The organism is Rickettsia endosymbiont of Hedychridium roseum (assembly GCF_964028255.1).
Taxonomy (GTDB): domain Bacteria; phylum Pseudomonadota; class Alphaproteobacteria; order Rickettsiales; family Rickettsiaceae; genus Rickettsia; species Rickettsia asembonensis.
In genome coordinates this window covers 921,668-1,037,010 of the sequence record NZ_OZ034753.1, presented here as the reverse complement: position 1 = coordinate 1,037,010, position 115,343 = coordinate 921,668, and the positions used below count along the sequence as shown (strand labels likewise).

The following is a 115,343-nucleotide window of genomic DNA, read 5'->3' as shown; positions in this document are numbered from 1 at the left end:
TAATGCTAGACAAATAGCAGCATTTAATCCTGAAACAGGGAAAGTAAAGTTTGTAGCTGATTTAAATGATGGAAAAGATCCTAAGAAACTAAAATCTGCTACTTTTTTAGTACCTTTTGTTGGAGTTGATAATAACAATAAGCGAAGTTTAAATGTTATTTCCGTTAACGGTGTTTTATATAGTTTTGATGTTGATAATAATGGATTAAACATGATACCTCATATTGTCAAAATTATAAAAAATATTCGTTATTATGGGCTAATGGCAAATAATAATTTATATTTTTCTACCGATAGAAAAATAATATTCGGAAGTAAATAAATTATATTTAGCTTGACAGATAGCGGGTATTAATGCTATTAAATATGTTTCTTGATTCTTTAATTTTAAATTCTAATTAAAATAGATACTATTGTGAAAACTTACTCGGCAAAGCCATCGGAAATTGAAAAGAAATGGTGGGTCATAGACGCAAAAAATATTGTACTAGGACGACTCGCTAGCAGAGTTGCTAATATGCTACGTGGTAAGCATAAACCTAGTTTTACGCCTCATTTAGATTGTGGTGATAATATAATCATAATAAATGCAGAGCATGTAAAATTAACAGGTAAAAAAGCGAATCCCAAAGACGGAAAAATATATTACAGACATACAGGGTTTCCAGGTGGGATAAAAGATACTACGGCAGGTAAAATCTTAAGCGGTAAACACCCTGAGAGAGTTATTAAAATGGCCGTAAAAAGAATGATTACAAGAAATGCTTTAGGTGCTAAGCAAATGAGTAATTTGTATGTTTATGCAAATGGTGATCATCCTCATATGGCACAGCAACCTACTGTTTATGATTTTGCAAGCCAAAATCCAAAAAATAAAAAGTAATAGAATATGACCGAGTTAAAAATTAAAACAGAAAAAGTAGAAAAGCAGTTAACTAAAGAGCCTTTAAAACCGGTATTAAAAACTCCTAAAGAAAAAATAGATAATTCAGGCAAGTTTTATGCTACAGGTAAAAGAAAAAATACTATAGCACGAGTATGGCTTAAATTAGGAAAAGGAAAAATAGTTGTTAATAAAAAAACAATAGACCAGTATTTTCCTTCTGAAACTTATGTGAAAACTATCTTACAGCCGTTTGTCTTAACAAAAACTATTGATCAGTATGATGTAATTTGTACTGTTAGAGGTGGAGGAATTTCAGGACAAAAAGGTGCTATTTTACATGGAATTTCTAAAGCTTTAGATAAATCTGCTCCGGATTTTCATGCTATTTTGCGTAAAGGCGGTCTTTTAACACGTGATTCTAGGGTAGTAGAGCGTAAGAAATACGGACAACGTAAAGCACGTAAGAAAACACAATTCTCTAAACGTTAAGATATTGGCTATTGTCATTGTTGCGTGGATGCCAAATCGTCATTGCGAGGAGCGAAGCGACGCGGCAATCTAGAAAAATAATAAAAAAATTCTGATTTACAGAATTTTTTTTCTTCCTTGCTTTGTCAATTGCTATGCAATTTCCTCGCAATGACGGATAAGCAAGTCCACGCAACAATGCCTTCCCACGTAGGCGGGAATGACATAAACAAGCCTATACGACAACGCCTACGATCTTAATAAATTATATAAACACTTCTCCCCTGGCGGGGTAGCTCAGCTGGTTAGAGCGACGGAATCATAATCCGTGTGTCGGGGGTTCAAATCCCTCCCTCGCTACCATTTATTATCCCTTTTACTATATAACGTTATTAATAATTTAAAGCCAATAGCAAGTTACGGCATTGCCTAGAAAAAGTTTATATCGTCATTGCGAGCGACTAAAGGCGTTGTTGCACGGCTCAAAAAATGCCCTCGGTGTCATTCCCGCGTAGGCGGGAATCCAGCATAAAGCGAGATAAATCGAGCTTTTAATTTCAAAAACTTGCTGTATTTATACTTTTTTTCTGGATTCCCACCTACGCGGGAATGACATAAGCGAGCCATGCAACAAGGCTGCGACTAAAAGGAGCGTGGCAATCTAGGCTCTGTGAACATTTCTAAAAAGATTTTGGTTATTTTTTGCTACAAATTATAAGATTTTTTTGAAATAGGATTAACTATTCCTACAAAAATCTTATTAATTTTCGCTAAAAATTATTTTGTTAATAATTCCATAGTTTTTAATAAAATTTTGTATAAGATAAATATATAAATAATTAGGTATTGCTCACTAAAGAGAGATGTCATACCGTGGCTTGGGAACTAGATCCAGTAAAACAACTAAAAATACTAGATGTTTAGGTATTTTTTTTGGATCCCGTGAATAAATCTATAGTACAGGATAGTTTTTGAAAAGACCTCGATATCATCCCTGCAAGGCATTGTCCGCGTGGATCGATTTTACCGCTGTCATCCCCCCGTGGCTTGACCACGGGATCCAGTTAAAAATACTAAAATTATTAGTATTTTTTATTGTTTTTATAGACCCTGTGGTCAAGCCACGGGGTGACACAGTCAGTTTTACCGGTCCACGCAACAATGCCTCGCGGGAATGACATAGAATAGAAATTGTCCGGTACTATGTAATAAATCACGGGATGACATTGAGTTTTTTACTATTATCTCTCTTTAGTTAACAATACCAAATATTAGATTTCTTGCATAACCTATCTTATAAAGAGGAATTTAAAAGATGCACGGAACACAGAACCGGAACGTATCAAATCTATGTGATGATTCAAGTACTGGATTACCTTTAGAAAGAGGTTATACAAGAAGTCTATTTTATATTAGGTTCTGTGAAGATCTCTAAAAAGATTTGATTTGCACTAAAAAATATCTCAAAATAACAAATCAATTAAAAACCTTTGCAAAGCCTAACATTTTATGAAATTGATTTTAACAAGTTTAATTTTTATATTTATGAGCTTTCTTCCAATATATGCTAAATCCTTACCTAAAGGGTTCGTGTATCTGAAAGATATCGACCCTACAATTATTCAAAATATGCGTTATTATTCAGATGAAAATTTTGTTGGTAAAAAGGTAGATGGTTATAAAGCACCAGAAGCAATTTTAACCATAGAAGCTGCTAAGGCTCTTAAAGCAATACAAGCTGAGATAAAAAAAGATGGTTATTCACTTATTATATATGATGCATATAGACCGCAAAAAGCTGTACAATATTTTTTAAGATGGAGCAAAGATAATATTGATCAAAAAAATAAGGAAAGCTTTTACCCATATATAGATAAGTCTAAATGTTTTACACTAGGTTATATAGCTGAAAGATCCAGTCATAGTAGGGGTAGTACTGTAGATTTATCAATAATAAAACTTCAACAAAAAGTTAATAACAATTCTAAAATCATTAAGAGAAAGTTGAAAGACGAACGTGTTATATCCTATTTAGATGATAATACGGTAGACATGTATACTTCTTTTGACCTATTTGATGAAGCTTCACATCATAACAGTAAATTAATTGATAAGCAATATTTAGAAAAACGTAATTATTTACGTTCTAAGATGCAAAAACATAATTTTAAAGCATGTCAGATTGAGTGGTGGAATTATACACTTGAAGATGAGCCTTATAAAGATCAATATTTTAATTTTGATATAGAATAGACTTCCTGCATAAGTCACTTCTAAAGGTAATTTGTACGTCAATCCGGTACTCGAATCCTCACGTACGCTTGTGTACGCTGCGGTTCGAGGTGAAGTGTCTCCTTCAAATTCCCTTTATAAGATGACTTATGCAGGAAGTCTAATAAAAAACTATGACAGTATTAAGCGAAAAAAAATGTATCCCGTGTGAGGGCGGTATTCCGCCGCTTGAGAAAAAAGAAATTGATAAGTTATTAGTTCAATTACAAAGTAAGTGGCAAGTGAATGAATTAGGGCATCTTTATAAAAAATATAAATTTCCTAATTTTGTAAAAGCTATGGAATTTGCAAATAAGATAACTGAAATTGCAGAGCAGGAAGCACATCATCCCGATTTAACTATATCTTGGGGAGCATGTAGTGTGGAAATATGGACTCATAAAATCGACGGTCTTACTGAAAGTGACTTTATATTGGCTGCAAAGATAGAAAGTATTAATTCTTAAGTGAAAAGAATAATAGCAAAAATCACACAAGTATCAAACATAAGGTAACGTTATGCCAAATTATCATATTAAATTTTTATCAAATATAGTTAATTTAATCGGTTATTTTTGTAGACTTATTTTATTACCAAATTTAATATCAGCTGATTCTAGTGAAAATAGTGATGACCAAAGCCTTGATAGAAATAAGGTATATTCTGTACATTTAAAACCTTTTTCTAATAGTTCTACATATTTTTTAGATGAGAATCCTGATCATACCTTTGTACATATTGCTGATAAAAAATATATTTTATGTGGATTGGTTAGAGAGCTAAAATTTGCGTTTGAAGATATAAATTCATGGTTTTTAATGCCGGAAGCTCAAATTGATACGATTAATTGGGAAACTGAAACAACAACAAATCACTATCTAAGTAATTTTATTATAAACTTATTTCATATAAGAGAAGTAAAAGATTTTATTGCTAATATAACTATATCTAACCTAGCAAATGTATTTACTGCACATATAATCGGTGATAATAATTATCACTTAATAAAGAATGATAGTACATATTATATGATTGAATCTAGTTGCAATAAAGATATTAGTTTATTGTCTAGAGGAACAAATGAATGTGCTGTATTTACTTTAGGCAAATGATACGGGTACTTCATTATTTAGTGCTATAAATGAATTAATTGAAGGTGATAGAGAGGTAAATAGTGCTGCTACAAGTACTATACTTATCTGTATTACAACGCAGTAACATTAAGTATATTAGGCGTAAGATACCTGGCTAATAAAATTAAGGTACATATAAATTCTGATTACCATGATGATAGTGATCAACATAATATATGTTTAGGTCAAATAGAGGATCAAGAGGCTCTAAATAATTAAGTATACTCGTTTAATTTAAAAAATTGGCTACGTTATCTTTTGCTGATAATCCTCACGGGCTCTGGATATATAAGTGTGTAAATTCTAAAATAGGCATTAAATTCGCCCATCAAATTTTATCAAAAAGTGAGCCATGTCCTCTCCCCAATTTTGGATAGGCATATTCCATTTTCGCGTAATATAGTCAATTGTCAAGTACAAAGTCTTAAATACAGAGTCGTCGTTAGGAAAACCCCTTTTGTTATTAGTAACCTTGCGTAATTGACTATTTAAACCTTCGATTGCATTGGTTGTATAAATGATACGCCTAATCACTTCTGGGTATTGTAAAAAAATTATCAAATTCTGCCAATTATTTTGCCATGATTTTGCAATATGTGGGTACTGTTTGCCCCATTTCATATCAAAATCAGATAAGGCAGTAAGTGCTTCATCCTCAGTGATAGAGCTGTATACTAGCTTCAAATCTGCTGCAAGTTCTTTACGGTCTTTATAGCTTACATATGACAAACTATTTCTGATTTGATGTACAATGCACAGCTGATGCTCAGTTTGTGGATATACTGCAGATATCGCCTCACTCATGCCCGTTAGATTATCGCTACAAGCAATTAAGATATCTTTTAATCCCCTGTCTTTCATTTCAGTAAAATTATTTAACCAAAATTTAGCTCCCTCATTCTCGCTAATACACAAGCCTAAAATATCTTTCCTTCCGGTTAAATCTACACCTAAAGCTACATATACTGCCTTATTGATAATTCTCTTATCTTGACGTACTTTAACTATAAGTGCATCAAAATATACTATAGCATATATGGCTTCCAGAGGCCTATTCTGCCAACTCCTGACCTCATCCATAACATTATCGGTAACCCGACTAATAAGGCTTTCACTGTTCTCTGCACCATATAGCTCATGAATCTGAATCTTAATGTCAGAGAGGCTCATCCCTTTAGCATATAAGGATAATATCTTCTGATCTAATCCATCAATCCTAGTCTGACGCTTTGGCACTAGTACAGGAGAAAATTCAGCATTTCTATCACGTGGTACTTCAAGTTCCAATACTCTACCTTCAGTAATTAGGCTTTTTTTGCATACACCATTTCTACTATTGTTAGTCTCTATCCTGCCATATTTGTTATAGACAAGATGCTCATCCATCTCAGCTTTTAAGGCTCTTTCAAATATATTTTTAGTTAACTGCTTTAATATCCCGTCTTTGGCAAAAAAACTCGTTAAATCAGTATCTTTATCTATTAGCAAATCTACTGCTTGTTTTATCTTCTCTTGGTTACTGTTACTCATGTTATTCCTGATAAATTATATTATTGTTAATATAACCTATCCTAGAAATTTACACACTTAGTGAGACAGCACCTTTTAGGCATTGTCATTGCGAGCTGGCGTTGCCTGCGTGGAGCGGTAAATGCTTTTTATGTCATTCCTGCTTTCGCAGGAATGACATAAAAGCCACGGTATGACACAGTTTAGCTATATAGAAACTAATATTTCTTAATATAATACTTATTCTTATCCCTTAAATCCAAAGCCTTATAATTTTGGTTAAATAGCTTGTTTGCTTTATTAAGTGCATCGACATATTTTAATGCTTCTTCAAACTCTTTTTCAGGTAACTTAATACTTATATTACCTTTAAGATTTAAATCCCACCTTCTATCTCCGAGTCTTACGGCAGCCGAAGTTTTATTCATTAATGCTGGATATTTCTGTAGCTCTAGTACTAATTTACCTGCGTAGATATTTGCCCCTTCCCCTACAACATGTAATAAATGAGGAAAAGGCTGAATATTTTTACTAATTTCGTAACCTTCTTCATCGACTAAGAAAAGCTGATTATTAATTTGCCAAATAGCAATAGGTTTTCTTTCAAATAATTTTATATATACCGTATTTGGTAATCTTCTACTGACATATACTTCCTTGATCCATTTATTTTTCTTTAAATTATTTCTAATTTCGTCTAATTTAAGAGCAAAAATAGGACTGCCCTTATTCGCATTTAAAACCTTTAATATTGTAGGCTCATCGACATTTTGCTGTCCTTCGATGATAACATTCTCAAGTTTAAACCCGAGTTTTGTTGTTGTTTGATATATATTTGTTGTTAAGTAGGTTTTTATGCCGGCAAAATATTTTGTAAAAACAAATAGACATACAAAGATAATTAAAGCAATCTTAAGCCCTAATATTGCTTTTTTGTAAATTAGTCCTAATTTTCGGCGTAATGAGATATTATTAGTTTTTTTTGTTTGTTTTTTTTTATTGGAGCTTGTTTTTTTTCTCATGATTCAAAGCTTGCCGTCTTTATAATTTCTTCAATTAAGTTAGTAAAATTTATCCCTGCATAAGCTGCAATTTCCGGCACTATTGATAAAGGCGTCATACCTGGGTGAGTATTTATCTCCAAAGCATATAATTTGTTTGTCTGCTCTTCTAAAATAAATTCTGCTCTAGCAGGACCTTTACAATTCATTGTTTTATAAATTTTTTCTGATTCTATAAGTAATTTTTCATATAAATTAGCAGGTAGCGGAGCAGGACAAAGATGCTCAGCAAATCCTTCGGTATATTTAGTTTCATAATCATAGAAACGATTCTTTAGTAATTTAATTTCTAAAGCCCCAAGAGCTTTGCCGTTTAATACCGCTACTTGCAACTCTCGCCCTTTTATATACTGCTCTATTATCACCTGATCACCGTAAGGGAAATTATAATCGGCAAAGTTAAAATCATCTTCCTCAAATATCACCTCAACACCAATACTTGAACCTTGCGTAAGAGGCTTAATCACATATGGTCGCTTCATAGGATCATTAGCCATCTCTCGAAACTCTACTTCTAGAGGTAATTTGTGCGTCGAGCCTAGACTCGCATCTGCACGATCGTTTTTGTACGCTGCGGTGCGAGGTGAAGTGTCTCCTACAAATTCCTCTCTATAAGCGAGTTTGGAGAGATGGCTAATATTATCGTTTTTACTTACAACGATACTTTCTGCCATATTAATATTATTCGTTAAAAACCAGCTCCTAGAATGTATTTTATCGAATGCTAAAGCTGAAGATAACACGCCGCTATGAGTATAAGGAATCCGCATTATATTAAGTAATCCAGGCAAGCAACCGTCTTCACCATATGTACCGTGTAGGCAGTTAAAAACAATATCAGGTTTTATTTCCTGTAATTTAACCGCAATATCTGCTCCCATATCAATAAAGGTAACTTTATATCCTAATTCAATTAAGGCTTTACTAACTCCTTCGCTTGATACTAAGGATACTTCACGCTCAGCAGACATACCGCCCGCTACTAACGCTATATGTTTTTTACCGGTAGTACTTAATATTTTGACTTCAGAATATTCCACCCAATGTGTTTGATATTTCATATTATTTGCTTTTATTATTTGTCATCCTGCGACTTATTTTTCGTCATTGCGAGGAAAAGCTGTAAATTTTGACGAAGCAATCCAGTAAAAAATGCTATAGATTAGCATTTTTTTATTATTTTTGCTGGATTGCCACGCAAGTACTACGACTGCTCGCAATGACGATTTTTAAACATACCTACCCAAACGTTTTATTTCCCACTTTAATTCAACGCCGCTATCTTCAAATACTTTCTGCCGGACAAAATCGCCTAAATCCTCTAAATCCTTAGCGGTAGCATCGCCGTTATTGATCATAAAATTACAATGAAGTTCTGACATCGAAGCACCGCCTATTCTATAGCCTCTAAGTCCTGCTTTGTCAATAAGTTCCCAAGATTTAAGCCCCTCAGGATTTGCAAAAGTACTACCACCTGTACGCTCTTTAATAGGCTGCGTTGATGACCTTGCATTATTTATTTCATTCATCCGTAATAATATATTTTCACTATCGCCTTTATTTATTTTAAAAACGGCTTTGAGAATAATTAAATCCTTTGGTAAATTATTACTGCGATATTTAAAACCGATTTCTTCATTTGTGAATGTTAAAAAGTTTCCTGCAAAATCAATCGCTTCTATTCTAACTATGATATCCTTAAATTCAGAGCCGTAAGCACCGGCATTCATAACAACACCACCACCGATAGTACCAGGAATACCTACTAAAAACTCAAAACCGGAAATAGCGTTTGCTTGACAAAATTTTGCTAAATTATAATTAAGGCAGCTACTACCTACTATTAGATGATCATCTATAAACTCAATATTACTAAAATTCTGACCAAGCTTTATTGTAACTCCTTCTATCCCGCCGTCTCTTATAATAATGTTTGAGCCTGCACCAAAAGTAGTTATAGGTAATTTTTGCTTATTTTGTATTAAGAAACTTGCTAAATCTTCGCTATCAAAAGGTTTAAAGAAAATTTCGGCATTACCGCCTACTTTAAACCATGTCAGATGTTTTAAATTATAATCTTTTTTATACTCGACTTTTAGTGTTGGTAAAATTAACATATCTTTACTGTCATCCATTTTTACTGTCATCTTCACCCTTTTGTCAGCGTTGTTGCATGGCTCGTTTTATGTCATTCCCGCGAAAGCGGGAATCCGGTAAAAGTGAATTATTGTCACCCCGTGGCTTGACCACGGGATCCAGTTAAAATACTAAAATTATTAGTATTTTTTATTGTTTTTATGGACCCCGTGGTCAAGCCACGGGGTGACACAGTGGGTTTTATCGGTCTACGCAACAATGCCTCCTCGCAATGACGACTTGGTATCCATGGAATGACATCAAGTGCGGGATGATAATCTCCCATCTAATTCATTAGCAAAACTTGAAATATTACCTGCTCCCATCATAATTATCATATCACCGGAAGCTGCATTATCTATAATAACCCCGACCGCATCATCTAGCTGTGCTAGAAAATTTGCTTTATCGTGATGCTTATTCTTAGCAATTTTATCAACTAAATTTTGGCTTGTAATCCCTTCTATAGGCTCTTCTCCTGCAGCATATATATCGGTAATATAAATCATATCCGCATCATTAAAGCAAAGCATAAAATCATCAAATAAATGCTGCATTCTTGAATATCTGTGAGGCTGAAAAATAGCAATAACTTTACCGTTTTGTTTATTTGCTATATTTTTAGCCGTCGCAAGTGTTGCTTTGATTTCCTCGGGGTGATGAGCGTAATCATCGATAACCACCGCCTTATTATATTCAGCTACTTTAGTAAATCTTCTCTTTACACCCTTAAAATTATTGAAACCGTTTTTAATAGCTTTAATACCGAAATCTAATTCTATCCCAACGGCAATTGCAGCAAGACTATTTAAAATATTATGTCTTCCGGGCGTTGGAATAGTAATTTTTTCAATAATCGTTGTACCTAGTACATTTGGTAGACTAATTTTTACGTCAAAAGTAGAGGAAGCAATATCAGTGTTAATATTAAACGCTATAATATGAGCATCTTCTGAATCGATTCCATAAGTAACAATCTTCCTTTCAGTAATATCATCTACTAACTTACGAACTATTTTATGATCGATACAACAAACGGCAAAACCGTAAAACGGCAAATTAGTAATAAAGCTTTTAAACGCACCAATTAATGTTTCAAAATCTTTATAATAATCTAAATGTTCAGGATCAATGTTAGTTATTATCGCAATAGTTGATGGAATATGAATAAACGTCGCATCCGATTCATCAGCCTCCGCAATTAAATAATTACTTGAACCAAGATATGCATTAGTCGATTTATTATTTATAATCCCGCCGTTAATAACTGTAGGACATAAACCGGCTGCCTCAAATAAACAAGCAACTAATGAGGTAGTAGTAGTTTTGCCGTGCGATCCTGAAACCGCTACCGAACATTTTAATCTCATAAGTTCAGCAAGCATTTCCGCACGCCTAATAATAGGAATTTTACGCTCTAATGCCTCTTTTATTTCAGGATTATTTGAATTAATTGCCGATGAAATAACAACATACGAAACATTGGTAATGTTCTGCTCGGCATGTCCTAAAAATATTTTAATGCCGTAGACTGCAAGCCTTTTAGTATTATAATTTTCTACTAGATCGGAACCTTGTACTTTATAACCTAGGTTATGTAATATCTCAGCAATACCGCTCATTCCAACGCCGCCGATACCTATAAAATGTATAGTTTCTAAGGTTTGATTAGTTTTTTTTAATTCAAGTAACAGCATCTAAGTTTAATCATTTAAAGTTGAGTTCTGCATATAGGTTTTAAGTAACATTGTCAAGCCCTAACTGTGTCATACCGCGACTTGATCGCGGTATCTAGCTTAAAATATTAAAATCATTGATATTATAAAAGTTATTTTTTCTGGATCCCGTGGTCAAGCCACGGGATGACATCGGTTCTATCAAACTTTGCTTCGGAATAGAAGTTTCCTTGTAGCCCGCCGACTTTTAAATCAATTAAAAATTTAGCTATTTCTCCGTTTTCTACAAATTCAGCTACTGTTTCAATACCTAAATCTTCTGAAATTTTAATTAATCTTTCTACGAAATACCTACTTTGTACATCACTTGTAATACTACGCACATATTTACCGTCAATTTTGATAATATCAATTGGTAAGCTTTGAAGTTGTTTAAAAGAAGTAAAACCCGAGCCAAAATCATCTAATGCAAATTTACATCCGTACTTACGTAGTTTATTAATAAATAAAGTTATTTTATCATAATTCTCATTGAAAGAAGTTTCTGTAATTTCAATAATTAAACGGTCCCGAACATTATGAGCTTTTAATAAGTTTTCTGCTATTTCCCATAAAGCTTCATCGCCTGTTCCTATATTTGAAATATTAACGGCTAACATTAAGTTTGGGTTGCTTGCAAGTTCGTTAACAGTCATTTCCAAAACAATTTGATCAATTATAAAAATTAATCCTTTATTTTCAGCAATAGGGATTATAGGACCTACGGAAATATAAACGCCGTTCTCGTCAGGTATACGAAGTAGACATTCATAATAATGAACTTTCATGGTATTGCGATCTATTATAGGCTGATAAGCAAATCGCATAGTCTTTTTTGCTAAGGCTTGTCGTAATAAGTTAAGCTGAAGATTAGATTTTCTTATATTTTCCAAATCATGTTCTGTACTGCTATATTCACGGTAATAATAATTATTATTTTGTGAAAGTAACATATTTAATGTTTTTTCAATTTCTTTAGCATTATTACTTACTTTTGGAAATTTAATACTAGCAATATAACAATTCATATAAATTGCCGGCTTCTGTTCATTAATATAAAGCTGTGAAAATAAATATAATTTTCTAGAAAAATTTTTAATTAAGTCAGAATCAGTAGTATTTAGGATAAATAATATTATATCTTTCTTTATTTTCTTAAACTTTGAAAAAATATTAAGTTCTTTGCTTACATCTTCAATGATTTGATCCAAATCTTCAATTATAAAATGCTTATCCTGCTCTATAAATTCTATTTCATCATAATTAACTAATCTACAAGCAAAACATACGCCTTTTTCCAATTTATCTATCTCATCTTGTAAATCTTTATAATCCGTTATTAATTCCGACATTGCCATTTTTATCATAAAATTATATACTTAAGAATATTAGGACATTTTTCCTGTAAATGAAATAAAAATATGAGCCGCATAGAAAGGATACAAGAAAAATTAAGTGTGTTAAAACCACATTTTCAAGAAATAATAGATGAAAGCTATAAACATGCTAGTCATTATGACGGAATTCACAGCCATATAAAAATAAGAATTGCTGCAGAAACATTACAGGGAAAAAGCCTAATTGCCAATCATCGCACTATTAATAACTTACTTGCCGATGAATTTAATAGCGGCTTACATGCTTTATCTATAGAGGTAATATGAAAACAAATAATATTTTAAAAGTAGCCGTTGGAGCTAGCAGCGTAGCACAAAAAGCCTTAAATAGTATAGCGGATAAAAGCTGTGGCATAATTGAGGATAAAATAATTAAAGGTAATTACGTCACTCGCGAAGAATTTGAAAAATTACAAACTTTAGTAATAAAACTAAAAAAAGAATTAACAGAGTTAAGCGGTAAATAATTAATCAACTAGCTTTAGAATTTTCTATTTTTGCTTTTAGCTCTTCTATTTCTTCTTTAGATAATCCTGTGAACTCTATTATTTGCTGAACAGTTTTACCTTGTTTTAGCATCATTTGTATTAATTCTGCTTTACCTTTTTCAAAATTTTCAGAAAAGCTATTTCCTCGGCATCTTCCATTAATTTTGCTCTTATGTAGGCGTCGTATTCTTCGGGCGTGAGGTTGTGCATTTCAATTACATTATACGCATCTAATACTTTCTCGCTCTTTATATTTGCAGGCGAACTAGTTTCGTTTTCTGCACACTTAAATAAATGTAACCACTCATCTATAGTATTATCAAACTTATCTTTATCAAATTTTTTAAGCTCTATAAATACATAGGAAAAATCAAATAAATATTGCTTATTTGTTTTAGTTTCAAGCATTTTATGAAGACTTATACAAGGTACTTCATCATCAAACATTTTAGTCTTTATAAGCGAAATAACTATTACCGGTAATAAATCTTTATGCTTTATTCCTTTAGTCAGTTGCTGTACGTAAGAATGAGCAGAATAATATTGTACTCTTTTTAAATAATCGCTTTCATTTCTTTTTTGCATCTCGATTATATACCAGCTACCGGCTTCATCTTTAACCTTTAAATCAAATATGCTTTTTTTCCCTTTATCAATAATAGGTACTTACTCTACAGGTATAAATTCTATTTCTTTAATTCTAAACCCCTCAGGTAATTCAAGAACTGCATTGATAAATTCCTTTAACCTTTCTAAATCACGAAAGATTTTTTTAAATAAACTATCATTTGTAGGATCTAAATATCTTTGCATATTAATTATTACTTTTTAGTATTACTTATATTATATAACTTTTTAAGTAATAAGTAAATAATACTAGAATGTATACTTTAAATAGGTTCTTGCGTGCGGAAAATTAAATTAATCTATTTTTTGACAAAAATTATGTCTTTTGATCGGTTCTGATTGATACTATTGCTGACATGCCGGGGACTAGATTAGCATTTGGGGATTCAAAATCTATTAAAACAGTTACACGTTGTACGATTTTAGTAAAATTACCTGTAGCATTATCGGGTGGGATTAAACTAAATTTAGAACCGGTAGCAGGAGCGATATTACGAATCCTCCCGTAAATTATTTTTTTAGGCAAAGCATCAAATTCAATTTTGACTTTCATGCCGGACTTAAATTTCTTAATTTGCGTTTCTTTAAAATTAGCCTGAATATACATAGTATTATCTTGAACTATAGAAAACAACGCCCTACCCGGTACTATATAATTTCCGACTTCTAAACTACTATTACCGAATATACCGGGTACCATAGCAATAAGTTTAGTATTTTGTAAGCTCCTTAACTTTACTTTTTTGTTTTCCGTTAGCTCTTTAAGTTTTTCCTGTTCTGCTGCTTTTTCAAGCTCAAGAAGTTGTAAATTTTGCTTAGATATATCTAAATCTAACTGTGCTTGTTTATAATCCGTTTTGGCTTTTTGATATGCGTTTTTAGAATCATCTAACGTTTTAGAGCTAGCAAATTTTGCCTTATTTAATTCCTGCACTCTAGTAAAATCTGTTGAAACAATATCAAAGCTTATTTTAGTAAGCTTTAATTTTTCAGACGCTTGCTCTAGGCTAATCTGCCCTATTGAGATTTTCTGCTCTATAATTTCTATATTTTTTATGCAAGCTTCAATAGATGCTTCAAGTGCTGCAAGCTTTGCCTTATAATCTCTATCGTCAATTTCTCCTATCAGATCGCCTTTATTAACTTTAGTATTATCGGTAACAAATAACTTTGTTAAAACACCGCTAACTTCAGCACTAACATTTGAAATATCTGCATCTATGTAAGCATTATCCGTGGATTGTGTATTTGCCCAAACATAAATTCTATATCCCAAATAAATAAATATTATTAAGGCTATAATAATTACATATTTAGTAAATGGATGATGTTTATATTTGTCGATAGCTTGTTGTAATACACTCGGCATAATTAACTTTACCAATACCCTCTATGTTTAAAAAAATAACAAATTGGTATAGAAAGAATATATATAACTGCAATTAACGGCAGTGAATACCATGGATATATGATAAGATTTATAATAACAATAGCAACTAAAATCATTGCAAGCGATAAATATTCAGGTTTAATACTCAAATTTTTTGTTGAGATTGTAGGAAGCCTACTAGCAAGTAGAAAAGCTATAATAGCCAAATATATATTAATTGTTATAGTGTGAGTACGGGTATTGATATTTAATAACGTACCGATTTCAAAATCTATCATTACAGGCATTAAAGCAAGTAAAGCACCGCATGGGGCAGGTACACCGGTAAAAAAATATTCAGTTTTTTTATCTTGTTTAGGTTGATAAATACCAACGTTAAAGCGAGCTAAACGTAGTGCCATACACACTATAAATAATAGCATTACTGCTGATGAAAATACCTTATATTCATATTGCTGAAAAGACCATAAATATATTAAATAAGCAGGAGCTATACCAAAATTAGCAAAATCGCATAATGAATCAAGCTCTGCACCAAATGGGCTAGCTGCATTTAGCATCCTTGCTATTCTACCATCGATACCGTCAATAATAGCCGCTACTATAATGCAATATACCGCAAGTTCCCATCTGCTATCCAAAGCAAATTTTATAGAACTCATACCGGTTACTAAACCAAGCAACGTAATAAAGTTGGGAATTAATTTTATTAGAGGTACAGGCTTAGTTATTATAGATTTACGAATTTTTAACAATTTTTATACTCCCAAGTGTCATACCATGGCTTGACCACGGTATCTATAAAAACAATAAAAAATACTAGTATTTTTACTGGATCCCGCGATCAAGTCGCGGGATGACAAGATGGTGGAATCGATCAACACAACAACGCTGGTCAAGCCCACGGTATGATATTTAACTATCTTCTCTCAAACTTAAATTCTGCCGTCTTTTTACGTCCAAAATCAGCAATGATAGTTTCACCACCTATAGCAGTCTGCCCTTTACTCACTAATAAAGCTGTTTTCAACGGTAGATAAACATCTACTCTGCTACCGAAACGAATTATACCGTATCGCTCGCCCGTTTTAACTTCATTACCCTCTTCTAAATCACAAACTATACGCCTTGCTATAAGTCCGGCTATTTGAACAAAAACAATTTTCTGCCCTTGATCAGTTTCCATTAATACTGATTGACGCTCATTATAAATACTAGCTTTATCAAGTGAAGCATTAAAAAACTTTCCGGTATTATAATGAAGTGCTAAAATTTTTCCGTTTGCCGGGATTCTATTAACATGGACATTAAAAATATTTAGAAAAATACTAACTCTAATCATTTCCACATCACCAAGACCTAATTCCGGGGGCGGCAATACTTCCTTAATTTCTTGAATTATTCCGTCCGCAGGACTTATTACCAGATCATCACTTATAGGCACAAAGCGATCAGGATTACGGAAAAAATAAATACACCAAGCAGTAGCAATAAATCCAATACAGCCAAGTTTTTCATTAAATGATGCTAATAAAAAACTTACTAATGCAAAGCTAGCAATAAATATATATCCTTCGCGGTGAATAATTTTAAATAAATCATTATATTGTTTCATTTTAATCTCTATGAATCTCCTTATTATTTTTAACTATGCCTGCTCTGCTTTATCCTCTTGGTTCTCACTCTCATCTTCATCTTCTTCTTGAGGGGTAGCCTGGGCTTCTTGGGCAGAACCAAGAGCATATACGCATAAATCCGGAAGTGGAACACCGTTTTTTTTGGCAAGATCATTTAGCTGTGATATTGCTTTCATAACCTCATCAGGAATAGTACCGCCTCTTTCGTCAGATAACCATTTTGCTTGAAATTGTAGCGGATGATGCCCTTCTTGAGGCGTACCTATATAAAACTTAAACTTGGCTCTTTGTCCACCAAAATCGCAGTCAAATTCAAACTCTTTATAATGTGCCATAACTTTATGAATTAATAATTATATTAATATTATTATATTCTAACAATAAAAATGCAAATCTAAAATAATTTCTGTCCAAGAGGTTACTGTATCAGTTACTTTAAAGCTAATTAAATGCTTTTTTGCTACAAATTATAAGATTTTCTTGAAATAGGAACTACTATTCTTTCTAAAATCTTATTAATTTTCGCTATAAAATCTCTTTAATTATCAATTAAAATAACTGATACATATAACCTCTAATATTTTTTAAGTTTCTTAGTAATATAACGATTTGAATATATAAATTTATCGGTAGAATCTATAATTATTCCGCCTGCTTCCTTAATAAGAAGCTCAAATGCATAATATAATGTAAAATTTAATAATGATAAACATATTAAATCCGCTTTACCTGATGCTACAAGCGTAGCCCCGTAGCAAGGAGAGCCAAAAGATCTAATATTATCTACCTCTATCTCCTCCAAATCATTATGATTTACATCTTCAATAATTACTAAACAGTTTTTTAAATCGACATTATCGGAAACTCTAAGTCTTAATCCTTGATAATTAGAGTTTAAATTATTTTTTTCTATCCAAGCTCCTTTACCTTTTTCAGCATAATAAATTTCATTAAGAGCAGGAAAATATATTACTGTAGAAGTAGGAGTTAAAACTTCTTGATTCCTTTTTAAATAAGTTACGGATATCGCAAAAAAAGGTATGCTTCTGGCGAAATTATTTAGGCTATCTATAGGATTAATTAAAAAGACACTCTCATAATTATTATTTAAATCGAATTGATCCTCTGGAAAAAATAAATATTGTGTATGTTTTTGTAATTCTTCACATAATAAAGTTTTTAATCTTAAATAAGATCGCTTACAAAATTCTTCGTTTCTTACAGAATTTTTTTGCAGCATTTCGAGTTCTAAAAAATCTCTATGCAAAAACTTAACTGCTTTACGCAGGGCATTAATTAATAAATTAGTTATAGGTTGCATTTTATTTTAATAGTTAATTTATTACAGCGTCATACCGTGGATAAATCGGCATTGTTGCATGGATCGAAAAATCTACTCGATGTCATTCCTGCGAAAGCAGGAATCCATTATAAAGCGAGATAAATCGAGCTTTTAGTTTTAAAAACTTGTTATATTTATACTTTTTTTTGGATTCCTGCTTTCGCAGGAATGACATTAAACTTACTTTGCCCTTTCGACATATGTCATATCATCAGTTTTAACAACAATTTTTTCTCCTACTTCTAAATATTGCGGAACCTTAACTTTAATACCGTTTTCTAAAATTGCCGGTTTATAAGAAGCGGTAGCGGTTGCTCCTTTTATTACCGGATCAGTTTCACTAATTTCAAGTATAACAGTTGGAGGAAGCTCAATATTTAAAGGCTTCTCATTATAAAATTCGACTTTAACAATCATATTTTCAGTTAAGAAAGGTAATTTTTCTTCTAAAATTTCCTTGGGAACATTTATTTGTTCAAAATGTTTGGTGTCCATCAATACCAAATCATCACCTTCAAAATATAAAAATTGATAATCTTTTTGTTCAAGTTCGGCTTTTTCTAAATAATCGGAAGAACTGAATCTTTCGTTACGCTTTGTCCCTGTTTTTAAATTTTTCATCTCAACTTGTACATAAGCTCCACCTTTCCCTGGTTGAGTATGTTCCGGTGTTTTGCTTACAACCCATAAATCATTATTATAAACTAATATGTTACCTGTTCTAATTGAATTTGCTGAAATTTTCATATATTATACATTTAAGACTTAAAATTAAAGTATAAATATACAAATTATTTCCTTTAAAAACAAGAATTTAATCTTATGACCACAATATTAGTAGTAGATGATATAGAAACCAATATTAAGTTACTGACAGCCAAACTTTTAAAAGAGTATTATACGGTTCTTACTGCAAATAGCGGCAAAGAATCACTAGCAATTCTTAAAAAAGGAAAAATTGATATTATACTACTTGATGTTATGATGCCGGAAATGGATGGATTTGAGGTATGTAAAACGATAAAAACCGATCCGGAAACTACTCATATACCGGTTGTAATGGTAACTGCACTTTCTGATATTGATGATCGAGTTAAAGGTCTTGAGGCAGGAGCTGATGAGTTTTTAACAAAGCCGATTAACGATACTGCTCTATTTGTAAGACTTAAATCGCTATCTAGAATGAAAAGCTTAATTGATGAGTTAAAGCTTCGTAATAGCACTAATGCATTATTAGGCGTAACAAATATCGAAATGCATGACACTTTTGCAGATAAAAAAATATTACTAATTAATGATGATGTGGTACAAGCTAAAAATATAAAACAAATGTTACTTAAGATTACCCAAAACGTAAAGGTAATAAGTAATTCCGATGAATTAGATATTATAAATGAATATACACCCGATTTAGTAATTATCAGTAGTACGCTCGAAAATGAAGATCCTTTGAGAATCAGTGTTATTTTAAGAGGTAAAGCAGAAATAAGCGGCGTGGTAATAATTTTACAAATTGATGAAGACGGTATGCCTTTAGTTGTGAAAGGTATTGAACTCGGTATTAATGATTATTTCGTTTATCCTATAGAGGAAAGCGAATTACTTGCTAGAATTAGAACACAATTAAGGCGTAAGCAATATCAAGACAATCTACGTAATGATCTTGAACAAAGTGTTAATTTAGCAGCTAAAGACGGCTTAACCGGCTTATTTAATCGTCGCTATTTCGATATACACCTCAAACAAATGATTGAGAAAGCTAATAAAGAAAGTATTAAATTATATTTACTTATGTGCGATATCGACAATTTTAAACACGTAAACGATACTTACGGTCATCAAGCAGGCGATAAGGTTTTAACGATTGTATCCCGTATTTTGAAGAATACTCTCAGAGTAACAGACTTAATAGCAAGATTCGGCGGTGAAGAATTTACTATACTTTTAACGGATATAGATATTTCTAAAGCAATTGAAACTGCGGAGAGAGTTAGAGTTAAAATAGAATATATGGATTTTCACATTGAAGATCAAATTGAACCTTTAAAAAAAACTATTTCAATCGGAGTTACGGAATATAAAAAAGAAGAATCAATAGAATCTTTCATTGAACGTGCTGACAAAGCTATGTATGAAGCTAAAACAACGGGTAAAAATAAAGTAGTAAAATTATAATTGATTTTTTAAAGTAAACAAATAATGAGAAATTCTTCCAAAAAACATCTTGATTTACCATATAGACCAGGAGTCGGCATGATGATATTAAATGCCGATAACCATATATTCGTCGGTAAAAGAATAGATACAAAAATATCTGCATGGCAAATGCCGCAAGGTGGGATAGTTCCCGGCGAAACACCAAGTATTGCAGCAATGCGTGAGATGTTAGAAGAAATAGGAAGCGATAAAGGATATATTATTGCCGAAAGCAAATGCTGGTATAGTTATGATGTACCAAGCTTTTTAATACCTAAATTGTGGAACGGTAATTTTCGTGGACAAAAACAACGCTGGTTTTTAATTAGATTTACCGGAAATAACGAAGATATTAATATAAATACCTCTAATCCGGAATTTGACCAATGGCGTTGGGCATCACTTGACGAACTATTATCTATTATAATTCCTTTCAAACGGAAACTTTATCAAGCCGTGGTAAAAGAATTTGAATCATTAATTCAGTAAAAATTTTATATACACCTCTCATAAATGAAGAGTTGGTAGACGAAGTTTAATTTGGAAAAGAGCAAGGCATCTAGAAGCTGATAAACGCAGCGTACATACTAGTACGTGAGGAGGTGCTGTCTCACTAAGTGTGTAAATTTCTAGGATAGGTTATATTAACAATAATATAATTTATCAGGAATAACATGAGTAACAGTAACCAAGAGAAGATAAAACAAGCAGTAGATTTGCTAATAGATAAAGATACTGATTTAACGAGTTTTTTTGCCAAAGACGGGATATTAAAGCAGTTAACTAAAAATATATTTGAAAGAGCCTTAAAAGCTGAGATGGATGAGCATCTTGTCTATAACAAATATGGCAGGATAGAGACTGACAATAGTAGAAATGGTGTATGCAAAAAAAGCCTAATTACTGAAGGTGGAGTATTGGAACTTGAAGTACCACGTGATAGAAATGCTGAATTTTCTCCTGTACTAGTGCCAAAGCGTCAGACTAGGATTGATGGATTAGATCAGAAGATATTATCCTTATATGCTAAAGGGATGAGCCTCTCTGACATTAAGATTCAGATTCATGAGCTATATGGTGCAGAGAACAGTGAAAGCCTTATTAGTCGGGTTACCGATAATGTTATGGATGAGGTCAGGAGTTGGCAGAATAGGCCTCTGGAAGCCATATATGCTATAGTATATTTTGATGCACTTATAGTTAAAGTACGTCAAGATAAGAGAATTATCAATAAGGCAGTATATGTAGCTTTAGGTGTAGATTTAACCGGAAGGAAAGATATTTTAGGCTTGTGTATTAGCGAGAATGAGGGAGCTAAATTTTGGTTAAATAATTTTACTGAAATGAAAGACAGGGGATTAAAAGATATCTTAATTGCTTGTAGCGATAATCTAACGGGCATGAGTGAGGCGATATCTGCAGTATATCCACAAACTGAGCATCAGCTGTGCATTGTACATCAAATCAGAAATAGTTTGTCATATGTAAGCTATAAAGACCGTAAAGAACTTGCAGCAGATTTGAAGCTAGTATACAGCTCTATCACTGAGGATGAAGCACTTACTGCCTTATCTGATTTTGATATGAAATGGGGCAAACAGTACCCACATATTGCAAAATCATGGCAAAATAATTGGCAGAATTTGATAATTTTTTTACAATACCCAGAAGTGATTAGGCGTATCATTTATACAACCAATGCAATCGAAGGTTTAAATAGTCAATTACGCAAGGTTACTAATAACAAAAGGGGTTTTCCTAACGACGACTCTGTATTTAAGACTTTGTACTTGACAATTGACTATATTACGCGAAAATGGAATATGCCTATCCAAAATTGGGGAGAGGACATGGCTCACTTTTTGATAAAATTTGAGGGGCGAATTTAATGCCTATTTTAGAATTTACACACTTATATATCCAGAGCCGACCTATCGTCTATCCCTTCAAGGTCCATCTCTTCCTTTAAGGCTTCCATACTACAGCTACTAAATACATCAAGGTTATTCTGCTCGGCTTGCCATTTTAAGCTAGCTTCTTTAAAACTAACAATACCATTTTCAATTTCTTCTAATGTCCAATTTTTTATTTCGTGTAAAAAATTCTCTATATCTGCTTTTGCTTCTGGATTTTTTTCGATAAATGGATTAAAAAACTCCTTGATACCCGCTAATAATTCTTCTTTTCCAGGTTCTGTGTCTGTTATATCTTTAGAATCTAGAGCTTGAGCTATCGGTGTATTAACTGCATCCTCGTTGTTTGCTATATCCTCTTCTTCAAAGCCTTCATCAAGCTCGTTATTAGAAGTATTAATGTGGAATAGCTCTTTATAAGAATCATTTATAATAATTTTATCATCAGGATTATTTGCATTATAATTATTTATTATTTTATCAATAGCTTCTTTAAACTTTTCATTATAAGGTGCATCTCTAAAGGTAGAGCTTTCATATATAGATTTTTTAGCAAATTCTTTTAGTGCTTGAAGATTTTCAGTACTAGAATTACTCATCTCAGCATGTTTTTCCAGAATATAAGTAGCTATTTCTATTAATTTATCACCAAAAATTCTTTGAGCGGTTATTTCATCAGCTTGTTGTGTTGCTTCTAATATTTTACCGGGCATATTATTTTTTAATAGCTCTATTATTCCTCCGCCGCAACAAACAGTTTGGTAATCATCATTATTTTCTTCTTTTAATGATAAATATAAAGCGTTGTCTATGTTATAGTTATTTTCTTTTAATAATTTCCATGTTTGTAAGGTTGGGTCATTAGCATATACTCCACCATCAATAATTTTATGTAATTTAGTATTGGTTATACTACTGAAATTGTGGCTGAGGAAATATCCGGGTGCTGCAGTGATTCCTTGTATTATATCTGAAAGGTAATAATCATTATCTTCACTTTTTCTAGCCTCTATAGTAGAGAAAGTCATAAGAGGATTTTGTTTATTATTTAGATCATAACCTGTAACTACAACATCACCGATTAAATCCTTTAGGGTATAATCCTTACAATATTCTTTCAATAACTTTACTAATGGTTCAGGAGAAAATTTATAGCTGAATAAGCCATTAAAACTCCAAAATTTTCTAAAAGTTAATCCTTCCGGAAAAATATCGTGTGCCATTTCTTCAAACAGTTCTTGAGCTTGCTCTGCACTGAATAAAGGTTTTCCGGGATTATTAGGATCCGGTAAATTAAGCAAAATAGGAATAAGTCCTCCAACACTGGTCCCTCCAGTAAAATCGAATATCTTGCAAGTAGGCTTACCGGTTATTTGCTCTATTATTTTTAATTTTTCTAAATGGATCTCTCCTTTTACTCCGCCGCCCTCAAATAGTGCTAAGCTACTCTTATTAGTATTGCTTATATCTACCATAACCACCTTTCAAAAATACTAAGAGAGCAAAATATAATAAAAATTAACTTTTGTCAATAAATTTATCTGTATAAACTTAACAAAATTTAACTTATACAATAAAATTGTAACTATTAGTAAAGAAGACTTGATTAATGATTAATATTTTAGTATATAGCTAATATTATAACTATAATGGTATGAGATATGCTTAAATCTAGTGATTATGACATCGACCCTAAGTTATTAGCAACTGAAGTAAATAAAATGATGCCATCAGTAATGTTAGTAATGAAAGATTTAGATAGTATTGAAGATAAAATAGCTTATGGAAAAGAAGAATTATTGAAGTATCTTATGGGTGGTGAAATAGTTAAAGCTTTAGCATTCATGGATTGCTTTGAAGGAAATACAGGAGAAAGATTAAAGATTAATGATATAGTAAACTATGACCTTAAGGATATTGAAAGTGAATCTACTACTTTTACTGAGCATAATACAGACGGCTTACCCTATACAAATGACTCTTATACTCTCAGTGAAGCTGCATATACTTTACTTGGATTTATAAAAATATACTTGCCTGAATAATTAAAAACTTAATTCTACTACAAATAATGACACTAAAATACGAAAACTTTGATAGCTCCTCTGATGAAGAGTTAAAAGAAAATTACACTTTACCTCAATATCTTAATTTTTTATCAAGAAATATAATTAATATTAATTTTATAAGTACTTCTGAAGGATTAAAACTTAGACTTGGTTTAATATTACATAATTTAGCTGATAGATTTTTTAAATATTCTACTATTAGAAATATTTATAAAAAAATTAAATCTGAAATATTAACAGTAGATAATGATTATTACGAAGAAAATTTTAATATTATTAAAACTGCTTTTAATAAACATTTTAATAAATTATTTAAAGATGATAACAAAGAAAATATAAGTGATAAGGATTATCAAAAGCTATTGCATTTTGTATTTAATCCAAATCACTCTATTCCTGAGATATTTACTTTAGCAGACGGTATTACTGCTGAGCATGCAAAGAAAGTATTATTACAAGAATTGCAAAACAGTAATATCAACCTAAAAGGTATAAGTAATAACCCATTAAATTTTACAATATATAATTCTAAAGGACTTCTAGCTTTTGCTGAAATGATTGGCAGGAATAATAAAAATCAGCTAAAGCACCGGATTTTAGAAGAAATAAATAGTGATTTATCTACTATATGTAAGATCTCAAATACTAAAGAAGAAACTTTTACAATTAATCATATAGTACATTATAAAACCGGTAATGTACAAACAGATGTACCTGGCTTAGGAAAATATGATGAAATTTTATCTAAATTTGAGCAAGAACATGAATATAAACATGCTATTATAAAACGTATATTTGAAGTTGTGCATGCTAAAGAATCAACGCAAAATATAGAAGAATTACCGCGAAAACTAAATTACTTTGCAGAAAAGTTAACACATTTGTTATTTATAGTCGAAACACATAAAAATAATGCAACCCTATTTACAGCTCCTATGTTTTTAGAACTTATTAATAAAGATGGGATATTTATATCTGATAAAGAGCTTTTTCCTATGTCTACAGAGCATGCTGTTGCTCAAACAAGAGGTATACTTAAAAACTATAAATATGTGTTACCAAATTCCTGTTCAATAGATTATGACATTACAAATGTACAAAACGGCAATCTATTACTTATTAAAGAAGGTAATATATTAATAAAATGGCTTAGTGAAAACTTCAACAATGCTAAATTAGAGAATATAGCACTGGTATTTGATACTTTAGCTTTAATACAGAATTATAAAAACAAAAATATAGATAATATAAAAATTAATGATATCAAACATTTTTTAGAAAAAGTTCATAAATTAGAGAATTGTCCTATAAATTTGTTAAATTCATTAGACCAAAATTTAACTGCTTTAATTCTTAAAGTAAATAATATAGGAGAACGCAATTTAAAACTTACAAAAACTAAATTGCTTGAAAAAAAGGATTTTTCGGGGGATTTAAAGAACTTAATTGAAATAACCTACTTGGAATTTACTGAAAGCTTAAAAAATATTGAAGGGTTTTTAGCTCAAAAACAAGCATCTCTCAAGAAAGAAATTAAAAAAATCTTACCTGAAATTCTACAAATTTTATGTGCTAAAATAAAAGAATGGTATGATATTGATACTCCTGAATATACCAAAGATGTATTACAAGATATTACCTTAAAATTTAATCAAACTATTTCTCCTAGAAAGAGATTAAAACTTTCTTTTTCTAAAAAAGTAGATATGTATAAGGAAAATGATGATGATAGTAATCAAACTGTGGAAACAATTGCTATAGATGATAGTATGAAAGAATATTTTAAACTAATTGGAGAACATACTAATACTATATGCGATTAAAAACAGTATTAATATTATAGTCTTTTTGAGGTCCTAGAACTTGGTAGTTAAGAGTAAAAGAATCAGGATTTAAAAATATATAGGTAGCATTATATTCATCGCTGCCGCATAAATGGCTACCTATAGCTCTTGAGTTATCTATAAAATCTAAACGATGAAATAAGCTATTTTCTGCTTTGGCAAAATATTTTACAATATTATTTTTTTCTAAAATATATCTATATTCTTTATTAGCAAGGATTTGATGATCGTAGTCGTTATAGTGAATTTGCAATTCCTCTTTATAGATTAATTCATTTAAATTTTCGGGCAGAAAATACGCCATCCCCTCACCGTAACCATAATTATCTATAATTCTGTTAATTCGGTACTTTCCGGATAATCTTAAAAAAATTTCTTTTGCAAAAATACTATTTAATACCCCCAATTACTCATAATGTCCCCACATGCTAAGTATTTTTATTATTTTTTCTTTTTCAAAGATTTCATATACCAATCTATGCTGTAAATTAATTCTTATAGAATGCTTACCTACTAAATTACGGTAAAGTTTTTTACTATTTGGAAGAGTGGGATTAACAGCTAAATCATTACATAATTGTTCTGCTTTATCTATTAATTTAGCTGCAATTAATTTATCTTTGTCAGCTATAGTTTTTTTGTGATATATCAAAGTATATTTCATTTTTTCCAAAATTCCTCATGGCTAACAAATTCTTCTAATGGTTTTTTACTAGCTTCAAGGATTCTTTTTACTAAGCCCGGTTTAGAGTACAAATATAAAGTTTCTTGCAATCCTTCATAGTCTTGTTCTGATATGATTACTGCATTATTACGTTTTCCCTTTATATAAATAGGTTCATGAGTTTTATTTGTCTCATCAATAAGATTAGATAATTTAGCTCGTGCCTGCGTGCTTGTATAAATAGTCATAATATTATCTCTGGGGAGTTATATATTTAAGTGTACACTATTACGTACATAATAGCAATAATTAACCTACGCTTAGGGGTAAATTATACCGAGATAATCTTGAAAAAATTTCTTGGATTGGATTGTTTTTTTGAGGGCATTTGGTATATATCTATGTCATTTCTGCGTAGATCGAAAAACCAGTTCAATGTCATTCCCGCTTTCGCGGGAATGACATAGTACTTTGCTAATTCTGCAATATTTTCATCAGCAAATTAATCTCTTCGCGTAATTCTATATCGTTTTCCAGCAATTCTTCTACTTTCTTAATAGCATGCATAACCGTCGTGTGGTCTTTTTTACCGAATTTTTTACCGATATCTGCAAGGCTTTTCGGTGTTAATGCTTTACTAAGATACATAGCTATTTGACGCGGTCTTGCAACTTCTCGTAATCTTCGAGAAGAAGACATATCGGATAATTTAATATTATAACGACTAGCTACCTTTTTCTGAATATCTTCAACGGTAATTATTCTTTCATTAGAACGTAATAAATCTCTTAAAATATTTTGTGTATTTTCGAGTGTAATTTCTTTTAAAGTAAAATTAGAATGAGCTATCACTTTATTTAAAGCTCCTTCAAGCTCTCTAACGTTTGAGACGATTTTAGATGCTAAAAAATCAATTACGTCTTTCGGTATTTTAACATTCATCTGCTCAATCTTAGATTCTAGAATACCGAGTCGTAGCTCATAAGTAGTACTATGAACGTCGGCAACTAAGCCCCACCCAAGTCGAGACTTTATCCGATCTTCAATATTATCTAAATCTGAAGGGGACCTATCACAAGAAATAACCATTTGACGGTTATTATCAATCAATGTATTAAAAGTATGGAAAAATTCTTCCTGCGTACTATCTTTACCGCAAATAAATTGAATATCATCAATCATTAACACGTCAACTGAGCGGAATTTCTCTTTAAACGAGATTACTTCTTTATTACGCAGAGCTTTAACAAACTGATACATAAACTTCTCTGCAGACATATATATCACTTTGCGGCTTGGGTTATTCTGCTTGATATACCAACCGATTGCATGCATTAAATGAGTTTTACCAAGCCCTACGCCGCCATATAGAAAAAGCGGATTAGACTCAGAAACCGCACCTGATGATTCCGCAACCGCTCTTGCTGCTGCATAAGCTAGTTCATTTGGGGCTCCAACTACAAAATTATCGAAAGTAAAACGTACGTCAAAGGTTGAAAAGATATTTTCCGAATTAAGCTCACTGCTGCTGATATCGGCAAAAGTCTTAGTAGGTAATTCTATAACTGTTTGGGTTGTCCCAGGTAACTCTTTAGTAATTATTTCAATCGACTTAATGGTATTATTATAATGTTGAAATAGTTGCAATATGACCATAGAGTATTTGGATTTTATCCAATCTCTAACAAAGTTAGTAGGGGCACAAAGAATAACGGTATTTAATGAAGACTCTATAAAATTGACTTTACTAAACCAGCTATTATATAGAGTTTCACCGTAATGATTGTAAAGATCTTGAGCCACGTGACTCCAGACATTTACATAATTATCACCTTGATCCGTTAAAATTATTTGATTAGTACTCACTTAAAACTGCCACGGTAAGTTATTTTGTTTCCAGCCTTTGTCTTGATTATTTCCTTCAAAGCCGTCACTAATATTATAACAATTTTTATAACCTATATTAGTTATAAAATTTGCTGCGATAAATGACCTATATCCTGAACGGCACAGAAAAAATATTAATAAACTTCTTGCATAACTTGCTTCTAAGGGTAATTGGTACGTCAATCCGGTACTCGCATCCTCACATACTCTTTTATACGCTGCGGTGCTGCGTTCCGTGTTTCCTTCAAATTCCTCCTTATTAGCGGACGTTTGTAAGAAGTTTGTTGCATCTATTTTATCTTTAATTATAGATAAAAAATTATCTTCAAAATCTTTATTCAATTGCCAACTTAGAAAGACCACCTTATTTTTATTATCTAAATGAGGTATCCCAACTTGTTGCCACTCTTCTTTAGTTCTAACATCCACAAGAAAAGCATTATCATTTGAAATTAATATATCATAAGCTTTTGTAGAACAGATATTTTGAACCGACATATTTACGCTTTTTTGCTGTTATTGATAATAAAAGTTAATAGAATTTTACCCATGTAGAATGGATTTATTAGAGTGCTTAATTATTAAAGCATTTTTAAATGATCTTGGTATTTAGGTTCTGTGAACAAAATTTTAAATAATATATTTTAGTTCTTTTTTGCTACAAATTATAAGATTTTTTTGAAATATGAATAACTATTCCTACAAAAATCTTATTAATTTTCGCTAAAAAATACCTTAAAATATAAATAGTTAAAGTTTTGTTCACAGAACCTAGTAAATTTAATAATATTATTATAAAAAAATTTTGCAAGATGTTATAGATGAATAAATTAAATAAAAACTCTTTACAAAAGAAACTTTTTTACCGTAGTAAAAACCGAGGTTGCAAAGAAATGGATTATATACTCGGTAGCTTTGCCGAAAAGTACCTATCCTTAATGGATGAAAAAAAACTTGGAAGCTATTCTTTAATACTTGATCAAAACGATAATGACCTTTATAATTGGATTAATAATAAATCTTCTGCTCCTTCTTATCTAGATGCCGAAATAATTGATAAATTACGCAAAATAGCAAAAATATAAATTCCTGTAGAATGTTACAACAAAAATTTCCGGCGGCTGCCAAATCTTTCTTTGCAATCGATAGTTTTACTAAGAATCTTAAGCAAGATTTTATCTTAAGTAGCAGTAATGAAGAGGAGGCGTTGCAATTATACAAGCAAGCTTTATTTTTTTCTTCTAATGAAAATATTTATTACTTTCCAAGCTATGATACTATCCCTTACGACCATACGTCACCAAATGCAAATATCTTATCTAGACGTGCAGAAACATTAACCAAGCTAACAACAGATAATAGTAACGGCAAATTACTCATAACTCATGCAGCGAACTTATTAAACAAATTACCGCCGAAAGATTTTTTTTCTAAATATTTTTTAAAATTATCTCCTAAAATGAAATTTACTACGGATGAGCTTGCTATGTTTCTAGTAGAAAATAGTTTTACAAGAAATGCGAGTAGCATCGATGTCGGGGAATTTGCGGTTAGAGGCGAAATCATTGATATAATATTGCCTGGTCCTAAAGCTTATAGAATTAATTTTAGCTGGGATTATATTGAATCAATAAAAGAATTTGATATTGATACACAAATTTCAACTAAATCTTGCAGCGAACTCGTTATTAGTCCTGCAAATGAGATAGTTTTAAACTCTGAAACAATCGGTAATTTTAAGAATAATTACTTACGAAATTTTGGAGTTAATCATACCGATAATCCTTTATATGAAGCGGTGATATCGGGAAGAAAATTCGCAGGATATGAACAATTACTTCCGTTATTTTATAATTCCTGCTCTAACTTAGTAGATTACCTAAACAATCCTATTTTCATATTCGATAATTTATCAAAACAAGCCATTTTAGAGTTTGAGCATAGTTATAACGATTTTTATTCAGCAAGGTCAGAGGCAAATAAACTTAAATTTAATAGTTTCTATCCCACCCTTTCACCGACTAGCTTATATTTTACCGCTTCTGAAATAACAGAATTACTAGAACAAAAAAATAATATATTGATTAGTTATGAAAATTCTGAGCAAGCAACTCTAATTGAAAATATTAGTTCCGCAAGTTTTATAGAAAAGAAAACGATTTTCGATAAATTATTTGAGATTATTAAAGCTCATTCTTCTAAAAAAATCGTAATAGGTACAGCTTCTTTAAGCGGTCTTGAGAGAATTAAAAGCATCACTCAAAATTATGAATATAAATATAATGAGATAAATAAATTAGATGAGGCTAAGGCTTCAGTAATAAATGTCGGGATAATTCCTTTAAATCAAAGCTTTTATACTAAAGAATATTTATTTATTACCGCTAGCGAATTATTAGAAGAAAAACCTAGCTCTACAAACACTAACAAAAAGCTTAAAAATATCTTGCTGGAGCTTGATAATTTAGCTGAAGGTGAGTTTGTAGTACACAAAGATCATGGAATAGGGCAGTTTTTAAAGCTAGAAGCTTTAGAAATCAAAGGCAAACTACATGATTGTTTAAAGATTTTATATGCCGGTAATGATAAATTATATATACCGGTTGAAAATATAGAGGTAATAAAAAAATACGGTAATGATAATGCAGAGCTTGATAAGCTTGGCAGTGTCTCATGGCAAAGAAGTAGGGCGAAACTTAAAAACCGTATAAAAGAGATAGCACTGCATTTAATACAAATAGCAGCTAAAAGGAAACTTAATAGCAGTGCTTCCGTTGAATTTGACCTTGAAGAATATGATAAATTTTGTGCTAATTTTCCATTCAGCGAAACGGAAGACCAGTTAACCGCTATAAACGATATTAAAGAAGATCTAAGAAACGGTATGTTAATGGATAGGTTAATATGCGGTGATGTCGGGTTTGGTAAAACAGAGGTAGCAATGCGTGCCGTCTTTATGGTAGCAAAATCTCTAAATGAACATTTACCTCAAGTAGCCGTAGTTGTACCGACAACTATTTTATGTAGTCAACATTTTTCAAGGTTCATAGAAAGGTTTAAGAGTTTTGGTTTAAATATTAAGCAATTATCTAGCGTTATTAGTTCTAAAGAAGCAAAAATTATAAGATCGGAGCTTGAAAGCGGTAAAATAAATATAATAATAGGCACTCATTCTTTATTACACAAAAATACAAAATTCTTTAATTTGAAATTGTTAATAATCGATGAAGAACAACATTTCGGTGTCGGTCAAAAAGAATTTCTTAAATCGCTAAAATCCTCTTCCCATGTACTTGCAATGTCGGCAACACCGATTCCTAGAACGCTGCAAATGTCAATGACCGGTTTAAAAGAACTTAGTATTATTGCAACGCCGCCTTTTAACAGGTTGGAAGTTCGGACGATGGTTATGCCGTTTGATCCCGTTATTATCAGAGATGCATTATTACGCGAACATTTTAGAGGTGGAAGAAGCTTTTATGTAGTTCCAAGAATTAAAGATATAGAGGATATCGAAAAACAATTAAAACAAATCGTGCCGGAATTAAGTTATAAAATAGCTCACGGAAAAATGACCCCGAGTAAAATTGATGAGGTTATGAGCGAGTTTTATGCCGGTAAATTCGATATACTAGTCTCAACTACTATTATAGAATCAGGAATTGATATAGCCGAAGCAAATACCATGGTCATACATAAGGCCGATATGCTGGGGCTTAGTCAGCTATATCAATTACGTGGTCGAATAGGTCGAGGTAAAGTGCGGGGCTATGCCTATCTAACGGTAGCAAGTCATAAAAAGATGACATCGCACTCCTTAAGACGTTTAGAGATAATACAAAATAGTTGTGCTTTAGGCTCAGGTTTTACTATTGCAAGTCATGATATGGATTTACGGGGCTTCGGTAATTTGATAGGTGAAGAACAATCAGGACAAATTAAAGAAGTAGGTATTGAACTCTATCAAGAAATGTTGGAAGAACAAATAGCTATTTTTAAAGATGAACCAATTGTCTCGGAACAGCTATTTATTCCGACTATTAATTTAGGATTATCCGTCTTTATTCCCGATAATTATATATCCGATTCAGCCCTTAAACTTGGGCTATATAGAAGAATAGGTAATTTAAGCAATGAGATAGAAGTAGAGAAATTTAAAGATGAGATGATTGATAGATTCGGCTCACTACCGATTGAATTTAATAATTTACTTGATATTGTAAAAATAAAACTATTATGCTTTAAGTTAAATATTGAGAATTTAGATTCAGGAGATAACGGATTTGTGATTAAATTTTATAAAAATGCCGATATGACCGATAAAATTTTGAAATTCGTTAGTACTTACTCTAATCAGGCAAAAATCAAACCGGATAATAAATTAGTATATATCAAGAAATTAGTAGATAAAAATATAATTGTTGAGGCGAATCAGTTACTTTGGAATTTGTCAGAGGTGTAGGTATAATTATGTTATTTCCTGCACTCTTCTATGTCATTCCCGCGAAAGCGGGAATCCAGTGTAAAGCGAGATAAATCGAGCTTTTAATTTCAAAAATTTGTTGTATTTATACTTTTTTTCTGGATTCCCGCCTACGCGGGAATGACATCGAGTGGGTTTTACAAGTCATACAACAATGCCGTAATTTCCGTAGCTCAGACGGTAACATTTTTTTAACATAATAACCATGCCCCATAATCTAAAACAATTATTTGAGCAACATAACGTAAAAGGTTTGTCGATTAATTCTAAAACCGTTAAGGAGAATGATGTCTTTTTTGCGATTAAGGGACAAAATGCCGATGGAAATGATTTTATTAAGGATGCTTTAAACAAAAGTACAGTATTAGTAATTACAGACAATAAAAAAAATACTATTATAGATGATAAAGTAATTTACGTAGAAGATGTACAGGCAGCTTTATATGAAGCCATAGAAATATTCTATCCTAAAAAACCAAAGAATCTAATAGCCGTAACCGGTACTAACGGTAAAAGCTCGGTAGTGTCCTATATAGCTCAAACATATTCATTACTTGGAAAAAAAGCCGCATCTATAGGTACTATAGGGGTAGAAATATTTGGCTGCGATAATCTTATAAATGATGTGCCGGAATTAACCACGCTTGATTATTTAAGCTTTAGAAAAATTGCTCATAATTTAGCTGAAAACAATATAGAATATTTAGCTTTTGAAGCTTCTAGTCATGGTCTTAATCAAGCAAGACTTGGGGAAATAAAAGTAAATATCGCATGTTTTACTAGCTTTAGTCAGGATCATCTAGATTATCACCATACAAAAGAAAATTATTTATTAGCCAAACTGAAATTATTTACCGAGCATTTATTACAAGGCGGTCTTGCAATATTAAATTCCGATATAGAAGAAATAGAGTTTATTAAAGATTATCTGCGTAACCATAATATTAAATTTTTCACTGTTGGAAAAAAAGGTGATGTACAAATAACTAAAATTAATGGTTCTTTAAAAGGACAAAATATTAATTTTGCATTTAATAATAGACCTCTTCGGAAACTCGCTTATGGTAGGGAATTTGAAGGAGACACGGAACACAGCACCGCAGCGTATATAGACATACGTGAGGATGCGAGTACCGGATCGACGTACAAATTATCAGCAGAAGTAGAGTTTCCGAAGAGGTCTAATAGAGAATATAATTTTAATACCCCGATAATCGGTAGTTTTCAGGCTAGCAATTTGTTAATTGCTGCTCTTAGCGTGCATTATACCGGTTTTGCTTTCGATGAGATTATAGATTCTTTAGTAGAAGTTAAACCGGTAAAAGGCAGAATGGAGCGAATAGGCAACACTAATATTTTTGTTGATTATTCCCATACTCCGGATGCTCTTGAAAAAGCTTTAACGGAACTGAAAAATGTTAAATTACGTGATAGTAAGCTAAACGTAGTTTTTGGTTGTGGCGGTAATCGTGATAAGACAAAAAGAAGTCTTATGGGGCAGATAGCCGCAAGACTTGCCGATACCGTCATAATTACCGATGACAACCCACGCAATGAAGACCCAAAATTGATCAGAGCTGAAATCATAAGCGGTATAGAGAAAGCGGATTATACGGAAATAGCAAATAGAGAAGAAGCTATTAAATACGGGATAAATAATTTAAAACAAGATGATATTTTATTAATTGCCGGTAAAGGTCATGAAAATTACCAAATTATAGGCGATAAGAAATTACCTTTTGATGATGCTGAAATTGTGAAGTATGTCATTCCCGCGAAAGCAGGAATCCAGCGTAAAGCGAGATAAATCGAGCTTTTAGTTTTAAAAATTTACTGTGTATGCCCCTTCTTATTACTGGATTCCTGCTTTCGCGGGAATGACATAAACAAGCCATACAACAACACATAAATAACAAAAACATATGATTTGGAACTCTAAAACTTTAAGTGCTGCTCTCGGTATAACAATCTCTAATTCTATCAATTGTAATGAGGTGCAATTCAACTCCAAAGACGTTAAAAAAGGTGACTTATTTATAGCACTTCAAGGTAATAGAGACGGTCACGATTACGCTTTAGATGCAATAGATAAAGGAGCGGCAGCCATAATTGTTAGTAAGAAAGTAGAGATAAATGATAAAGATAAAATTATCCTAGTTGATGATTGTTTTGAAGCTCTACAAAAAATGGCTTTATATAAACGAGAGAATTCAAAAGCTAAATTTATAGCTATAACCGGCAGCGTTGGCAAAACCTCCACTAAAGAAGCATTGAAAATATTATTGCAACATGATTCCCTAGTTTTTGCTAGCAGAGGTAATTTCAATAACAAACTCGGTATGCTTATTAATCTTGCATCAATGGCTGATGATACGGAATATACCATTTTTGAGCTTGGCATGAACCATAAAGGCGAAATAAGAGAGCTGGTTCAAATATTAAAGCCGAATATTGCTATGATTACTAATATTTCGGAGGCTCATTTAGAATTTTTTAACTCGCTTGAAGAGATAGCTGAAGCTAAATGTGAGATTTTTGAAAATTTTAGCAAAAATGATATTGCCGTTATTAATGCAAATACTAATTGTTATAGCAAAATATTATCGATATTAAAAAACCTTTCTATTGATAGGGTATATAACTTCGGCATATCGCATAATACACCTGCACAATTAGTTTTATATGAGAGCCTAGGAGAGCAAGTCCACTTAAAGTATAAGATAAATAATAAGTCCTTAGAGATAACTGTACCGTTCATTCCTAGGCATTTTGCCGAAAATTATACCGGTGTACTTTTAATTATCGATATATTAGGTAAAGATATAGAGATAGCTGCAAATCACTTAGCGGATATTGCTCCTACTAAAGGAAGAGGGGAGATTATCAATATACAAAATTGTCGTGTAATTTGTGATTACTATAACGCAAGTCCCCAGTCAATGAAAGCTGCATTAGAATATTTAAAACAAGTACCTGCCGAGAATAAAACCGCTATAATAGGTGATATGCTAGAACTGGGGGAAAGCTCTAAACCGCTACATGAAGAACTAGTACCTTATATACTAGATGCCGGGTGTTCTAAAGTCTATTTAGTAGGAGTAAATACTAAATATATTTATGATTTACTACCTCCCAAAATAGCTAAAAAATACTTTGAAAATGTTGATGAATTAATTACGCATATCACGGATTTATTTGAAATTAATGAGCTTATCTTAATAAAAGGTTCAAGAGGCGTAAAACTTGATAAGATTGTTGATTATTATAAATAAATACACTAGGATATTTTTAATGTTGCCTCAATGTCATTCCTGCGAAAGCAGGAATCCAGTAAAACTATAAAAAACTTATTTTTTATAGTTTATTTTATTAATAGTATAAATAAGATTATTTTCTGGATTCCCGCTTTCGCGGGAATGACATAGGAGTGCAGTAGCAACATCAAAATATACTTTTTAATTTAAATCTACAAATGTTATATAATCTTTTACTTCCTCACATTCATAATTCACATATAGCTAATTTATTTCACTATATTACTTTCCGTAGCGGTCTTGCTATTATTATAACTCTAAGCCTTAGCTTTATCACGGGTCCGATATTAATAAAATTTCTGCGATCTCTTCAAAAAAACGGTCAGCCTATACGCTCAGACGGACCTGAATCGCATCAAACAAAAGCAGGTACTCCGACAATGGGAGGCATTATGATTATTTTGTCTAGTTGTCTTTCTACTTTATTACTTGCTGATTTAACTAATAAATATATTTGGATTACGTTATTTGGTTTTATTAGCTTCGGTATTATAGGATTTATGGATGATTATGCTAAGGTAACCAAAAATAACCATTACGGGATAAGGGGAAAAAGTAAGCTTTTACTGCAAGGAATTATCAGTTTAATCATATGTGTTTTACTAGAATATACCGATAAAAATCCAAGTCATTTACTTAACGTACCGTTTTTTAAAAATTTAAGTTTGGATCTTGGTTATTTTTATATAGTTTTTGCTATATTTGTTATAGTCGGCTCTTCTAATGCCGTGAATCTAACGGATGGGCTTGATGGTCTTGCTACCGTTCCTATTGCTTTTACTGCCGGTTCTTTTGCTTTAATAAGTTATTTAGTAGGAAATCTAATTTACTCAAATTACTTGCAACTAACCTATATACCGAATACCGGAGAGTTAACGGCATTATGTGCGGGATTAGTCGGTAGCTGTCTTGGATTTTTGTGGTTTAATGCACAACCAGCAGAAGTTTTTATGGGCGATACCGGTAGTCTAAGTCTTGGCGGTGTACTTGGCATTATTAGTGTCATTACTAAGCATGAAATAGTTTTAGCTATTGTCGGCGGCTTGTTTGTTATTGAAACTGCATCCGTAATTTTACAGGTATATTATTTCAAAGCTACTAAAGGAAAAAGAATATTTAAAATGGCACCGCTCCATCATCATTTTGAAAAACACGGTTGGGCAGAATCAAAAGTCGTAATAAGATTTTGGATTATTTCAGTTATATTTGCTCTTATAGGCTTATCATCCTTAAAATTACGTTAACTATACTCGTTTATCTACTTTTCATTTATTGAGAATATATTAACATAAATTAACTTTCCCTTTGCTTTTGTACAAGAAATTTACTATAATGCCGACATTAATTTATAGTAGGTGTATGGCGTGGCTAAAGAAATAGATATAAATAAATTATTAGCACAAGAAAATAATGCTTTAAATACTATATTAAGCCAAGTAAATGAATTATGCGAACAAAATAAGAAGTTGCAAGGTTTAATCGAAATACAAAATGAAACTAAAGAACTAGAAAAAGAACATATATAGATCGTTGCCTTGGTTTAAAAGACTTGTAAAAACAGTTTCTAATGTAAAGTATATTTTTGTAAAAAGTGAAGAACAGTTAACAAATGAAGCAATAAAGTATAATAACAAAATATTAAAAGATATTGATAATAAGATATATAATATAGCGGAAAAATCTGCACCTTTAAAGCAAGAATTACAAGAAGAAATCGAAAAAAATTTTAAGGATTTAACAAAGAAAGATTTATCTAAAGAACAAAGAGAAAGATTATCGGAAGTATATTTTAGTTATAAGAGTAAACCTGAAAGATTCTCAGCTCTAAATATGACAAATCCTTTACAATTCATTAAGGCTGAAGAACTAGAGAAACAATATAATTCTTTAAATGCTACAAAACAAAACATCCAAAATTTAATATCTGAGAATTCTAATATCAGAGAACTTAAGGAAATACAAAAACGGATTGCTGAAATTAGGGAAGAAATACCTTATACATTTTTGAAAAATTAAATAATATTTGGCAAAATGTTAAAAATGTTTTTGTAAATAATAGTGAGCAGGTTTTAGCAAAAAACAAAGAAAGTAATACTAGAACAATTAGAAAGTATTGATGAACAATTATATAAAACGTAAATTTGAGGGATTAATTGAAAATAAGGAAAGAAATATTAATGATATAATTGCAAAGTTGCCTGACAATGAGGAGTTACAAAAGATAGTAAGTAACCTTACAAATCACATGGCTTCAAAAAAAGAACCAATATTAGCAAATTCGTCCCTAGCTAAACCTTTGGAAAATAATGTAACACCACCGCCTCCTTTATCACAAAATAATATTCCATCACCACCGCCACCACCCCCTTTGCCGGAAAATAACATTCCGCCACCACCGCCTATGCCTACTATGGCTCCGGCTCAGACTGAGATATTATCTAAGCCTGTAGGAGTTACTACGGTTAAAAAACCAGAAAATCAACCACGTCCTTCTATAGATACTTCTGATTTAATGAGAGAAATAGCAGGACCAAAAAATCTAAGAAAAGTTGAGTTTGATCCTAATACAGGAAAACCGGTTGCACATTCGCATAGTAAGCCTGCTCAGAATGTTAACAAACCTAATGGAGTTGCATCAATTTTAGCACGAAGAGTTGCTATGGAGATGAGTGATAGTAGTAGCAGTAGCGGCAGTGAAAGCGATAGTGGTAACTGGAGTGATGCTAGTGTTAATAGCAATAAATCAAAGGCCCTAAAAACTAGAGGAGAACGAGATGCTAAAACGACTACGTATGCTCAAAAAATTCTAAGTAATAGGAGTTCACAAAAACCATCATTTGTTAGAAGTTAATCTTTAAGTATGCTTTGTTGTGTGGATACCTAAGCCGTCATTGCGAGGAGCCGTAGACGTTGTTGCATGGCTCAAAAAACCGGCTCTATGTCATTCCCGCGTAGGCGGGAATCCACCGTTGTCATACCGCGACTTGATCGCGGTATCCAAAAATACAACTTAAAAATACTAAATTTTAGTATTTTTAACTGGACCCCGTGGTCAAGCCACGGGGTGACAGTCATTTTCTGGATTCCCGCTGTTGCTGGAATGACATAAATGAGCCATGCAACAACGCCGGAGTCGTAGGCGACGTGGCAATCCAGAAAATAATTAAAAAAATTTTGTAAATAAGAATTTTTTTTCTTCCTTGCTTCGTCAATTGCTATACAATTTCCTCGCAATGACGATTTGGGTTCTATCCTTTAAACTTCCTAGTTATTTCAACTATTCTTTTACCGAATAAATTAGCGGTTTTTAGATCCCCTTGTGTAGGAGTAATATCAGGGGAGGATTTGTGGTTAGATTGAGTCATAAGTCCTGACCAGCTACCGAGGCGATTAATTTTATCGGGGTCAGGCATCTCATGATCGGCAAAATTCGGTGAGCTTTCCGCTTGCCCGACCCAAATCATACAATGCTGCATTGCAAAATGAAATAATTGTTGAATGCTGCATAATTTATCACCTGAATAAGAAGCAGAATTAGTAAAGCATACAGCTATTTTATCTTTCCATTTTTGCTGTGTCCATCTAGTTGAGGTAGCCTCCATAAATATTTTAAATGACCCGGCTAAACTACCCATATAGGTTGGGGCTCCAAAAATGATAGCATCCGCATTATCTAATAAATCCCAATCGATATTATCAGGTTTGTCTTTATTTATTTGTATAATAGAAACATTTGCTCCTGCTTCTTTTACGCTCTTGTGTAGTTCTTCAGCTTGCAGTATGACCATATCCACTATAATATACAATAGCTACTTTAACCATTTTATTCTCCATATAAATATTACAATTCGTTTTGCTTTAATGATGTGGTCCACAGGTTTTCGATGTCGTTCCCACGAGATGTTGTTCCATGGTTCTTATGTCATTCCCGTGCAGGCGGGAATCCATCATAAAGCGAGATTAAATCGAGCTTTTAACAAGCTTTAAAGTACTGGATTCCCGCTTTTAGCTAGGAATGACATCGTATGCGTTTTTCAATCCATGCAGGAAACACCTCTCCTATAAGCCTACAATAAACTCGGCTTCAGTTTTAGACTTTATTTCCTCAATAGTAATATCGTCAGCCTTTCTAACTAATATCATTTCATCTTTATCAATATCAAAAATTCCAAGATCGGTAATTATTCTGTTAACTACTTTTTTACCTGTTAACGGAAAGCTGCATTCTTTTAATAATTTAGCACCGCCGTCTTTGGCATTATGTTCCATTATAATAACTACTCTTTTGGTGTTAGCGACTAAATCCATAGCTCCTCCCATACCTTTAACCATTTTACCTGGAATAGTCCAGTTGGCAAGATCGCCTTTTTGTGAGACTTGCATAGCACCTAAAATAGTTAAATCGACATGCGAACCTCTAATCATCCCAAATGAAAAGCTACTATCGAAATAGCTGCTTTCAGGAATAGCAGTAATAGTTTGCTTACCGGCATTGATTAAATCGGGATCTTCCTCTCCTGCGTAAGGAAACGGTCCCATACCGAGCATACCGTTCTCGCTTTGAAATATTACATTCACTCCTTTAGGTATATAATTTGCTACATGCGTAGGCATACCTATACCAAGATTAACATATAATCCGTCTTTAAGTTCCTCTGCGGTTATTTGATAAATTTCTTCTTTGCTCCAAGCCATATCTTATTTTTCCCTGACAGTTAATTGCTCAATACGTTTTTCATATTTTTCACCTACTATTAATCGCTGTATGAAAATATTAGGTGTGTGAATATTGTTAGGGTCAAGTTCTCCCACCTCAACTATTTCCTCTACTTCACAAACTGTAACTTTAGCGGCACCTGCCATTACTGCATTAAAATTTCGTGCAGTTTTATTGTAAATCACGTTGCCGCTTTTATCAGCTTTAAAGCCTTTAATAATAGCAAGATCGGCTTGCAACGCTGTTTCCATGATATATTTTTCGCCGTTAAACTCCTTTGTTTCTTTACCTTCTTCGACTATTGTACCTATACCTGTTTTAGTATAAAAAGCCGGAATTCCCATGCAAGCAGCTCTAATTCGTTCAGCTAAAGTTCCTTGTGGGTTTAATTCAAGCTCAAGTACTTTATCAAGATATTGTTGCTCAAAAATCTTATTTTCTCCGACATACGAAGAAATCATTTTTTTTATTTGTTTAGTTTGAAGAAGAAGCCCAAGTCCGAAATTATCAACACCACAATTATTGCTTATAATCGTTAAATTTTGAACATTGCTTTTAAGAAGTGCATTTATTAAATTTTCAGGAATACCGCATAGACCGAATCCGCCTGACATTATAGTCATGCCGTCATAAAGAAGTCCTTCAAGAGCAGCTTCAGCCGAAGGATAGATTTTATTCATAAATTTAAAATTATTTAATATCTATTATTTAAGAAATTAGGAGGATTTTCAAAAGAAGTCAAGGATATAGACACGCTTAGTATATTAGAAAAATACTTTACAAATTTAAAATAGTATATATTATAGCTACTTATGATTAATAAAAATTAATGATACTATGAAATTAAATAAACTAAATTTAACTATTGCTGCTTGTCTTTTATATTAATCATCAGTATTAGCAACTGCATCAAATATTGATGACGATATAACAATTCAAGAAAATTCTAAAAAAATTTATAGCTATGTAATTACTTATGATAAAGATATGTCCTCAAGAGCAAGTAGTGATGCTGCTATGTCATTGATTGAAGGTTATCGTCAATTAGATGATACTATGTTTGCCGATTCAGATAATATAGCTATGAAAATCTTAAGTTATATTACAAGATTTACTGCTACGTCTTGGATTATGGTAGGTAATCATGAGATAGGCGGTTATGGAGCAAGAGAGTTTGACTTAAAAGTAACAAAATATGAAGTAGATCCTTTGAGGGTACAACATATTTTAAAACTAAAGATTTTAATTCTTTGCAAGTTCATAAGCAAATTGCTATAGATACAGGTGGGATTCAAGCAAGCTATTTGTTATCTGAAAATATTAAAGATAGATATATGACAAGTAACAAAATTAATCCTACTTACGGTATAGGTTATTTATGGACAAGACTAGATCAAGCAAGTTATATTTTTAGTACTAAGTTTGACGGTAAAGATAAAGACGGTAATGATATAAATGCATATGTAAAAGCGATTAACTCCATATACGGTAAAAATTATATTACTAAAAATAAAATTCGTTCATATGCTTATTTAGATTTATTTGATCCGTTTTTAGTTTATTCAGGTTATTCATTTGTAATGAATACTAACTTAAATGATATTCCTATGATTGAATTAGGACCGGTTAAATATTTACCTGCGACTAGAGCGATACTTGCTCCATACGGTTTGGAGCGTGGTTTAGTTAACCATTTTGTTGTTGATAATAAATATATTCAAGTTAATATTAATTACGGCAAAAATCAGAAATTTAAGTCTTACGGTGTTGGAGTTAAAGCTAATAACCTAGTCAAATTTGATTTTGTCGGTTTAGGTTTAGAAGCGGCATTTTGGAATCAGCCTAAAATGTTAACCGCTACTCCTTTAAAAGAGAGCTGTAAGCAAGGCGGACTTAGGGCAGTTAATTTTGAGCTTAGCTTAAATGAAACATTTAAGATAGTGGGCTCAGGCGGTTACAAAACAGCGGGATTTATCGAAGGTATGCCTTTAAAATCTTCAGCTATAGTTAGAGCAGGACTAAAATTAGATTTATAAGCATTGCAAAAAACGTCATTGCGAAGCGTTGCCTGCGTGGACCGAAAAATCCGTTCGGTGTCACCCCGTGGCTTGACCACGGGGTCCAGTTAAAATACTAAAATTATTAGTATTTTTTATTGTTTTTTGGATACCGCGGTCAAGCCGCGGTATGACAACGAACAACATGTTTATTCCGGATGATTTCCTAAATCCCCTATAAAATCCCCCATAACATCTGTTTCGTTCTTTTCTTCAAGCGAAACTATATTATCCGGGTGAGTAAGGTTAAAATTCTTAAAAAATTCACTCTTGTATAATTTTTCATCTCTTTGACATATCAAATCTTTAATTTCTCCCCCTTTCTCCATAGCTATATTAAATGCTTCTTGATCTAAATTAACGTAGCGTAAAAGATTAGTTACTATTTCTATATTTCCTGTTTTTATCCCTTCATAAAGGTATTTATTGTCATCTTGAATGTTATTACTTGTTAAACGGAATAATAATGATAATAAAGTGCCGGCCTCTGTTATTTCTTGAGATTGGATACAATCTGTTAAAGCTTTGTCTATAATAGAGGAGTGCGATTGTTCTGAGGGTAAACATATCTTAGTAAGAAAAGCTAGGGAGATGATAGGATCAAGTTTAGCGATTTTTGTAAGGTTTTTTTCATCTAATATTATGGAGTTCGGCTGTATACCGAACATATCGATAAAATTAATCATTTCAAACATTAATTTTTTAAAATCTTCTACATTATCTTCATCCATTGCTGTTTGGAATTTACTTCCTAATTCGTTAGCTTCATTCTGCATGAATACAGTAGATGAATTTCCTTGTTGATTAGTTAACATATTAACCTCTATTTAATTTTTTTTATAAAATAGCAAACAAATATAATCATGTAAACTAAAAATTCTTATTAATTTTCTTAGCAAAATAATTTAGAATATCTTGATTTATCAGAAGTGTATATGCTAACTATTCTAGAAAAATTCTTATTTGCTCCTGTAAAAATGTTCATCAATATACGTGAAGATACCGTATCGGCTCTTAAGAGGCTCGGTATTAATAATATTCGTGATTTATTATTTTATCTACCTGTTTCATATCAAAATAAAATATTATCGCCTAATTTAACTGAGGTTAGGGACGGTGAAATAATCCAAACGGAAATTATAATTGAGAGCATTAATTTACCAAAGAAAAGTAATCAGCCTTTAAAAATTACAGCTAGCAATGATACCGGTTCTTTGTTATTAGTGTTTTTTCATAAGCCCCCTCCATTCATCTTCAATAAATTAAAAGTTGGAACAAAGCATATTATTAGCGGTAAAGTACAATTTTTTGATCATCACTTACAAATTTCGCATCCTGAATTTATTACGAATCCTAAACTCGTAAAAGAAATAGAGCCGATTTATTCCCTGACATATTTACTGAGTAACAAGCAGCTATATTCATATATCATAAAAGCAATAGAGATATTTGAAGAGAAGTGTAAGAGTATAGAAGATAAAGAGGTAAAGGATTATTTGGATGTTATATTGCAGAATTTGAAAATGTTGCATGTAAGTGAAGCTGTCATACCGTGGCTTGACCACGGTATCCAGGAAAAAATTAAAAAAGACTGGATCCCGCGATCAAGTCGCGGGATGACAACCCCAAGCAATACAATAAAGCCACGGGATGACACCGGTGCTGCCAAAAAACAACTAGCAGCCAAGGAACTTATCGCTAATCAAATATCTCTTTTTAATGTACGTACGCAAATAGCAGGTAAACAAGGTAATATTTACCCTAAAGCTGTAGCTATACAAGCAAATATATTAAATGAGTTAGGGTTTGAGCTAACTTCTTATCAAAAGCAGGTTATAGAAGAAATAGAGCTTGATCAAAGCGATAAAGTAGAAATGATGAGATTACTGCAAGGCGATGTTGGCTCCGGTAAAACTTTGGTAGCTTTGTTGACGATGGTAAATACGGTAGAAGCAGGGTTTCAAGCAACGCTTATGGCTCCAACCGATTTGCTTGCCAATCAGCATTATGAGTTTTTTGTTAAAGCTTTTAAAAATACTAATATAAGAGTCGGATTACTTACAGGTAAAATACTGGGGGCAGCTCGTAAAAATATTATGATACAACTTGAAAACGGTGAGATTGATATATTAGTCGGTACTCATGCGTTATTTCAAGAGAAAGTAAGTTTTAAGAAGCTAGGTTATATAGTGATTGATGAGCAGCATAGATTTGGAGTGCAGCAGCGTTTGAATCTAATAAATAAAGGAGTAAATCCTGATGTATTAGTCATGACTGCAACACCGATTCCAAGAAGTTTAGCACTTACTATGTTTGGTGATATGACTATCTCAAAGCTAACGGGTAAGCCGAAGAATCGTTTGCCTATCGCTACGAACACCATGTCAGTTAATAAGATAGAACATATTATCGAAGCGATAAATAAGAAGCTTATAGCAGGTGAGCGGGTATATTGGATATGTCCATTGATAGAGCAGGGAAAACCCCTTGATGTCATACCGCGGTCAAGCCAGCGTTGTCGCATGGTTCACTCCCACCATTGTCATCCCGCGACTCGATCGCGGGATCCAGTTAAAAATACTAACATTATCAGTAGTTCTAGTTATTTTTTGGATCCTGTGGACAAGCCACGGGATGACACCGAACGGGTCTCTCGAACCATGCAACAATGTCAGTCAAGCTACGGGATGACAATGGAGGAGGAAGAGGATGGTTTATTAATGGATGTGATGAATCGTTTTAACTCTATCGAAAATATATATCAAGGTTATACCGGTATTATTCACGGTAAGATGAAGAACGAGCAGAAAGACCAAATAATGAAGCAGTTTAAGGAAGGTGAAATTAAGATATTAGTTGCAACAACCGTCATTGAAGTCGGAATAGACGTACCTGAAGCAACTTTAATTGTTATCGAAAACGCTGAGCAGTTTGGTCTCGCTCAACTTCATCAGCTTAGAGGTAGAGTAGGGCGAGGCTCTTTGCAGTCATATTGTATATTGCTCTATAATCCTAAAAGGCTTGGAAAAGTTGCACGAGGTAGGTTTGAGATAATAAAACAAACTAATGATGGATTTTATATCGCTGAACAGGATTTAAAACTTCGAGGTAGCGGTGAGATTTTAGGAGTAAAACAAAGCGGTGAAATGGAGTTTTTCTTTGCTGATTTGGCGGAAGATTATGATCTATTACTTAAAGCTCATAAATTTGCGGAAATAGGTTCAAAAGGTAATTTAAATTTTGTTAACTTTCAGATAAAGCTCTTCGCCAAATCGCAAGTAAGTGAGTTGGTTTAGGTTTAGTGATTTTCGTCATTGCGAGAAGAATTACGTAGTAATCAAGGCGAAGCAATCTTAGGAGGTTTGACAAGATTGCCACGTCGTGACTATGTCCCTCCTCGCAAGGCATTGTTGCGTAGACCGTTAAAACCTACTGTGTCACCCCGTGGCTTGACAGAGGTAAAACTGATCCACGCAATAAGACCTCCTCGCAATGACGGGGTGGTATCCACGCAATAATGCTTTGCGAGGAGCAAAGCGACGTGGCAATCTAGTTTTAATTTCCTGAGATTGCTACACTCCTTTTAGTCGCTTGCAATGACGATTTTTATTCACTCAATAATGCTTTCGTAGGATTTAATTACTTTCTAGTATTCCTCCTGTCATATGAGTAGCATCATCATAATATGAAAGATTATAAGGTGGAGGAGAATCTAAATCTAAAGTATTTGAATCTATTTTGTTAGCAGAGGCTTGAATTACTATTTTATTAAGATCATGAAGCTCTGCTATTTTATGATAAAGAATTTTTGAAATTTTTTTATTGTCTGCTACTGCAGCAATCTCATAAATTGTATGACCGCTATTATTAGGTATTAAAGGAAATAATTTAAAATCAGTTTCTACTTTTGCCTTGCTAAAATAATTTTTTAGTAGAGGAGTATTTTGTGATTGAAGTATATTCATTAAAACTGAATTTCCTTCGGCGTCCTTATAATTAAGATTAAGTTGACCTGATGAAAGATTGTTTAATATTCATATAGCTTACATATTAAAAATTTTTAATATGTAAATAAGCCTTAGTGATATACATATAATGGATTTAAATGTCAATTAATTAGTTTATTGGTGCTGTCTCACTAAGTGTGTAAATTTCTAGGATAGGTTATATTAACAATAATATAATTTATCAGGAATAACATGAGTAACAGTAACCAAGAGAAGATAAAACAAGCAGTAGATTTGCTAATAGATAAAGATACTGATTTAACGAGTTTTTTTGCCAAAGACGGGATATTAAAGCAGTTAACTAAAAATATATTTGAAAGAGCCTTAAAAGCTGAGATGGATGAGCATCTTGTCTATAACAAATATGGCAGGATAGAGACTGACAATAGTAGAAATGGTGTATGCAAAAAAAGCCTAATTACTGAAGGTGGAGTATTGGAACTTGAAGTACCACGTGATAGAAATGCTGAATTTTCTCCTGTACTAGTGCCAAAGCGTCAGACTAGGATTGATGGATTAGATCAGAAGATATTATCCTTATATGCTAAAGGGATGAGCCTCTCTGACATTAAGATTCAGATTCATGAGCTATATGGTGCAGAGAACAGTGAAAGCCTTATTAGTCGGGTTACCGATAATGTTATGGATGAGGTCAGGAGTTGGCAGAATAGGCCTCTGGAAGCCATATATGCTATAGTATATTTTGATGCACTTATAGTTAAAGTACGTCAAGATAAGAGAATTATCAATAAGGCAGTATATGTAGCTTTAGGTGTAGATTTAACCGGAAGGAAAGATATTTTAGGCTTGTGTATTAGCGAGAATGAGGGAGCTAAATTTTGGTTAAATAATTTTACTGAAATGAAAGACAGGGGATTAAAAGATATCTTAATTGCTTGTAGCGATAATCTAACGGGCATGAGTGAGGCGATATCTGCAGTATATCCACAAACTGAGCATCAGCTGTGCATTGTACATCAAATCAGAAATAGTTTGTCATATGTAAGCTATAAAGATCGTAAAGAACTTGCAGCAGATTTGAAGCTAGTATACAGCTCTATCACTGAGGATGAAGCACTTACTGCCTTATCTGATTTTGATATGAAATGGGGCAAACAGTACCCACATATTGCAAAATCATGGCAAAATAATTGGCAGAATTTGATAATTTTTTTACAATACCCAGAAGTGATTAGGCGTATCATTTATACAACCAATGCAATCGAAGGTTTAAATAGTCAATTACGCAAGGTTACTAATAACAAAAGGGGTTTTCCTAACGACGACTCTGTATTTAAGACTTTGTACTTGACAATTGACTATATTACGCGAAAATGGAATATGCCTATCCAAAATTGGGGAGAGGCCATGGCTCACTTTTTGATAAAATTTGAGGGGCGAATTTAATGCCTATTTTAGAATTTACACACTTATATATCCAGAGCCTTTTTATTTTTGATATTTATAATATTCGGTTAAAATTTATTTACTGATACCCTATTATCCAATTAGTCCTGTGTGATTTCAGCAAGTCTAGTAAACAGAGCATCAATCATATCCCAGCCTTTTTTTTGAATAGTGAGTAAAGAAGAATCATTAATATTTATTTGTTTTAATAAATCTATTCCCATTTGTTCATGTTCGGGATCAAGATGCATATGTGTTTTGAAATGTTTTGCTGACTTATGATTTAAAAATATTGATCCTAGTTTTTCATAGAATATAGTAGCACAAGACTCTATTACTAAATGGACAAGAACAGCTCGCTCACTATCTCCAAGAGTCATCATTTTTAGTGTAAACCAAGAACCTAAGGCCTCAAAAATAGAATCTGTAGCTTCTTCATTATTTTCTAGATTTTGGGATAATTCTATATTATGTCCAAATTCATCGGTAAGATGCTCCCATGCAAGTTGTTTAAATTCTTTTGTTTCAGAAAACACTACTCTTGCTAATACCATTTTTTGAAATGCGTCTGACCAAATCCGAAAATGTTTAAGAAATTTATTTTTTCGTAGGGTACTATCTAAGTTAATTTCAAATAGTTTGTTTTTTCTGAATTGCTCTTTATATTGTTCATTATCCGAAATTAGACGCTCTATCAAATCCATATAAGTAATATCAATATTATCTAAATCATATTAATCTAAGACCACTGTCACTAATTATTAATATTTACTTACCAATTTTTAAAACCATATGTGTATTTATAGATGAATATAAATTGTAAGATTATAATTTGTATGCAGTAAATATATAAAACATTTCGGCGTATCCATTTTAAATTTATTGGTATTTTTTGTGAATAATCTTTTAGTATCATTAATGTATAGGTAATCATTAAGAAGATGAGATCTAAAATTAATTCAGTATTTGAAAAATTAAACTCATTAAAGGAAATTGCAAGAGTAAAAAGAGTTGAATGCACGAAAGAAGCAAAAATTGCTATAAAGCAGCAAAGTTTTAGATTTGTCTGCTCATGTTTTGAAATAAATCCAAGTATCATTATAGCAATTACAAGAGTCCCGTAATCAATCAAAGCCCAGCTAATATACCATAATATTACCATTATAATTACATGACAATAACCGCTATAGAGAAAGCGAGTTAAAGAATTACGAAAATAATAAATATACCATTGCCCTAAATAGATAGAGATTAGAATATTTGTAGTAAGAAACTGTTTAAATAGTACAGTAGTATATATTTGTAATAAAACACCGAATATTATTATATGGGTTTTTGGCTTATCATGAAAATTATAACCGGCAAAAAAGCAAAATACCGGCATAGCTGTACGACCTATGATCCGCATAATAGTTAATTCAGGATATAGATATAAACCAACATGATCAATGATCATAGCTATAATAGCTAAGGTTTTTAGCAAATCCTGATAATTTGATTGGTGCTTATTTCTTGTTATTATCATAATTGATCACTTTTAATAAATATGCCGTGCCGAAAAATGCTCCCATTCCAACTGCAATTGTACCGCCTAGCATGCAAACTTTAATCAATAAATATTCCGAATAAAAATATTCTAAATAATAATGTTTTATTAAAGCAATTGTAATAGACATTAATATACAGCATAACAAAATTTTACCACAGAAAAGCTTTATACCTGCTTCTATATGGAGCTTATTTTGTTTTGTAGTATAGCTATATAATAAACCTAGATTATACCAAGCTGCAATAGATGTACCAACTGCAATACCAATATGTTTCAACGAATCCATTAATAATAGATTCATACCGGTATTAATTATTATTGAAAATAAGGTTATTTTGAGCGGTGTTTTAGTATCTCCGTTAGCATAAAAAATAGGAGTTAAAATTTTTGCCAAAATAAAAGCAGGAAGTCCGAGTGCAAATGCAGAAATAGCCTCGGCTGTATTTGTAGTATCTTGAGGCGTGAATACTCCTCTTTCATAAATTATATTAATAATCGGATGAGATAGAATTATAATACCGAATGTTGCAGGCAATGATAATAATAGCCCCATTCTAATAGCGTTATTCTGTATTTTTTTTGCAGCTACTATATCATTTGATTTATAGATTTTTGACAGCTCAGGTAGCAATATAGTAGAGAAGCTAGTACCTATTATTGATAGAGGAAATTGATATATCCGGTCGGCATAAGATAATATAGAAATAGCACCTTCAATAAAGCTAGCAATAGATTGAGATATGAAAAGATTTAATTGCTGTACGCCGGAGCTAATGGTTGCCGGTCCCATATTAATCAAAAGCTTTTTTACATCGGGATCGCTTGGGTTAAAAATTATCGGAAAGTTTAAATCCGCTCTTTTCACACAGACAAACATAAAAGAAACTTGTAATATTCCGGCAATTATTAAAGATAAGCTAATCGAGATAGTAGACTCTATATAATTATCAAATGTTAAAGTAAAAATTATTACGCATACACTTAAAATAACCGGTGAAAAAGCAAAGGCTGCAAATTTCTTTACAGAGTTTAATATTCCGCCAAGTAGAGCCGTTAATGAAACAAATATTAAATAAGGTATTGTAATTCGGCATAAAAATACCGTAAGCTCAAATTTTTCTTTTTTACCGTGAAATCCAGGAGCAATAAACAGCATTAATTGTGGCATGAAGATTTGCATTAATGCTATTATTACTATTAATGTCAGAAGTAGAAGGGTAAAAACCTCGCCTGAAAAATTATTAGCGCCTTTCTTAGAAATAAGCATTTTTTCATTATAAATAGGAATGAATACGCTTGATAATGCTCCTTCTGCAAAAATTCTTCTAAATAGATTCGGTAGTTTAAAAGCAACATTAATGCTATCACCCATAGGGGTAGAGCCGAATAATGATGCAATAAATTGTTCACGCACAAGCCCGAATATGCGAGAAATTAATGTGAAAAAAGCTACTACGACCCCTGAACGAAATAATCGACTTCCTGCATAACTTGCTTCTAAAGGTAATTTGTGCGTCAATCCGGTACTCGCATCCTCACGTACTAAAGTGTACGCTGCGGTTCTGCGTTCCGTGTTTCCTTCAAATTCCTCTTTATTAGCTACGTTATGTAAGAAGTCGGTCACTGTTTATTTTTTATCTTAAATTTTCCTGATGTCATTCCCGCGGAGGCGGGAATCCAGTAAAACATATAAAAATTTGTTTTTATAGGTTTGTTTTGTTAATTAATGTGTAATTATTGAGATCGGGATTAAGGCTACTTTTTCTGGATTCCCGCCTCCGCGGGAATGACATCGAAAGAGCCATAGCAACGCCTCTAAATCCTGTTACAGCCCCCTATCTATTCCTTCATTGATTAAAGTATCCGCTTTTGCTTTATTTTCCCATCCGGTAACTTTAACCCATTTACCTTTTTCTAAATCTTTATAATGCTCAAAGAAATGTACGATACGTTTCTTTAGCATTTCACATAAATCATCTAATTCTTTAATATGATCGAAAGTAATATCGAGTTTAGAAGTCGGTACTGAGATTATTTTTTCATCAAGCCCTGATTCGTCTTCCATCATCAATACGCCGACTGCTCGGCATTTTATAACCGACCCAGGCACTACCGGATGATGAGCTACGACAAGTACGTCTACCGGATCACCGTCATTTGAAAGAGTATGAGGAATAAAGCCGTAATTACAAGGATAGCTCATGGTAGTTTGCATAAAGCGATCAACAAAAACCGCTCCTGATTCTTTGTCAAATTCGTATTTGATTGGACCGCTATTCATCGGAATTTCGATAATTACGTTTATTTCGTCATTATTTGCTTTTGCTTTGATTTTATCTATAAACATGTTTTTTATTTTGTTTTTGTCATGCCGTGGCTTGACCACGGCATCCAGTTAAAAATATTGAAACAACCTGTATGTTAAGTTGTTTTTATGGATACCGTGGTCAAGCCACGGTATGACACCGAGTGTTTTAACTCGGAGGTCTGTAATTCTCATCATGCTTTGCAAGTAATTGTCTTGCTATAAATTTTCCGTCCGATAATTGTCCGATAGCAATAATTCCTTGTCCTTCACGAAATAGAGCAGGGAGTACACCTTGATATAATATTTCTAAATCCTTAATATTATCGGTAATAACAAAACTTATCTTATCAGCAGCAATTTTATTTATTGAGTCTATTTTAACAAGCCCGCCGACTCTTAACTCTTTGCCTTGTTCTATTTCATTAATTTTTGATGGCGGCAAAAAAAATACTATATTTTTCTCTAAATTGTAAAGTATTATACTAATTCCAAGAGCTGCAGAGCAGAAACAAATAATTATTGTTATTAATCTATTTCTTACTCTCTTTTGCATTTTTCAATAATTTGTAATTTAAGAAGCTTAAGCCTAGTAATATTGCTAAAACTAAAAAAGTAAATAAATATGCAGTTAATATATAGTTACTCATTAATTGCCTTTCAAAAACTCCATAATTTCCTTAGATGAAGAATCTAAATAGAAATGTTTCAGATATTTTCCGTTTGCATCGATTAAATAGGTAAAAGATGAATGATCAAGCATATAGTTCTGGTCCTCATCATCACCATTTACACGAGCATAGAAAACTTTAAATTTATCGGTTACATCTTTTATTTGCTGCTCGTTACCGGTAAGACCTATAAATTTCGGATGAAAATGTTTTAGATATTCTTTAAGTACTATAGGAGTATCACGTTTTGGGTCAATAGTGATAAAAACAGGTAGAATATCTATTTTGTGTTTATTTAAAATTTCTACAATCTCCGTCATTTTATTTAGAGAGGTTGGGCATATATCAGGACAACTAGTAAATCCAAAATAAATGAGGCTTAAATTGCCTTTCAATTCATCACTATTAAATATCTCTCCATTTTGGTCTATTAGTTCAAAATCACCGCCGATTTTTACGTTATCTTCATAGATATTAACCTGACCGGCAAGCGGTTTTTCAGGCGTTCTTAAAGATAACAACAAATATAATGCTCCTACTCCTATTAATAAGCTAATTATGATAATTATTTTTATAACATTTGACTGCATTTTCATAAGATATTACCCATTTCTTCGTTATCATTCTGTAGCTTGAGGAAAATTGCCAAAATCGTCATTGCGAGAAGCATAGGTGACGTGAATCAATTCCACCACTGTCATCCCGTGGTCAAGCCGGCGTTGTTGCATGGATACCGAGTCGTCATTGCGAGAAGAATTACACAGTAATTCGACGAAGCAAGGAAGAAAAAAAATTCTGTATATCAGAATTTTTTTTAATTACTTTTCTGGATTGCCGCGTCGCCTACGGCTCCTCGCAATGACGACCTTCAGTATCCACGCTGGCAATGCCACGCGGGGATGACATAAAAAGACATAAAACAAAGTCTACTCTTACACCAGACCTAATTTTTTAGGTTTAAAATATTTTACCCAAATATCTATTAACAATTTAGTAATGATAATCGCCGAAAACATTGAAGATATAATCCCGATCGTTAATGCAACGGCAAAACCTTTTATTGCTCCGACTCCGAATATATAAAGTAAAAAAGCAACGATTAAAGTAGTTAGGTTAGAATCAAGGATAGTAGCAAACGCAGATTCAAAACCGGTTCTAATAGCATAAAGATTAGAAACTCCTTTATGCAGCTCCTCTTTAATTCTTTCGTAAATCAATACATTAGCATCAACAGCCATACCCATAGTTAGTATTATTCCTGCAATTCCCGGGAGAGTTAAAGTAGCTTGGAAAAGTGAAAGTAAAGCTAGAATATATAACAATGCAAGGCTTAGAGCTATATTGGCAAATAAACCAAGTACACCGTAAGACCAAACCATAAATATACAAACTGCTATAAACCCTATAAGTCCTGCCTTTTTGCCCGACTCTATAGAATCAGCACCTAAATTTGGACCTATACTTCTCTCTTCAATAATTTTAAGTGGGGCAGGGAGAGAACCGGCTCGCAATAATAGTGCAAGCTCATTTGCCGACTCAACGGTAAAATTTCCTGTTATTATACCGCTTCCGCCCATAATCGCTCCGTTTATCGTTGGAGCACTTAGTAATTTATTATCTAAAACTATAGCAAGGCGTTTACCGGTATTATTTTTGGTTATTTCACCAAATATTTTACTACCTAAATTGTTGAAAGAAAAAGCAACTACCGCTTGTGAATTTTGGTCAAAAGAAGCTGAAGCGGTTGTAAGCTGATCCCCACCCAAAACAACTTTTTTCTTTATAACTACATAATACTCCCCATGACTTTCGCTACCTCCCTTAACTAGCATTGAACCTACCGGAACATGTCCTTTTACTGCTTCTTCAATATTGGCATTTTCATCAACTAAATGAAAAGTTAGCTTTGCAGTTTTCCCTAATATATTCTTCAGGTAAGAGGGATTTTCTTCGCCGGGAACTTGCAGTAATATATGCTTATCGCCTTGTTTCTGTAGTGTCGGCTCTTTAGTGCCGGTACTATCAACTCTCATGCGAACGATCTCAATAGATTGGTCTACTACCTTATTAAGTAAGTCATTTAATCTAGATTCGCTGTAGCTAAGCTTTATTTTATTTTCGTTTACTTCAGTGATAATTTCCGGATCAATTTTGTTAATTATTTTCTTTAACGGCTTTAATTCTTCAGGTGATCTTACTTCTAATTGAATGTTATTTTGTCTAACTAACAGATTTTTATAGCCGATTTTATCCTCACGAAAATTTTTGCGTAAAGTGTCGGCAAGGTTTTCCATTGAATCATTTAAGTAGGTGTCAAAATCAACATCGAGTAATAAATGGGCTCCTCCTCTAAGGTCAAGCCCTAGATTTACTGAATCATGAGGCAGAAACTTAGAATTTACCTGCATAAAATTAGGTAAGGCACAAATAACCGCAAAAACCGTACATATAATTGAAAGAAAAATTTTCCATTTAGGAAGATTTTGCACTGCTTACCTTTTTATCTTTTTTGTTATTTTCTTTTTTTACTGCTACTTCTTTTGTACGACTAGTTATATCAACAATAGCACTTTTTAAAGCTTTAATACGTACGTCTTTAGCTATTTCGATTTCAATATCATTGTCATTTTCACTTACTTTAGTCACAATACCGTAAATGCCGCTATTTGTTAGAACTTCTTCTCCTTTTTTAACTTCACTTACTAATTTCTCTCTTTCTTTGCGTCGTTTTTCTTGCGGACGTAATAATAAGAAGTAAAATACGGCAAAAATTAAAACCATCGGTATTAAGCTTGTTAATCCCGATTGTAAAGAATTTGTTTCTACAGGCACTACCTCAGTTTCCTGTATCTCTATAGTGTCGTTATTATTTGCCTGATTATCTTGCGTATTTGTTGACATATGTAATTTCCTAATTGTTGCAATAGTCTTCCTGTATAACCTCTTTCTAAAGGTATACGTCAATCCGGTACTCGCATCCTCGCGTACTTTTTTGTACGCTATGGTGTGCGTGCCGTGTTTCCTACAAATTTATCCTTATTAGCTACATTATGCAAGAAGTCTAATAAAATAAAAATAGCTAGCTAAACACTTTTATGCAAGGGTAAAAATAAATAAATGGTTTGGAAGATTGAATTTATGATAAACTTACTGATGTCATTTGTGAAAGGGCGTTGTTGTTTGGACTGATAAAATCTACTCTGTCACCCCGTGACTTGACCACGGGGTCCATAAAAACAATAAAAAATACTAATAATTTTAGCATTTTTAACTGGATCCCGTGGTCAAGCCACGGGATGACAGAGGTGAAATTGATCCACACAACAACGTCATGCGGGAATGACATAAAACGGAAAAAATCACTGGAGCGGGTGAAGGGATTCGAACCCTCGACTTCGACCTTGGCAAGGTAGCACTCTACCCCTGAGCTACACCCGCTTAAATATGAGGGCATCAGTAAATAAATTTTAACCGATAATTTAATTCTTTTTTGCTGCAAATTATAAGATTTTTTTGAAATATTGATAATATTCCTTCAAAAATCTTATGAATTTTCGCTAAAAAAGCTCTTTAATTACTAATTAAAATTTATTTACCGATACCCTCTAACAACGGCGTTTTAATGTAAAAAGTTTAAGGGGATCAAAATTAATTACATATAAAACGCCTTAGTGCTTTTTAATCTAAGCGAATCTGAATATAAGTAATTATAAGATAAATTGCAAGTATTAAATTAGAAATTTATTGGCATTGCTAAATAAAGATAGATTATTTAATAAATCAATACCATTGCAAGGAAATTACAAAGTAATTGACTAAGTAATCTAGTTAAAAACTCTGTAAACTAGCATTTTTTTTTATTATTTTCTTGGATTGATACGCTCCTTTCAGTCGCTCAGCTCATTACGACATTTATCTTTAGTTAGCAATGCTATAAAATCTAATTTTTTTAAATTGACTTTTATTTTTATATAAAACAAGATAGTTATTTATTAATTTTAACTAATTTGTAAAAAAGTATGTTAAGTTACGCAAAAGAGCAAAAGAGTTTAGCCCGTAATCAAAAAGAAGCAATAGGGCTACTATCGATAGGTACGTTTCTTGAATATTTTGATCTCATGCTTTATGTACTATGGCGGTACTACTTAACGAGCTATTTTTTCCTGAAGCCGATGCACGAGCTGCTTCTCTATATTCTGCCATTGCATATTGTTCAACATATGTATTTAGACCTATCGGTTCTTTAATATTCGGTTGGATAGGAGATACTATAGGTCGTAAGGCAACGGTCATTATTACAACTTTTTTAATGTAGATTTGTTGTCTTATAATGGCTAATTTAAAAACTTATGCCGAAATTGGTATTACGGCAACTTTTGTAGTAACTGCGTGTCGTATCGCTCAGGGGATGTCCTCTATGGGGGAGGTAGTAGGTGCCGAGCTTTATCTAACCGAAATGACAAAAATTCCTCAACGTTATTGGGTAGTGGCTTCGCTTGTTGTTTTTGTAACTTTAGGTACAACCTTAGCATTGGCGGTAGGAACACTTGTTACTTCTTTTGGACTTGATTGGCGTATTGCATTTTGGTTTGGAGCAGCTATTGCTATAGTTGGTGCTGTTGCAAGGACAAATCTTAGAGAGACTCCGGATTTCATTGATGCAAAAAGACGAATAAAGAAAACTGTAGCACAAGCGGGAATAGATAGTAATAGGCTAAAATCAAGCCCTATTTGGAGTGAAAAAATTAATAAACCAACAGCAATAGCTTTCTTTTTTATACATTGTGGAGCCCCGTTATGGTTTTATATAGTTTTATATTTATTGCGGTAATATGCTAAAAAACTCATTTAATTACAGTGCTGCTCAAGTAATTCATCAAAATTTTATTGTTTGTGGTACAGAATTAATAAGTACAATAATTGTTACTTATTTGGTTTGTAAAATACATCCTTTAAAAGTCCTTAAGGTAAGATTAATAATATTTTCTATTGTAGCTATTATGTCTCCTATCTTACTAAACAATATTTCAAATACTATAGAATTACTTTTATTTCAATTATTTATTGTAGTATTTGCCCCTACTACTTTTCCGGCAGGTGCAGTGTTTTATGCAAGATTTCCGGTATTAAAACGTTTTACATGCGGTAGTTTTATATTTGCTTTATCAAGAGCTTTAATGTTTGCAGTTTCTTCTTTTGGAACAATTTACTTGATAGATTATTTTAATCACTGGGGATTATTATTCCAATTCTAATTGGTTATACATTTGGAGTAAATCATTTTATAAAGTTAGAGGAGGAAGCAGAGAGTTATTATTAGAAAAAGCTTGTTGTCTTTCAAGTTCGATATTAAAAACTTTTAGGCATAACTCAGCAAATTCTCGTTCTAGTTTATAATTTATATTAGCAGCGACCAAAAGAAAATTTATTAAAGTCTCTTCAATAATTTTTCTAGCTTTCTCAGGTGATTTAACTCCTAAAGTTTGCACATTATGAATTCGGTCAAATAATTTTATTAATGCCGTATTGTATCTTTTCTCTTTAATTAGTAAGTTTAGGCTTTCTCCGCTACTTATCTTCCCGTAAGATTTAATTCTAGTTAGACCTTCTACGTGTTTTGCTACTTCCGATCCAAAAATTTCGGTAATTGCTTCTTCAGTTAATTTGGTGTCTTCAATAGTATCATGAAGTAAAGCAGCTTGCAGCATAATAACGTTATAAAGCTTAGGTGCTTCTTCAGCTACAAATTCAGCAAGCATAATTTCTACCTCAATCGGGTGCGAATAATAAAGATCGCCTGATTGACGCATTTGAGAACCGTGATATTTACGTGCATAGTAGATACCTTTTTTGATTTCGAGGATATCTATAGGATTTTCTACTTTAGTATTTAAATATTCGAGTTTATCGAGTAATTTTTTACTATAAACACAAATTTTAAACTTTTCTTTCCAAGAGCTTATATCTTCCATAAAAGTTATTTTTTATTTCATTATAATTTGTGGGCTATTAATTAAAAAATTTTAATAATAAATAGCTGCAGATTAAAAATTATTGTTATATAATTTTAAATATTAATCCTAAAGTCAAAATGTAACTATGTCAAACCGTAATAGTTTAGAAGTACAAGAGTATGCACAATCTAGCTCCTTAAATAATACTAATTTAACTGCATCACAAGGTGAGTTAATACTAACTGTTGCAAATTTATTGTTCAAAGAGTCGAATAATAATAATCAGAATATACCAAGAGATAATAATATATCTTATGAGAATAATATTAATAATGTTACCGAGTCTGAAAAACAGGATACAAGTTGCGGTATATGTAAATGTCTTGGAGCTATAGCTACTGTTTGCTGTAATGTGTATGTATTTTTATTTGAATAGATATTACACTAAAAAAATATGAGCAAGGCTTAAGAAAGTTAGGAAACCTAGAGCATCGGTTATGGTTGTTAGAAATACGCCAGAGCCTGCAGCGGGGTCTATATCAAAATAATGCAGTATTATAGGAATAGCAGAGCCGAATAATCCGGCTACTAAAAAATTAAAAATAACTGCAATAGCAAAAATAACGCTAAGATTTAAGTCAAGCAACATCACAAAGCTAAGTCCTGCTCCGATAATTGCAAGTACAAAACCGTTAAAAGCCGATACGGCTATTTCTTTTAATATAACTTTATTGACATTATTATAATGAATATCTTTATTAGCAAGGGCTCTAACCGTAACGGTCATGGCTTGTGTTCCGGCATTTCCGCCCATTGAAGCTACAATAGGCATAGTGGCTGCAAGCGTTACAAGTTTTGCAATAGTGTCGTTAAAATGGTTAATGATAAGTGAGGTCATGCAGGCAGTGATTAGATTAACAAAGAGCCAAGGAAAACGATGTTTAACGGTATAAAATACATTGAAGAAAGTATCTTGAGTGTGTACCCCGCTTAATGATAATATATCTTTTCCGGCTTGTTCTTCGATAATATAAATTATATTATCGATTGATACGCTACCTACTAACTTACCGCTTTTATTTACTACCGGTACAATAGTTAAAGCATATTGTCTAAAAATGAAGCTTAGTTCATTTAAGTCAGTAAAAGCATCTGCAAGCTTAAAATCTTTGCTCATCAAATCTTTTATTAATTCATTTTTTTTGCCTTTAATTAGCGTGCTAAGAGAAATGATACCGATAGGGCGTAATTTATTATCTGTAACGATTGCCGCATAAAAGTCATTCTTTACGTTCTTGATAAAATTTAATGATTCCTCGACCGTCCATCCTTCTTGAAGATTAATAAAATCTCGCTCAATTACCCTACCTACCGTATTTTCGGGATATGTACAACCTACGGTAATTTGGTGTTTTTTTTCTTTAGTAAGATTACTTAGGATAAGGTCTTTTATATTATCGTCTAGATCGATTACTACTTCAATAGCATCTTCTATAACTAGCTTATTGATTAATTCTGCAGATTTTTTTATGCCTAAAGTTTCTATTATTAAAGGCTTACTATAAGCATTTAACGATACTAACGTTTCAGGCTTAATTTCATCCTGTAATAAAGGAATAATTATTTTATATGTTTTATTGTTAAGATTATCTAAGAAATCAGCTAAATCGGCATAATGAAGCTTGGCCAGCCTGCTTGCAGCAGCATCATAATTATGATCTTCAATCAAATCATTAATTTGATCAAAAATCTCGGCAAATTGATCATGATGATCAGGTAAGATACTTTTAAATATATTGAAATTAGGCATGGCCTATTTACCTAATAGTTTATTATATATACTAAGATAGAACTTCAAAAATTGGCTACGTCATCCTACAAGAGTTGCGGGGTTCACGTATTAAGTATACGCTCCGCTCCTCACCTTGTGGATTCCTTGCTCTTTTTGAAGTTGTGTCGAAGTATGACAACTCTTCATTTTGCTTCGGAGTATACTTATTATAATTATTTAAAACTGATTTAGTTAGGCTGTGCCTAGGTTTGACGCAAGGTGGTATACAATTTGATAATCAATATAAATCACAGAGTACAAATAAGCAATAGTTTTTATTTCAACTCCTTTTCATTTATCAGGAGTATGCAATTTAGCACAAACATTTGCTAACAAGAAGAACTTAGGAGTAAATATAAAATCTGAAGTATTAAAATAGAAAAAATTTGACTTTGTGAAAAACCGGCGAATGGTGCGGTCGAGAAGACTTGAACTTCCAATCTTTTTACAGAACAGCACCCTCAATGCTGCGCGTCTACCAATTTCGCCACGACCGCTTTAGAGACTATCTGTAAATAAATGTTAATTAATAATTAAAGGGCTTTTTTAGCGAAAATTATAAGATTTCTGCAGGAATATTATTCATATTTCAAAAAAATCTTATAATTTGCAGCAAAAAAGAACTAAATTATCGGTTAACATTTATTTACAGATAGTCTCTTAGTTTTACTCTATAGCAGATTATGAGTAAAATATCAATAGAGTTGTTTCTATGTCATTTCCGCTTTTCTATGTTATTCCCGTGTGGATCAATTTCACCTCTGTCATCCCGTGGCTTGACCACGGGGTCCATAAAAACAATAAAAATACTAATAACTTTAGTATCTTTAACTGGATCCCGTGGTCAAGCCACGGGATGACAATTAGTTACGACAAACTCACTACAAAACTAGGCATAATCGATTGTTTAATAGCAGCTTTCGTTAAACTATCTAGTTTTTCATCACTATTATCAAAATTACTATGATATTCTCTAGAATTTCCGGTTAACACTAGGCCAGAATCTATACCAAGGCGATTTGCTGCAAGTATATCGGTGTAAAAAGTGTCCCCAATCATTAACATACGATTCTTAGGGGTATTATGACATTCTTTTAAAATCTTGCTATATATGTCTTCATATGGTTTACCGCTATAAATTACTTTTTCGCCAAGTTGCTTTATTTTCTCGGCATAATAGCCGCTACAATATCTATAAACACCGTGTTGATTTATTCCAAGGTCAGGATTAGCACAAATATTGACCATTTTACGTTGTACAACAATTTTAAATAACTCATCGAATTCGTTTAAATCTAAATTTTCGTTTTCGTCTCTGTAAATAGTCATTAAGAAAATATTAGCTTTGTTAATATCATCAGTGATAGGACATTGAATTCCGTTTATTATATCATTTTTTAAATGTCCTAAGTGATATATTATCGGCTTTTCAATACCGAATCGTTCTTTACTTTCTAAAATCATTTCTACTGCTATTTCACCTGAGCTAGTAATCATTTCAGGTAACACGTTTACTCCCCAAGATTTAATTGTTTGATGCAGCGAAAAAATATTTCGCGGAGCATTAGTAACAAAATATACTTTTTTCCGTTTAATAATTTTATTAATATTTTCTACGATGCCCGGGTAAGTATGTCCTCCTTCGATTATTACACCCCAAAGATCAAATAAAAACACGTCATAATCATCAATTACGTCGAAAATATTTTTTAACTTTAATATATTCATTGTTATCTCATTAATTTGGTATTGTTTCGATGTCATTCCCGCCTACGCGGGAATGACATCGGTGAGGTAATGCCACTAATTTTAAATCAAGAAACTTTACTATTCTAATAAGTTACGTTATAGTTATTTTTATTGTTTCTAGCAACAAATAAATATTGTGTCGGATTATGTCGGAAATTGAAGAAAAATTTAATGAATCATCATATGGTGCTGATTCTATAAAGGTTTTAAAAGGTCTTGAAGCCGTAAGAAAAAGACCGGGAATGTATATCGGGGACGTTGGAGACGGGTCGGGTCTACATCATATGATTTATGAAGTAGTCGACAACGCTATCGACGAGTCGCTTGCCGGTTATTGTGATCTAGTAAGAGTAACATTAAATAAAAACGGTTCGGTAACCGTATCTGATAACGGGCGAGGTATACCCGTTGAAATTCATGAAGAAGAAGGAATATCGGCAGCTGAAGTTATTATGACGCAGCTTCATGCCGGCGGTAAGTTTGATCAGAACTCTTACAAGGTTTCAGGCGGTCTGCACGGTGTCGGCGTATCGGTTGTGAATGCTCTTTCAGAGTGGCTTGAATTACGTATTTGGCGTAATAATAAGGAATATTTGATTAGATTTAATAATGGTATAACAGAAGCTCCGCTTGCTATTGTCAAAGAAAATATTGATAAAAAAGGTACGGAAGTTACTTTTTTTCCGTCTGTAGAAACATTTACTAATATAGAATTTGATTCCGGCACTATAGAGCATCGTCTTCGTGAGCTTGCTTTTTTAAATTCAGGTGTAAAGATTTTACTCGTCGATAATCGCTTTGAAGAAGTTAAAGAAGTAGAGTTTTATTATACAGGCGGTATAGAAGCTTATGTAAAATATATAGACAGAGCGAAGCATGCTATCCATCCATGTATAGTAGTTAATACGGAGAATGCTGAGTCCGGTATCAGTCTTGAGCTTGCGATGCACTGGAACGATTCTTATCATGAAAATATTTTATGCTTTACTAATAATATTAGGCAGCGTGACGGCGGAACTCATCTTAGTGCTTTCAAATCAGCGATAACACGTGTTATTACCTCTTACCTTGATACTAAGGGTCTTAATAAAAAATCTAAAAATGACTTTAGCGGTGAGGATACTAGAGAAGGCTTATGTTGCGTACTTTCCGTTAAAGTTCCTGATCCTAAATTTTCCTCTCAAACAAAAGATAAGCTAGTAAGCTCCGAAGTACGACCGGTTGTTGAAAATGCCGTTTATAAAAAGGTTCTTGAGTGGTTTGAAGAGCATCCGGCGGAATCAAAGGCAATTATAGCTAAGATTATGGAAGCAGCTAATGCTCGTGAAGCTGCTAGAAAAGCGAGGGAGCTAACTCGAAGAAAATCAGCCTTAGAAGTCTCGAACTTACCTGGTAAGCTTGCCGATTGCCATGCAAAAGATCCGGCAATTTCAGAATTGTTTATTGTTGAGGGAGACTCTGCGGGCGGTACTGCAAAGCAGGGTAGGGATAGTAAAATTCAGGCTATATTGCCTCTGCGTGGTAAAATTTTGAATGTTGAGCGAGCAAGGTTTGACAAAATGCTCGGTTCGGATCAAATCGGTACGTTAATTACAGCTCTTGGAATTAGTGTTGAGCGAGAATTTTCTTTAGAAAAGCTTAGATATCATAAAGTTATTATTATGACTGATGCTGATGTTGACGGCTCGCACATTAGAACTTTATTGCTTACATTTTTCTATCGTCATATGCCTGAGCTAATAAATAAAGGCTATCTATATATAGCCCAGCCGCCGCTTTATAAGGTAAAGAAAGGAGCAGCCGAGCTTTATTTAAAGAATGAGCAAGCTTTGCAAGATTATTTGATAAAATCAACTATCAATGATGCAACCTTAACTCTAGACGGTAAAGAACAGTTAGTAGGCGATAATTTAGAAGAGCTAATTAATAAAGTAGTTAAGTTTAACGGCTTGCTTGATCATGCTAGCAAAAAATTTAATCGCTCAATTACTGAAATTCTTGCAATTAATGACTTACTTAATAACAAAATATTTGAAGCTGAAAGTGACTTAAGACTTGAAAAAGCTTTAGATGTTTTAAATAGCTTAGAAGAGTCACCTGATAAAACTAGCTGGGAAATTTTAAAACATGAAAATAAAATAGAGTTCTTCCGTTTTAGTAGGGGTTTAAAAGAAAGTAAAATATTGTTGAAAGAGCAGTTAGAATCATTTGAGTTTATACAAATATCAAAGCTTGCTTTAACAATTTTTGATATATTCAGTAAGCAATTAAAGCTTATAGTGAAAAGTCAGGAATTCGGTATTTTAACAGCAAGCCAGTTATTAACTACCATTATAGAATGTGGGAAAAAAGGAATAAACATCCAGCGTTTTAAGGGTCTTGGTGAGATGAATTCCGACCAATTATGGGAAACTACTCTTGACCCTGCAAAAAGAACTTTGCTTCAGGTAAGAGTTGCGGAGGTCGATGAAGCGGAAGGCATTTTCTCTACTTTAATGGGTGACGTTGTTGAACCTCGTAGATTATTTATCCAAGCGAATGCGTTAAATGTCGTGAATTTGGATGTATAGTACAGTGTCATTATTACGCAAATCGTCGAGCTAAGCGACCTGTAGGTGTTGTTGCACACGGCTCGGAAAAGGCATTCGATGTCATTCCTGCGAAAGCAGGAATCCATAAAATAAAACTAAAAAACAAAAAATGTATTGGGTATATATATTATGCTCTAATAAGCATGGTACTTTATATATTGGTATTACTAACAATATAATACGTCGTGCTTATGAACATAAGCAAAAAATAATAAAAGGTTTTACCTCAAAATATAATATTATAAAGCTTGTTTATACAGAAGAATTTACTGATATTAAAGAAGCACTTACAAGAGAGAAAAACTTGAAAAAGTGGAAACGTAGCTGAAAAATAGAACTGATAGAAAAAGCTAACCCTGAATGGAAAGATTTAATTGAATAGTTCTATGGATTCCTGCTTTCGCAGGAATGACATCCTGAACATTCGTACACTAGAGGAGCAAGCCACGGGGTGACATTGTTCTAAAAACCAATTCTCATTACAAATAACTTATGCAAAAATTAATTATTCACGGCGGTAAGCCTCTTAAAGGTAGTATTAATATTAGCGGTGCTAAGAATGCCGTATTACCTATTATGGCGGCGTCTATTCTTACCGATAAACTGCATATTACTAATGTTCCAAAGTTAACGGATGTTAGTACTATGAAAGATTTGCTAAGAAGTCACGGGGCAGATATTGAAATATTAGAACATCAAGATGAATTTGAGCTTATAATTAATACCAGAAATATAAATAACTTTACCGCAAATTATGAAATAGTTCGTAAAATGAGAGCATCGATTTGGGTGCTTGGTCCTTTGCTTACTAAATACGGTAAAGCAAAAGTATCGCTTCCGGGTGGTTGTGCTATTGGAGCAAGGCAAGTAGATTTGCATATTGCCGTATTAAAAGCTATGGGAGCTACGATTGAAATAGAAGACGGTTATATTAACGCTTCAAGTAAAGGACGCTTAAAAGGTACTCATTTTGCTTTTGATAAAGTTTCCATAGGTGCTACGATTAATGCAATACTTGCAGCTGTTTTAGCAGAGGGAGAAACCGTGCTTTTTAATTGCGGCCTGGAGCCGGAAATAGTTGATTTATGTAATTGCCTTATCAAAATGGGAGCCGATATTGTAGGTGTCGGCACTAGCGAAATAACAATTAAAGGTAAGGATTCTTTGAATAAAGCGAGCTATAAAGTACTTTCTGATCGTATCGAAGCCGGTACTTATATGTTTGCTGCTGCCATTACTAAAGGTGATGTAAAAATTTGTGGGATTGATTACCATATTATAGAAAATATAGCTTTAAAACTCATTGAAACGGGTATAAAAGTCGTGCCAATCAATAACGGAGTGCAAGTAACTTATGAAGGGAAGTTAAATTCAGTTGATTTAGAAACTAATCCCTATCCTGGCTTTGCTACTGATTTGCAAGCACAATTTATGAGCCTTATGACGCTTAGTAGCGGTGTTTCAATGATTACCGAGAATATTTTTGAAAATCGTTTCATGCATGTCCCTGAATTATGTAGAATGGGAGCAGATATAGTAGTACGAGGTAATAAGGCGGTCGTTCGAGGTGTAGAAATGTTAAAAGGAGCAGAAGTTATGGCAAGCGACCTTAGAGCTTCGGTATCGCTGATACTCGCCGGTCTTAGTACTAATAGCAAAACCGTATTACACCGAATATATCACTTGGATCGTGGCTTTCAAGATTTAGAAAAAAAATTAAGTAATTGCGGTGCGGATATAAAAAGAGTATAATAAGTCAATTGGTGTTATGAGGTTCTACCTCTGTCATCCCGCGACTTGATCGCGGGATCCAGCTTAAAATACTAATTAATTAGTATTTTAAATTATTTTTCTGGATACCGTGGTCAAGCCACGGTATGACACTGAAAAAATTTTAACGGAGAAAATTATGGCAAGAATTACGGCAGAAGATTGTAATAAAATTATACCGGATAGGTTTCGGCTTGTTGTACTAGCAACAAGATATGCTAAATTATTAAATTATAAAGTAGAAACTAATCAAATCAAAAAAGAAAAGCGTGATAAACCTCCTGTTATCGCATTACGTAGAATTGCTGCCGGAAAAGTATCGGTAGAACAGTTAGAACAAGACCTAATAAACAGTCTGCGTACAAAAACTATGATAGAGCCGATTGTTAATCAGGATGAATCAGAAGATATAGAAGAAAAATTTGAGTATTTACCTGAGGTTTGTATAACGGAAGATCACTCTGATTTAGATGATCAAATTTTTATTGATGAGACCGGTGATGATTTTGAAGATAAGTAAATGCTTATCGGTGTCGGTACTGATATAGTACAAATTCCTAGAATCGAAAAAATATTACATTTATATCCGGAACTTTTTGCTAAAAAAATTCTAACTTCAAAGGAGTTAGTGCAGTTTAGTTTATTGGACAAAACAGGTCATGCTGTATTTTTAGCAAAGCGTTTTGCTGCTAAAGAAGCTGTAAGTAAAGCCTTTGGAGTCGGTATAGGTCAAGGTATAAATTTAAAAGATATTACTATACTAAATGATAATTTGGGCAAGCCTATAGTAGAAGTTAGTTCAAACTATACAAACAAACTCCCACCTTTTAATATTCACCTTTCTCTTTCTGATGATTATCCTGTATGTGTAGCATTTGCTGTAGTCGAGGGGGAGTTATAGTGTCATTCCCGCGTAGGCGGGTGCATTGACCTTACGTGGATCAATTTCACTGCTGTCATCCCGCGACTTGATCGCGGGATCCAGCTAAAAATACTAAAATTATTAGTATTTTTAATTATTTTTTTGGATACCGTGGTCAAGCCACGGTATGACACCGAGTACGTTTAATAACGAAATATAAATTACGATCCAGCTTTGCTGTCTGCTTTAGGTAACATGATTTTTAAATCGGCTTTAGCTTCTAAATCAGAAATATATTTCTTTAGTACTTCTGCAGCTAATATATTATCAATAGTTACTTTTGCTTCTTCTTTTGTTGGAATAGGCACAGGTTTTTTCTCAAGCACTTTGATAATATGCCAACCGAAATCGGTTTTTACGGGAGTTGAAACTTCATTTACTTTTAAAGCAAAAGCTTTCTTCTCAAATTCCGGTACTAACTGTCCAGGTTGATTTAATAGAATGTAACCTATAACTCCGCCGTTTGAAGCTGAAGCTTTATCAAGAGATGATTCTTCTGCAAGCTTAGTGAAATTTCCACCTTTGCTTAATTTGGTCTTTATATCGTTAGCTTCTTTTTGAGATTTAACTAAAATATGAGCAACTTTTATTTGCTCTTTACCTTTAAGATTACCGACATATTTATTATATTCGTCATCAAACATCTTATCTGTAATATTAGATTTTATATAATTTGCTAGTAATTCTTGTTGAGCTAATTGATTTTTTGCATTTTCAAGTTTTTCTTGGAATTCTTTAGAAGAAGTAATATTTGACTTAGCAACTTCTTCTTTTAACAAAATATTATTAACATAAATTTTTATTAATTTTTCCTGATCTTGCGGTGGAAAATCATCAAAATTTTTGATTGTTTCACCTGATTGAAGATTAAGCTGAGGCTTAAATTCTTTCATAATTTGCGATTCTTTTACTTCACCGCCTTTATAGGTAGCAACTACTTTGTTTTTATCGGCAAAAGCAATACCGGAAAGCATGCTAACTGATAAAAATATAACAGATAATTTTTTCATTTATGACTCATAATTGTGTTAAACATAAGCTTAAATTTTATAAAAATAATATATAACCGTCAACAGCTATTTGAGAATATTTTATTTATTAATAATAATTTACAAATATTTGTAGTAAAAAAATGCCTTTCAATAAAAAATTATTCATTTAAATAAAATTATAACATTTGATAATTTTATAAAATATACCTATATTTAAGTACTAAAATACTAAAAATATCATAAGGACTTTAATGCTTTCTATTTTAAAAAAACTTTTCGGTACTGCAAATGATCGTACTGTAAAAAAACTATTTTCTGAAATTACAAAAATTAACTCGCTTGAGCCTGCTATACAAAAATTATCAGATGAGGAGTTAAAGAATAAAACTGTAGAGTTTAAAGAAAAGCTTAAAAACGGAGCTACTTTAGACGATATAGTATATGAGGCGTTTGCGGTAGTTAGGGAAGCGGCTAGAAGAGTTTGCGGTATGCGTCATTTTGATGTTCAGCTTATAGGCGGTCTTATATTACATAGAGGCATGATTACCGAAATGCGTACCGGTGAGGGTAAGACCTTAGTTGCAACGCTTCCTGCTTATTTAAATGCTTTAACCGGAAAAGGTGTACATGTTGTAACCGTGAATGATTATTTGGCAAGCCGTGATTCTGCTTCCATGGGTAAAATTTACAATTTTTTAGGTTTATCGGTTGGATGTATTGTTGCCGGTATGCCTGATGAAGCAAAACGAGCCGCCTATAATGCCGATATTACTCATGCAACAAATAATGAACTCGGTTTCGATTATTTAAGAGATAATATGAAGTATAGCTTGCAGGAGCGAGTACTTCGTCCTTTTAATTTTGCTATCATCGATGAGGTTGATTCGATTTTGATAGATGAAGCAAGAACTCCGCTCGTTATATCAGGTCCGGTTAATGATAATTCGGAATTATACGGTAAAATTGATAAAATTGTACGCCTGCTTAATACAAGTGATTTTGAAAAAGACGAAAAATTAAAAACTATCAATTTAACGGAAACCGGTATTACACATATAGAATCACTTTTAAGTAAAGAACATCTTATAAAGCCTGATTCCGGTTTATATGATTTTGAGAATCTAACTTTAGTACATTATGTTAATCAAGCCTTAAGAGCTCATAATATGTTTACTATTGATGTAGATTATTTGGTGCGTGAAGGTAAAGTAATGATTATCGATGAGTTTACCGGTCGTGTAATGGAGGGGCGTAGATATTCGGAAGGGTTACATCAAGCATTAGAAGCAAAAGAAAATGTGAAAATTCAAAATGAAAACCAAACTCTTGCATCAATTACTTTCCAAAATTATTTTCGTAATTATCCTAAATTATCAGGTATGACCGGTACGGCTATGACCGAAGCACCTGAATTAAAAGACATATATAATCTCGATGTGGTTGCAGTTCCAACCCATAATAAAGTTACAAGGCTTGACCTTGATGATGAGATTTACGGTAGTAAAAAAGAAAAATATGATGCTATATTAAAGCTGATTAAGGATTGTTACGATCGTGGTCAGCCTATACTTGTCGGTACGATAAGCATAGAAAAGTCAGAAGAGCTTTCAAGCGTTTTAAATAAAGAAAAAATCCCTCACAAAGTATTAAATGCTAAGTTTCATGAGCAGGAAGCTTTTATTATTGCTCAAGCAGGTAGGTTTAAGGCAGTAACGATTGCAACTAATATGGCAGGGCGAGGTACCGATATTATGCTTGGCGGTAATCCTGAAATGTTAATAGAGCAGCTAGATAAAGATCATAATTATGAAGCTAAAACAGCTGAAATAAAAGCTCAAATTGCCGAAGAAAAGAAGCAAGTTATTGAAGCAGGCGGGTTATTTGTAATAGGTACGGAAAGGCATGAAAGCCGTAGGATAGATAATCAGCTAAGAGGAAGATCGGGTAGACAAGGTGATCCAGGAAAAACTAAGTTTTTCCTATCGCTTGATGATGATTTAATGCGTATTTTTGCATCAGATCGTATATCAGGAGTTCTTAGAACACTTGGATTGAAAGATGGAGAGGCTATCCACCATCCGATGATTAGTCGTTCACTTGAGAAAGCTCAGCAAAAAGTTGAAGGGCATAACTACGAGATGCGTAAAAATTTATTACGTTTTGATGATGTAATGAATGACCAACGTAAGATAATATACGAGCAACGTACTGAAATTATTAAATCTAAAGATAGTCACGGTTTCTTAAATAGTACTACTGAGGAACTCGCTAAAAAGATAGTATTAACTTTTATGCCGGTAGGCTCTTATAGAGAAGATTGGGATATAGAAAATTTAAGCGTAGAATTGTATCGTGTCTTTTCTATGAAATTTGATCATAATTTAGTAAGTAAAAATGACGTAACGGAAGAAGAAATCACGAAAATCGTTATACAAACGGCTCATGATATATATAAGTCAAAAGAAGAAGCTTATAGTAGCGAGTTAATGCATAATGCCGTGAAATATATTTTACTAACTACTCTTGATCAAGTTTGGAAAGATCATTTATATAGCTTAGATCATTTAAGACAAGGCATATCGCTTAGAGCTTATGCTCAAAAAGACCCTCTTAGCGAATATAAAAGAGAAGCATTTAACTTATTCGAGCAGATGCTTAATAATTTAAAAGAATTATTTATTCAAACAGTATATCACTTCCATATCGACTTAAAACATATTCAAAAAGAAGATGTTTCGCTTGAGCATAAAAAACTTCAGAAAAATATGCGTGAGAGTCGAGAAGATCCGGCATTTAGTAAATATAACGCAGGAAGTAGCCTTGAGACTGACCTTAAACCAGTCGTATCACGTATTGACCCAAAAGATAGAAACCCTGATGATCCTACTAGCTGGGGGAGGGTATCTCGTAATGAGCTATGTCCGTGCGGTTCAGGCAAGAAATATAAATATTGTCATGGTGCAAATGAATAGATGAAAACCTATAATACGCTACGATTTTTACTCGATGTCATTCCTAGCTAAAAGCTGCGTTTGTTGTGTGGCTCACTTATGTCATTCCCGCGTAGGCGGGAATCCAGCATAAAGCGAGATAAATCGAGCTTTAAAAAAATATTTAAGATCAAGGTTTTATTCAAATAAAGCTTAAAAGGCTTTAAAGTACTGGATTCCCGCCTACGCGGGAATGACATAAGAGTATTATAATGAAAACCACTTTACCTGAACGTTCTCTAAAAATCCAAGCTAGGCTTAATTTTATAGTACAGCAGATTTTAGATATTGCGCAGGATAAAATCGCTATGATTATCTTATACGGCTCTTTTGCAAGAGGCGATTGGGTACGTGATCTACCTAACGGTTACCATAGCGATACCGATATTTTAATAATTCTAAAAAAAGGTAAATATAAAGGACATGCTACTTTAAGGTTAGAAGATAATATATATAAGAGGTTAGAGAAAACAGGAGTAATAAAAGATCAGATTATCCCGTATGATTCAGAGATATCCATAATTCTTGAATCAATAGACGAGGTGAATAGTCAGTTAGAGAAAGGGAGTTATTTTTTCACCGATATTAAGAAAGAAGGTATTCTTTTATATAATAGCAAGGAATTTACACTTAGTGAAGCTAAAGATTTACCTTGGAGTGAGATGAAAGAAATTGCTAAAAAATATTATGAAGAGTGGTTTAAACATGCTAATGAATGTCTTATTGATGTTCATAACATTTTACTAAGAGGTAATTTAAATAAATGTGCTTTTGAACTACATCAAGCTACCGAAAGTTTGTATAGCACTATTTTATTAGTTTTTTCTAATTATAAGCCTAAATTGCATGATATAAAAAAGTTAGGTAGTAGAGCTGCAAATTATAATAATGAGTTATTGCAAGTGTTTCCTATGGCAACTTCCGAACAAAAAGAATGTTTTAAATTACTTCGGAAAGCTTATGTTGATGCGAGGTATGATAAAAACTATAAAATTACAAAAGAACAGCTTTTATACTTAATTGAAAGAGTAGAAAAACTTAAAGAAATCACCGAAAGAATTTGCTTGAAGCGAATTGTTTAATAGGGGTTTAGTGTCATTTCTACTGAATGTCGATGTTGTTGCATGGCTCGTTTATGTCATTCCCGCCTACGCGAGAAGGCTTTATTGCGTGGATCGGTAAAACCCACTGTGTCACCCCGTGGCTTGACAGAAGTGAAATTGAACCATGCAACAATGCCACGCGAGAATGACACCGAGAGGTTAGTAATTCTTTTAAAATCATATTTAAGTACTAATAAGTTTAAAGCTAAAGGTAAAAAACTATGAAGAAATATAAATTAACAGAGGAAGAGCAAGAAATATTAGATTATTTTGAAAAAGGTGAACTTGTAAAACTACCTGAAGAAGAGCTAAAAAAGCAAAAAGAGATAGCTAAAATTGCAGCTGCTAATTTTTTTAAAAAATCTGAAAGAATTAATATTAGATTGCCGTTACATGATTTGAATCATATAAAAAGAGTGGCAGCACAAGAAGGGATACCTTATCAAACTCTTATTGCTAGCGTTCTACACAAATACGCATCCGGGTATTTAAAGTTAGATAAATTTAGTTAACGAGTAATTTCTTTATGTAGAATATGATAAAGGAACTATTAAAGTGTAATTTAACTCTGTTATCAAAAGATATCAAGTCTTATGTAAATCGATATGGTTTTGAAAATGTTTTAAAAGAAGCTATCTCTCTTGATAGAGAAGATGTAATAAAAGGTTTAAATAAATTACGAACAATATCTACTACTGAATTATTTTCAGCATCTTCAAATAACGCAATAAAAGTTGCTAACTGGCTAGTTAAAGCAAAAAAAGCAAAAGTTAATATGTGTTGTGATGTTTTTAAGGACACTCCTTTAAATACGGCTGCACGTTATGGACATTATGAAGTGGCAGAATATCTAATAGCAAAAGGAGCTGCAGTAAACGGTTACGAGGGAGCTTTGCTAGGGTCACCTTTATATGAAGCTGTAAGCGGTAAGTACTTGAATGTAGCAAAACTATTACTTGAGAAAGGAGCTGCGGTTGATCAAAGAAAATCCGGAGAAACACCTTTACATGCGGTTGCTAAAAACGTTCGATATACTTCTAAAGATATTAAGGATGATGAAATATATAAGCTGTTATTATCATATGGTGCTGATATCAACGCAAAAGTAGAGTTTAAAGGAATAGGGTTTATTATATATGACGGAAAAACGGTATCAGAAATAGCAGAATTTAAAGTAGCGTTAGCCGGTGAAAGCGAATAATAACGGAAGAATAATCATTTTCTGAGATATTACTAGACGGTAGTTATTGACAAGTTTAGGAAAAAGTTTTATATTCTTCACAAGTTTAAGAAAAAGTTAATAGTGTATGTCTAAAGCTAAAGCAAAAACAGCTTCCAAAAATAACCCGACTTCTAGGGAACAGGCTAAAGAATGTTTTCATAACGGTCAGAAAATCAAACCGGTAAAGCTTATTGCTGCTCAAAATTCCTTTCTAGCTGCTGAATATGAATCTTCCGGGGATTTAGTCGTAGGAAGTAACGGTCAGCCATTGCCTTGGGGATTAGTTAAAAGCTTATCTTAATTACTTACAAACAATATATCTTCTACACAATCGGGGGCATAGCTCAGGGGTAGAGCATCTGCTTTGCACGCAGAGGGTCAAGGGTTCGATTCCCTTTGCCTCCACCAGTTCCTACAAGGGTTTCAGAGCTTTTTGAAATTTAGCAAAAACTTTGAATGTTCCTTTTATGTTCCAAAATGTCTAATTTTTGTATTAAATCTCTTTTAAATTCCGAATTTTAAATATTATCAAAAAAACTAACTTTATATATTCCTTAAATCCTCTTCAATTCATTTATTCATACTTTTAGTTAAATTTCTATTACATTCTTAAAACTCCTTATTATTATTCTGTCTATAAGCTTATTTTTAACAAAATATTAAAATTCATAGAATTTAATAAGTATGCAAAAGCTAATAAAGTTTTTAGAACAACAAGGATTTTCTAAAGAAGCCAAAAATTTAGAAGAGGATAATACTGTTTTAGAGATTAGACATAAGATTGTCTATATTGATACGATAAAATTTATTCTTAATATACTAACTTTTGATAGCAAAATTAGTTCTAAGCTTACTTGCCTTATTCTAGAGGATGCTTTTATACAAAGTGATCGGGTAAAATTAATTGCAGAATTTTTACAACAAAACTCTAAGCTTATTTCACTTGATTTAAGTAGCAATGGTTATTTATTTCCTAGAGCAATTGAACCGATTGGTAAAGCTTTAGAATTTAATGATACATTAAAGTATCTTAGTCTTTACCATAGCAAAGTAGGTGTTATAGGAGTGAAGGGTTAAAGGTAAATAAATCTCTTACATATCTTGACCTGGGTAGCGATTGTCATTGGGGCAATGAGTGGGCTATAGGTGATAAAGGAGCAGAATTTCTTGCGGAAGCATTAAAAATAAATAATACTTTACGTATCTTAGACTTGAAAGAAGCAGAGTTAGCCCTGAAGGGATAAATTTTTTCATAGAAACCCTACAAACTAATTATTCTCTTACTACTCTTATACTAAATAAATGGTTAGGAGATATACGCAAAGAAGAACCGGAAGAAGTAGAGGAAATTATTTGCTTAAACAGAGAATTAGTAAAAAAATTATCTTTATTTTTAATTAACGATTTTTCTCTTGAGGATAAAAATATAAATTTAAATATTCAAAATTTAATAGCTTTAAAATTTTATCAAATTGCTGACAAGCAGTTACTAATAGATTATTTAAGAGAGTACGAAGATGTAACAGATATTTTATTTCTATTATCAACCGCAAGTAATTTTGTTAAGGAAAATCCTTTAGCTCTAGCAGGGGTATGTAAAGTAATAAATCCTAATACTGAACTTACAAAAGGTGAAGTCCATATTTCGCACTTATCTAATGAAATAATATTACATATTCTAAGTTTCCTTAAGCCATATTCTATAGAAACAGAATATTATGACGAACTTTTAGAAATAGATGAGAATATTGAATCTCTAGAAATAGTTGAAGTTACAGGAAATAACTATTGTGTTTTGTCATAAGCTATATTTTATATAGTTGATAAAAGATAAACACATAAATCAAAAAGTGGAGCAAAGGAACTAGTGTTAGGGCTAAAAACTAATTCTACTCTTGCTACGCTGTATCTTGAAAATAACAGAATAGATAAAGCAGCGTTGGCCACAATAATTAATAAATATCTGTAAAGAAATAATACTATAGCAGAAAAAAGCAGAAAGCTTAAACGCCGAGAATAATAATTTATGCAATATACAATGAAGCTATAGAAAAATATAAAGCAGCAATAAAATTTAGTAGCAAATCTTTATATAAAGAAAATAAATGCAGAAGTAAATCACGATGTTACAACCCGCTTTTGAATCATCCAAAATTTTTACAGGAAGCTTGTCCCAACCCTTTAAATTCTTATGCTGCTTGTAAATTTTGTTGCATAAAAAAACTATCGTCGTTTAGGTGGGGCTGGCAAATCGTTTACTTGCCTCCACCAAATATCTTCAGTACTCAGGCAAAAGAAGAAAAGTGGCAAGCTGTTAAACTTTCTAGCATAGCCACTATTCGTAAAGGAAAACAATTAAATCGCCTTGATATGAAAGGCGGTATTTATCCTGTTTGGAATGGTGGTGTAATTCCTTCAGGCTTTACGGATCAATGGAATATGGAAGCAAATACTATTACTATTAGCGAAGGTGGTTCGTGTGGTTTTGTAAATTTATGCAGGGAAAGATTTTGGTTAGGCGGACATTGTTATTCAGTCACTAATTTAGCTACTAATTTAAATAAATATTTTTTATTTTTTCAACTCAAACAAAATGAGCCTAAAATTATGCGGCTAAAAACAGGATCAGGTTTGCCAAATATTCAAAAACTCTCTATTGAGAATTATGTTGTATATATACCTTTGCTTGAGCAGCAAAGCCGGGTTGCAAACTATCTTAATAGTTTGCGTAATGAGTTAGAAACATACAAAAAAGAGCTTGAACTTATAAAAAAACAAAAACAAGGATTAATACAGAAGTTACTTACCGGCGAGTGGCGTGTATATCTTTGATACTTTAAAATCTAGAAGCCAAATTTCAGGATTCGCCTGTGTTCACGTATTAATATACGCTGTGCAGGTTTGCCGCTTATTTGACTTCCAGATTTTAAAGTATCTGCGATATGCAAGTAGATAAGTAAATATTTGATAGCAAATTTAATAGGTAAATCGTCTCTATAGTTAACTTACTTAGAAATTACAAAGAAATTTAGAAATAATTAAAATTATGTTCTCAAATAATAATGAATTGAATCTTAACGAAAAACATCTTTCTCATATACCGGCCGTGAAAACGCTGATAGCACTTGGTTATAAACTGCTTAATCAAGAAGACCTAAAGAAAGAACGTAGTAATTTACAAGATATATTACTAGAGGATATATTAATCGATCAAATTAAAAAACTTAATAAGGCAAAGCATAATTTCAAATTAGATGATGAGGATGCAAAAGAGGCTGTACGTCAACTTACATCCTATAAACCAAACGGTTTAATAAAGACTAACCAAGAGATATATGATTTACTAACTTTAGGTGCAAATATTAAGAAAAACTTTAAAGGCTATGACTTAAAATATATTGATTGGCAAGAGCCTTGGAATAATGTTTATCACGTTGCTTTTGAAGTGCCGGTAGAGTCAAAAATACGTATAGGCAGTATACGTATATGTGATATTGTATTATTCGTTAACGGTATACCTTTTGTAGTAATTGAGAATAAGTCACCTACCGAGTCATTAGATCAAGCTATATCTCAACATATACGTAATCAAAGATCAGACGAAATACCGCAACTTTTTTACTATGCTCAAATATTAATTACCGTAAATAAGAATGAAGCAAAATACGCTACCATAGGCAGCTCAAAAAAATACTGGAGTACTTGGAGAGAAGAAACGGAAGAAAAGCAAAATATCGATATTATCCGCAATCTAATTAATACCCCTTTATATGAAGAAGTAAAAAATAATCTTTATACAGGTGATTTTGTTTCTTGTAGAGATCATTTTGATAAACAAGAATTAGCCGGTAATGTAGAGCCTACCGAGCAAGATAAAGTACTTTATGCTTTATGTCGTCCTGAAAGATTACTTGATTTAGTTGTTAATTTTTGTGTTTTTGATAATTCAGTAAGAAAAATAGCCCGCCATCATCAGTTTTTTGCTACACATGCAGCCGTAAAAAGAGTACTCCGAGATGAGGAGCATAATATCAGAAAAGGGGGAGTAATATGGCATACGCAAGGTACGGGCAAATCTTTAACAATGATATTTATTGCCAAATTTTTACTTGAATCTGCTAATATTGCAAGTCCACGTATCATAATTATAACCGACAGAATTGAACTTGATGAGCAAATTAAACATGCTTTTAAAAATTGTGGATTTGAACCTAAACTTGCAACTTCATCCAAAAATTTAATTGAGTTGCTTAGAGGTAGTACGTCTGTTATAACTTCAGTAATTCATAAATTTAACAAAGCTTTTTTTCAAGGCTTTCAAGATTTTAATAATAACTTTTTTGTCCTTGTCGACGAAAGTCATCGTACTCAGTACGGTGATTTAGCAGATAAAATGCGAATTATCTTGCCTAATGCTTGTTATCTAGGATTTACTGGTACACCGCTTTTAAAAGAGCAGAAAAACACTATGGAGAAGTTTGGAGGGCTAATTCATAAATATACTATAAAAGATGCGTTAAAAGATAGTATGATCGTACCGTTATTTTATGAGGGGCGTAATATTCTGAAGCGTCTTAATAATGAATCATTACTTAATAAAAATTTTGATATAATTACTGATGGAGTAGATGAAGAAACAAAAGTAGCTTTAAAAAAAGCATATAGTAGCCTAGATGCACTTTCCAATACAAAGGAAGTTATTAAGGCTAAAGCAGCTGATATCTCAAGGCATTATTCAACGACGTTCAAAGGCACCGGTTTAAAAGCCATGTTAATAGCCCCCTCTAGATCTATTGCTATTCATTTTAAAAAATTTTTGGATGAGATAAATCAAGTAAGTTCTGAAGTTGTTATATCTTCTGTCGATGATCGAGAAGGTCATGAGGACATTGAAAGCAAAAATGAAATACAGGAATTTTTAGCTACCCAAAAAGGTTTAAGATCAAACCAAATCATTGAAAAATTTAAAAATGCTGATAACCCTGAAATTTTAATTGTAGTCTCAAAATTACTAACCGGTTTTGATGCACCCCGTAATACTGTAGTTTATATATGCAAAAAACTAAAAGAGCAGTCTCTTTTACAAGCAATCGCTCGTGCAAATCGTTTATTTGAAGAGAACGAAAAAACTAAGGAATACGGTTATATAATTGACTATGAAGGGTTAGCAGTCAAATTAGACGATGCCTGCAAACTTTATGATAGTGATAAATTAAAAAATTTCGATAAAGAAGATTTAAAAGAGGCTATATTTGTCGTAAATGATAAAATAAAAGAGCTTTTTCCACTACTGCAAAAAATTAAAAATATTTTTACAAATGTATCTAATAACTCAGATCCTGAACAACTAGAGCAATATTTAGCCGATGAAAATATACGGAGTAATTTTTATTTCCTGCTAGACAGGTTAAAAAATTTGATGTCTATATTCTCTAATTCTAATAAATTAGCTGAATCTTTTAAACAAAAAGAATTAGAAGAATTATATAATGAATTAAAAAACTTTAACAAGCTTAAGAAAATAGTAGAAAAGCGTTATAATGAAAAAACAGATAAAAAAATATATACCGATCAAATCGCAAAGTTACTTGATGAGCATATTACTGCCGGTGATATTATTAAGACTGGAATGATTAACATTTTTGATGAGAAAATATTTATAAATTTTATGAAAAGAACAGACATTACAGGTTTAGAGAAAGCTAACCAAATTAATAATGAGATAAGATATATTCTTAATAATTGTATGCGTATTGATCCTGCACTTTTTCAGAAATTTACCAAACTTATAAATGATACAATAGCAAAGTACAATAAAAGTTTATCAGATAGTGAGCTTTTAAATAAATATATAAATATAATAAATGAACTTAAAAAAGACGTACCAAGTGAATTAGACAACAACAAAACAAAGCTAGTTTTTTACAGAAAATTACTTAACTTTTTACAGGATAAAACAAATCAAAATCAGCATGAAAATGCCATTCAAATTGCTCATGATACCTATAACATCATTAAGCAAAAAATAATTGTTCATTGGTCAAGAAATACTAAAACCATAAACGAGATGAGAAATTCGTTAGATGATTATTTTTTTGATGTTGTTGAGAAAAAAATTGGTATCATTTTTAAGCCTGAAGATTTAAATGAAGTCGTGGAGAGTTTAATTGATTTTGCTAAAGAGCATGAAGCTAAATGATTTAAATAACACAAATAGCGAATATTGTATAATCCGCTATTGTAGAATTTTTAAGGCATCAATATTTATATAATATCTGTAGTCGTATTATCGTAATGTTTTCCCAATATTTCTAAAGCGTTTTGGTCATAATCATTTTGATTAGCAGTGTGCCATACCGGCTCATAATTTTGTGCTTTTAAAACATTTTCTGTATAATGTTCTAATTTTTTCTTATCTAATGTACCAAGTTCATATGAAAGTGTATAAGAAATATCAGGGTTAATCGAGGCTTTTTGTATTTCTTGCTGAATATAATTATGCTGTAATTCGTTTGTACCGCCTACAATACGGATATGAAATTTATGCGTCTGTTGTAAATTATATAGCTCTGCTAGTTTTTCAGGTTCTACTATGCACATAGCATTCCAGCATTTATCAAATGTTTCAAGATTTGTAATAGGTTTACCGCCTGCTTCTTCAATTAATTCATTCATTTCTATACGAAATTCTTCGGTAGTGATTTTACCGGTTTTATACTAGTCTATTATCCCGCCGTCTCTTTCTTCATTTATAGCTATAGTTCCAACATTTTTGGGTTCTATAGAAGAGTGTTGGCTAAATTGAGTTATAGTTGCTATTCTATCCGTTTTAATTACCTGAGAATATTTAAAAACATGAGCTTTTTTCATAATAATTACCTATAAATTGTTGTATTAAAATATTAAAATTGTTAAATAAAAAAATCAATATTATATACTAAGAAATTATATTTAGGTTAACAAATGAGTTTAAAATCCGCTTGGCTTGATACGCCTCTGGGTTCAATGCTTGTAATTAGTGATGAAGAGAGGCTTTATTTACTCGATTTTGCTGAAAGTAAAGGATTAGAGCATAAAATTAAAAGACTTAAAATTAACGTAAAATCAGCTATTACTGAAGATCGCACTAAACCTATTCTATCAATTGAAGAGGAGTTAAAATTGTACTTTAACGGTACTTTGCAAAAATTTAATACTCCTATATATCTTTTAGGAAGCGAATTTCAAAAATTAGTATGGCAAGAGCTAATGAATGTACCTTACGGTGAAACAAGAAGTTACTTTACTCAAGCTAAATTAATAGGTAGAGAAAGATCTTATAGAGCCGTTGCAAATGCTAACGGAGCAAATAAATTTGCTATAATTATTCCCTGTCACCGCATCATCAATAATAACGGCGAGCTTGGATGTTACGGCTCAGGGCTAGATCGTAAAAAATGGCTTATTGAGCATGAGAGACAGAATTATTAAATAAAAAATCAATGCCTGGATTTCGATTACAGTGGTTTTAAGAAGTTCGTATAATATAATTATAAATTTATATTATAGGATAAATTAATATGTTTAATGAGCTTCAAATTAATGAGATTCAAAGGCAAGAATATTATCAGGCATTAATTAATAAAGATGACAGATATGAAAATATCTTTTTTGTAGCGGTTAAAACCACAGGAGTATTTTGTAGACCGACTTGCCCTGCACGAAAGCCTAAATTTGAAAATTGTGAATTTTATAAAACTGCTAAGGAAGCTTTGCATGCTTCATATAGACCTTGTCAGCGTTGCAAGCCTCTTTCTCGTCCTTACGAAGCTTCAGATTTAGTTCGCACTCTTGTTGACGCTGTTGAGCTTGAGCCTGCTAAGAGGTGGAAAGATAGTGATTTTGATGAGCTATCAGTAGATGCTTCTACAGCACGTCGCCAATTTAAAAAACATTTTGGTATGACGTTTGTAGAATATGCAAGAGCAAGGCGTATGGGTATTGCAATGAAGCAAATTCGCATGGGTGAATCAGTAATTAATACACAAATCGATATGGGTTATGAGTCAAGTAGCGGTTTTCGAGATGCTTTCTCTAAAATAATGGGCGGACCGCCGACAAAACTTAATAAGCATTTAAATATTTTAAAAGCTGCTTGGTTAGATACTACACTTGGGGCTATGATTGCAATTAGTGATGAAAAGCTACTTTACTTATTAGAATTTGTTGATAGAAGAGGTTTAGAGCTGGAAATTGAAAGGCTAAGAATTAAGACGAAATCTGCTATTATTCCTGGAAGTACTAAACCGATTTTAATGATTGAAGAGGAGCTTAAATTGTACTTTAATGGTACTTTACAAAAATTTAATACACCTATATATCTTTTAGGAAGCCCATTTCAAAAAATGGTTTGGCAAGAATTAATTAATATACCTTACGGTAAAACACGAAGTTATTTAAATCAGGCTAAAGCTTTGGGCAAACCTACTTCTTATAGAGCTGTTGCAAATGCTAACGGCATGAATCAGTTAGCAATAATTGTTCCTTGCCATCGTATTATTAATAGCAATGGCGAACTTGGAGGATATAGCGGAGGATTACATCGTAAAAAATGGCTTATTGAACATGAAAGAAAATTTACAACAAATTAGAAATATTTTACTTGAGAATGCTACTATTCCTTTGGAACGTAGAACGCTGTTTTTTAAAACTAAGGAAGGGGAGTATGGAGAGCATGACCAATTTATTGGGGTTACCATGCCAATTTTACGTAAAATAGCTAAAAGTTATTATAATTTAGATGTGGGGGATTTAAGCCGACTTATTACTTCAGAATTTAATGAAGAAAGATTTTTAGCGTTAGCTATTTTAATTATGCAATATCAGAAAGCACAAGATAAAGAGCTTTTTTATAATTTTTATTTAAACAATATAAAATACGTAAATAATTGGAATTTAGTGGATGCTTCGGCTCATCATATAATTGGGGCTTATTTATGGGATAAAGAAAAGGACTATCTTTTTACATTAACAAAATCGGAAATTCTTTGGGAGAGACGAATAGCTATAGTCTCTACTTGGTATTTTATCAAAAATAATCAATTAGATACAACTTTTGAAATAGCAAAATTACTCTTAAACGATAAACATGATTTAATGCATAAAGCAGTAGGTTGGATGCTGCGTGAAGCAGGAAAAAAAGATGAAAAACAGTTAATAGATTTTTTGGATCGTTATATATCACAAATGCCAAGAACCGCAGTTCGTTATGCAATAGAGAAATTTCCTGAAGAGGTACGTAAGAATATTTTGCAAAAAAAAATAACTTATGCTAGTATACTCGTTTAATTTGAAAAATTGGCTACGTTATCTTTTGCTGATAATCCTCACGTACTAGTATGTACGCTGCGTTTATCAGCTTCTAGATGCCTTGCTCTTTTCCAAATTAAACTTCGTCTACCAACTCTTCATTTATTAGATGTATATTCAATTTTAATTTAGCAAAGGTATTATTATGTTAAAAACTTTATTAGTAGGTTTTATAACTTTAATTTGTGCAGTAAGCTATGCTGATGACCAAACAGCTCAAAATCCTAATTCTACAAATTCTTCTTCTGATCAGCCCGATGATCTATTACCTGCAGAGGCAGCCGTTAACTTTGCACAGCCTTGGGCAAGACCTACAACAAATGTGCAAGGTAAAGTTAGCAATTCTGCTATGTATTTTACATTAATAAATAGTAGAAGTAAGAGTTATAATTTAGTGAATATATCTTCAGATAAGATAAGCGGAATAGAAATTCATCAAACAATTAATGATCAAGGAGTTAGTAAAATGGTAAAAGTCGATTATCCATTTTCAATTGCCGGTAATATTAACGTTGATTTTAAGCCCGGTGGCATGCATGTTATGCTTTATGACCCGAAAGTAGATTTAAACGCAGGAGATGAGTTTAAAATAACTTTTTACTTTGATGACAATACACGAAAAATAGTGAATGTTAAAGTAGCAAATGACAATCCGTATAATAAAACAGGAAATTAGGAAAAACATCATAAGCTAAGCTACTAAAGGTATTATTGCGTGGACCAGTAAAACCCACGGGATGACAAATGCACAAAACATATGACCCTAGAAATTACCGGAAGTGAGTTAATTAAATCTAAACTTACAGATGCTCCTGAACGCTGCGGGGTTTATCGGATGTTTGACGTTAACAAGCAGGTAATCTATGTCGGTAAAGCTAAAAATTTAAAGAAACGTCTTACTAATTACATTAAAAGCGATTTAGATAATAAGACGCTTAGGATGATTGCAAATACTTGTTTTTTAGAGTATAGCATTACTAATTCCGAAGTTGAGGCACTACTTTTAGAAGCCCAGCTAATCAAAAAATTTCAGCCGAAATTTAATATTCTTCTTAAGGACGACAAGTCTTTTCCTTTCATCAAGTTACGTTTAGATCATGATTTCCCGCAATTGCTAAAATATCGAGGTAAAACTCTAAATGACGGAAAATTTTTTGGTCCTTTTGCTTCCGCCACGGAAGTTAATACTACTTTAACGGAATTGCAAAAAATCTTTAAATTACGTTCCTGCACGGATAATTACTTTAATTCACGTACTCGTCCTTGTCTGCAATATGAGATTAAACGTTGTTATGCTCCTTGCGTCGGTAAAATAAATAAGGAGGACTATAGGGACTTAGTAGCTCAGGTTAAAGATTTTTTACAAGGTCGTACTAAAGAACTCCAAGAGAACTTATCTAAAAAGATGGAAGAGCTAAGTAGTCAGATGCGTTTTGAAGAGGCGGCAGAAATTAGAGACCGTATTAAGGCACTTAGTTATGTGCAGCTTAAGGCAGGTGTTTCATATATTGTTAAAGACGCAGATATAATCGCTATTGTAGAAAAGAACGGACATTATTGCGTAGAAGTGTTTTTATATAGGGCAGGGCAAGCATGCGGTAATATTCCTTATTTTCCTACTTCTACCGAAAATAGTACTAAAGAAGAAGTATTAGAATATTTTTTATTACAATTTTATCAAAAACAACAAGTGCCTGCGGAAATTATAATTAATCATGAAATTAATGATAAAGAGAATGTGATAGAGGCGATTAAAAAAATCAATAATATTACTAAACTCAATATTATAATACCTATTAGTGGAGGTAAAGCCAAGCTAGTTCAGAATGCCACAATAAATGCTTTATTCTCTCTAGAGCAATATTTGAAGAAATTTGCAAAAAATCAAGAGATTATGCTTAAAATCAAAGAGCTATTTGGTCTTTCTGAAATTCCTGAAAGAATTGAGATTTATGATAATAGCCATATTCAAGGTAAATTTGCGGTTGGTGTTATGGTAGTTGCCGGTAAAGCCGGTTTTGATAAAAAGGAATATCGGGTTTTCTCATTGTCATCTACTGCTGCTACATTGTCATCCTGTGGCTTGACCATAGGATCCAGTAAATCAATAAATAATGATGATGCTAGTTGTTTTTTGGATACCGTGGACAAGCCACGGTATGACATGACTAAAGGTGACGATTATGAAATGCTCCGGCAAGTTTTAACACGAAGATTAACTAGACTTAAGAATGAGCCGCATAAATTGCCAAGCTTGATGATTATAGACGGTGGCAAAGGGCATTTAAGGCTAGTTAAAGAGGTAATGGATAAATTTGAGATGAATATTCCTTTTGTTTGTATGTCAAAAGGAGTAGATAGAAATGCCGGTCTTGAGCAGTTCCATATGACAGGTAAAGAAGTATTTACTCTGGATAAAAATTTGCCGACTATGAAATATTTACAAATTTTGCGGGATGAGGCACATAATTTCGCCATAAAGAATCATAGACTCGGTAGATCGCGTGCCATAAAATTATCAAGCCTTGATGATATAGAGGGTATAGGTGAAACTCGTAAAAAAGCATTGCTGCACTATTTCGGTTCTTATAAAGCAGTATGTGATGCAACAATAGATGAGCTTACTAAAGTAAACGGTATTAACAAGTCACTTGCCGATATGATTTTTAATGCTTTGCACAAAAAAAACTAATTTTATAACTCATGATATGGTATTGGCAGCATAAAGATTGGCCTAACTTTAAATATGATCAGAAACATATATTAGATTTAGAGAAAAATTTTGTTAAAAATAGTGGTATTCTTTTAGGGGCAACTAAATATCTTTCAGAAGCAGATCAAAATAATTTGATTGTTATGCTTGCAAGTGATGAAGCTTTAAATAGTTCTGAAATTGAGGGTGAATATTTAAACAGAGCTAGCGTACAATATTCTATTAAGCGTTACTTTAATATAGCAACGGATAATAGAAAAGCTTCCCCTGCAGAAACCGGAATTTCTGAATTGCTTGCCGATATGTATTATTCGTATGAGCAGCCCTTAAGTCATGATTGTTTGTGTCAATGGCATGAAATGTTAACTAACGGTAGAAGAGATTTGGGTGCTATAGGAAAATATCGCACTCACTTAGAGCCTATGCAAGTGGTTTCAGGTAAATATCATGAACCTACCGTTCATTTTGAAGCCCCTCCGTCTAATATTGTACGGCAAGAAATGGATAAGTTCATAAAATGGTGTAATGATACTAACGATATTCCTCCTTTGACGAAAGCTGCTATAGCTCATCTTTATTTTGAGTCTATACATCCGTTTGAAGACGGTAACGGAAGAATAGGTAGAGTTATTACTATAAAAATGCTGTGTCAAAATATAGGGCAACCTATATTAATAGCCTTATCGCATGTAATAAATGAGGAAAAGAAATTATATTATAATGCTTTAGAAAATAATAATAAAAGTTTAGAAATTACGGACTGGATATTATATTTTGTTGAAACAATAATTAAAGCTCAAGATTATACTTTACGTAATATAGAGTTTTTAATAAATAAAACAAAGTTTTACGATAAATTCAAAAATATATTAAACGCAAGGCAAGAAAAAGTAGTTAAAAGAATTTTTGAGGAAGGAGTGGAAGGTTTTAAAGGTGGTTTAAGTGCTAAAAACTATATAACTATTACTAAAATCTCTAAAGCTACCGCTACAAGAGATCTCCAAGAATTAGTAGAAATGCAAGCATTTATTAAAACCGGAGATCTTAAGGGAACTAGGTATAGTATTAATGTCATTCCCGCGTAGGCGGGAATCCAGAAAAAAGTATAAATACAGCAAATTTTTGAAATTAAAAGCTCGATTTATCTCGCTTTATGCTGGATTCCCGCCTACGCGGGAATGACATAAAGAACATTTACCGGTCCACGCAACAATGTCTTCCTGCGTGAACCGAAAAACGTGTTCGGTGTCATACCGTGGCTTGACCACGGTATCCATAAAAAACTAAAAATACTAATAATTTAGTATTTTTAACTGGAACCCGCGATCAAGCCGCGGGATGACATTAGCGGTTACTGGATTCCTGCTTTCGCAGGAATGACATCAAGCCATAATAATACCGTCCTAAAATAAATATCATCAGACTTACCATTGTTCCTATAAACACCCCTCTAAGGTTGAAATATTGCAACGATAAAGAATAATATTCCCACGTTAAAAAAGCAGTTGCTCCGCCAAGTGATGATAAAACCATTACGGTTTTAGATGTTCTAATGCCGAAAAGCGTTGTTATTAACGGCACTAATATTATCGGTCCCCAAAAGCCGGTAAAGAACACTACTAAGTCAATTACATTACTAAATCTTAAAGCTACAATTATTGCAAAACTCCCTATTATAATGTTAATAATTCGGGCAATTAATAATAATTTTTGCTGATTTTTTACTTTAAGTATAGGGTTAATTATGTCCTTAACGAGAGCTATAGAAGTAACGTTTAAATCAGAATCGGCAGTAGACATAACGGCAGCTAAGAGTCCGCTCATTACTACCCCTTGAATTAAAGGCGGAATAATTTGGTTGATTAAATAAGGTAATACTAAATTTGACGGTTGGTTTGGATAAAGCTTATAAGCAATTAAACCGTTTAAAGTAATGCAAATCAAGAAGAAAAAATATATAGCGGATTTTGCATATATTGCTTTAGTTGTTTGCGTAGGATTTTTATTAATTAAAGCTCTTTGAATAAATGTAGGATATAGATTCATGACGCTAAAGCTTAAAGCTGCTGCAATCGTATAAGAAAGTAGGTTGCTCTGATCAAAATTTGCATTTTCCGTAGGTAGGTTATTAATAAAATCTACAAAACCGATTTTATTTAAACTGATAAAAGTTATGGTCGGTATAGCGATTATCATTGCCAAAAATTGTAGTAAATTAGTAAAAACAATAGATTGTAAGCCGCCGATTGTAGTATATATAAGTACTATACTATAACTTAAAATTACCCCATTTACATAATTTATTTCTAAGATATATTGAAAAATATAGCCGCTTACGCTTATTTGAGCAGCCAAAAACCCTACTGAAACAATGACTGAGCTAACACCGCCGGTAAAACGACCGATGTTACCGTAATATGTACTCAGGATATCGCCGATGCTTTCAGCTCCGTAATGTTTGGCAATTAAATGCACTATATAGATCGCAATTAATATATCTATAGGTATTGTAAGCATCAAAGCATAAGCATAATATTCGTGTCCTAAAAAAACCTTTTCCATAATGCCGAAAGTGGTAGCACCTCCGACAGAACTTGCAAATATTGTAGCTATTAATAACAGCTTACTATTTTTCGCTTTACTTTCAACATTTGCATAGTTCTTAAAACTACTATGTTTAGCTCGGTAATATATACCAATAAGTAGAATAGATATTAGGTATATGAATACGATAACATTATCTATAGGTATTTTAAGCATAAATTAGGTTTAGTTTTTAAATGACATTCACTATAGGTTATTATTTTTTAATATACTATAATTAATTTAAACTTCAGATGCAGAACCTAAAATGGTAGTACTATATTTTTCATAAATATCTTTATCAGGATTATATTGATATATATTATCTTGATGCTCTATAAACTTATTTCTTTTTTACTTAATAGCTCCATTGGCATATAAGTGTTATCATTATCTTGGTCTAAAGTTTTTTTACTATTTTTACAATATTCTTGGATTTTTAAAATAGCTAATATAGCAAAAATTACACAACAAATTGTTAATACTCCGTCTTTAGTAAATGATAAAAATGTTGAAGTAATTGAAGAATTACCGGACGGCATGTTTGACTCTTCTTTATCGAACATCATAAATCCGGCGGTATGTATTGTTGGTCCTAAAGCATATGAAGTAAAGTTTCTTAAATTAGCTTCAAAGTTAGCATCAATAATACAATCTTCAGTAGTATTAAAACCTATAAAAGCCGGTATATTTGAATCTTTTATTATAGAGTTAATAGTATGTTTAGCTTCTTCCTGACATTTTCTCATTAAAATTCTTGCCCAGTTATAAATTCTATAATTTGCGTTGTCTTCACATTCTTCAAAATCTATAAGGGTATTAGTAGTATTATCTTTCATAAATGCATGATAGGGGACGGAAGTAAATAGCTTGTTGCCAATATTAAACAAATAAGCAAAGGAAGTTAGGTTGATAACTTCCGAGTGACCTGAGCGGAGTAGTGATACATTCAAATTGTGGCATGATTAACCTTTATTTATGTTCAAAATAGTAATCATTAATAAAAATTAATAAATCAATATTTTTTTATATATTAAGCTTTAATTGTATGTACGAAATATTTAGATATGTAAGTATCGCAAGTTAATAGGGTTAAACCTTCTACTATTGCTTGGGCTATCAATAGTCTATCAAATGGGTCCTTATGATATAAAGGTAAATTTGCAATATAAGTGCTATGTGCTATAGAAATCGGTAATTTTTGAAATTCATTAGCCTCAATGGCTTTTTCTAGATCATTTGGAGCTTCTAGTTTTCCTAAAGATTTTTTAATAGTAATCTCCCATGTGTTTACACTGCTTACGAAAATTATATTATCGGGATTAGCTATAATTTCTGCTATTTTATACGGCAGAGTTTTATCATTATTTAGCCACTGCAATAAAATATGTGTATCTAATAAATATTTCATCTGAGACAGTTACTTAAAAAAATCCATAAAATCATCGGGTAGGTCATCAAAATCCTCTTTTACAACAACTTTACCTTCCCAATATCCGGGTTTACGCCGTTGCTTCTTAGGATTATATTGGACAAGTTTAACGGTAGGCTTGCCTGATTTACATATAATTATTTCTTCGCCGTTTGCAGCTAATTTTATTAATTCGGATAAATGAGTTTTTGCATTATGAATGTTAACTATTTGCATTTTAAACTTTTTAACTGATTTAAACTAACTTAGTCTAGTCCGATTCAAAGTATATGTCAAGATTTTAAATGCTAAGAAGCTTCTTCATATACTTCACCGGTTAATTCAAGGTCGTGTTTGGAATTGGAAAGAGAAGTAGGGGTTAGAGTATAGCTACATCTACTCTAATAAGCCAACATTCGGATATCATATTTGCAGCATCGAAAGAATGTCCTGTTGTTAGGGCTGCGTTCGTTTCTATGTTTCTATCTTTAGCCATAAAATTATTATAATTATTTACCTTAAGTAAATATATTAAATAATATGAATTTGTAAAGTAAGAATCACTTACAAAAAATCCATAAAATCATCGGGCTAAGCTTTGTTGTGTGGCTTGATGTCATTCCCGCGTAGGCGGGAATCCATAATAAAGCGAGATAAATCGAGCTTTTAATTTAAAAAATTTACTGTATTTATAATTTTTTTCTAGATTCCCGCTTTCGCGGGAATGACATAAGAGCTACGCAACAAGACCGATTTATTCAGGAGATATAGAGGAAAATAAAAGATTGGATCCCGTGGTCAAGCCACGGGATGCCATCTTAATAATTTAACCCCTGCTTGTTAAAAATCCTTGACTCCTTGATATTCCTATAATATCCTATAAATTACCATAAAATCCCAAATTAACCCAAATTATACCAATGAATGTATTTTTATCTAAGTATGTAAATGGTGTTGATAAAAAGAGTAGGGTGTCAGTGCCGGCGAATTACCGTGCGGTACTAGGGAAAGAATTATTTAACGGTGTAATCGCTTATCCGTCAATTAGGAATAATTGTATAGAGGCGTGCGGTATTTCGCATATTGAGAAATTAAGACAGATGATTGAAACTCTTGATCCTTATTCCGAGGAACGTGATGCCTTTGAGACTATGATATTCGGGGAAGCCGTGCAGCTTTCGTTTGATGGGGAGGGAAGAGTTATATTGCCGCAATCTTTAATGAAGCATGCAGGGATTGAGGAGCAAGCATGTTTTGTAGGTAAAGGGGTGATTTTTGAGATTTGGCAGCCGCAAAATTTTGAGAAATATTTAAGTTCCGCTCAAAAAATTGCTCATGAAAAGCGGTTAACTCTAAGGAATGCAAATTGATGCAGCAGCCACATATACCGGTAATGCTAAATGAAATGCTGGCAAATTTAGCTCCAAAAGATGGTGAGTTTTATTTAGATTGTACGTTCGGAGCAGGAGGATATAGCAAAGCAATATTAGAAAGCTATGACTGTTATATCACAGCTTTGGACCGTGATCCGAATGTGATTAAAAGAGCCGAGGAAATTAAGCAAAATTACGGTGAGAGATTTGATTTTATAGAAACGAATTTTGCGGATAGTTTTGCAAAGCTTAAGGAAAAAAAATTTGATGGAGTAGTGCTGGATTTAGGCGTTTCATCAATGCAGTTAGATATAGCAGATAGAGGATTTTCGTTTTTACATGATGGACCGCTTGATATGCGTATGAGTGGACAGGGGCTTAGTGCCGAGGAGTTTGTAAATACGGCAGAAGAAAAAGAGCTAGCCGATGTAATTTATAAATACGGTGATGAGAGCTTTTCACGAAGAATTGCTAAGAGAATTGTAGAATATAGAAAAACGGCGAGAATTGATAGTACCGGTAAGTTAGCCGAGATTGTTAGAAGTAGTATAGGATTTAGAAAAGGCAAAATTGATCCTGCTACTAAAACCTTTCAAGCTATTAGGATTTATATAAACGATGAGCTTAGAGAGTTAGAAAGATTTTTAGAAAATGTGCAGAATATATTAAAGAAAGACGGACGTTTAGTTGTGGTGTCTTTTCACTCTTTAGAAGACAGGATAGTTAAGAATTTCTTTAAAGAAAATTCAGAAAAGCCGGTAGCAAGGTCAAAATATGCTAAAGAAGATATAGCAATTGATCCGGATAAATGGCTTAAGATTATTACTAATAAAGCTCTAGCACCGTCAGATAAAGAAGTAGGGATAAATATTAGAGCAAGGTCGGCAAAACTTCGAGCCGCAAAAAAGATACTATAGCCTATGTCATTGTTGCATGGCTTGATTTATGTTATTCCCGCGAGGCATTGTTGCGTGGATACTGAATGTCGTCATTGCGAGGAAAAACTGTAAGTTTTGATGAAGCAAGGAAGAAAAAAAATTCTGATTTACAGAATTTTTTTATTATTTTTCTGGATTGCCACGTCGCTTCGCTCCTCGCAATGACGATTTGGGTATCCATGCAACAAAGCCTTTCCGCGAAGGCGGGAATCCAGTTCTTTGTCATACCGCGACTTGATCGCGGTATCTAATTTATTATTTTTAGATCCCGTGGTCAAGCCACGGGATGACAGAGGCGAAATTGATCCAGGCGGGCATGATATCGAATGCTTTTAAAAAATTGTCTAAGTATTATAGGAAATACAAGAGTAATTTAGTTATGACTATAAGAAAGTTTCACTATTTAACATTATTGATAACAATTATAGCAATATGTAGTTTGTTTAGCATAAAAGAGCAAGTCTCAACCCTTGATTATCAATTAAGTAGCGTTGTAAAACAGATAAATAGTGAGAATAATAATATTCATATTTTAAAAGCAGAGCAAGCTTATCTACTTTTGCCTGCTAGATTGGAAAAACTTGCGGCAGCTTATTTAAAATTAGAAACAGTTAAATCTTATCAAATGATAAAAGATCCGTTAGGACCAAATATCGATCAAAATATTAAATTTAATCATAATATTAGTATTTTAAAGAGTAGTAAATGGCGTTACAAAAGAATTACGAATAATAAGTATATACAAACTGTTTCGAGTAGAGTGAAGTGATTGTCATACCGCGACTTGATCGCGGTATCCAAAAAATTAATATTTATACATAGATTCCGCGATCAAGTCGCGGAATGACAACTTATTTTATGAAACAAATTTTAGAAAAATGGAAACCAGCAATTAAAAGTTTGATAATTTGGAATGTTTGTAGTAAAAATACAAAAATCCGATTATTAATGGTTATTTGTGGCTTTTCTTTTCTTTTTTGCATTTTATCTTACAGATTGATAATCGTTGCTACGAATGTTTACGATAAAAATATTAATTCCTTTAAAAAAAATCATCAATTTAGAAAAGAAATAGTTGACCGAAACGGTAATTTATTAGCAGTTAACCTACCTTCTGCGTCATTATTCGCTAATCCACAAATAGTTCTCGATCCTGAAACTTCCGTAAAAAAGCTAGCAGAAATTCTACCTGATATTAATAAAGCTAAATTACTTGCGGAACTTAAGTCAAATAAAAGCTTTATATGGGTAAAAAGAGATTTATTACCTAGTCAGCAGGAAAAAATAACTAGCCTTGGGTTACTTGGTTTTGAATTTGAAGAAGAGCAGAAACGAATTTATACTTTTTCTAATTTATTGTCGCATGTTGTCGGTTATGTAGGTAGAGATTCGGTAGGGCTTAGTGGTTTAGAACTCGCTTACGATAAATATTTAACTAATTCTGATTATGAATTAAACGAACCAAAGAATCGGAAAGAACCACTTCAATTATCTATTGATATCAGATTACAAAGTATTTTAAGTGAAGAGATTGATAAAACTTTAAAGCAATTTAAGGCCATAGGAGCAGTAGGCATTATTGCCAATCCAAATAATGGTGAGATTTTAGCATTAGTAAATAAGCCTGATTTCGATCCTCATCATCCGAGTTTAGCCAAACCGGAAGAGCTATTTAATATAGCAAGTCTTGGCATTTATGAAATGGGTTCGGTGTTTAAGGCATTAACTATGGCAGTCGGTTTTGATACCGGTGCAATAAATATGAATGATGCTTATGATATAAGCTATATGAAAGTAGGAGGATTCCAGCTTAAGGATTATACACCAAGGCAAGGGTGGCATAGTGTGCCTGAGATTTTTCTATATTCTTCAAATATTGGCACAAGTCAAATTATGCTTGAAATCGGTAAAAGCAATTTTAAAAAATACTTAAAGAAATTAGGTCTATTAGATCAGTTACAAATAGAATTACCTGAACGAGGTACTCCGTTATTTCCTTCCGAGAAAAGATGGAATGAGTTAACTAGTGTTACTATGTCGTACGGCTACGGCATTTCGATTAGCCCTTTGCATTTTGTTAGAGCAATGTTACCGGTTGTTAACGGCGGTACTTTATATGATCTTACTTTATTAAAAAGAAAGGATGAAAAAGTAATAGGTACAAAAGTTTTTAGTGAAAACACCTCTACCCAAATGAAGAAATTATTTAGATCGGTAGTAAGAGAAGGTAACGGTAAAAGAGCAGAGGTCAAAGGCTATCTTATCGGCGGTAAGACCGGTACGGCAGAAAAGCTTTCCCAAGGTGCAGGGGGGAAAAAGAAATATCTAAAAAATAGTAGAGCTTCATCGTTTTTAGGAGTGCTACCTGCATCTAACCCGCAATATGTTATTTTTATTAGATTTGATGAGCCGAAACCGACTAAAGAAAGCTTTGGCTTTGCAACGGCAAGCTGGACGGCTGCCCCTACTGCCGGTAGAGTTTTTGAGCGTATGATATCTTTATATGGTTTAGAGCCGATAGAACAAAGTGAAGAAGAAAGTTGAAAATTAAAAATATTATTTAATAACTATAGATTTTGTAATTGCGAGGAGGCATTGTTGCGTGGATACTGATGTCATTCCCGCAAAAGCGGGAATCCAGAAAAATAAATTTAAATATCGATATAGAAGTTATTTATTTTAAAAATAAATCTAAAAAAACAAGTTTTTTATAGGTTTTACTGGATTCCCGCTTTCGCGGGAATGACATAAAACGGTCTGTACAACAAAGCCTAATTTCCCTCGCAATGACGAGTATATAAGCTAAAAAGGAGGTTTTTATGTCAAAAAATAAAAATATAACAGATAAACCTAGTATACCTATCCCACGGCTTAAGTCTTTTGATCCTACGATAACAAGAAATAATATTATATCAAAACAGCAATTTTTCTCCACCACAATTTCTGATGAACAACAAGAATTAGAGCTTAGCGGTGATGATAAAAGATATAATCCTAGTTGTTGTGAGTTATTATAGAGTCCATATTCATTTTTTAAAACTGTACAAAATGGAAAATTAATTTATATTTTGTATACAGGTGTCATCCCGTGGCTTTACCAGCTTTGTTGCATGGCTCGTTTATGTCATTCCCGCGGAAGCGGAAATCCAGGGTAAAGCGAGATAAATCGAGCTTTTAAAAAAGTTTTAAAGTACTGGATTCCCGCTTCCGCGGGAATGACAATAAGGGTAGGGAATGACAACTAATTGTAGTATAACACAGTACAAAACACATAATAAAAAATTATTCATGTTAAAGATAAAACAGGAAATATATAAAAATAGCTTACAAATAATATTAAAATTGCTGTTTGCTTTGCTATGTTTTTTTATAATATTATTTCCGTTAGTGAGTTATAAAATAAATATTCAAAGCAGAATTTTTCCCGCGATGGAAATTATATTTATTTATTATTTTATGTCGTTATATTCCTTAAATATTTTTAGTATATTTTTTCTCGGTTTATTTATAGATCAAGTAAGCGGTATGCCTATCGGTACAAATTCGTTAGTTTTTTTGTCAGCATATATAATATATAAACTCTCTTCAAAATTTTTTATAGCTAAAAACTATTTGATAAATTTTGTTGTTTTTTGTATTTATTGCTTATTTATATTGAATTTTAAATATTTACTAATAACAATCAAGAAGCTAGAAGTAGACGGATATTTAATAATTTTCTTTCAATTTTTAACAACTATATTTTCTTATAATATAGTTCGTCTTATAATTGACTCTCCTATGAATTACTTTAAAAAGTATGCTAAATAAAAAAATACTACATGGTGAGTTAATTTCACGAAGGGCCTTTATAATCGGATTAGGTAAACTCGGATTTTTATCACTGCTTGGAATAAGAATGTTTTATTTACAGCTTATTAAAAGTGAAGAATATAAGACTTTATCGGATAAGAATCGTATTAATTTCGTTGTACTTCCGCCGACTAGAGGAAGAATTTACGATTTAGACGGCAATATTTTAGCTACTAATAAACCATGTTATCAGCTAGTAATAGATAGGAGCATTAATAATAATTATCGGGATGAATTAGAAATAATTAGTAATATTCTAAATTTATCTCCGGAAAAATATAATTATATTAAGCAAAAAATTAAAAAATCTAGTCGCCACACTCCTTTAATAATACTTGATCAGCTTGATTGGCAGCAAGTATCAATGATTGAAGAACAAAAGCATAAACTGGCTTCAATATTTATCGATATAGGATATTTAAGGTTTTATCCTTTTTCAAGCACTACTTCTCATTTAATCGGTTATCTAGGTCAAATAAATGAACAAGAGAAGCAAGAGTTAAATATACATAGCTTAAGTGATTTTAATATTGGTAAATCCGGTATCGAAAAATATTACGATAATAAATTACGAGGAGAATTCGGTTATAAAAAAGTTGAAGTAAACGCTTACGGTAAGCAGGTAAGAGAAATAGCAGGAACCCCTACTAAATCGGGTGAAGATATGTATTTAAATATCGATGCTTCTCTTCAGCAAAATATCCAGCAATATTTAAATCCTAAAGGTTCTTCGGCAATAGTTATGGATACTAGAACTGGAAACATACTAATTTGTGCTTCCACACCGGGTTTTGAATCAAATAATTTCAGTAAATTATCGGAAAATTATTGGCAAAGTTTAATGAGCGATCCTTATAAGCCTTTAATTAATAAGGTAATACAAAGCTCGTATCCCCCAGGTTCGGTTTTTAAAATAATTACCGTACTTGCAGCCCTTGAAGTAGGTATTAATCCTAATAAAACCGTTTTTTGCGACGGTAGCTCTGCTCTTGGTACTAATAGCTTTAGATGTTGGAATCATAGCGGACACGGGACGGTAGATATGATGTCTGCTTTAAAGCATTCCTGCAATATTTATATGTATGAGTTAGCCAGAATAGTAGGTCCGGATAAAATTCTTGAAGTCGCAAGAGAATTTGGTCTCGGCTCAAAGACCGGTATTGATTTAGCTCCTGAAAGTAGCGGATTTGTACCGTCAAAAGAGTGGAAAAAGAAAAAATTAAAACTTCCTTGGTTAATAGGGGATAGTTTTAATTTAGCAATCGGGCAAGGATTTTTAGGAGTAACGCCGATGCAGCTTGCAAGATTTATTACGGCTATTGCAAGTAACGGTAAACTATATACGCCTAGAATATTAAAAAATGATCCGGAATTTTATAATGTCAATATTAAGCCTGAAAATATCAAAATTATACAAGAAAGTTTGTATAATACCGTTAATGTTGCGGGAGGTACGGCGTATTATAATAGAATTTTAGGTGAAAATAGGCAGCTTGCCGGTAAAACCGGTACTTCCCAAGTACAAGGCAAACTAAATGCTAAAGACGATTTAAGCCGTGACTCTATTGCCTGGGAGAGGCGTAATCATGCCTTGTTCTTAGGCTTCGCTCCTTATCACGATCCTCGTTACTCCGTTACCGTTTTTGTTGACCATGGAGGAGGGGGTAGTAAAGCCGCCGCCCCCGTAGCTCGTAAAATCATGTCAGACGTGCTGGATAAGTATACTCGCTGAATTTGAAAAATTGGCTACGTTGTTTTTTGCTTTTAATCCTCACGTTACTTGTATGTATGCTGCGGTTAAAAGCTTCAAAACCGATTCCTCTTTTCCAAATTGAGCTTCGTATACCTACTATGTGTTTTGGTGTGTTATTAATTTAATTACAAAGAATTAACGCTCCTGATTTTAAAACTTATACTAGTGACGAAGTTAGGGAATGGTTAAAAAAGAAAAATGTTTAAAGTCATATGGAAAAATAAGGCACGTACAGAATTAGCTGAATTGCCTTACCCTTTAAAAATACTTGATAAAGTAGAATTATACCTTGCTCATATCAAAAAATACTTTATTTTAGTTAGTAATTTGTGTTATTAATAACTAGGCTTTGCGTGCGGAAAATTAAATTAATCTATTTTTTGCTGTAAATCATAAGCTTTTTTTGAAATAGGAATAACTATTATTGCAAAAATCTTATTAATTTTCTTTCACAAAACCTAGGAATTATTACAGAGGTATATATGTCTAAGAAAAAGCAGGACGATCAGATAATAAAAGAATTAGAAGAAAGATTAGCAAAACTTAAAGGCACTCCTCCAACACTTGAAGAATTAGAAGAAAGATTTGCAAAGCTCCAAGATAGACCTTATACCCCCACAAAAAAATCCGGTTATGACTCTGGTTATGAATCCGATGATGAGGTAGATAAGCTAGTTGAGAAGATACAATCCGAGGTTAAATTAGAACAAAAAAGTAAAGCTCTCAATGCTCAAAAAGACCAAGAAATACGTGATAGGCTAGATAAATTAAGAGAAGATAGTCCTGTAACACGAAAAAAGACATCTACAGATCTTTCTTTTAATGATACTAAATCAATAATTACCGATACTATAGATGCTCAGGCAGATATAGCTAGTTCATATGCTAATCGATCTACTGATTTAGAGGAAAAAAAAGCATTATTTAATTTAGCTAATAATCTAACTGAAGCTAGAGATATTATTAGGGATACACCTCCTATATCTAAAGAATATGAGCCTAAAATATTAGATGTTATTGCTAGAGGACTCGGTAAAATTTATGAAGGAATAAAGAAAATAGCTTCGCCTGCAGTTAATATTATAAAAGAAATAGGCAGTAGTTTTGTTAATTCGATTAAATCACTTCCTCAAAAATCTTCCAAACAACAAATAAAAGAATCTAAAATAAAATTAAAGAAGTTATATAAAACATATGTTGATTTGAAAGGAGTAAAACCAAAGATAAAAGAAGAGTTTCTTAAAAAACATTATGAACAAATTGATCAGCTACAAACTCCTCAGGAAATATTTGTAGAAACTGCCAAAATTACTAAATCTATAAGGATAGCCGGAAGACAAAAGATAAATAATCTTAAACAACAACGAATTATTAATAGGATGAAGAAGCAAAGTCCTACTGCTTTCATGAATAATAATTCATTTACACCGTCTAATACTCCTAATAATAAAGGAAAATCTTTGAAGAGCCACCAAAGGTAAAGTCTGTGTCATTCCTGCATAAGCGGGGCGGTTGCTGCATGGATACCACCCCGTCATTGCGAGCATTTGCGGTGTTGTTGCATGGCTCGTTTTATGTCATTCCCGCGTAGGCGGGAATCCAGCATAAAGCGAGATAACCTCAGCTTTTAATTTCAAAAAATTTGCTGTATTTATACTTTTTTCTGGATTCCTGCGAAAGCAGGAATGACATAGAATAAGTTTTTTTATCCACGCGGGAATGACATAGAACAAAAATTATTCCACTCCTTTCATTCCGTTTGTCTTAGCCTTATCAAATGAAGTATCTTTAATTGTTGCTTCGGTAAAATCGGCATTTGTTAGGTCAGAGTTACTAAAGCCCGCCTGATCAATTTTAGCTGATTTAAATATGCTATCTGTTAATATTGAGTTTGAAAAATCTGTTTTAGTAAGTATTGCTGCAGAAAAATTAGCCTCTTTTAAAATAGAATTTTTTATTACCGTATTTGTTAAATTAGCATTTTTAAAGATACTATTTGAAAAATCTGTTCCATTAAATACTAAACTACTTAAGTCAAGTTTTGTTAAATTTATATTTGTTAAGTTAGTTATTTTTTGCAAATCTTTTACCGAACTTATTACTATATTATTTGGTGGAATTTTGCTCGAATTATCGCTATTTAAAATAATATTATTAGAAACATTAGTATTAATAAAACCGGAATATGCTTGGTAGTTAATATTATTTATTTGTGAATTAGAAAGGACGGAGTTAATAACCGTAGTATTTGTTAGATTAGAATTTATTAGAGCTACTTGGTTTAAATTACCTAAAGTAATTTTAACATCTGAAAAATTTACGTTTTGTATTAAAGATTTAGAAAAATTTACATTATTAAATTGTCCGTTAGTTATATTTGAGTTTATTATTTCACTGCTGTTTAAGTCAGTATTAATCACTATAAATTGTTTAAAATCATTATTGCTAAAAATATTATTAGTATAGTTTATATTATCTAAAGTAATATTTGAGCCTTTAGTTTTATTAATCCTTACAAAATTAGCATTACTATTTTTTATTGATAAATTATTAAATTTGTTATCGTTTAGACTCATATTATTTAATATAGCATTATCGATTTTAAAATGATTTAAAACTGAACTACTAATTGTACTATTTTGTAAATCACATTTAGTAAGGCTAATATTCTGTAATGTTGAATCTTGAAAGGAAGCGTATGAAAAGAAAGAGTTATTACTTTGTACGTTATTAAAGTTTACTTCATTAAAAATACTTTGTGTGAAGTTAGAATCCTTAATTATTATTGCTGTTAATTTAGTTTGACTTAGGTCGCTAGATTCAAAATAATTATTAGTAAAATTGGTATTATTTATTACACTTTTTTCTAAATCCGTACCGTAAAATATTGAATTTGTTATATTAGTATTTTTAAAGCTATTATTCTTTAGGTTAGTTTTTTGAAAATTAACACCGTCGATAGTGTTATTGCTCCATAATACATGACTAAATTTAGAATTTTCAAAGTTGACATTTATTATAGTAGTTTTATTAAAAGCAGTATCGCTAAAATTTGATTGAACAAAATTTGTATTTTGTAATGTTATATTGTTAAAAATTGAACCTTGAAAGTCAGAATTATACCCGGAAATATTTTTTATTACCGAATCTGCAAAATTACTTTCTTGAATTATAGCATTTGTAAGTATAGCTTTTTCTAAATTACTACCTGCAAAATCAGCACGTAATATTTCGCAGGAAGTTAAATCTATTCCTGATAAATCTTCATTTATTAGCTTTACTCCTATTAATTTGACTCCTTTTAAATTTGAACCGAACTTCTCTTTAAGGTTCACTTTAAGGTTTTTAGAATTTTGCGATATTATATAATTCCGAATTACCGTGCTTTGGCTATCCGTAAGTAATCCATTCGCATCACGAGTAGATTCGGAGCAGCTGCTTAATAACAAATAAATAGTAATTATTGATATGACTTTAAGCATTTGTTTCCTCATATTCTTCTTCATTTATTCTATTTGTAGGAGGTATATGTAAGCTTAATAATTTTAATTTACGATGCAAAGCCGATCTTTCCATACCGACAAATGAAGATGTTTTTGAAATATTATTATTAAAACGACTCATTTGTGCTGATAGATATTGACGCTCGAAAACTTCTCTAGCTTCTCTAAGCGGCATAGATAACATATCAAAACTATCTTCAAGTTTTGTGAGATTAGCACTATTTGCTAATATTTCGGAAGGTATCATATAAGGTTTGATAATTTCATTATTACCTGTAGTTAATGGATTCATAATTAAAGTCCATTCAACTACATTACGTAATTGTCTAATATTACCCGACCATTCATAGGATTGAAGAGCAGCGATAGTTTCATCAGCAAAGTTACGTTCTTTTAAACCTGAAAATTTTGAAAGCTGCTTAACAAAATATTTAACGAGTAGTGGTATATCTTCTTTTCTCTCATATAATGAAGGTACTTTTAGAGAGGATACATTAAGGCGATAATATAGATCTTCTAGGAATTTGCCGTTATTAACTTCATCTTGAATATTTTTAGAAGTACCAGTGATAATTTTTATATCAACTTTAATATTTTTTCCACAAGGCTTTGTAATAGTTTGATCTTTAAGGAATTTTAATAATTTTACCTGGATAGGAATAGGAATATTACTGACCTCATCTATATATAAAGTACCGTTATTGGCAAATTCTAAGATAGTAGGGCGTTTAGTATTATTTTCCTGCTTTTCCGATTCGCCGAATAATTCTTGATTAATTTTTTCTGTAGTCATACAGGTAGGGCTGAAAATAATGAACGGATTATTAACCCTTTTAGATTGTTTATGAATTAACCTTGCTGCAAGTTCTTTACCGCTACCGACTTTACCGTGAATCATTATACGACTGCTAGAGCTAGCTGCCTTTTCTATTTCCATTTTATATTTTAAAGTTACCGAACATCCGCCTACTAATTCAGTTTTATCTATAACTTTTGATTTTAAATCTATATTTTCACGTTTTAACTTTGTTACTTCGCAAGCTCTTTTAAGTAAAATAACTAATTTATCATTATTAAAAGGTTTTTCTATATAATCGTAAGCACCCATTTTTATAGCATTTACTGCTGTTTCTATAGTACCGTGACCGCTAATAATTATTACCGGCATTAAAGGATAGCGTTTTTTAATTATCTCTAAAATCCCAAGCCCGTCAATTTCACTTCCTTGAAGCCAAATATCAAGTATAACTGCAGAGACGGGTTTTTCGGAAAGTATTTTAAGAGCTTGAGTACTATTAGCGGCAACCTTAGGATTAAAACCTTCATCTTTCAAATTTGCAGCAATGAGATTTCGTATACTCTCTTCATCGTCTACTATTAAAACATCGAGTTGTGACATTACAATTTACCTTAAAAATATTAATCAAAGCCTAAATATATACGTTAATGCCGAATGTAAAAGAAAGCAACATTTTTTTATAACATTTTTGTCACAATAGCTATTTATAATGTAAAGGTTGGCTAAGATTACATAATATTAAAATTATTTAAGGAATTTTAATTAATTTTATTTGCAGTTTGTAAGATTGTAAGGGATTATATATAATGAGGGTACTGTGTGATATTGTCATTCCCGCGTAGGCGGGAATCTAGTGCTTTTCTGTGTCACCCCGTGGCTTGACCACGGGGTCCAGTTACTAATAATAAAATTATTAGTATTATTAAGTTATTTTTATGGATACCGTGGTCAAGCCACGGTATGACATCAGACTTATACAACAAAGCCTCTAACAAGCAGTAAAACCAATTTTAAAAATTATGCTTAACATCTTTTTAATTATTATTTCATTATTTATTTGCTTAATAACCTACCTATTTATCAAAAAAACAGATATTTTTACAAATTTATTGATTTTAAATAGCTTCACGACTTTAGTGAGTTTATTTATTTGCTGTTTAGGCTTATACTCAGGCAATAGTTCATATTTGGATATAGCAATTATTTACTTTCTTTTAAGCTTTATAGCAACAAACGGATATTTAAAATATTTTATAAATGAGTCAAATGAAAACAAAACAGATTGATACAATAGACCTCTTGCATAACGTAGTTAATAAAGAGGAATTTGAAGGAAACACGAAGCGCAGAACCGCAGCGTACAACTTAGTACGTGAGGATTCGAGCATCGGATTGACGTACAAATTACCTTTAGAAACAAGTTATGCAAGAGGTCTAATAATCTTAGGATGTGGCTTGAGCGGTATGCTAACTGCACTTTCTTTTGCACAAAAGGGTATAAAAACTACTATATTCGAGAGTAAATCGGTAAAAAGTCCAGAGTTTTTTAAAGATATAAGAACTACTGCTTTAACGCCGCATTCTAAAAATTTCTTATTCTTTATTGATATATGGGAAGAGCTTGAAAAGTTTGTGGCAAAAATGCAAGACGTATATGTAGTAGATAATAAGGCCTCAGAGATATTAGACTTACGAAATGACGATGACGCTGTACTTGGATATGTGGTTAAGAATAGTGATTTAAAAAAAATACTATTGTCAAAAATAACTAATAATTCTTTGATAACATTAATTGATAATAATCAATATCAAGAGGTTATAAGCCATAATGACTACTCTATTATAAAATTTGATGATAAACAAATTAAGTGTAATTTATTAATTATATGTGACGGAGCAAATTCAAAAGTGAGATCTCATTACTTTGCTAATGAAATTGAGAAACCTTATCAAACTGCTCTTACATTTAATATTAAGCATAAAAATCCGCATGAAAATTGTGCTATGGAGCATTTCCTGCCGCTTGGTCCTTTTGCTTTGCTGCCTTTAAAAAATCAATATGCTTCATCCGTAATATGGTCAACTTCTTCTGAACAGGCTGCTTTAATTGTTAATTTGCCTGTAGAAGAAGTTAGATTTTTAACTCAAAGAAATGCCGGTAATTCTTTAGGTAAAATTACTATTGATAGTGAGATTAGTAGTTTTCCGCTAAAAGCTCGTATAGCAAATAGATATTTTCATAATAAGATAGTGCTTATTGCCGACACTGCTCACACAGTACATCCTTTAGCAGGACAGGGGCTTAATCAGGGCATAAAGGATATAGAGACTTTGAGTATGATTGTTAGTAATAACGGTACATTACAAGAATATCAAAAGCTAAGGCAAGAGGATAATTTTATTATGTATAAGCTGACTGATGAGTTAAATAATATTTTTTTAAATTATTCCAAAAATTTAAGATGTTTAAGACAAATAGGATTTAAGGCGATAAATAACTTTAAGCCTATAAAAAACTTCATTACTAGCTATGCGATGGGGAAGAGGTGAGTGTTCCTATGTCATTCCCGCGTAGGCGGGAATTCAGAAAAAAAATATAAATACAGTAAATTTTTAAAATTAAAAGCGAAAATGACATCGAATGTGAAATAACATAGAACATAATTTTATGAGATATGTATGAGTAAAGAAAATTTAAGCAGTAAATCATCTATTAATGTTCCTGAAGAAGGAGTAAAAAATGCAGCAGAAGATAATAAGCTTAAATCTTCAATAAATACTCCTGAAAGAGTAGAGCCTTTAGAAGCAGCACAAACAAAAGCTTCTGAGCCTCCACAGGAACGGCAATCGCAAAATAAGCCGGTAGGAAAAAGAACGCTGAAAGAGGATACGGCACTTTACGGTGCTAGAGTTGCTCGTGCCGGAATCGCTGCAAGTGGAGTAGCAATCGAAGTGGTAAAGGAGGGTAGTAAAGTTATCGCTAGTCCTGCTCATATAGTAGAAGGAGTAATTAACGTTGGAGAAAAAGTAGCAAAAGCTTATGATCCGGTTGATAAACTTCAGCAAGGTGCAAAAATTAAAGAAAAAGGTCCCCCAAGCCCTGGTATTGCCGATAAGGTGCTTGATAAAATAAAAACTTTACCGGGTGCTGAAAGGGCAGCAAATGTATTAGAGACAACATATAAAACATTGGGTAGTAAGGCAGTAAAACGTACGGCAAAAATTGGTGGTGTCATGGTGTCGTTAGCCCTTAACCCGACGCCGGTTGGACTTGGTCTTGCTGCACTTTCTTTATCAGCCGTTGCTTATAATGTCGGAAAAGAAACTTTAGAAGTAAGAGAAGATAAGCATTTATATAGAGAGAAAAAAACTTTAGAAAATATTAAAGCTAATTATGTAAAGCAAGCAGAGTTAGTAGTTGCTACTCAAATAGATAAAGGAAAAGATAGTCCTGCACTTAAAAATTTTTTGGATACTAAATTACCTAAAATTTATCAAGAAACTCTTGAACCTAAAAAGTTAAATACTACGAGAACTAAAGAAATTTTAAAAGCAGTTCGGGATAATGTTTTAGAAGTAGCAGCGTTAGTGGCACAAGCAAGTTCAGCAGGTGGTATTATAACCGGTTTAGCAGCTGGTCTTATTGGAGGAGGAAGTAATGTTATAGGTGAAGCAGACACAAAATTAGTACGTATGGAACGAAAAAAAGATAAAATAAACCAAATAAATAGTTTAAAAACATCAATAGGAAATTATGAAGATAAGAAAGACTTGCTTGAAAAAGAAAGGCAAGCAAAAATAGATACCAAAGCCTTAGAAGAGTTTTTAGCTACAACCCCTAAAATTGATCAATTAAGTCAGGGGCAGCTAAAAGAACATTTTAATGTAACTAGAGCAAAGGTTGCAGAGAGACCTGAATTTGCTCCTCCTGCTGAAAAAACTAATTTTGAAAAAGCTAAATCAGCAGTAAAAGCAGGAGTCGGTTACTTTGTTGAATCGCAATTTGGTGATTTAAAAGAAATATACGGTAAAAAGGAAGAGCAGAAATCTAGTAACGTTCTTATTACTCCTAATATTCAAAAGCCGAAAACTCCTAAAATTGCTAAAGCGGAAGAAAAAGTCCATCATATGCAGGAAGTTTAACGCACGGTAAGGTTACTTCTCGCAGTAATAATATATCGCCACTACCAACAGGAAGAAGTGCATCTAAGAAACAAGAATCTTCAAGAGGAGTTTAGTTGTTAGTTAAAGCTTATAATAGTGTAATAGACTATATCTTGCCACAGAGATGTTTAAGATGTTCGGAAATATTAGGGGGGAACGCTGAATTTTGTAGCGATTGTTGGAAGAAGCTAGAGTTTATAGCAAGACCCTATTGCATTATATGCGGACAAAGATTTAGTATAAAAATCTTAGATAACTGTATTTGTGGGCGTTGTTATAGCAACAAGCCTAATTATGATCTAGCTCGCAGCCTATTTAAGTTTAATGAGCATAGCAAAAAAATAGTTCATCAGTTTAAATATCAGGATAAGACGATATTTGCTAAGCTTTTATATAATAGATATAGCGAGGATATAAAAGATATTGATTTAATCATACCTGTACCTATGAATAGATTTAAGAGGTTACTACGAATGTATAATCCTGCTCATATTTTAGCTATGGAAATTGCAAAAGTTACCGATAAAATGTTAAAAGCCGATATTTTAACTAAATCAAAATGGACCAAGTCTCAGACTTTTCTTTCACGAAAACAACGCAAAAATAATATAAAGGGTAGTATCAAATTTAACACAAAATATAATATTGTAAGTAAAAAAATCTTATTAGTCGATGATGTCGTTACCACCGGTGTTACTATAAATGAATGTGCTAAAATTTTACGACAAGCGGGGGCAGGGTCGGTATATGTGATGAGTGTTGCGATGACTTAGTAGAGATTTGTCATACCGTGGCTTGACCACGGTATCCAGTCTTTTTAAATTGTTTTATGGACCCCGTGTTCAAGCCACGGGGTGACACTAGATAGGTAACTTATGCAAAATGAAATAAAAAAAGGTGCTGTCTCACTAAGTGTGTAAATTTCTAGGATAGGTTATATTAACAATAATATAATTTATCAGGAATAACATGAGTAACAGTAACCAAGAGAAGATAAAACAAGCAGTAGATTTGCTAATAGATAAAGATACTGATTTAACGAGTTTTTTTGCCAAAGACGGGATATTAAAGCAGTTAACTAAAAATATATTTGAAAGAGCCTTAAAAGCTGAGATGGATGAGCATCTTGTCTATAACAAATATGGCAGGATAGAGACTGACAATAGTAGAAATGGTGTATGCAAAAAAAGCCTAATTACTGAAGGTGGAGTATTGGAACTTGAAGTACCACGTGATAGAAATGCTGAATTTTCTCCTGTACTAGTGCCAAAGCGTCAGACTAGGATTGATGGATTAGATCAGAAGATATTATCCTTATATGCTAAAGGGATGAGCCTCTCTGACATTAAGATTCAGATTCATAAGCTATATGGTGCAGAGAACAGTGAAAGCCTTATTAGTCGGGTTACCGATAATGTTATGGATGAGGTCAGGAGTTGGCAGAATAGGCCTCTGGAAGCCATATATGCTATAGTATATTTTGATGCACTTATAGTTAAAGTACGTCAAGATAAGAGAATTATCAATAAGGCAGTATATGTAGCTTTAGGTGTAGATTTAACCGGAAGGAAAGATATTTTAGGCTTGTGTATTAGCGAGAATGAGGGAGCTAAATTTTGGTTAAATAATTTTACTGAAATGAAAGACAGGGGATTAAAAGATATCTTAATTGCTTGTAGCGATAATCTAACGGGCATGAGTGAGGCGATATCTGCAGTATATCCACAAACTGAGCATCAGCTGTGCATTGTACATCAAATCAGAAATAGTTTGTCATATGTAAGCTATAAAGATCGTAAAGAACTTGCAGCAGATTTGAAGCTAGTATACAGCTCTATCACTGAGGATGAAGCACTTACTGCCTTATCTGATTTTGATATGAAATGGGGCAAACAGTACCCACATATTGCAAAATCATGGCAAAATAATTGGCAGAATTTGATAATTTTTTTACAATACCCAGAAGTGATTAGGCGTATCATTTATACAACCAATGCAATCGAAGGTTTAAATAGTCAATTACGCAAGGTTACTAATAACAAAAGGGGTTTTCCTAACGACGACTCTGTATTTAAGACTTTGTACTTGACAATTGACTATATTACGCGAAAATGGAATATGCCTATCCAAAATTGGGGAGAGGACATGGCTCACTTTTTGATAAAATTTGAGGGGCGAATTTAATGCCTATTTTAGAATTTACACACTTATATATCCAGAGCCATAAATTTCTGAAATACCCAATTATTTTTCTCCTGTTTTATATTTTTTTCCGTCATTGCGAAGAGAGGTATTGCCCGTGTGAATCGTTTTATGTCATTCCCGTATTTTTATGTCATTCCCGCGGAAGCGGGAATGACATCGGTATCCACGCAACAATGCTACGCGGGGATGACATCTTATTCCCTAACGCTCACCTCTGTTCCGTTAGATAGTCGTAGCTGCCCGTTGGTTATCATTGTTCCTCCCTCATCTATACCCCTTTTAATAACAATAAAATCATCGTTAGAAAAAACTATATCTATATTCTTGACCACTGCTTTATTCTCTTTGTCGACGACAAATACATAAGGTCCTTGATCGTTAGTTTGCATTGCCTTAGACGGAACTATTAGAGCATCTTTTTCGGTATAGATTGTTAAAGATACACGCACGAACTGCCCAGGCCATAATATTTCATCATTATTAAGTAATGTTGCTTTGACTTTGATAGTACCGCTATTTGGATCAATTGCATTATCGACAAACACTATCTCACCGTCTTTAATTTCCTGATTGTTTACAGTTCTAACCGTCAAAGCCAAGTCATTAGATTTTTGAGATTTATTAATATGATCTAGATATTCTTCAGGTACGGAAAAACTGACATAAATAGGTGAGATGGTATTTATAGTGACAAGACTTGCAAAATCCGGTGACACTAAATCACCTATATCTACATTACTCTCACTAAGTTTACCGTCAAAAGGAGCTACTATTTTTGAATACTCGATTTGTAAATTAGCATCTGCAATAATTGCTTTATCTCGCTCAACAGCGGCTTTAAGCATATTCATATTAGTTAGCATCTGTAAATATTACTCTTCCGAGACGGCTTTTTCTTCATATAAAGCACGATATCTTGCTTCTTCTTTTATAGCATTTTCGAGGTTATAAGTATCACTTAGTAAATTTGCTTGTGCTTGTTGTAATTGATTTTGAAACGGACGAGAATCGATTTCATATAATAAATCACCTGCTTTTACTTCTTGTCCATCATCAAAATTTACACTTAATATTTGTCCTGTAACTTGGGGTCTAATATCGGCACTTTGGTAAGTTTCAGCTGCTCCTGCAAGTTCTATCACATAAGGTACGTCTTTTCTGATAACTTTTGTTACCTCAACCGGAGCTGCTATTATTGTTTGTTTATTACTTTTATGATGATGCTTTATTACCCAAAATACTAATATTACCATTAGTGCTAGTAATGTTATCAATATCAAATTCCGCATTATTGTTTTAAGCATTGTTTTAACCTAGGTTAATGTCATCCCGTGGCTTGGACCACGGGATCTTTTAAAAATATGCTGTGTTCTGAGATACCGCGGTCAAGCCGCGGTATGACATTTTCACCACTCCCCTCCGAGTGCATGGAAAATATTAACCATAGAACTTAGCTGTGAAAGTTTTATAGCCACCCCGTCAATTTCGTTTTGTAGTACGTTTTGTTTAGCTGTAAGCACTGTTAAGTAATCTATTTACCTCGTTTATAACGCTGATCAGTAAGCTTAAATATAGATGTTAAAGCTGCTTCATTTTATTGCCAAATATGAAAATTACTGTTTGATGTTTGTTCAAACGATAAAGCATCCATAACTTCCCCAAAAGCTGTGCGTACTAATGATTTATATTGTGCTATATATTGTTCTTTAACACTTTCGGCAATTTGTACATTAGCTCTAGTTTTGCCAAAATCAAAAATAGGTCCTGCTATGTTGCCGCCTACCTGCCATACTTGTGCCGAGTTAGTAAATAGAGTATTAAGTTTATTGCTACCGAATCCTAATAAACCTGTTAAAGAAATTTGTGGAAAATAAGTAGCTTTTATTGCTTTTAAGTTTGCATCTGCTGCTAGTAAATTCTGCTCTGCTGCTTTAATATCCGGTCTTTGCTCTAAAAGTTCTGACGGTAATATTTTAGGTAATACCGGTATAGCAGGAAAGTAATCTATTGGTTTATTACGATAAATTAAGCCGTTTACTATATTTTCAGGAGTCCTACCTACTAAAATTTTCAAAGTGGTTTCCTGCTCATGTCTTTGTTGTTTTAAAGGCGGTAATGATAAATTAGTAAGTGCAAGCTCGGAAGCAGCTTCGCTAACCGATATTAAATCACCCACACCAAGATTATATAATTTCTGATTTAATTTATAAATTTCCGTTTGAGCCTCAATTAGCTTTTCAGTTAGATAGATTTGTTTGTCTAATGCTAAAAGATTAAAGTAACTTATAGTGACGTTACTTATAACTGATAAACGTACCGCTGCCTTGCTATACTCGCTTGCAAGGAAAGTTTTTTTAGCCGATTCGCTAGCATTTGCAGCAGCTCCCCATAAATCCAGCTCATAATTAAGCACGCTTGCTAGTCCAAAATTATTAGAAAATTTTGGCTCATTTGGTGCTTTTGTTTTCTTGCTATTTTTTGTTCGATTTACTCCTCCCTGTAAATTGATTTGTGGAAATCTATAAGAATTAACAAGGTTAAGCTGTGCTTTTGCAGCAAGTACATTACTCATTGCCAACTCAATATCCGAGTTACCGGTTAAAGATTCTTCGATTAGCTGATTTAATACCGGATCGTTAAATTGTAGCCACCATTGCTGCGGCATATTATCTTTTTGTGCTAAAGAATAATTATTCCAAGTAGTAGTAATGGGAGGTTAGGGATAGTATTATTTTGTTTAGTACTACAACTACATAACAGGAATATAAAAATTGATATAGCAGGTATGTTATTTCTAGACCTTTTTATGTCATCCTTGCGTTCCTCTATGTCATTCCTGTTACCTTTTATGTCATTCCCGCGAAAGCGGGAATCCAAAAATAGTAATCTTAATATTAGAGCAAAAATTACATATTTGATAAAATAAACATACAAAAACAAGTTTTTATATGTTTTACTGGATTCCCGCTTTCGCGGGAATGACATAGAGGAGTGCAGTAGTGGCAATAAAGCGATACAAGATAGATTCATTAAAATAAATTAACATTACTTAATTTTAATTATGAATCTTTAAACTATTATGTCAATATAGACTATTATTTTTTTCAACTAACTATATTTTAAACTATGTAATAATGTTGCTACAGCATATTTTAGAAAGCTTTAGATAAGATGAATTTAAAGGTGAACCTGCACAGCGTATAAAAAATACGTGAGCACAGGCGAATCCTGCAAAATTCGCTTATATCAAGCTTTCTAAAATATGCTGTAACTTTTCAGAAACAACTTTAATATCATAATTTTGTTTGAGAGTAAGGTAGGCGTTTTTAGAAAATTCTTTTGCTTTTATAGGGTTATCTATTAGATAGACAATTTTTTCTGCTAAATCTTCAGCAGAGTCGGCTTTACAAATAAGCCCGTCTTGCATATGCTTTAAGATTTCTGCAGGTCCTTCAGTATCTGTACTAACGATAGGAACGCTTGCCTCCATTGCTTCAAGCACTATAATTCCAAATGGTTCATGAAGAGACGTTAAACAAAAAATATCTATTTGTTTAAAGAATTTATCTCTATCGTTAACCCATCCCATAAATGATATTTGATCTTGTAAATTAAGTTTACGTGCTAAAGCAATTAAATTATCTTTTTCCTCACCGCTTCCACCTATAACAGCTTGAATATCATATTTTGTTTCTTTTAAAATTTTTATAGCATTAATAAAAACATCAACACCTTTTTTAGCTACAAATCTTGCTAGTACACCAATTACGATAGGTTTTCTATATGTTTTATTTGGAGTAAAGTCTTTAGAAATATTTATCATATTCGGTAAGGTGCATATCCTAGATTCAGCAAAGTTATTTTTTAGTAAAAATTCTTTCATATGATGCGTCAAGGCAATAACAAAATCACATTTACGTAGTCCTTTTAAACTATAATTATGAGCGATACCGATTAATTTTATATTTTGTGATTTAGCAAATTTACTAAAATTTATTGCTCTATTACCGTGTGCTATAATTATATCGGGCTTAATTTTGTAGATTATATATTTAAGAATAAGTACCGATAACGGATCAATCGGTACTAAGTTAGGTAGTTTAAAACTTGTCTTACGTAGAAAAGAATTTATTTTTGCTTTGTAAGAAGTGATATTTATAACCTCAATTTTTTGCATTTCAAGAGCTGCATTATAATCTAAAAATGCTTGTTGAATTCCGCCAAGATCACGACTTAGCATAATATTAAGTATCTTCATTACTTTAACTTTTCGATTTCTTCTTCTGTTAAATCGGTAAATTCCATAATTTCATCTAAAGGTCTATTTTTTGCTAACATTTTTTTAGCCATAGAAATTTTTTGCCTGGCTTCTCCTTTGGTCTCTCCTCTTGCTTCTCCTTTAGCTTCAGCATCCATAATTTTTTGTTCTTCTACGGCTAAATTATCCATTTCGGTTTTTATCATTTTTTCATAAGTATTTAACTCTTCTTCAGACCAACTAGCTTGATCTAAAGCATAAAAAGCTTTTTTAATAATAAAATCATGACCTATTAAACTCTCCATTTCTTCTAGAGTGCTTTCATGTGCATGTTTAAAGAAATATGCCCATTTTTCTTGAAGATTCTCTAATTGATCTAATTCTTTATTAAATTTCTCAAGCTCTAAAAAAATAAAATAAAAATCTTGTAAGTCGTTCTCGTAAGTCTTGGTATCAAGAAGCCTATGATTTGATCTCCAATCTTTTTTATCGGGAAATAAAATCGGCAATAGCTAAGAATATTACTCCTCGGAGTTTTGCGTATACTGCCATTTTCTTATGATTCTCATCCTCTTTGAGTATTTGCCTTGAATAGGCTTTTGCCGCATAAAGTTGAGCTCTTTTCTCAAAGCCCGGATGTTTACTTACTTGCATCTCTACGATGAATTGAGTACCGTGTTTATCTTTGCACAATACATCTACTATAGATTGTCTATAAGCTGCAATATCAGGATCTTGGTTAGTTTTTAAAAAAGTAACTTCGGTAATTACTTCTTCTCCCGTATAACCCAAAATATCATTTAGGAAATGAATAAGTATATCCTTGTTTTTTTCCGTGCCGAAAATTTTTAAAAATGCGTAGTTATTTTTAGGGTCTAAGAAACGTGAAATTAGCATAATAGTCTATATTTTTATATATAATAACTTCATTATAGCAAATTTGCTATAATTTGCTATAATACAATTTCCTAATATATAAAACATTATGATTAGTAAAATTAATTTTGTAAAAATGCATGGTCTTGGTAATGATTTTGTTATTGTTAACAAACGAGATTTAGCAAATTCATATGATTTATCGAAGCTAGCAAAAAATATGGCTGATCGTCATACAGGTATAGGTTGTGATCAGTTTATTATTTATGAAGAGCATGATAATTTTTATGAGATGATTATCTATAATATAGACGGCTCTAGTGCTAAATTATGCGGTAATGCTACAAGATGTTTAGCCAAGTTAATTTATCTTGATACGGGAAAGAAAGATATTACTGTAATGGTAGGCAATAAAAAATTGCTATGTAATGTGGAAGATGAAAATAATATTAGCGTTAATGTAGGAAGGGTTAGTTTTAATGAAGCTTGGATGCCAAGCCGTGATAAAATTTGGGAACTCGCAGAGCGTTATATGATTGATTTAAAGGAAACTATTTGTGTTGATATAGGTAATCCGCATTTGGTTATTTTTAGTAAGTTAGAACCTCAAGATCAAAAAATTGTTGGTGAAAAATTACAGGCTAAGGAATTATTCGCAGATGGGGTAAACGTTAATTTTGCTGAAGTAAAAGATAATAAAATCTATTTATCCGTTTGGGAGCGAGGAGCAGGGTTAACGCTTGCTTGCGGAAGCGGGGCTTGCGGTAGTTTTGCTGCCGGTTTAAAGCTTGGTTTTATCCATTCACCAAGTATGGTAGTATTTAAGCATGGCAGCCTTACTATGAAAGAAGAAAACGGTAATATAATAATGCAAGGAGCAGCTACGCTTGTAGCACGTGGGGAATATTATTGTGAGCAATAATTTAAGACAAGAAGTAGTAACATTCGGCTGTAGACTTAATATTTACGAAAGTGAGATAATACGAAAAAACTTGGAATTATCGGGTATCGATAATGTGGCAATATTCAATACTTGTGCAGTAACTAAAGCAGCTGAGAAACAAGCAAGACAAGCTATCCGCAAGGCTAAAAAAAATAATCCTGATTTAAAAATTATCGTTACCGGTTGTAGTGCTCAAACAAGTCCACAAATGTACGGTAATATGCCGGAAGTTGATAAGGTTATAGGTAATGAAGAGAAGTTATTGCCTAGCTATTACCAAATTACGGATGAAAAAATAGCAGTTAACGATATAATGTCGGTGAAAGAAACGGCAGGTCATTTGGTAAGTAGCTTTG

At 32.4% G+C, this 115,343-nt stretch carries 120 protein-coding genes, 4 tRNA genes and 13 pseudogenes (2 of these 137 running past the window's edge); 72 read left to right on the top strand and 65 right to left on the bottom strand.

Going from position 1 to position 115,343, the window contains the following annotated elements:
- From AC5587_RS06085 to AC5587_RS06070, 4 genes are all read left to right on the top strand, one after another.
- A protein-coding gene (locus AC5587_RS06085; protein ID WP_499162155.1) for an outer membrane protein assembly factor BamB crosses the window boundary here: on the top strand, window positions 1-322 show its 3' end. It extends 923 nt beyond the left edge of the window; only the last 322 of its 1,245 coding nucleotides appear in the window; the start codon falls outside the window, past its left edge; the stop codon is at window positions 320-322.
- Window positions 323-415: 93 nt separating this feature from the next.
- A complete protein-coding gene (gene rplM / locus AC5587_RS06080; protein ID WP_014413045.1) occupies window positions 416-883 on the top strand; it encodes a 50S ribosomal protein L13 in 468 nt (155 codons plus the stop codon).
- Between the two features lie 6 nt (window positions 884-889).
- Window positions 890-1,375, top strand: a complete 486-nt coding sequence (gene rpsI, locus AC5587_RS06075; RefSeq protein WP_499162154.1) for a 30S ribosomal protein S9 — start codon at window positions 890-892, stop codon at window positions 1,373-1,375.
- Window positions 1,376-1,640: 265 nt separating this feature from the next.
- Window positions 1,641-1,717 (top strand) — tRNA-Met (locus tag AC5587_RS06070).
- 138 nt (window positions 1,718-1,855) lie between these two features.
- On the opposite strand, the gene AC5587_RS06065 is transcribed toward AC5587_RS06070, so the two are convergent.
- A complete protein-coding gene (locus AC5587_RS06065; RefSeq protein WP_410527028.1) occupies window positions 1,856-1,981 on the bottom strand; it encodes a hypothetical protein in 126 nt (41 codons plus the stop codon).
- Window positions 1,982-2,342: 361 nt separating this feature from the next.
- Window positions 2,343-2,516, bottom strand: coding sequence for a proline/betaine transporter (locus AC5587_RS06060; RefSeq protein WP_499162153.1), 174 nt, complete (start codon window positions 2,514-2,516; stop codon window positions 2,343-2,345).
- Between the two features lie 347 nt (window positions 2,517-2,863).
- Here AC5587_RS06060 and AC5587_RS06055 point away from each other — a divergent pair, with 347 nt between their 5' ends.
- From AC5587_RS06055 to AC5587_RS06045, 3 genes and pseudogenes are all read left to right on the top strand, one after another.
- Window positions 2,864-3,607 (top strand): M15 family metallopeptidase, encoded by a 744-nt coding sequence (locus tag AC5587_RS06055; RefSeq protein ID WP_499162152.1) that lies wholly within the window; start codon window positions 2,864-2,866, stop codon window positions 3,605-3,607.
- A 152-nt stretch (window positions 3,608-3,759) separates the two neighbouring features.
- Window positions 3,760-4,092, top strand: a complete 333-nt coding sequence (locus AC5587_RS06050; RefSeq protein ID WP_011271315.1) for a 4a-hydroxytetrahydrobiopterin dehydratase — start codon at window positions 3,760-3,762, stop codon at window positions 4,090-4,092.
- Window positions 4,093-4,144: 52 nt separating this feature from the next.
- Window positions 4,145-4,435 (top strand): annotated as a pseudogene (locus AC5587_RS06045) (hypothetical protein); the annotation flags it as partial.
- A gap of 639 nt (window positions 4,436-5,074) precedes the next feature.
- Here the strand turns inward: AC5587_RS06045 and AC5587_RS06040 are convergent.
- From AC5587_RS06040 to AC5587_RS06010, 7 genes are all read right to left on the bottom strand, one after another.
- Window positions 5,075-6,289 carry an IS256 family transposase gene (locus tag AC5587_RS06040; protein ID WP_499162151.1) on the bottom strand — a complete coding sequence of 405 codons (1,215 nt, stop codon included), beginning with the start codon at window positions 6,287-6,289 and terminating at the stop codon, window positions 5,075-5,077.
- A gap of 197 nt (window positions 6,290-6,486) precedes the next feature.
- On the bottom strand, window positions 6,487-7,290 hold the full coding sequence (locus AC5587_RS06035) for a cell division protein FtsQ/DivIB (protein ID WP_499162150.1): 804 nt from the start codon (window positions 7,288-7,290) through the stop codon (window positions 6,487-6,489).
- The gene (locus AC5587_RS06030; RefSeq protein ID WP_499162149.1) at window positions 7,287-8,390 is read right to left on the bottom strand and encodes a palindromic element RPE1 domain-containing protein; all 1,104 of its coding nucleotides are present in this window, start codon (window positions 8,388-8,390) and stop codon (window positions 7,287-7,289) included. Before AC5587_RS06030 ends, AC5587_RS06035 begins: the two co-directional genes overlap by 4 nt.
- 168 nt (window positions 8,391-8,558) lie before the next feature.
- Window positions 8,559-9,446, bottom strand: coding sequence for a UDP-N-acetylmuramate dehydrogenase (murB, locus tag AC5587_RS06025; protein ID WP_499163009.1), 888 nt, complete (start codon window positions 9,444-9,446; stop codon window positions 8,559-8,561).
- Between the two features lie 113 nt (window positions 9,447-9,559).
- The gene (locus AC5587_RS06020; RefSeq protein ID WP_499162148.1) at window positions 9,560-9,751 is read right to left on the bottom strand and encodes a hypothetical protein; all 192 of its coding nucleotides are present in this window, start codon (window positions 9,749-9,751) and stop codon (window positions 9,560-9,562) included.
- The gene (gene murC / locus AC5587_RS06015; RefSeq protein ID WP_410527150.1) at window positions 9,726-11,162 is read right to left on the bottom strand and encodes a UDP-N-acetylmuramate--L-alanine ligase; all 1,437 of its coding nucleotides are present in this window, start codon (window positions 11,160-11,162) and stop codon (window positions 9,726-9,728) included. Before murC ends, AC5587_RS06020 begins: the two co-directional genes overlap by 26 nt.
- 131 nt (window positions 11,163-11,293) lie before the next feature.
- Window positions 11,294-12,547 carry an EAL domain-containing protein gene (locus AC5587_RS06010; RefSeq protein ID WP_499162147.1) on the bottom strand — a complete coding sequence of 418 codons (1,254 nt, stop codon included), beginning with the start codon at window positions 12,545-12,547 and terminating at the stop codon, window positions 11,294-11,296.
- A 54-nt stretch (window positions 12,548-12,601) separates the two neighbouring features.
- On the opposite strand from AC5587_RS06010, the gene AC5587_RS06005 reads away from it, so the two are divergent.
- Together AC5587_RS06005 and AC5587_RS06000 are read left to right on the top strand one after the other, a co-directional pair.
- The gene (locus tag AC5587_RS06005) at window positions 12,602-12,844 is read left to right on the top strand and encodes a BolA family protein (RefSeq protein ID WP_202069778.1); all 243 of its coding nucleotides are present in this window, start codon (window positions 12,602-12,604) and stop codon (window positions 12,842-12,844) included.
- Window positions 12,841-13,044: a hypothetical protein gene (locus AC5587_RS06000; RefSeq protein ID WP_410527152.1), complete on the top strand. Its 204-nt coding sequence runs from the start codon at window positions 12,841-12,843 to the stop codon at window positions 13,042-13,044. Before AC5587_RS06005 ends, AC5587_RS06000 begins: the two co-directional genes overlap by 4 nt.
- Window positions 13,045-13,164: 120 nt before the next feature.
- Here AC5587_RS06000 and AC5587_RS05995 read toward each other — a convergent pair whose 3' ends face one another.
- From AC5587_RS05995 to efp, 8 genes and pseudogenes are all read right to left on the bottom strand, one after another.
- Complete coding sequence (locus tag AC5587_RS05995; protein WP_499163008.1) at window positions 13,165-13,701, bottom strand: PD-(D/E)XK nuclease family transposase; 537 nt, start codon at window positions 13,699-13,701, stop codon at window positions 13,165-13,167.
- A pseudogene (locus AC5587_RS05990) lies at window positions 13,689-13,878 on the bottom strand (hypothetical protein). The gene AC5587_RS05995 and the pseudogene AC5587_RS05990 overlap by 13 nt, the downstream one beginning before the upstream one ends.
- Before the next feature lie 130 nt (window positions 13,879-14,008).
- The gene (locus tag AC5587_RS05985) at window positions 14,009-15,061 is read right to left on the bottom strand and encodes an HlyD family secretion protein (protein WP_499162146.1); all 1,053 of its coding nucleotides are present in this window, start codon (window positions 15,059-15,061) and stop codon (window positions 14,009-14,011) included.
- Window positions 15,062-15,069: 8 nt separating this feature from the next.
- Window positions 15,070-15,837 carry a CDP-alcohol phosphatidyltransferase family protein gene (locus tag AC5587_RS05980; protein ID WP_499162145.1) on the bottom strand — a complete coding sequence of 256 codons (768 nt, stop codon included), beginning with the start codon at window positions 15,835-15,837 and terminating at the stop codon, window positions 15,070-15,072.
- A 164-nt stretch (window positions 15,838-16,001) separates the two neighbouring features.
- Window positions 16,002-16,697: a phosphatidylserine decarboxylase gene (locus tag AC5587_RS05975; RefSeq protein WP_499162144.1), complete on the bottom strand. Its 696-nt coding sequence runs from the start codon at window positions 16,695-16,697 to the stop codon at window positions 16,002-16,004.
- Between the two features lie 33 nt (window positions 16,698-16,730).
- On the bottom strand, window positions 16,731-17,054 hold the full coding sequence (locus AC5587_RS05970) for a DUF2610 domain-containing protein (protein ID WP_410527155.1): 324 nt from the start codon (window positions 17,052-17,054) through the stop codon (window positions 16,731-16,733).
- 239 nt (window positions 17,055-17,293) lie between these two features.
- Window positions 17,294-18,040 carry an inositol monophosphatase family protein gene (locus tag AC5587_RS05965; RefSeq protein ID WP_499162143.1) on the bottom strand — a complete coding sequence of 249 codons (747 nt, stop codon included), beginning with the start codon at window positions 18,038-18,040 and terminating at the stop codon, window positions 17,294-17,296.
- Between the two features lie 201 nt (window positions 18,041-18,241).
- The gene (gene efp / locus AC5587_RS05960; RefSeq protein ID WP_499162142.1) at window positions 18,242-18,808 is read right to left on the bottom strand and encodes an elongation factor P; all 567 of its coding nucleotides are present in this window, start codon (window positions 18,806-18,808) and stop codon (window positions 18,242-18,244) included.
- Between the two features lie 75 nt (window positions 18,809-18,883).
- Between efp and AC5587_RS05955 the strand changes: the two genes are divergently transcribed.
- The 3 genes from AC5587_RS05955 to AC5587_RS05945 all read left to right on the top strand — a co-directional run bounded on the left by AC5587_RS05955 (window position 18,884) and on the right by AC5587_RS05945 (window position 22,146).
- Window positions 18,884-20,236, top strand: coding sequence for a PleD family two-component system response regulator (locus AC5587_RS05955; RefSeq protein WP_499162141.1), 1,353 nt, complete (start codon window positions 18,884-18,886; stop codon window positions 20,234-20,236).
- A 24-nt stretch (window positions 20,237-20,260) separates the two neighbouring features.
- The gene (locus AC5587_RS05950; protein ID WP_008580323.1) at window positions 20,261-20,746 is read left to right on the top strand and encodes an RNA pyrophosphohydrolase; all 486 of its coding nucleotides are present in this window, start codon (window positions 20,261-20,263) and stop codon (window positions 20,744-20,746) included.
- A 185-nt stretch (window positions 20,747-20,931) separates the two neighbouring features.
- Window positions 20,932-22,146, top strand: coding sequence for an IS256 family transposase (locus AC5587_RS05945; protein ID WP_499162140.1), 1,215 nt, complete (start codon window positions 20,932-20,934; stop codon window positions 22,144-22,146).
- Between the two features lie 23 nt (window positions 22,147-22,169).
- On the opposite strand, the gene AC5587_RS05940 is transcribed toward AC5587_RS05945, so the two are convergent.
- Window positions 22,170-23,645: a patatin-like phospholipase family protein gene (locus AC5587_RS05940; protein WP_499162139.1), complete on the bottom strand. Its 1,476-nt coding sequence runs from the start codon at window positions 23,643-23,645 to the stop codon at window positions 22,170-22,172.
- Window positions 23,646-23,831: 186 nt separating this feature from the next.
- Between AC5587_RS05940 and AC5587_RS05935 the strand changes: the two genes are divergently transcribed.
- A complete protein-coding gene (locus AC5587_RS05935) occupies window positions 23,832-24,215 on the top strand; it encodes a hypothetical protein (protein WP_499162138.1) in 384 nt (127 codons plus the stop codon).
- Window positions 24,216-24,241: 26 nt separating this feature from the next.
- Window positions 24,242-26,062: a hypothetical protein gene (locus tag AC5587_RS05930; protein WP_499162137.1), complete on the top strand. Its 1,821-nt coding sequence runs from the start codon at window positions 24,242-24,244 to the stop codon at window positions 26,060-26,062.
- On the opposite strand, the gene AC5587_RS05925 is transcribed toward AC5587_RS05930, so the two are convergent.
- From AC5587_RS05925 to AC5587_RS05905, 5 genes are all read right to left on the bottom strand, one after another.
- Window positions 26,049-26,489, bottom strand: a complete 441-nt coding sequence (locus AC5587_RS05925) for a DUF6314 family protein (RefSeq protein ID WP_499162136.1) — start codon at window positions 26,487-26,489, stop codon at window positions 26,049-26,051. The genes AC5587_RS05930 and AC5587_RS05925 overlap by 14 nt on opposite strands.
- Window positions 26,490-26,747, bottom strand: coding sequence for a type II toxin-antitoxin system RelE/ParE family toxin (locus AC5587_RS05920; protein WP_499162135.1), 258 nt, complete (start codon window positions 26,745-26,747; stop codon window positions 26,490-26,492).
- Entirely contained in the window at window positions 26,744-26,995 is a 252-nt protein-coding gene (locus AC5587_RS05915) for a type II toxin-antitoxin system Phd/YefM family antitoxin (RefSeq protein ID WP_499162134.1), read from the bottom strand. Before AC5587_RS05915 ends, AC5587_RS05920 begins: the two co-directional genes overlap by 4 nt.
- A gap of 226 nt (window positions 26,996-27,221) precedes the next feature.
- Complete coding sequence (dnaA, locus tag AC5587_RS05910) at window positions 27,222-28,613, bottom strand: chromosomal replication initiator protein DnaA (RefSeq protein ID WP_499162133.1); 1,392 nt, start codon at window positions 28,611-28,613, stop codon at window positions 27,222-27,224.
- A complete protein-coding gene (locus tag AC5587_RS05905) occupies window positions 28,614-29,132 on the bottom strand; it encodes a palindromic element RPE1 domain-containing protein (RefSeq protein WP_410527082.1) in 519 nt (172 codons plus the stop codon). It lies immediately after the preceding gene.
- A 323-nt stretch (window positions 29,133-29,455) separates the two neighbouring features.
- Between AC5587_RS05905 and AC5587_RS05900 the strand changes: the two genes are divergently transcribed.
- Both AC5587_RS05900 and mfd read left to right on the top strand, forming a co-directional pair.
- Entirely contained in the window at window positions 29,456-29,719 is a 264-nt protein-coding gene (locus tag AC5587_RS05900) for an FAD assembly factor SdhE (protein ID WP_011270705.1), read from the top strand.
- A gap of 11 nt (window positions 29,720-29,730) precedes the next feature.
- Window positions 29,731-33,096: a transcription-repair coupling factor gene (gene mfd, locus AC5587_RS05895; protein ID WP_499162132.1), complete on the top strand. Its 3,366-nt coding sequence runs from the start codon at window positions 29,731-29,733 to the stop codon at window positions 33,094-33,096.
- 106 nt (window positions 33,097-33,202) lie between these two features.
- Here mfd and AC5587_RS05890 read toward each other — a convergent pair whose 3' ends face one another.
- The gene (locus AC5587_RS05890; RefSeq protein WP_410527084.1) at window positions 33,203-33,331 is read right to left on the bottom strand and encodes a hypothetical protein; all 129 of its coding nucleotides are present in this window, start codon (window positions 33,329-33,331) and stop codon (window positions 33,203-33,205) included.
- On the opposite strand from AC5587_RS05890, the gene murE reads away from it, so the two are divergent.
- Window positions 33,323-34,924: a UDP-N-acetylmuramyl-tripeptide synthetase gene (gene murE, locus AC5587_RS05885; protein ID WP_499162131.1), complete on the top strand. Its 1,602-nt coding sequence runs from the start codon at window positions 33,323-33,325 to the stop codon at window positions 34,922-34,924. The genes AC5587_RS05890 and murE overlap by 9 nt on opposite strands.
- Here murE and AC5587_RS05880 read toward each other — a convergent pair.
- Complete coding sequence (locus tag AC5587_RS05880; protein WP_499162130.1) at window positions 34,884-35,039, bottom strand: hypothetical protein; 156 nt, start codon at window positions 35,037-35,039, stop codon at window positions 34,884-34,886. The genes murE and AC5587_RS05880 overlap by 41 nt on opposite strands.
- Here AC5587_RS05880 and AC5587_RS05875 point away from each other — a divergent pair, their 5' ends adjacent.
- The 5 genes and pseudogenes from AC5587_RS05875 (at window position 35,040) to AC5587_RS05855 (ending at window position 39,540) form a co-directional block, all read left to right on the top strand.
- Window positions 35,040-36,389, top strand: a complete 1,350-nt coding sequence (locus AC5587_RS05875) for a UDP-N-acetylmuramoyl-tripeptide--D-alanyl-D-alanine ligase (RefSeq protein ID WP_499162129.1) — start codon at window positions 35,040-35,042, stop codon at window positions 36,387-36,389.
- 30 nt (window positions 36,390-36,419) lie between these two features.
- A complete protein-coding gene (locus AC5587_RS05870) occupies window positions 36,420-36,542 on the top strand; it encodes a hypothetical protein (RefSeq protein ID WP_410527087.1) in 123 nt (40 codons plus the stop codon).
- A gap of 47 nt (window positions 36,543-36,589) precedes the next feature.
- Entirely contained in the window at window positions 36,590-37,675 is a 1,086-nt protein-coding gene (gene mraY, locus AC5587_RS05865; protein ID WP_499162128.1) for a phospho-N-acetylmuramoyl-pentapeptide-transferase, read from the top strand.
- A gap of 120 nt (window positions 37,676-37,795) precedes the next feature.
- Window positions 37,796-39,282 (top strand): annotated as a pseudogene (rickA, locus tag AC5587_RS05860) (Arp2/3 complex-activating protein RickA).
- A gap of 66 nt (window positions 39,283-39,348) precedes the next feature.
- A complete protein-coding gene (locus AC5587_RS05855; protein WP_499163039.1) occupies window positions 39,349-39,540 on the top strand; it encodes a hypothetical protein in 192 nt (63 codons plus the stop codon).
- 139 nt (window positions 39,541-39,679) lie between these two features.
- Here AC5587_RS05855 and AC5587_RS05850 read toward each other — a convergent pair whose 3' ends face one another.
- The 4 genes and pseudogenes from AC5587_RS05850 to AC5587_RS05835 all read right to left on the bottom strand — a co-directional run bounded on the left by AC5587_RS05850 (window position 39,680) and on the right by AC5587_RS05835 (window position 41,828).
- On the bottom strand, window positions 39,680-39,895 hold the full coding sequence (locus tag AC5587_RS05850; protein ID WP_410527089.1) for a transcriptional regulator: 216 nt from the start codon (window positions 39,893-39,895) through the stop codon (window positions 39,680-39,682).
- Between the two features lie 42 nt (window positions 39,896-39,937).
- A pseudogene (locus AC5587_RS05845) lies at window positions 39,938-40,066 on the bottom strand (flavodoxin family protein); the annotation flags it as partial.
- A gap of 424 nt (window positions 40,067-40,490) precedes the next feature.
- Entirely contained in the window at window positions 40,491-41,126 is a 636-nt protein-coding gene (locus AC5587_RS05840) for a 3-oxoacid CoA-transferase subunit B (protein WP_499162127.1), read from the bottom strand.
- A 3-nt stretch (window positions 41,127-41,129) separates the two neighbouring features.
- The gene (locus AC5587_RS05835; protein WP_202068743.1) at window positions 41,130-41,828 is read right to left on the bottom strand and encodes a CoA transferase subunit A; all 699 of its coding nucleotides are present in this window, start codon (window positions 41,826-41,828) and stop codon (window positions 41,130-41,132) included.
- A 307-nt stretch (window positions 41,829-42,135) separates the two neighbouring features.
- On the opposite strand from AC5587_RS05835, the gene AC5587_RS05830 reads away from it, so the two are divergent.
- Entirely contained in the window at window positions 42,136-42,426 is a 291-nt protein-coding gene (locus tag AC5587_RS05830) for a hypothetical protein (RefSeq protein ID WP_499162126.1), read from the top strand.
- Window positions 42,399-43,184, top strand: a complete 786-nt coding sequence (locus tag AC5587_RS05825; protein ID WP_499162125.1) for a hypothetical protein — start codon at window positions 42,399-42,401, stop codon at window positions 43,182-43,184. The genes AC5587_RS05830 and AC5587_RS05825 overlap by 28 nt, the downstream gene beginning before the upstream one ends.
- Window positions 43,185-43,354: 170 nt before the next feature.
- On the opposite strand, the gene AC5587_RS05820 is transcribed toward AC5587_RS05825, so the two are convergent.
- On the bottom strand, window positions 43,355-44,020 hold the full coding sequence (locus AC5587_RS05820) for a hypothetical protein (RefSeq protein WP_499162124.1): 666 nt from the start codon (window positions 44,018-44,020) through the stop codon (window positions 43,355-43,357).
- 120 nt (window positions 44,021-44,140) lie between these two features.
- Here AC5587_RS05820 and AC5587_RS05815 point away from each other — a divergent pair, with 120 nt between their 5' ends.
- Both AC5587_RS05815 and AC5587_RS05810 read left to right on the top strand, forming a co-directional pair.
- A complete protein-coding gene (locus tag AC5587_RS05815) occupies window positions 44,141-46,501 on the top strand; it encodes a DEAD/DEAH box helicase (RefSeq protein WP_499162123.1) in 2,361 nt (786 codons plus the stop codon).
- Window positions 46,502-46,519: 18 nt separating this feature from the next.
- Window positions 46,520-46,723 carry a hypothetical protein gene (locus AC5587_RS05810; RefSeq protein ID WP_499162122.1) on the top strand — a complete coding sequence of 68 codons (204 nt, stop codon included), beginning with the start codon at window positions 46,520-46,522 and terminating at the stop codon, window positions 46,721-46,723.
- Window positions 46,724-46,840: 117 nt separating this feature from the next.
- Here AC5587_RS05810 and AC5587_RS05805 read toward each other — a convergent pair whose 3' ends face one another.
- Entirely contained in the window at window positions 46,841-47,170 is a 330-nt protein-coding gene (locus AC5587_RS05805; protein ID WP_499162121.1) for a hypothetical protein, read from the bottom strand.
- Window positions 47,171-47,404: 234 nt separating this feature from the next.
- Between AC5587_RS05805 and AC5587_RS05800 the strand changes: the two genes are divergently transcribed.
- Window positions 47,405-48,619, top strand: a complete 1,215-nt coding sequence (locus AC5587_RS05800; RefSeq protein WP_499161854.1) for an IS256 family transposase — start codon at window positions 47,405-47,407, stop codon at window positions 48,617-48,619.
- A gap of 101 nt (window positions 48,620-48,720) precedes the next feature.
- Here the strand turns inward: AC5587_RS05800 and AC5587_RS05795 are convergent, their stop codons facing one another.
- From AC5587_RS05795 to AC5587_RS05750, 10 genes are all read right to left on the bottom strand, one after another.
- Window positions 48,721-49,323 (bottom strand): hypothetical protein, encoded by a 603-nt coding sequence (locus AC5587_RS05795; protein ID WP_499162120.1) that lies wholly within the window; start codon window positions 49,321-49,323, stop codon window positions 48,721-48,723.
- A gap of 68 nt (window positions 49,324-49,391) precedes the next feature.
- Window positions 49,392-50,144: a TraX family protein gene (locus AC5587_RS05790; RefSeq protein ID WP_499162119.1), complete on the bottom strand. Its 753-nt coding sequence runs from the start codon at window positions 50,142-50,144 to the stop codon at window positions 49,392-49,394.
- Entirely contained in the window at window positions 50,125-51,687 is a 1,563-nt protein-coding gene (murJ, locus tag AC5587_RS05785; RefSeq protein WP_499163007.1) for a murein biosynthesis integral membrane protein MurJ, read from the bottom strand. The genes AC5587_RS05790 and murJ overlap by 20 nt, the downstream gene beginning before the upstream one ends.
- Window positions 51,688-51,993: 306 nt before the next feature.
- On the bottom strand, window positions 51,994-52,515 hold the full coding sequence (ppa, locus tag AC5587_RS05780) for an inorganic diphosphatase (protein ID WP_499162118.1): 522 nt from the start codon (window positions 52,513-52,515) through the stop codon (window positions 51,994-51,996).
- Window positions 52,516-52,642: 127 nt separating this feature from the next.
- On the bottom strand, window positions 52,643-53,029 hold the full coding sequence (ccmE, locus tag AC5587_RS05775) for a cytochrome c maturation protein CcmE (RefSeq protein WP_410527846.1): 387 nt from the start codon (window positions 53,027-53,029) through the stop codon (window positions 52,643-52,645).
- Window positions 53,030-53,122: 93 nt separating this feature from the next.
- Complete coding sequence (locus AC5587_RS05770) at window positions 53,123-53,740, bottom strand: SCO family protein (RefSeq protein ID WP_499162117.1); 618 nt, start codon at window positions 53,738-53,740, stop codon at window positions 53,123-53,125.
- Between the two features lie 336 nt (window positions 53,741-54,076).
- Complete coding sequence (gene secD, locus AC5587_RS05765) at window positions 54,077-55,633, bottom strand: protein translocase subunit SecD (RefSeq protein ID WP_499162116.1); 1,557 nt, start codon at window positions 55,631-55,633, stop codon at window positions 54,077-54,079.
- Window positions 55,617-56,045 (bottom strand): preprotein translocase subunit YajC, encoded by a 429-nt coding sequence (yajC, locus tag AC5587_RS05760; RefSeq protein ID WP_499162115.1) that lies wholly within the window; start codon window positions 56,043-56,045, stop codon window positions 55,617-55,619. The genes secD and yajC overlap by 17 nt, the downstream gene beginning before the upstream one ends.
- A 235-nt stretch (window positions 56,046-56,280) precedes the next feature.
- Window positions 56,281-56,490: a hypothetical protein gene (locus tag AC5587_RS05755; RefSeq protein ID WP_499162114.1), complete on the bottom strand. Its 210-nt coding sequence runs from the start codon at window positions 56,488-56,490 to the stop codon at window positions 56,281-56,283.
- 17 nt (window positions 56,491-56,507) lie between these two features.
- Window positions 56,508-56,582 (bottom strand) — tRNA-Gly (locus AC5587_RS05750).
- A 694-nt stretch (window positions 56,583-57,276) separates the two neighbouring features.
- Here AC5587_RS05750 and AC5587_RS05745 point away from each other — a divergent pair.
- Window positions 57,277-57,975: pseudogene (locus AC5587_RS05745) on the top strand (MFS transporter).
- Window positions 57,976-58,132: 157 nt separating this feature from the next.
- A pseudogene (locus tag AC5587_RS05740) lies at window positions 58,133-58,464 on the top strand (proline/betaine transporter).
- Here AC5587_RS05740 and AC5587_RS05735 read toward each other — a convergent pair.
- Complete coding sequence (locus AC5587_RS05735; protein ID WP_499162113.1) at window positions 58,427-59,116, bottom strand: HD domain-containing protein; 690 nt, start codon at window positions 59,114-59,116, stop codon at window positions 58,427-58,429. The pseudogene AC5587_RS05740 and the gene AC5587_RS05735 sit on opposite strands and share 38 nt — an antisense overlap.
- A gap of 127 nt (window positions 59,117-59,243) precedes the next feature.
- Here AC5587_RS05735 and AC5587_RS05730 point away from each other — a divergent pair, with 127 nt between their 5' ends.
- Window positions 59,244-59,534: a hypothetical protein gene (locus tag AC5587_RS05730; protein WP_410527345.1), complete on the top strand. Its 291-nt coding sequence runs from the start codon at window positions 59,244-59,246 to the stop codon at window positions 59,532-59,534.
- A 3-nt stretch (window positions 59,535-59,537) separates the two neighbouring features.
- Here the strand turns inward: AC5587_RS05730 and mgtE are convergent, their stop codons facing one another.
- Window positions 59,538-60,908: a magnesium transporter gene (mgtE, locus tag AC5587_RS05725; RefSeq protein ID WP_499162112.1), complete on the bottom strand. Its 1,371-nt coding sequence runs from the start codon at window positions 60,906-60,908 to the stop codon at window positions 59,538-59,540.
- Between the two features lie 431 nt (window positions 60,909-61,339).
- A tRNA-Leu gene (locus tag AC5587_RS05720) sits at window positions 61,340-61,426 on the bottom strand.
- Between the two features lie 186 nt (window positions 61,427-61,612).
- On the opposite strand from AC5587_RS05720, the gene AC5587_RS05715 reads away from it, so the two are divergent.
- Complete coding sequence (locus AC5587_RS05715) at window positions 61,613-61,789, top strand: hypothetical protein (RefSeq protein ID WP_499162111.1); 177 nt, start codon at window positions 61,613-61,615, stop codon at window positions 61,787-61,789.
- 7 nt (window positions 61,790-61,796) lie between these two features.
- Here AC5587_RS05715 and AC5587_RS05710 read toward each other — a convergent pair whose 3' ends face one another.
- On the bottom strand, window positions 61,797-62,657 hold the full coding sequence (locus AC5587_RS05710; RefSeq protein WP_499163006.1) for a TIGR01459 family HAD-type hydrolase: 861 nt from the start codon (window positions 62,655-62,657) through the stop codon (window positions 61,797-61,799).
- Between the two features lie 167 nt (window positions 62,658-62,824).
- On the opposite strand from AC5587_RS05710, the gene gyrB reads away from it, so the two are divergent.
- From gyrB to acpS, 5 genes are all read left to right on the top strand, one after another.
- Entirely contained in the window at window positions 62,825-65,248 is a 2,424-nt protein-coding gene (gene gyrB / locus AC5587_RS05705) for a DNA topoisomerase (ATP-hydrolyzing) subunit B (RefSeq protein WP_499162110.1), read from the top strand.
- A gap of 130 nt (window positions 65,249-65,378) precedes the next feature.
- Window positions 65,379-65,597 (top strand): GIY-YIG nuclease family protein, encoded by a 219-nt coding sequence (locus AC5587_RS05700; RefSeq protein ID WP_410527342.1) that lies wholly within the window; start codon window positions 65,379-65,381, stop codon window positions 65,595-65,597.
- A gap of 164 nt (window positions 65,598-65,761) precedes the next feature.
- The gene (gene murA, locus AC5587_RS05695) at window positions 65,762-67,021 is read left to right on the top strand and encodes a UDP-N-acetylglucosamine 1-carboxyvinyltransferase (protein ID WP_410527341.1); all 1,260 of its coding nucleotides are present in this window, start codon (window positions 65,762-65,764) and stop codon (window positions 67,019-67,021) included.
- Between the two features lie 157 nt (window positions 67,022-67,178).
- Window positions 67,179-67,559 (top strand): DNA-directed RNA polymerase subunit omega, encoded by a 381-nt coding sequence (gene rpoZ, locus AC5587_RS05690; RefSeq protein WP_499162109.1) that lies wholly within the window; start codon window positions 67,179-67,181, stop codon window positions 67,557-67,559.
- The gene (acpS, locus tag AC5587_RS05685) at window positions 67,560-67,940 is read left to right on the top strand and encodes a holo-ACP synthase (protein ID WP_410527339.1); all 381 of its coding nucleotides are present in this window, start codon (window positions 67,560-67,562) and stop codon (window positions 67,938-67,940) included.
- Window positions 67,941-67,942: 2 nt separating this feature from the next.
- Here acpS and AC5587_RS05680 read toward each other — a convergent pair whose 3' ends face one another.
- Both AC5587_RS05680 and AC5587_RS05675 read right to left on the bottom strand, forming a co-directional pair.
- Window positions 67,943-68,095, bottom strand: coding sequence for a hypothetical protein (locus AC5587_RS05680; protein ID WP_499163038.1), 153 nt, complete (start codon window positions 68,093-68,095; stop codon window positions 67,943-67,945).
- A gap of 27 nt (window positions 68,096-68,122) precedes the next feature.
- Complete coding sequence (locus AC5587_RS05675) at window positions 68,123-68,971, bottom strand: foldase protein PrsA (RefSeq protein WP_499162108.1); 849 nt, start codon at window positions 68,969-68,971, stop codon at window positions 68,123-68,125.
- A gap of 233 nt (window positions 68,972-69,204) precedes the next feature.
- Between AC5587_RS05675 and secA the strand changes: the two genes are divergently transcribed.
- Window positions 69,205-71,925, top strand: a complete 2,721-nt coding sequence (gene secA, locus AC5587_RS05670) for a preprotein translocase subunit SecA (protein WP_499162107.1) — start codon at window positions 69,205-69,207, stop codon at window positions 71,923-71,925.
- 47 nt (window positions 71,926-71,972) lie between these two features.
- On the opposite strand, the gene AC5587_RS05665 is transcribed toward secA, so the two are convergent.
- Window positions 71,973-72,143, bottom strand: coding sequence for a hypothetical protein (locus tag AC5587_RS05665; protein WP_410527336.1), 171 nt, complete (start codon window positions 72,141-72,143; stop codon window positions 71,973-71,975).
- 12 nt (window positions 72,144-72,155) lie between these two features.
- On the opposite strand from AC5587_RS05665, the gene AC5587_RS05660 reads away from it, so the two are divergent.
- The 8 genes from AC5587_RS05660 to AC5587_RS05625 all read left to right on the top strand — a co-directional run bounded on the left by AC5587_RS05660 (window position 72,156) and on the right by AC5587_RS05625 (window position 77,100).
- A complete protein-coding gene (locus AC5587_RS05660) occupies window positions 72,156-73,025 on the top strand; it encodes a HEPN domain-containing protein (protein ID WP_499162106.1) in 870 nt (289 codons plus the stop codon).
- A gap of 42 nt (window positions 73,026-73,067) precedes the next feature.
- Window positions 73,068-73,271: a hypothetical protein gene (locus AC5587_RS05655; protein ID WP_499162105.1), complete on the top strand. Its 204-nt coding sequence runs from the start codon at window positions 73,068-73,070 to the stop codon at window positions 73,269-73,271.
- Window positions 73,268-73,558, top strand: coding sequence for a CopG family antitoxin (locus AC5587_RS05650; protein WP_410527333.1), 291 nt, complete (start codon window positions 73,268-73,270; stop codon window positions 73,556-73,558). Before AC5587_RS05655 ends, AC5587_RS05650 begins: the two co-directional genes overlap by 4 nt.
- 23 nt (window positions 73,559-73,581) lie before the next feature.
- Window positions 73,582-74,247 carry an ankyrin repeat domain-containing protein gene (locus AC5587_RS05645; RefSeq protein WP_499162104.1) on the top strand — a complete coding sequence of 222 codons (666 nt, stop codon included), beginning with the start codon at window positions 73,582-73,584 and terminating at the stop codon, window positions 74,245-74,247.
- A gap of 106 nt (window positions 74,248-74,353) precedes the next feature.
- Window positions 74,354-74,569, top strand: coding sequence for a hypothetical protein (locus AC5587_RS05640; RefSeq protein ID WP_499162103.1), 216 nt, complete (start codon window positions 74,354-74,356; stop codon window positions 74,567-74,569).
- Window positions 74,570-74,601: 32 nt separating this feature from the next.
- Window positions 74,602-74,676 (top strand) — tRNA-Ala (locus tag AC5587_RS05635).
- Between the two features lie 276 nt (window positions 74,677-74,952).
- Window positions 74,953-75,345: a hypothetical protein gene (locus AC5587_RS05630; protein WP_499162102.1), complete on the top strand. Its 393-nt coding sequence runs from the start codon at window positions 74,953-74,955 to the stop codon at window positions 75,343-75,345.
- 1,062 nt (window positions 75,346-76,407) lie between these two features.
- A complete protein-coding gene (locus AC5587_RS05625) occupies window positions 76,408-77,100 on the top strand; it encodes a restriction endonuclease subunit S (protein WP_499162101.1) in 693 nt (230 codons plus the stop codon).
- A 20-nt stretch (window positions 77,101-77,120) separates the two neighbouring features.
- Here AC5587_RS05625 and AC5587_RS05620 read toward each other — a convergent pair.
- Window positions 77,121-77,216: pseudogene (locus AC5587_RS05620) on the bottom strand (palindromic element RPE5 domain-containing protein); the annotation flags it as partial.
- A 98-nt stretch (window positions 77,217-77,314) separates the two neighbouring features.
- Here AC5587_RS05620 and AC5587_RS05615 point away from each other — a divergent pair.
- Window positions 77,315-80,467 (top strand): type I restriction endonuclease subunit R, encoded by a 3,153-nt coding sequence (locus AC5587_RS05615; RefSeq protein WP_499162100.1) that lies wholly within the window; start codon window positions 77,315-77,317, stop codon window positions 80,465-80,467.
- 65 nt (window positions 80,468-80,532) lie between these two features.
- Here AC5587_RS05615 and AC5587_RS05610 read toward each other — a convergent pair whose 3' ends face one another.
- Both AC5587_RS05610 and AC5587_RS05605 read right to left on the bottom strand, forming a co-directional pair.
- Window positions 80,533-80,943 (bottom strand): hypothetical protein, encoded by a 411-nt coding sequence (locus AC5587_RS05610; RefSeq protein WP_499162099.1) that lies wholly within the window; start codon window positions 80,941-80,943, stop codon window positions 80,533-80,535.
- Between the two features lie 42 nt (window positions 80,944-80,985).
- Window positions 80,986-81,138 (bottom strand): hypothetical protein, encoded by a 153-nt coding sequence (locus AC5587_RS05605; RefSeq protein WP_499162098.1) that lies wholly within the window; start codon window positions 81,136-81,138, stop codon window positions 80,986-80,988.
- Window positions 81,139-81,231: 93 nt separating this feature from the next.
- On the opposite strand from AC5587_RS05605, the gene AC5587_RS05600 reads away from it, so the two are divergent.
- The 7 genes and pseudogenes from AC5587_RS05600 to AC5587_RS05570 all read left to right on the top strand — a co-directional run bounded on the left by AC5587_RS05600 (window position 81,232) and on the right by AC5587_RS05570 (window position 87,414).
- A complete protein-coding gene (locus tag AC5587_RS05600) occupies window positions 81,232-81,738 on the top strand; it encodes a methylated-DNA--[protein]-cysteine S-methyltransferase (RefSeq protein WP_499162097.1) in 507 nt (168 codons plus the stop codon).
- Between the two features lie 89 nt (window positions 81,739-81,827).
- Window positions 81,828-82,319 (top strand): annotated as a pseudogene (locus AC5587_RS05595) (bifunctional transcriptional activator/DNA repair enzyme AdaA); the annotation flags it as partial.
- Window positions 82,320-82,349: 30 nt separating this feature from the next.
- Window positions 82,350-82,898, top strand: coding sequence for a methylated-DNA--[protein]-cysteine S-methyltransferase (locus AC5587_RS05590; protein ID WP_499163005.1), 549 nt, complete (start codon window positions 82,350-82,352; stop codon window positions 82,896-82,898).
- On the top strand, window positions 82,873-83,595 hold the full coding sequence (locus AC5587_RS05585) for a DNA alkylation repair protein (protein WP_499162096.1): 723 nt from the start codon (window positions 82,873-82,875) through the stop codon (window positions 83,593-83,595). The genes AC5587_RS05590 and AC5587_RS05585 overlap by 26 nt, the downstream gene beginning before the upstream one ends.
- Window positions 83,596-83,761: 166 nt before the next feature.
- A complete protein-coding gene (locus AC5587_RS05580; RefSeq protein ID WP_410527941.1) occupies window positions 83,762-84,292 on the top strand; it encodes a copper chaperone PCu(A)C in 531 nt (176 codons plus the stop codon).
- A gap of 81 nt (window positions 84,293-84,373) precedes the next feature.
- The gene (gene uvrC / locus AC5587_RS05575; RefSeq protein WP_499162095.1) at window positions 84,374-86,308 is read left to right on the top strand and encodes an excinuclease ABC subunit UvrC; all 1,935 of its coding nucleotides are present in this window, start codon (window positions 84,374-84,376) and stop codon (window positions 86,306-86,308) included.
- An 11-nt stretch (window positions 86,309-86,319) separates the two neighbouring features.
- Window positions 86,320-87,414, top strand: a complete 1,095-nt coding sequence (locus tag AC5587_RS05570; protein ID WP_499162094.1) for a Fic family protein — start codon at window positions 86,320-86,322, stop codon at window positions 87,412-87,414.
- A gap of 259 nt (window positions 87,415-87,673) precedes the next feature.
- Here AC5587_RS05570 and AC5587_RS05565 read toward each other — a convergent pair whose 3' ends face one another.
- The 4 genes from AC5587_RS05565 to AC5587_RS05550 all read right to left on the bottom strand — a co-directional run bounded on the left by AC5587_RS05565 (window position 87,674) and on the right by AC5587_RS05550 (window position 90,560).
- Window positions 87,674-89,089, bottom strand: coding sequence for a sodium:solute symporter family protein (locus tag AC5587_RS05565; protein WP_499162093.1), 1,416 nt, complete (start codon window positions 89,087-89,089; stop codon window positions 87,674-87,676).
- A gap of 158 nt (window positions 89,090-89,247) precedes the next feature.
- Window positions 89,248-89,751, bottom strand: a complete 504-nt coding sequence (locus AC5587_RS05560) for a hypothetical protein (protein WP_499162092.1) — start codon at window positions 89,749-89,751, stop codon at window positions 89,248-89,250.
- A gap of 194 nt (window positions 89,752-89,945) precedes the next feature.
- A complete protein-coding gene (locus AC5587_RS05555; RefSeq protein WP_499162091.1) occupies window positions 89,946-90,323 on the bottom strand; it encodes a type II toxin-antitoxin system VapC family toxin in 378 nt (125 codons plus the stop codon).
- A 9-nt stretch (window positions 90,324-90,332) separates the two neighbouring features.
- A complete protein-coding gene (locus AC5587_RS05550) occupies window positions 90,333-90,560 on the bottom strand; it encodes a type II toxin-antitoxin system Phd/YefM family antitoxin (RefSeq protein WP_045813176.1) in 228 nt (75 codons plus the stop codon).
- Window positions 90,561-91,243: 683 nt separating this feature from the next.
- Here AC5587_RS05550 and mraZ point away from each other — a divergent pair.
- Together mraZ and rsmH are read left to right on the top strand one after the other, a co-directional pair.
- A complete protein-coding gene (gene mraZ / locus AC5587_RS05545) occupies window positions 91,244-91,693 on the top strand; it encodes a division/cell wall cluster transcriptional repressor MraZ (protein ID WP_410527496.1) in 450 nt (149 codons plus the stop codon).
- Complete coding sequence (gene rsmH, locus AC5587_RS05540) at window positions 91,693-92,613, top strand: 16S rRNA (cytosine(1402)-N(4))-methyltransferase RsmH (protein WP_499162090.1); 921 nt, start codon at window positions 91,693-91,695, stop codon at window positions 92,611-92,613. Before mraZ ends, rsmH begins: the two co-directional genes overlap by 1 nt.
- A gap of 128 nt (window positions 92,614-92,741) precedes the next feature.
- Here the strand turns inward: rsmH and AC5587_RS05535 are convergent, their stop codons facing one another.
- Complete coding sequence (locus AC5587_RS05535; protein WP_499162089.1) at window positions 92,742-92,912, bottom strand: hypothetical protein; 171 nt, start codon at window positions 92,910-92,912, stop codon at window positions 92,742-92,744.
- Between the two features lie 101 nt (window positions 92,913-93,013).
- On the opposite strand from AC5587_RS05535, the gene ftsL reads away from it, so the two are divergent.
- The 6 genes from ftsL to AC5587_RS05505 all read left to right on the top strand — a co-directional run bounded on the left by ftsL (window position 93,014) and on the right by AC5587_RS05505 (window position 99,720).
- Window positions 93,014-93,403, top strand: a complete 390-nt coding sequence (gene ftsL, locus AC5587_RS05530; RefSeq protein WP_499162088.1) for a cell division protein FtsL — start codon at window positions 93,014-93,016, stop codon at window positions 93,401-93,403.
- An 89-nt stretch (window positions 93,404-93,492) separates the two neighbouring features.
- Window positions 93,493-95,178, top strand: a complete 1,686-nt coding sequence (locus tag AC5587_RS05525; RefSeq protein WP_499162086.1) for a peptidoglycan D,D-transpeptidase FtsI family protein — start codon at window positions 93,493-93,495, stop codon at window positions 95,176-95,178.
- Between the two features lie 275 nt (window positions 95,179-95,453).
- The gene (locus tag AC5587_RS05520; RefSeq protein ID WP_410527490.1) at window positions 95,454-95,651 is read left to right on the top strand and encodes a hypothetical protein; all 198 of its coding nucleotides are present in this window, start codon (window positions 95,454-95,456) and stop codon (window positions 95,649-95,651) included.
- Between the two features lie 271 nt (window positions 95,652-95,922).
- Window positions 95,923-96,444, top strand: coding sequence for a hypothetical protein (locus AC5587_RS05515; RefSeq protein ID WP_499163004.1), 522 nt, complete (start codon window positions 95,923-95,925; stop codon window positions 96,442-96,444).
- The gene (mrdA, locus tag AC5587_RS05510) at window positions 96,434-98,218 is read left to right on the top strand and encodes a penicillin-binding protein 2 (protein WP_499162084.1); all 1,785 of its coding nucleotides are present in this window, start codon (window positions 96,434-96,436) and stop codon (window positions 98,216-98,218) included. The genes AC5587_RS05515 and mrdA overlap by 11 nt, the downstream gene beginning before the upstream one ends.
- Window positions 98,219-98,721: 503 nt before the next feature.
- Complete coding sequence (locus AC5587_RS05505; RefSeq protein WP_499162083.1) at window positions 98,722-99,720, top strand: hypothetical protein; 999 nt, start codon at window positions 98,722-98,724, stop codon at window positions 99,718-99,720.
- A 96-nt stretch (window positions 99,721-99,816) separates the two neighbouring features.
- On the opposite strand, the gene AC5587_RS05500 is transcribed toward AC5587_RS05505, so the two are convergent.
- Genes AC5587_RS05500 through AC5587_RS05490 form a run of 3 tightly spaced genes read right to left on the bottom strand, consistent with a single transcriptional unit; the run spans window position 99,817 to window position 103,141 of the window.
- The gene (locus AC5587_RS05500; protein ID WP_499162082.1) at window positions 99,817-99,972 is read right to left on the bottom strand and encodes a hypothetical protein; all 156 of its coding nucleotides are present in this window, start codon (window positions 99,970-99,972) and stop codon (window positions 99,817-99,819) included.
- 3 nt (window positions 99,973-99,975) lie between these two features.
- Window positions 99,976-101,721: a pentapeptide repeat-containing protein gene (locus AC5587_RS05495; RefSeq protein WP_499162080.1), complete on the bottom strand. Its 1,746-nt coding sequence runs from the start codon at window positions 101,719-101,721 to the stop codon at window positions 99,976-99,978.
- On the bottom strand, window positions 101,714-103,141 hold the full coding sequence (locus tag AC5587_RS05490) for a sigma-54-dependent transcriptional regulator (RefSeq protein WP_499162078.1): 1,428 nt from the start codon (window positions 103,139-103,141) through the stop codon (window positions 101,714-101,716). The genes AC5587_RS05495 and AC5587_RS05490 overlap by 8 nt, the downstream gene beginning before the upstream one ends.
- A gap of 419 nt (window positions 103,142-103,560) precedes the next feature.
- Between AC5587_RS05490 and AC5587_RS05485 the strand changes: the two genes are divergently transcribed.
- The 8 genes and pseudogenes from AC5587_RS05485 to AC5587_RS05450 all read left to right on the top strand — a co-directional run bounded on the left by AC5587_RS05485 (window position 103,561) and on the right by AC5587_RS05450 (window position 109,140).
- The gene (locus AC5587_RS05485; RefSeq protein WP_410527934.1) at window positions 103,561-103,827 is read left to right on the top strand and encodes a monovalent cation/H+ antiporter complex subunit F; all 267 of its coding nucleotides are present in this window, start codon (window positions 103,561-103,563) and stop codon (window positions 103,825-103,827) included.
- Window positions 103,808-105,091: a 2-octaprenyl-6-methoxyphenyl hydroxylase gene (gene ubiH, locus AC5587_RS05480; protein WP_499162076.1), complete on the top strand. Its 1,284-nt coding sequence runs from the start codon at window positions 103,808-103,810 to the stop codon at window positions 105,089-105,091. The genes AC5587_RS05485 and ubiH overlap by 20 nt, the downstream gene beginning before the upstream one ends.
- Window positions 105,092-105,220: 129 nt before the next feature.
- Window positions 105,221-105,485: pseudogene (locus AC5587_RS05475) on the top strand (hypothetical protein).
- An 8-nt stretch (window positions 105,486-105,493) separates the two neighbouring features.
- On the top strand, window positions 105,494-106,684 hold the full coding sequence (locus tag AC5587_RS05470) for a hypothetical protein (protein ID WP_499162075.1): 1,191 nt from the start codon (window positions 105,494-105,496) through the stop codon (window positions 106,682-106,684).
- Between the two features lie 95 nt (window positions 106,685-106,779).
- Window positions 106,780-106,920, top strand: a pseudogene (locus AC5587_RS05465) (double zinc ribbon domain-containing protein); the annotation flags it as partial.
- A gap of 258 nt (window positions 106,921-107,178) precedes the next feature.
- Window positions 107,179-107,445 (top strand): annotated as a pseudogene (locus AC5587_RS05460) (ComF family protein); the annotation flags it as partial.
- Between the two features lie 229 nt (window positions 107,446-107,674).
- Window positions 107,675-108,889, top strand: a complete 1,215-nt coding sequence (locus AC5587_RS05455) for an IS256 family transposase (RefSeq protein ID WP_499162074.1) — start codon at window positions 107,675-107,677, stop codon at window positions 108,887-108,889.
- The gene (locus tag AC5587_RS05450) at window positions 108,889-109,140 is read left to right on the top strand and encodes a hypothetical protein (protein WP_499162072.1); all 252 of its coding nucleotides are present in this window, start codon (window positions 108,889-108,891) and stop codon (window positions 109,138-109,140) included. The genes AC5587_RS05455 and AC5587_RS05450 overlap by 1 nt, the downstream gene beginning before the upstream one ends.
- Here the strand turns inward: AC5587_RS05450 and AC5587_RS05445 are convergent.
- From AC5587_RS05445 to AC5587_RS05430, 4 genes are all read right to left on the bottom strand, one after another.
- The gene (locus AC5587_RS05445; protein ID WP_499162070.1) at window positions 109,105-109,773 is read right to left on the bottom strand and encodes an efflux RND transporter periplasmic adaptor subunit; all 669 of its coding nucleotides are present in this window, start codon (window positions 109,771-109,773) and stop codon (window positions 109,105-109,107) included. The two genes, AC5587_RS05450 and AC5587_RS05445, sit on opposite strands and share 36 nt — an antisense overlap.
- Before the next feature lie 9 nt (window positions 109,774-109,782).
- Window positions 109,783-110,214 carry an efflux RND transporter periplasmic adaptor subunit gene (locus AC5587_RS05440; RefSeq protein WP_499162068.1) on the bottom strand — a complete coding sequence of 144 codons (432 nt, stop codon included), beginning with the start codon at window positions 110,212-110,214 and terminating at the stop codon, window positions 109,783-109,785.
- Between the two features lie 290 nt (window positions 110,215-110,504).
- On the bottom strand, window positions 110,505-111,575 hold the full coding sequence (locus AC5587_RS05435) for an efflux transporter outer membrane subunit (RefSeq protein WP_499162067.1): 1,071 nt from the start codon (window positions 111,573-111,575) through the stop codon (window positions 110,505-110,507).
- Between the two features lie 14 nt (window positions 111,576-111,589).
- On the bottom strand, window positions 111,590-111,895 hold the full coding sequence (locus AC5587_RS05430) for a hypothetical protein (RefSeq protein WP_499162066.1): 306 nt from the start codon (window positions 111,893-111,895) through the stop codon (window positions 111,590-111,592).
- A 155-nt stretch (window positions 111,896-112,050) separates the two neighbouring features.
- Between AC5587_RS05430 and AC5587_RS05425 the strand changes: the two are divergent.
- Window positions 112,051-112,198: pseudogene (locus AC5587_RS05425) on the top strand (palindromic element RPE3 domain-containing protein); the annotation flags it as partial.
- Here the strand turns inward: AC5587_RS05425 and AC5587_RS05420 are convergent.
- Together AC5587_RS05420 and AC5587_RS05415 are read right to left on the bottom strand one after the other, a co-directional pair.
- Window positions 112,152-113,168, bottom strand: a complete 1,017-nt coding sequence (locus AC5587_RS05420; protein WP_499162064.1) for a glycosyltransferase family 4 protein — start codon at window positions 113,166-113,168, stop codon at window positions 112,152-112,154. The pseudogene AC5587_RS05425 and the gene AC5587_RS05420 overlap by 47 nt on opposite strands.
- Window positions 113,168-114,065: pseudogene (locus AC5587_RS05415) on the bottom strand (Rpn family recombination-promoting nuclease/putative transposase). The gene AC5587_RS05420 and the pseudogene AC5587_RS05415 overlap by 1 nt, the downstream one beginning before the upstream one ends.
- A gap of 88 nt (window positions 114,066-114,153) precedes the next feature.
- Between AC5587_RS05415 and dapF the strand changes: the two are divergent.
- Complete coding sequence (dapF, locus tag AC5587_RS05410; protein WP_410526472.1) at window positions 114,154-114,966, top strand: diaminopimelate epimerase; 813 nt, start codon at window positions 114,154-114,156, stop codon at window positions 114,964-114,966.
- Window positions 114,941-115,343, top strand: partial view of a tRNA (N(6)-L-threonylcarbamoyladenosine(37)-C(2))-methylthiotransferase MtaB gene (gene mtaB, locus AC5587_RS05405; protein ID WP_499162062.1) — the 5' portion only. It continues 869 nt past the right edge of the window; only the first 403 of its 1,272 coding nucleotides appear in the window; it begins with the start codon at window positions 114,941-114,943; its stop codon lies beyond the right edge, outside the window. Before dapF ends, mtaB begins: the two co-directional genes overlap by 26 nt.

Bases quoted from the DNA above. Each gene is read 5' to 3' on its own strand.
- rpsI (WP_499162154.1), top strand. From the start codon at position 890: ATGACCGAGTTAAAAATTAAAACAGAAAAAGTAGAAAAGCAGTTAACT.
- AC5587_RS06065 (WP_410527028.1), bottom strand. From the start codon at position 1,981: ATGGCTCGCTTATGTCATTCCCGCGTAGGTGGGAATCCAGAAAAAAAG.
- AC5587_RS06055 (WP_499162152.1), top strand. From the start codon at position 2,864: ATGAAATTGATTTTAACAAGTTTAATTTTTATATTTATGAGCTTTCTT.
- AC5587_RS06050 (WP_011271315.1), top strand. From the start codon at position 3,760: ATGACAGTATTAAGCGAAAAAAAATGTATCCCGTGTGAGGGCGGTATT.
- AC5587_RS06040 (WP_499162151.1), bottom strand. From the start codon at position 6,289: ATGAGTAACAGTAACCAAGAGAAGATAAAACAAGCAGTAGATTTGCTA.
- AC5587_RS06035 (WP_499162150.1), bottom strand. From the start codon at position 7,290: ATGAGAAAAAAAACAAGCTCCAATAAAAAAAAACAAACAAAAAAAACT.
- AC5587_RS06030 (WP_499162149.1), bottom strand. From the start codon at position 8,390: ATGAAATATCAAACACATTGGGTGGAATATTCTGAAGTCAAAATATTA.
- murB (WP_499163009.1), bottom strand. From the start codon at position 9,446: ATGTTAATTTTACCAACACTAAAAGTCGAGTATAAAAAAGATTATAAT.
- AC5587_RS06020 (WP_499162148.1), bottom strand. From the start codon at position 9,751: ATGGGAGATTATCATCCCGCACTTGATGTCATTCCATGGATACCAAGT.
- murC (WP_410527150.1), bottom strand. From the start codon at position 11,162: ATGCTGTTACTTGAATTAAAAAAAACTAATCAAACCTTAGAAACTATA.
- AC5587_RS06010 (WP_499162147.1), bottom strand. From the start codon at position 12,547: ATGATAAAAATGGCAATGTCGGAATTAATAACGGATTATAAAGATTTA.
- AC5587_RS06005 (WP_202069778.1), top strand. From the start codon at position 12,602: ATGAGCCGCATAGAAAGGATACAAGAAAAATTAAGTGTGTTAAAACCA.
- AC5587_RS06000 (WP_410527152.1), top strand. From the start codon at position 12,841: ATGAAAACAAATAATATTTTAAAAGTAGCCGTTGGAGCTAGCAGCGTA.
- AC5587_RS05985 (WP_499162146.1), bottom strand. From the start codon at position 15,061: ATGCCGAGTGTATTACAACAAGCTATCGACAAATATAAACATCATCCA.
- AC5587_RS05975 (WP_499162144.1), bottom strand. From the start codon at position 16,697: ATGAAACAATATAATGATTTATTTAAAATTATTCACCGCGAAGGATAT.
- AC5587_RS05970 (WP_410527155.1), bottom strand. From the start codon at position 17,054: ATGGCACATTATAAAGAGTTTGAATTTGACTGCGATTTTGGTGGACAA.
- AC5587_RS05965 (WP_499162143.1), bottom strand. From the start codon at position 18,040: ATGCAACCTATAACTAATTTATTAATTAATGCCCTGCGTAAAGCAGTT.
- efp (WP_499162142.1), bottom strand. From the start codon at position 18,808: ATGAAAATTTCAGCAAATTCAATTAGAACAGGTAACATATTAGTTTAT.
- AC5587_RS05955 (WP_499162141.1), top strand. From the start codon at position 18,884: ATGACCACAATATTAGTAGTAGATGATATAGAAACCAATATTAAGTTA.
- AC5587_RS05950 (WP_008580323.1), top strand. From the start codon at position 20,261: ATGAGAAATTCTTCCAAAAAACATCTTGATTTACCATATAGACCAGGA.
- AC5587_RS05945 (WP_499162140.1), top strand. From the start codon at position 20,932: ATGAGTAACAGTAACCAAGAGAAGATAAAACAAGCAGTAGATTTGCTA.
- AC5587_RS05940 (WP_499162139.1), bottom strand. From the start codon at position 23,645: ATGGTAGATATAAGCAATACTAATAAGAGTAGCTTAGCACTATTTGAG.
- AC5587_RS05935 (WP_499162138.1), top strand. From the start codon at position 23,832: ATGCTTAAATCTAGTGATTATGACATCGACCCTAAGTTATTAGCAACT.
- AC5587_RS05930 (WP_499162137.1), top strand. From the start codon at position 24,242: ATGACACTAAAATACGAAAACTTTGATAGCTCCTCTGATGAAGAGTTA.
- AC5587_RS05920 (WP_499162135.1), bottom strand. From the start codon at position 26,747: ATGAAATATACTTTGATATATCACAAAAAAACTATAGCTGACAAAGAT.
- AC5587_RS05915 (WP_499162134.1), bottom strand. From the start codon at position 26,995: ATGACTATTTATACAAGCACGCAGGCACGAGCTAAATTATCTAATCTT.
- AC5587_RS05905 (WP_410527082.1), bottom strand. From the start codon at position 29,132: ATGTCGGTTCAAAATATCTGTTCTACAAAAGCTTATGATATATTAATT.
- AC5587_RS05900 (WP_011270705.1), top strand. From the start codon at position 29,456: ATGAATAAATTAAATAAAAACTCTTTACAAAAGAAACTTTTTTACCGT.
- mfd (WP_499162132.1), top strand. From the start codon at position 29,731: ATGTTACAACAAAAATTTCCGGCGGCTGCCAAATCTTTCTTTGCAATC.
- murE (WP_499162131.1), top strand. From the start codon at position 33,323: ATGCCCCATAATCTAAAACAATTATTTGAGCAACATAACGTAAAAGGT.
- AC5587_RS05890 (WP_410527084.1), bottom strand. From the start codon at position 33,331: ATGGGGCATGGTTATTATGTTAAAAAAATGTTACCGTCTGAGCTACGG.
- AC5587_RS05880 (WP_499162130.1), bottom strand. From the start codon at position 35,039: ATGTTTTTGTTATTTATGTGTTGTTGTATGGCTTGTTTATGTCATTCC.
- AC5587_RS05875 (WP_499162129.1), top strand. From the start codon at position 35,040: ATGATTTGGAACTCTAAAACTTTAAGTGCTGCTCTCGGTATAACAATC.
- AC5587_RS05870 (WP_410527087.1), top strand. From the start codon at position 36,420: ATGTCATTCCTGCGAAAGCAGGAATCCAGTAAAACTATAAAAAACTTA.
- mraY (WP_499162128.1), top strand. From the start codon at position 36,590: ATGTTATATAATCTTTTACTTCCTCACATTCATAATTCACATATAGCT.
- AC5587_RS05855 (WP_499163039.1), top strand. From the start codon at position 39,349: ATGGCTCAAAAAACCGGCTCTATGTCATTCCCGCGTAGGCGGGAATCC.
- AC5587_RS05850 (WP_410527089.1), bottom strand. From the start codon at position 39,895: ATGATTTGGGTCGGGCAAGCGGAAAGCTCACCGAATTTTGCCGATCAT.
- AC5587_RS05840 (WP_499162127.1), bottom strand. From the start codon at position 41,126: ATGGCTTGGAGCAAAGAAGAAATTTATCAAATAACCGCAGAGGAACTT.
- AC5587_RS05835 (WP_202068743.1), bottom strand. From the start codon at position 41,828: ATGAATAAAATCTATCCTTCGGCTGAAGCTGCTCTTGAAGGACTTCTT.
- AC5587_RS05830 (WP_499162126.1), top strand. From the start codon at position 42,136: ATGTCCTCAAGAGCAAGTAGTGATGCTGCTATGTCATTGATTGAAGGT.
- AC5587_RS05820 (WP_499162124.1), bottom strand. From the start codon at position 44,020: ATGTTAACTAATCAACAAGGAAATTCATCTACTGTATTCATGCAGAAT.
- AC5587_RS05815 (WP_499162123.1), top strand. From the start codon at position 44,141: ATGCTAACTATTCTAGAAAAATTCTTATTTGCTCCTGTAAAAATGTTC.
- AC5587_RS05805 (WP_499162121.1), bottom strand. From the start codon at position 47,170: ATGAATATACTTCAATCACAAAATACTCCTCTACTAAAAAATTATTTT.
- AC5587_RS05800 (WP_499161854.1), top strand. From the start codon at position 47,405: ATGAGTAACAGTAACCAAGAGAAGATAAAACAAGCAGTAGATTTGCTA.
- AC5587_RS05795 (WP_499162120.1), bottom strand. From the start codon at position 49,323: ATGGATTTGATAGAGCGTCTAATTTCGGATAATGAACAATATAAAGAG.
- AC5587_RS05790 (WP_499162119.1), bottom strand. From the start codon at position 50,144: ATGATAATAACAAGAAATAAGCACCAATCAAATTATCAGGATTTGCTA.
- ppa (WP_499162118.1), bottom strand. From the start codon at position 52,515: ATGTTTATAGATAAAATCAAAGCAAAAGCAAATAATGACGAAATAAAC.
- ccmE (WP_410527846.1), bottom strand. From the start codon at position 53,029: ATGCAAAAGAGAGTAAGAAATAGATTAATAACAATAATTATTTGTTTC.
- AC5587_RS05770 (WP_499162117.1), bottom strand. From the start codon at position 53,740: ATGAAAATGCAGTCAAATGTTATAAAAATAATTATCATAATTAGCTTA.
- yajC (WP_499162115.1), bottom strand. From the start codon at position 56,045: ATGTCAACAAATACGCAAGATAATCAGGCAAATAATAACGACACTATA.
- AC5587_RS05755 (WP_499162114.1), bottom strand. From the start codon at position 56,490: ATGTCATTCCCGCATGACGTTGTTGTGTGGATCAATTTCACCTCTGTC.
- AC5587_RS05735 (WP_499162113.1), bottom strand. From the start codon at position 59,116: ATGGAAGATATAAGCTCTTGGAAAGAAAAGTTTAAAATTTGTGTTTAT.
- AC5587_RS05730 (WP_410527345.1), top strand. From the start codon at position 59,244: ATGTCAAACCGTAATAGTTTAGAAGTACAAGAGTATGCACAATCTAGC.
- mgtE (WP_499162112.1), bottom strand. From the start codon at position 60,908: ATGCCTAATTTCAATATATTTAAAAGTATCTTACCTGATCATCATGAT.
- AC5587_RS05715 (WP_499162111.1), top strand. From the start codon at position 61,613: ATGAGTAAAATATCAATAGAGTTGTTTCTATGTCATTTCCGCTTTTCT.
- AC5587_RS05710 (WP_499163006.1), bottom strand. From the start codon at position 62,657: ATGAATATATTAAAGTTAAAAAATATTTTCGACGTAATTGATGATTAT.
- gyrB (WP_499162110.1), top strand. From the start codon at position 62,825: ATGTCGGAAATTGAAGAAAAATTTAATGAATCATCATATGGTGCTGAT.
- AC5587_RS05700 (WP_410527342.1), top strand. From the start codon at position 65,379: ATGTATTGGGTATATATATTATGCTCTAATAAGCATGGTACTTTATAT.
- murA (WP_410527341.1), top strand. From the start codon at position 65,762: ATGCAAAAATTAATTATTCACGGCGGTAAGCCTCTTAAAGGTAGTATT.
- rpoZ (WP_499162109.1), top strand. From the start codon at position 67,179: ATGGCAAGAATTACGGCAGAAGATTGTAATAAAATTATACCGGATAGG.
- acpS (WP_410527339.1), top strand. From the start codon at position 67,560: ATGCTTATCGGTGTCGGTACTGATATAGTACAAATTCCTAGAATCGAA.
- AC5587_RS05675 (WP_499162108.1), bottom strand. From the start codon at position 68,971: ATGAAAAAATTATCTGTTATATTTTTATCAGTTAGCATGCTTTCCGGT.
- secA (WP_499162107.1), top strand. From the start codon at position 69,205: ATGCTTTCTATTTTAAAAAAACTTTTCGGTACTGCAAATGATCGTACT.
- AC5587_RS05665 (WP_410527336.1), bottom strand. From the start codon at position 72,143: ATGTCATTCCCGCGTAGGCGGGAATCCAGTACTTTAAAGCCTTTTAAG.
- AC5587_RS05660 (WP_499162106.1), top strand. From the start codon at position 72,156: ATGAAAACCACTTTACCTGAACGTTCTCTAAAAATCCAAGCTAGGCTT.
- AC5587_RS05655 (WP_499162105.1), top strand. From the start codon at position 73,068: ATGGCTCGTTTATGTCATTCCCGCCTACGCGAGAAGGCTTTATTGCGT.
- AC5587_RS05650 (WP_410527333.1), top strand. From the start codon at position 73,268: ATGAAGAAATATAAATTAACAGAGGAAGAGCAAGAAATATTAGATTAT.
- AC5587_RS05645 (WP_499162104.1), top strand. From the start codon at position 73,582: ATGATAAAGGAACTATTAAAGTGTAATTTAACTCTGTTATCAAAAGAT.
- AC5587_RS05640 (WP_499162103.1), top strand. From the start codon at position 74,354: ATGTCTAAAGCTAAAGCAAAAACAGCTTCCAAAAATAACCCGACTTCT.
- AC5587_RS05630 (WP_499162102.1), top strand. From the start codon at position 74,953: ATGCAAAAGCTAATAAAGTTTTTAGAACAACAAGGATTTTCTAAAGAA.
- AC5587_RS05615 (WP_499162100.1), top strand. From the start codon at position 77,315: ATGTTCTCAAATAATAATGAATTGAATCTTAACGAAAAACATCTTTCT.
- AC5587_RS05610 (WP_499162099.1), bottom strand. From the start codon at position 80,943: ATGAATGAATTAATTGAAGAAGCAGGCGGTAAACCTATTACAAATCTT.
- AC5587_RS05605 (WP_499162098.1), bottom strand. From the start codon at position 81,138: ATGAAAAAAGCTCATGTTTTTAAATATTCTCAGGTAATTAAAACGGAT.
- AC5587_RS05600 (WP_499162097.1), top strand. From the start codon at position 81,232: ATGAGTTTAAAATCCGCTTGGCTTGATACGCCTCTGGGTTCAATGCTT.
- AC5587_RS05590 (WP_499163005.1), top strand. From the start codon at position 82,350: ATGGGCGGACCGCCGACAAAACTTAATAAGCATTTAAATATTTTAAAA.
- AC5587_RS05585 (WP_499162096.1), top strand. From the start codon at position 82,873: ATGAAAGAAAATTTACAACAAATTAGAAATATTTTACTTGAGAATGCT.
- AC5587_RS05580 (WP_410527941.1), top strand. From the start codon at position 83,762: ATGTTAAAAACTTTATTAGTAGGTTTTATAACTTTAATTTGTGCAGTA.
- uvrC (WP_499162095.1), top strand. From the start codon at position 84,374: ATGACCCTAGAAATTACCGGAAGTGAGTTAATTAAATCTAAACTTACA.
- AC5587_RS05570 (WP_499162094.1), top strand. From the start codon at position 86,320: ATGATATGGTATTGGCAGCATAAAGATTGGCCTAACTTTAAATATGAT.
- AC5587_RS05565 (WP_499162093.1), bottom strand. From the start codon at position 89,089: ATGCTTAAAATACCTATAGATAATGTTATCGTATTCATATACCTAATA.
- AC5587_RS05560 (WP_499162092.1), bottom strand. From the start codon at position 89,751: ATGAAAGATAATACTACTAATACCCTTATAGATTTTGAAGAATGTGAA.
- AC5587_RS05555 (WP_499162091.1), bottom strand. From the start codon at position 90,323: ATGAAATATTTATTAGATACACATATTTTATTGCAGTGGCTAAATAAT.
- AC5587_RS05550 (WP_045813176.1), bottom strand. From the start codon at position 90,560: ATGCAAATAGTTAACATTCATAATGCAAAAACTCATTTATCCGAATTA.
- mraZ (WP_410527496.1), top strand. From the start codon at position 91,244: ATGAATGTATTTTTATCTAAGTATGTAAATGGTGTTGATAAAAAGAGT.
- rsmH (WP_499162090.1), top strand. From the start codon at position 91,693: ATGCAGCAGCCACATATACCGGTAATGCTAAATGAAATGCTGGCAAAT.
- ftsL (WP_499162088.1), top strand. From the start codon at position 93,014: ATGACTATAAGAAAGTTTCACTATTTAACATTATTGATAACAATTATA.
- AC5587_RS05525 (WP_499162086.1), top strand. From the start codon at position 93,493: ATGAAACAAATTTTAGAAAAATGGAAACCAGCAATTAAAAGTTTGATA.
- AC5587_RS05520 (WP_410527490.1), top strand. From the start codon at position 95,454: ATGTCAAAAAATAAAAATATAACAGATAAACCTAGTATACCTATCCCA.
- AC5587_RS05515 (WP_499163004.1), top strand. From the start codon at position 95,923: ATGTTAAAGATAAAACAGGAAATATATAAAAATAGCTTACAAATAATA.
- mrdA (WP_499162084.1), top strand. From the start codon at position 96,434: ATGCTAAATAAAAAAATACTACATGGTGAGTTAATTTCACGAAGGGCC.
- AC5587_RS05505 (WP_499162083.1), top strand. From the start codon at position 98,722: ATGTCTAAGAAAAAGCAGGACGATCAGATAATAAAAGAATTAGAAGAA.
- AC5587_RS05495 (WP_499162080.1), bottom strand. From the start codon at position 101,721: ATGCTTAAAGTCATATCAATAATTACTATTTATTTGTTATTAAGCAGC.
- AC5587_RS05490 (WP_499162078.1), bottom strand. From the start codon at position 103,141: ATGTCACAACTCGATGTTTTAATAGTAGACGATGAAGAGAGTATACGA.
- AC5587_RS05485 (WP_410527934.1), top strand. From the start codon at position 103,561: ATGCTTAACATCTTTTTAATTATTATTTCATTATTTATTTGCTTAATA.
- ubiH (WP_499162076.1), top strand. From the start codon at position 103,808: ATGAAAACAAAACAGATTGATACAATAGACCTCTTGCATAACGTAGTT.
- AC5587_RS05455 (WP_499162074.1), top strand. From the start codon at position 107,675: ATGAGTAACAGTAACCAAGAGAAGATAAAACAAGCAGTAGATTTGCTA.
- AC5587_RS05450 (WP_499162072.1), top strand. From the start codon at position 108,889: ATGCCTATTTTAGAATTTACACACTTATATATCCAGAGCCATAAATTT.
- AC5587_RS05445 (WP_499162070.1), bottom strand. From the start codon at position 109,773: ATGCTAACTAATATGAATATGCTTAAAGCCGCTGTTGAGCGAGATAAA.
- AC5587_RS05440 (WP_499162068.1), bottom strand. From the start codon at position 110,214: ATGCTTAAAACAATAATGCGGAATTTGATATTGATAACATTACTAGCA.
- AC5587_RS05435 (WP_499162067.1), bottom strand. From the start codon at position 111,575: ATGCCGCAGCAATGGTGGCTACAATTTAACGATCCGGTATTAAATCAG.
- AC5587_RS05430 (WP_499162066.1), bottom strand. From the start codon at position 111,895: ATGTCATTCCCGCGAAAGCGGGAATCCAGTAAAACATATAAAAACTTG.
- AC5587_RS05420 (WP_499162064.1), bottom strand. From the start codon at position 113,168: ATGAAGATACTTAATATTATGCTAAGTCGTGATCTTGGCGGAATTCAA.
- dapF (WP_410526472.1), top strand. From the start codon at position 114,154: ATGATTAGTAAAATTAATTTTGTAAAAATGCATGGTCTTGGTAATGAT.